At 70.6% G+C, this 111,388-nt stretch carries 111 protein-coding genes, 6 tRNA genes and 1 pseudogene (1 of these 118 cut by a window edge); 52 read left to right on the forward strand and 66 right to left on the reverse strand.

From position 1 onward, the window contains the following. Nucleotides 1-339: 339 nt before the first annotated feature. The 4 genes from KAF39_RS00005 to galU form a co-directional block, all read right to left on the reverse strand. Nucleotides 340-412, reverse strand: a tRNA-Ala gene (locus KAF39_RS00005). A gap of 51 nt (nt 413-463) precedes the next feature. Next, nucleotides 464-1,318: a hypothetical protein gene (locus KAF39_RS00010; protein WP_210675409.1), complete on the reverse strand. Its 855-nt coding sequence runs from the start codon at nt 1,316-1,318 to the stop codon at nt 464-466. Nucleotides 1,319-1,401: 83 nt separating this feature from the next. Then, nucleotides 1,402-2,013, reverse strand: coding sequence for a GNAT family N-acetyltransferase (locus KAF39_RS00015; protein ID WP_210677887.1), 612 nt, complete (start codon nt 2,011-2,013; stop codon nt 1,402-1,404). 45 nt (nt 2,014-2,058) lie between these two features. Beyond that, the gene (gene galU, locus KAF39_RS00020; RefSeq protein ID WP_210675410.1) at nt 2,059-2,946 is read right to left on the reverse strand and encodes a UTP--glucose-1-phosphate uridylyltransferase GalU; all 888 of its coding nucleotides are present in this window, start codon (nt 2,944-2,946) and stop codon (nt 2,059-2,061) included. Between the two features lie 40 nt (nt 2,947-2,986). Between galU and KAF39_RS00025 the strand changes: the two genes are divergently transcribed. The 3 genes from KAF39_RS00025 to mscL are packed head-to-tail and all read left to right on the forward strand — an operon-like array spanning nt 2,987 to nt 4,325. Then, on the forward strand, nt 2,987-3,583 hold the full coding sequence (locus tag KAF39_RS00025; protein ID WP_210675411.1) for a 5-formyltetrahydrofolate cyclo-ligase: 597 nt from the start codon (nt 2,987-2,989) through the stop codon (nt 3,581-3,583). Between the two features lie 15 nt (nt 3,584-3,598). Beyond that, on the forward strand, nt 3,599-3,871 hold the full coding sequence (locus KAF39_RS00030; RefSeq protein WP_210675412.1) for an FmdB family zinc ribbon protein: 273 nt from the start codon (nt 3,599-3,601) through the stop codon (nt 3,869-3,871). 22 nt (nt 3,872-3,893) lie between these two features. Then, nucleotides 3,894-4,325, forward strand: coding sequence for a large conductance mechanosensitive channel protein MscL (mscL, locus tag KAF39_RS00035; RefSeq protein WP_210675413.1), 432 nt, complete (start codon nt 3,894-3,896; stop codon nt 4,323-4,325). A gap of 82 nt (nt 4,326-4,407) precedes the next feature. Here mscL and KAF39_RS00040 read toward each other — a convergent pair whose 3' ends face one another. Together KAF39_RS00040 and KAF39_RS00045 are read right to left on the reverse strand one after the other, a co-directional pair. After that, nucleotides 4,408-4,605 (reverse strand): hypothetical protein, encoded by a 198-nt coding sequence (locus KAF39_RS00040; RefSeq protein ID WP_210675414.1) that lies wholly within the window; start codon nt 4,603-4,605, stop codon nt 4,408-4,410. Next, nucleotides 4,598-8,278, reverse strand: a complete 3,681-nt coding sequence (locus KAF39_RS00045; RefSeq protein ID WP_307804973.1) for an AAA family ATPase — start codon at nt 8,276-8,278, stop codon at nt 4,598-4,600. The genes KAF39_RS00040 and KAF39_RS00045 overlap by 8 nt, the downstream gene beginning before the upstream one ends. Nucleotides 8,279-8,503: 225 nt before the next feature. Between KAF39_RS00045 and KAF39_RS00050 the strand changes: the two genes are divergently transcribed. Beyond that, nucleotides 8,504-9,016, forward strand: a complete 513-nt coding sequence (locus KAF39_RS00050) for a methylated-DNA--[protein]-cysteine S-methyltransferase (RefSeq protein WP_210675415.1) — start codon at nt 8,504-8,506, stop codon at nt 9,014-9,016. Between the two features lie 72 nt (nt 9,017-9,088). Here KAF39_RS00050 and KAF39_RS00055 read toward each other — a convergent pair whose 3' ends face one another. Beyond that, nucleotides 9,089-10,726 carry a cation acetate symporter gene (locus tag KAF39_RS00055; RefSeq protein ID WP_210675416.1) on the reverse strand — a complete coding sequence of 546 codons (1,638 nt, stop codon included), beginning with the start codon at nt 10,724-10,726 and terminating at the stop codon, nt 9,089-9,091. Continuing rightward, nucleotides 10,723-11,070, reverse strand: coding sequence for a DUF485 domain-containing protein (locus KAF39_RS00060; RefSeq protein WP_210675417.1), 348 nt, complete (start codon nt 11,068-11,070; stop codon nt 10,723-10,725). Before KAF39_RS00060 ends, KAF39_RS00055 begins: the two co-directional genes overlap by 4 nt. A gap of 109 nt (nt 11,071-11,179) precedes the next feature. Between KAF39_RS00060 and KAF39_RS00065 the strand changes: the two genes are divergently transcribed. Both KAF39_RS00065 and KAF39_RS00070 read left to right on the forward strand, forming a co-directional pair. Further along, nucleotides 11,180-12,037 (forward strand): LuxR C-terminal-related transcriptional regulator, encoded by an 858-nt coding sequence (locus KAF39_RS00065; protein ID WP_210675418.1) that lies wholly within the window; start codon nt 11,180-11,182, stop codon nt 12,035-12,037. 87 nt (nt 12,038-12,124) lie between these two features. After that, a complete protein-coding gene (locus tag KAF39_RS00070) occupies nt 12,125-12,484 on the forward strand; it encodes an Lsr2 family protein (RefSeq protein ID WP_210675419.1) in 360 nt (119 codons plus the stop codon). Nucleotides 12,485-12,501: 17 nt separating this feature from the next. Here the strand turns inward: KAF39_RS00070 and KAF39_RS00075 are convergent, their stop codons facing one another. Next, entirely contained in the window at nt 12,502-13,134 is a 633-nt protein-coding gene (locus tag KAF39_RS00075; protein WP_210675420.1) for a MarR family winged helix-turn-helix transcriptional regulator, read from the reverse strand. A gap of 75 nt (nt 13,135-13,209) precedes the next feature. Between KAF39_RS00075 and idi the strand changes: the two genes are divergently transcribed. The 8 genes from idi to KAF39_RS00115 are packed head-to-tail and all read left to right on the forward strand — an operon-like array spanning nt 13,210 to nt 21,103. Then, entirely contained in the window at nt 13,210-13,731 is a 522-nt protein-coding gene (idi, locus tag KAF39_RS00080; protein WP_210675421.1) for an isopentenyl-diphosphate Delta-isomerase, read from the forward strand. 2 nt (nt 13,732-13,733) lie between these two features. Beyond that, nucleotides 13,734-14,816, forward strand: coding sequence for a polyprenyl synthetase family protein (locus KAF39_RS00085; RefSeq protein ID WP_210675422.1), 1,083 nt, complete (start codon nt 13,734-13,736; stop codon nt 14,814-14,816). After that, a complete protein-coding gene (locus tag KAF39_RS00090) occupies nt 14,813-15,721 on the forward strand; it encodes a squalene/phytoene synthase family protein (RefSeq protein WP_210675423.1) in 909 nt (302 codons plus the stop codon). Before KAF39_RS00085 ends, KAF39_RS00090 begins: the two co-directional genes overlap by 4 nt. Next, nucleotides 15,718-17,310 (forward strand): phytoene desaturase family protein, encoded by a 1,593-nt coding sequence (gene crtI / locus KAF39_RS00095; RefSeq protein ID WP_210675424.1) that lies wholly within the window; start codon nt 15,718-15,720, stop codon nt 17,308-17,310. Before KAF39_RS00090 ends, crtI begins: the two co-directional genes overlap by 4 nt. Continuing rightward, nucleotides 17,310-17,654, forward strand: coding sequence for a lycopene cyclase domain-containing protein (locus KAF39_RS00100; protein WP_210677889.1), 345 nt, complete (start codon nt 17,310-17,312; stop codon nt 17,652-17,654). The genes crtI and KAF39_RS00100 overlap by 1 nt, the downstream gene beginning before the upstream one ends. After that, entirely contained in the window at nt 17,651-17,986 is a 336-nt protein-coding gene (locus KAF39_RS00105) for a lycopene cyclase domain-containing protein (protein WP_210675425.1), read from the forward strand. The genes KAF39_RS00100 and KAF39_RS00105 overlap by 4 nt, the downstream gene beginning before the upstream one ends. Further along, nucleotides 17,983-18,876: a prenyltransferase gene (locus KAF39_RS00110; protein WP_210675426.1), complete on the forward strand. Its 894-nt coding sequence runs from the start codon at nt 17,983-17,985 to the stop codon at nt 18,874-18,876. Before KAF39_RS00105 ends, KAF39_RS00110 begins: the two co-directional genes overlap by 4 nt. A 40-nt stretch (nt 18,877-18,916) precedes the next feature. Continuing rightward, on the forward strand, nt 18,917-21,103 hold the full coding sequence (locus KAF39_RS00115) for an MMPL family transporter (RefSeq protein WP_210675427.1): 2,187 nt from the start codon (nt 18,917-18,919) through the stop codon (nt 21,101-21,103). Nucleotides 21,104-21,122: 19 nt separating this feature from the next. Here KAF39_RS00115 and KAF39_RS00120 read toward each other — a convergent pair. The 4 genes from KAF39_RS00120 to KAF39_RS00135 form a co-directional block, all read right to left on the reverse strand. After that, a tRNA-Arg gene (locus tag KAF39_RS00120) sits at nt 21,123-21,196 on the reverse strand. Nucleotides 21,197-21,245: 49 nt separating this feature from the next. Next, nucleotides 21,246-21,743 carry an HNH endonuclease gene (locus tag KAF39_RS00125; RefSeq protein WP_210675428.1) on the reverse strand — a complete coding sequence of 166 codons (498 nt, stop codon included), beginning with the start codon at nt 21,741-21,743 and terminating at the stop codon, nt 21,246-21,248. A 307-nt stretch (nt 21,744-22,050) separates the two neighbouring features. Next, on the reverse strand, nt 22,051-22,806 hold the full coding sequence (locus KAF39_RS00130) for a M23 family metallopeptidase (RefSeq protein ID WP_307804976.1): 756 nt from the start codon (nt 22,804-22,806) through the stop codon (nt 22,051-22,053). A 309-nt stretch (nt 22,807-23,115) separates the two neighbouring features. Then, nucleotides 23,116-23,817: a metal-dependent transcriptional regulator gene (locus KAF39_RS00135; RefSeq protein ID WP_105950253.1), complete on the reverse strand. Its 702-nt coding sequence runs from the start codon at nt 23,815-23,817 to the stop codon at nt 23,116-23,118. 78 nt (nt 23,818-23,895) lie between these two features. On the opposite strand from KAF39_RS00135, the gene serC reads away from it, so the two are divergent. Then, the gene (gene serC / locus KAF39_RS00140; RefSeq protein ID WP_210675430.1) at nt 23,896-25,008 is read left to right on the forward strand and encodes a phosphoserine transaminase; all 1,113 of its coding nucleotides are present in this window, start codon (nt 23,896-23,898) and stop codon (nt 25,006-25,008) included. A 9-nt stretch (nt 25,009-25,017) separates the two neighbouring features. Here the strand turns inward: serC and KAF39_RS00145 are convergent, their stop codons facing one another. Together KAF39_RS00145 and KAF39_RS00150 are read right to left on the reverse strand one after the other, a co-directional pair. Further along, complete coding sequence (locus KAF39_RS00145) at nt 25,018-25,635, reverse strand: DUF3027 domain-containing protein (RefSeq protein ID WP_210675431.1); 618 nt, start codon at nt 25,633-25,635, stop codon at nt 25,018-25,020. Next, the gene (locus KAF39_RS00150; RefSeq protein ID WP_210675432.1) at nt 25,619-25,999 is read right to left on the reverse strand and encodes a cold-shock protein; all 381 of its coding nucleotides are present in this window, start codon (nt 25,997-25,999) and stop codon (nt 25,619-25,621) included. The genes KAF39_RS00145 and KAF39_RS00150 overlap by 17 nt, the downstream gene beginning before the upstream one ends. 115 nt (nt 26,000-26,114) lie before the next feature. On the opposite strand from KAF39_RS00150, the gene KAF39_RS00155 reads away from it, so the two are divergent. From KAF39_RS00155 to KAF39_RS00165, 3 genes are read left to right on the forward strand one after another with little or no spacing between them, the layout of a single operon-like run. Then, nucleotides 26,115-26,390, forward strand: coding sequence for a multidrug ABC transporter ATPase (locus tag KAF39_RS00155; protein ID WP_210675433.1), 276 nt, complete (start codon nt 26,115-26,117; stop codon nt 26,388-26,390). Nucleotides 26,391-26,400: 10 nt separating this feature from the next. After that, a complete protein-coding gene (locus tag KAF39_RS00160) occupies nt 26,401-28,104 on the forward strand; it encodes a helicase-associated domain-containing protein (RefSeq protein ID WP_210675434.1) in 1,704 nt (567 codons plus the stop codon). A gap of 36 nt (nt 28,105-28,140) precedes the next feature. Next, nucleotides 28,141-29,781: a DNA repair helicase XPB gene (locus KAF39_RS00165; protein ID WP_210675435.1), complete on the forward strand. Its 1,641-nt coding sequence runs from the start codon at nt 28,141-28,143 to the stop codon at nt 29,779-29,781. A gap of 14 nt (nt 29,782-29,795) precedes the next feature. Here KAF39_RS00165 and KAF39_RS00170 read toward each other — a convergent pair whose 3' ends face one another. Beyond that, complete coding sequence (locus tag KAF39_RS00170) at nt 29,796-30,803, reverse strand: CPBP family intramembrane glutamic endopeptidase (RefSeq protein ID WP_210675436.1); 1,008 nt, start codon at nt 30,801-30,803, stop codon at nt 29,796-29,798. A 118-nt stretch (nt 30,804-30,921) separates the two neighbouring features. Between KAF39_RS00170 and KAF39_RS00175 the strand changes: the two genes are divergently transcribed. From KAF39_RS00175 to KAF39_RS00185, 3 genes are all read left to right on the forward strand, one after another. Further along, nucleotides 30,922-31,614 carry a response regulator transcription factor gene (locus tag KAF39_RS00175; protein ID WP_025105529.1) on the forward strand — a complete coding sequence of 231 codons (693 nt, stop codon included), beginning with the start codon at nt 30,922-30,924 and terminating at the stop codon, nt 31,612-31,614. A gap of 61 nt (nt 31,615-31,675) precedes the next feature. Then, the gene (locus tag KAF39_RS00180; RefSeq protein WP_210675437.1) at nt 31,676-33,364 is read left to right on the forward strand and encodes a cell wall metabolism sensor histidine kinase WalK; all 1,689 of its coding nucleotides are present in this window, start codon (nt 31,676-31,678) and stop codon (nt 33,362-33,364) included. Between the two features lie 124 nt (nt 33,365-33,488). Then, nucleotides 33,489-33,776 (forward strand): WXG100 family type VII secretion target, encoded by a 288-nt coding sequence (locus KAF39_RS00185; protein WP_210675438.1) that lies wholly within the window; start codon nt 33,489-33,491, stop codon nt 33,774-33,776. Between the two features lie 75 nt (nt 33,777-33,851). On the opposite strand, the gene groL is transcribed toward KAF39_RS00185, so the two are convergent. From groL to KAF39_RS00205, 4 genes are all read right to left on the reverse strand, one after another. After that, entirely contained in the window at nt 33,852-35,471 is a 1,620-nt protein-coding gene (gene groL / locus KAF39_RS00190; RefSeq protein ID WP_025105526.1) for a chaperonin GroEL, read from the reverse strand. Between the two features lie 124 nt (nt 35,472-35,595). Then, complete coding sequence (locus tag KAF39_RS00195; RefSeq protein ID WP_307804979.1) at nt 35,596-36,162, reverse strand: LytR C-terminal domain-containing protein; 567 nt, start codon at nt 36,160-36,162, stop codon at nt 35,596-35,598. 71 nt (nt 36,163-36,233) lie between these two features. Beyond that, nucleotides 36,234-36,494: a DUF3263 domain-containing protein gene (locus KAF39_RS00200; protein ID WP_210675439.1), complete on the reverse strand. Its 261-nt coding sequence runs from the start codon at nt 36,492-36,494 to the stop codon at nt 36,234-36,236. Nucleotides 36,495-36,503: 9 nt separating this feature from the next. Continuing rightward, nucleotides 36,504-37,496, reverse strand: coding sequence for a DUF2332 domain-containing protein (locus tag KAF39_RS00205; protein ID WP_210675440.1), 993 nt, complete (start codon nt 37,494-37,496; stop codon nt 36,504-36,506). A 71-nt stretch (nt 37,497-37,567) separates the two neighbouring features. On the opposite strand from KAF39_RS00205, the gene msrB reads away from it, so the two are divergent. Continuing rightward, nucleotides 37,568-37,972: a peptide-methionine (R)-S-oxide reductase MsrB gene (gene msrB / locus KAF39_RS00210; protein WP_210675441.1), complete on the forward strand. Its 405-nt coding sequence runs from the start codon at nt 37,568-37,570 to the stop codon at nt 37,970-37,972. Further along, a pseudogene (locus KAF39_RS00215) lies at nt 37,969-38,499 on the forward strand (nitroreductase family protein); the annotation flags it as partial. The gene msrB and the pseudogene KAF39_RS00215, both read left to right, overlap by 4 nt. Before the next feature lie 143 nt (nt 38,500-38,642). Here the strand turns inward: KAF39_RS00215 and KAF39_RS00220 are convergent. Continuing rightward, nucleotides 38,643-39,554: a DMT family transporter gene (locus KAF39_RS00220; RefSeq protein WP_210677891.1), complete on the reverse strand. Its 912-nt coding sequence runs from the start codon at nt 39,552-39,554 to the stop codon at nt 38,643-38,645. A gap of 163 nt (nt 39,555-39,717) precedes the next feature. On the opposite strand from KAF39_RS00220, the gene KAF39_RS00225 reads away from it, so the two are divergent. From KAF39_RS00225 to KAF39_RS00240, 4 genes are all read left to right on the forward strand, one after another. After that, the gene (locus KAF39_RS00225; RefSeq protein WP_210675443.1) at nt 39,718-40,629 is read left to right on the forward strand and encodes an ABC transporter ATP-binding protein; all 912 of its coding nucleotides are present in this window, start codon (nt 39,718-39,720) and stop codon (nt 40,627-40,629) included. Next, nucleotides 40,626-41,450 (forward strand): ABC transporter permease, encoded by an 825-nt coding sequence (locus KAF39_RS00230; RefSeq protein WP_210675444.1) that lies wholly within the window; start codon nt 40,626-40,628, stop codon nt 41,448-41,450. Before KAF39_RS00225 ends, KAF39_RS00230 begins: the two co-directional genes overlap by 4 nt. Before the next feature lie 79 nt (nt 41,451-41,529). Next, nucleotides 41,530-42,726 carry a sensor histidine kinase gene (locus KAF39_RS00235; RefSeq protein ID WP_210675445.1) on the forward strand — a complete coding sequence of 399 codons (1,197 nt, stop codon included), beginning with the start codon at nt 41,530-41,532 and terminating at the stop codon, nt 42,724-42,726. Continuing rightward, nucleotides 42,723-43,400: a response regulator transcription factor gene (locus tag KAF39_RS00240; protein WP_210675446.1), complete on the forward strand. Its 678-nt coding sequence runs from the start codon at nt 42,723-42,725 to the stop codon at nt 43,398-43,400. The genes KAF39_RS00235 and KAF39_RS00240 overlap by 4 nt, the downstream gene beginning before the upstream one ends. A gap of 6 nt (nt 43,401-43,406) precedes the next feature. Here KAF39_RS00240 and KAF39_RS00245 read toward each other — a convergent pair whose 3' ends face one another. From KAF39_RS00245 to KAF39_RS00255, 3 genes are all read right to left on the reverse strand, one after another. Then, nucleotides 43,407-44,360 (reverse strand): aldo/keto reductase, encoded by a 954-nt coding sequence (locus tag KAF39_RS00245; protein WP_210675447.1) that lies wholly within the window; start codon nt 44,358-44,360, stop codon nt 43,407-43,409. Nucleotides 44,361-44,609: 249 nt separating this feature from the next. Further along, nucleotides 44,610-44,682: transfer RNA gene (locus KAF39_RS00250), tRNA-Thr, on the reverse strand. Nucleotides 44,683-44,724: 42 nt separating this feature from the next. Next, nucleotides 44,725-45,675: a thioredoxin domain-containing protein gene (locus KAF39_RS00255; protein WP_210675448.1), complete on the reverse strand. Its 951-nt coding sequence runs from the start codon at nt 45,673-45,675 to the stop codon at nt 44,725-44,727. 228 nt (nt 45,676-45,903) lie between these two features. On the opposite strand from KAF39_RS00255, the gene KAF39_RS00260 reads away from it, so the two are divergent. Together KAF39_RS00260 and KAF39_RS00265 are read left to right on the forward strand one after the other, a co-directional pair. Next, on the forward strand, nt 45,904-47,007 hold the full coding sequence (locus KAF39_RS00260; RefSeq protein WP_210675449.1) for an ABC transporter ATP-binding protein: 1,104 nt from the start codon (nt 45,904-45,906) through the stop codon (nt 47,005-47,007). Between the two features lie 80 nt (nt 47,008-47,087). Then, a complete protein-coding gene (locus tag KAF39_RS00265; RefSeq protein ID WP_210675450.1) occupies nt 47,088-48,392 on the forward strand; it encodes a DUF4032 domain-containing protein in 1,305 nt (434 codons plus the stop codon). Nucleotides 48,393-48,431: 39 nt separating this feature from the next. Here KAF39_RS00265 and KAF39_RS00270 read toward each other — a convergent pair whose 3' ends face one another. From KAF39_RS00270 to KAF39_RS00290, 5 genes are all read right to left on the reverse strand, one after another. Then, nucleotides 48,432-49,073 carry an NAD(P)-dependent oxidoreductase gene (locus KAF39_RS00270; protein WP_210675451.1) on the reverse strand — a complete coding sequence of 214 codons (642 nt, stop codon included), beginning with the start codon at nt 49,071-49,073 and terminating at the stop codon, nt 48,432-48,434. Between the two features lie 16 nt (nt 49,074-49,089). Continuing rightward, nucleotides 49,090-50,097, reverse strand: a complete 1,008-nt coding sequence (rlmB, locus tag KAF39_RS00275) for a 23S rRNA (guanosine(2251)-2'-O)-methyltransferase RlmB (protein ID WP_210675452.1) — start codon at nt 50,095-50,097, stop codon at nt 49,090-49,092. Next, on the reverse strand, nt 50,090-51,496 hold the full coding sequence (gene cysS, locus KAF39_RS00280) for a cysteine--tRNA ligase (protein ID WP_210675453.1): 1,407 nt from the start codon (nt 51,494-51,496) through the stop codon (nt 50,090-50,092). The genes rlmB and cysS overlap by 8 nt, the downstream gene beginning before the upstream one ends. Nucleotides 51,497-51,505: 9 nt before the next feature. Continuing rightward, nucleotides 51,506-52,747, reverse strand: a complete 1,242-nt coding sequence (gene ispD, locus KAF39_RS00285) for a 2-C-methyl-D-erythritol 4-phosphate cytidylyltransferase (RefSeq protein ID WP_210675454.1) — start codon at nt 52,745-52,747, stop codon at nt 51,506-51,508. Nucleotides 52,748-52,815: 68 nt separating this feature from the next. Beyond that, the gene (locus KAF39_RS00290) at nt 52,816-53,298 is read right to left on the reverse strand and encodes a CarD family transcriptional regulator (protein ID WP_045255828.1); all 483 of its coding nucleotides are present in this window, start codon (nt 53,296-53,298) and stop codon (nt 52,816-52,818) included. A 135-nt stretch (nt 53,299-53,433) separates the two neighbouring features. On the opposite strand from KAF39_RS00290, the gene KAF39_RS00295 reads away from it, so the two are divergent. After that, nucleotides 53,434-53,907 (forward strand): DNA modification methylase, encoded by a 474-nt coding sequence (locus KAF39_RS00295; protein ID WP_210675455.1) that lies wholly within the window; start codon nt 53,434-53,436, stop codon nt 53,905-53,907. 57 nt (nt 53,908-53,964) lie between these two features. Here KAF39_RS00295 and KAF39_RS00300 read toward each other — a convergent pair whose 3' ends face one another. Both KAF39_RS00300 and KAF39_RS00305 read right to left on the reverse strand, forming a co-directional pair. Continuing rightward, complete coding sequence (locus KAF39_RS00300; protein ID WP_210675456.1) at nt 53,965-54,648, reverse strand: response regulator transcription factor; 684 nt, start codon at nt 54,646-54,648, stop codon at nt 53,965-53,967. After that, nucleotides 54,645-55,868: a cell wall metabolism sensor histidine kinase WalK gene (locus KAF39_RS00305; protein WP_210675457.1), complete on the reverse strand. Its 1,224-nt coding sequence runs from the start codon at nt 55,866-55,868 to the stop codon at nt 54,645-54,647. Before KAF39_RS00305 ends, KAF39_RS00300 begins: the two co-directional genes overlap by 4 nt. A gap of 213 nt (nt 55,869-56,081) precedes the next feature. Between KAF39_RS00305 and phoU the strand changes: the two genes are divergently transcribed. Next, the gene (gene phoU, locus KAF39_RS00310) at nt 56,082-56,780 is read left to right on the forward strand and encodes a phosphate signaling complex protein PhoU (protein WP_210675458.1); all 699 of its coding nucleotides are present in this window, start codon (nt 56,082-56,084) and stop codon (nt 56,778-56,780) included. An 81-nt stretch (nt 56,781-56,861) separates the two neighbouring features. Here the strand turns inward: phoU and KAF39_RS00315 are convergent, their stop codons facing one another. Beyond that, entirely contained in the window at nt 56,862-57,611 is a 750-nt protein-coding gene (locus KAF39_RS00315; protein WP_210675459.1) for a phosphoglyceromutase, read from the reverse strand. A 59-nt stretch (nt 57,612-57,670) separates the two neighbouring features. On the opposite strand from KAF39_RS00315, the gene KAF39_RS00320 reads away from it, so the two are divergent. Continuing rightward, entirely contained in the window at nt 57,671-58,492 is an 822-nt protein-coding gene (locus KAF39_RS00320) for a class I SAM-dependent methyltransferase (RefSeq protein WP_210675460.1), read from the forward strand. 131 nt (nt 58,493-58,623) lie between these two features. Further along, nucleotides 58,624-60,144: an amino acid permease gene (locus KAF39_RS00325; RefSeq protein WP_210675461.1), complete on the forward strand. Its 1,521-nt coding sequence runs from the start codon at nt 58,624-58,626 to the stop codon at nt 60,142-60,144. A gap of 16 nt (nt 60,145-60,160) precedes the next feature. Here the strand turns inward: KAF39_RS00325 and KAF39_RS00330 are convergent, their stop codons facing one another. The 3 genes from KAF39_RS00330 to KAF39_RS00340 all read right to left on the reverse strand — a co-directional run bounded on the left by KAF39_RS00330 (nt 60,161) and on the right by KAF39_RS00340 (nt 62,336). Further along, a complete protein-coding gene (locus tag KAF39_RS00330; protein WP_210675462.1) occupies nt 60,161-61,273 on the reverse strand; it encodes a folate-binding protein YgfZ in 1,113 nt (370 codons plus the stop codon). Nucleotides 61,274-61,292: 19 nt separating this feature from the next. Continuing rightward, nucleotides 61,293-61,895, reverse strand: coding sequence for an FABP family protein (locus KAF39_RS00335; RefSeq protein ID WP_210675463.1), 603 nt, complete (start codon nt 61,893-61,895; stop codon nt 61,293-61,295). Nucleotides 61,896-62,045: 150 nt separating this feature from the next. Further along, nucleotides 62,046-62,336 carry a hypothetical protein gene (locus KAF39_RS00340; RefSeq protein ID WP_210675464.1) on the reverse strand — a complete coding sequence of 97 codons (291 nt, stop codon included), beginning with the start codon at nt 62,334-62,336 and terminating at the stop codon, nt 62,046-62,048. Nucleotides 62,337-62,410: 74 nt separating this feature from the next. Between KAF39_RS00340 and KAF39_RS00345 the strand changes: the two genes are divergently transcribed. From KAF39_RS00345 to KAF39_RS15855, 9 genes are all read left to right on the forward strand, one after another. Further along, a complete protein-coding gene (locus KAF39_RS00345; RefSeq protein WP_210675465.1) occupies nt 62,411-63,094 on the forward strand; it encodes a response regulator transcription factor in 684 nt (227 codons plus the stop codon). Between the two features lie 45 nt (nt 63,095-63,139). Then, nucleotides 63,140-65,308, forward strand: a complete 2,169-nt coding sequence (locus KAF39_RS00350) for an RNA degradosome polyphosphate kinase (protein WP_210675466.1) — start codon at nt 63,140-63,142, stop codon at nt 65,306-65,308. Further along, nucleotides 65,305-66,291 (forward strand): NUDIX hydrolase, encoded by a 987-nt coding sequence (locus KAF39_RS00355; protein ID WP_210675467.1) that lies wholly within the window; start codon nt 65,305-65,307, stop codon nt 66,289-66,291. Before KAF39_RS00350 ends, KAF39_RS00355 begins: the two co-directional genes overlap by 4 nt. Before the next feature lie 161 nt (nt 66,292-66,452). Further along, a complete protein-coding gene (locus KAF39_RS00360; protein ID WP_210675468.1) occupies nt 66,453-67,556 on the forward strand; it encodes a phosphate ABC transporter substrate-binding protein PstS in 1,104 nt (367 codons plus the stop codon). A 103-nt stretch (nt 67,557-67,659) separates the two neighbouring features. Continuing rightward, nucleotides 67,660-68,643, forward strand: a complete 984-nt coding sequence (gene pstC / locus KAF39_RS00365; RefSeq protein ID WP_210675469.1) for a phosphate ABC transporter permease subunit PstC — start codon at nt 67,660-67,662, stop codon at nt 68,641-68,643. A gap of 1 nt (nt 68,644) precedes the next feature. After that, entirely contained in the window at nt 68,645-69,742 is a 1,098-nt protein-coding gene (pstA, locus tag KAF39_RS00370) for a phosphate ABC transporter permease PstA (RefSeq protein WP_210675470.1), read from the forward strand. A 28-nt stretch (nt 69,743-69,770) separates the two neighbouring features. After that, nucleotides 69,771-70,550, forward strand: a complete 780-nt coding sequence (pstB, locus tag KAF39_RS00375) for a phosphate ABC transporter ATP-binding protein PstB (protein WP_025104291.1) — start codon at nt 69,771-69,773, stop codon at nt 70,548-70,550. 260 nt (nt 70,551-70,810) lie between these two features. Continuing rightward, nucleotides 70,811-71,227 carry a hypothetical protein gene (locus tag KAF39_RS15850; protein ID WP_246878192.1) on the forward strand — a complete coding sequence of 139 codons (417 nt, stop codon included), beginning with the start codon at nt 70,811-70,813 and terminating at the stop codon, nt 71,225-71,227. Then, nucleotides 71,208-71,417 carry a DUF559 domain-containing protein gene (locus tag KAF39_RS15855; RefSeq protein ID WP_307804982.1) on the forward strand — a complete coding sequence of 70 codons (210 nt, stop codon included), beginning with the start codon at nt 71,208-71,210 and terminating at the stop codon, nt 71,415-71,417. Before KAF39_RS15850 ends, KAF39_RS15855 begins: the two co-directional genes overlap by 20 nt. Nucleotides 71,418-71,535: 118 nt before the next feature. Here the strand turns inward: KAF39_RS15855 and KAF39_RS00385 are convergent, their stop codons facing one another. The 5 genes from KAF39_RS00385 to KAF39_RS00405 all read right to left on the reverse strand — a co-directional run bounded on the left by KAF39_RS00385 (nt 71,536) and on the right by KAF39_RS00405 (nt 76,366). Next, complete coding sequence (locus KAF39_RS00385) at nt 71,536-72,420, reverse strand: aminodeoxychorismate lyase (RefSeq protein WP_210675471.1); 885 nt, start codon at nt 72,418-72,420, stop codon at nt 71,536-71,538. 155 nt (nt 72,421-72,575) lie between these two features. Beyond that, complete coding sequence (locus tag KAF39_RS00390; protein WP_210675472.1) at nt 72,576-73,205, reverse strand: DNA-directed RNA polymerase subunit beta; 630 nt, start codon at nt 73,203-73,205, stop codon at nt 72,576-72,578. Nucleotides 73,206-73,234: 29 nt separating this feature from the next. Further along, the gene (locus KAF39_RS00395) at nt 73,235-74,023 is read right to left on the reverse strand and encodes an anti-sigma factor domain-containing protein (protein WP_210675473.1); all 789 of its coding nucleotides are present in this window, start codon (nt 74,021-74,023) and stop codon (nt 73,235-73,237) included. Further along, nucleotides 74,020-74,622: an ECF RNA polymerase sigma factor SigK gene (gene sigK / locus KAF39_RS00400; RefSeq protein ID WP_187662098.1), complete on the reverse strand. Its 603-nt coding sequence runs from the start codon at nt 74,620-74,622 to the stop codon at nt 74,020-74,022. Before sigK ends, KAF39_RS00395 begins: the two co-directional genes overlap by 4 nt. 31 nt (nt 74,623-74,653) lie before the next feature. Continuing rightward, on the reverse strand, nt 74,654-76,366 hold the full coding sequence (locus KAF39_RS00405; RefSeq protein ID WP_210675474.1) for a cytochrome c biogenesis protein DipZ: 1,713 nt from the start codon (nt 76,364-76,366) through the stop codon (nt 74,654-74,656). 167 nt (nt 76,367-76,533) lie between these two features. Here KAF39_RS00405 and KAF39_RS00410 point away from each other — a divergent pair, with 167 nt between their 5' ends. Next, a complete protein-coding gene (locus KAF39_RS00410; protein ID WP_210675475.1) occupies nt 76,534-77,193 on the forward strand; it encodes a fasciclin domain-containing protein in 660 nt (219 codons plus the stop codon). Nucleotides 77,194-77,326: 133 nt separating this feature from the next. Further along, nucleotides 77,327-77,399: transfer RNA gene (locus tag KAF39_RS00415), tRNA-Lys, on the forward strand. 8 nt (nt 77,400-77,407) lie between these two features. Here the strand turns inward: KAF39_RS00415 and KAF39_RS00420 are convergent. Continuing rightward, nucleotides 77,408-77,872: a hypothetical protein gene (locus KAF39_RS00420; protein WP_210675476.1), complete on the reverse strand. Its 465-nt coding sequence runs from the start codon at nt 77,870-77,872 to the stop codon at nt 77,408-77,410. A 158-nt stretch (nt 77,873-78,030) separates the two neighbouring features. Here KAF39_RS00420 and KAF39_RS00425 point away from each other — a divergent pair, with 158 nt between their 5' ends. Further along, on the forward strand, nt 78,031-78,576 hold the full coding sequence (locus KAF39_RS00425; protein ID WP_101848535.1) for a type 1 glutamine amidotransferase domain-containing protein: 546 nt from the start codon (nt 78,031-78,033) through the stop codon (nt 78,574-78,576). A 3-nt stretch (nt 78,577-78,579) separates the two neighbouring features. Here the strand turns inward: KAF39_RS00425 and KAF39_RS00430 are convergent, their stop codons facing one another. Continuing rightward, nucleotides 78,580-79,098 carry a CGNR zinc finger domain-containing protein gene (locus KAF39_RS00430; RefSeq protein WP_210675477.1) on the reverse strand — a complete coding sequence of 173 codons (519 nt, stop codon included), beginning with the start codon at nt 79,096-79,098 and terminating at the stop codon, nt 78,580-78,582. 25 nt (nt 79,099-79,123) lie between these two features. On the opposite strand from KAF39_RS00430, the gene KAF39_RS00435 reads away from it, so the two are divergent. Continuing rightward, nucleotides 79,124-79,342: a hypothetical protein gene (locus KAF39_RS00435; protein WP_210675478.1), complete on the forward strand. Its 219-nt coding sequence runs from the start codon at nt 79,124-79,126 to the stop codon at nt 79,340-79,342. Here the strand turns inward: KAF39_RS00435 and KAF39_RS00440 are convergent. From KAF39_RS00440 to KAF39_RS00495, 12 genes are all read right to left on the reverse strand, one after another. After that, entirely contained in the window at nt 79,323-79,856 is a 534-nt protein-coding gene (locus tag KAF39_RS00440; RefSeq protein WP_210675479.1) for a DUF1697 domain-containing protein, read from the reverse strand. The two genes, KAF39_RS00435 and KAF39_RS00440, sit on opposite strands and share 20 nt — an antisense overlap. After that, entirely contained in the window at nt 79,853-80,434 is a 582-nt protein-coding gene (locus KAF39_RS00445; protein WP_210675480.1) for an isochorismatase family protein, read from the reverse strand. The genes KAF39_RS00440 and KAF39_RS00445 overlap by 4 nt, the downstream gene beginning before the upstream one ends. Nucleotides 80,435-80,512: 78 nt before the next feature. Next, nucleotides 80,513-80,585, reverse strand: a tRNA-Thr gene (locus KAF39_RS00450). Between the two features lie 69 nt (nt 80,586-80,654). Further along, nucleotides 80,655-82,208, reverse strand: coding sequence for an alpha/beta hydrolase (locus tag KAF39_RS00455; RefSeq protein ID WP_210675481.1), 1,554 nt, complete (start codon nt 82,206-82,208; stop codon nt 80,655-80,657). After that, complete coding sequence (locus KAF39_RS00460) at nt 82,205-83,362, reverse strand: DNA polymerase III subunit delta' (protein WP_210675482.1); 1,158 nt, start codon at nt 83,360-83,362, stop codon at nt 82,205-82,207. Before KAF39_RS00460 ends, KAF39_RS00455 begins: the two co-directional genes overlap by 4 nt. Before the next feature lie 87 nt (nt 83,363-83,449). Further along, the gene (gene tmk, locus KAF39_RS00465) at nt 83,450-84,079 is read right to left on the reverse strand and encodes a dTMP kinase (RefSeq protein WP_210675483.1); all 630 of its coding nucleotides are present in this window, start codon (nt 84,077-84,079) and stop codon (nt 83,450-83,452) included. Then, nucleotides 84,076-86,940, reverse strand: a complete 2,865-nt coding sequence (gene topA, locus KAF39_RS00470) for a type I DNA topoisomerase (RefSeq protein WP_210675484.1) — start codon at nt 86,938-86,940, stop codon at nt 84,076-84,078. The genes tmk and topA overlap by 4 nt, the downstream gene beginning before the upstream one ends. A gap of 80 nt (nt 86,941-87,020) precedes the next feature. Beyond that, a complete protein-coding gene (locus KAF39_RS00475) occupies nt 87,021-87,350 on the reverse strand; it encodes a helicase (RefSeq protein ID WP_210675485.1) in 330 nt (109 codons plus the stop codon). Further along, the gene (locus KAF39_RS00480; RefSeq protein ID WP_246878193.1) at nt 87,350-87,733 is read right to left on the reverse strand and encodes a TadE family type IV pilus minor pilin; all 384 of its coding nucleotides are present in this window, start codon (nt 87,731-87,733) and stop codon (nt 87,350-87,352) included. The genes KAF39_RS00475 and KAF39_RS00480 overlap by 1 nt, the downstream gene beginning before the upstream one ends. Beyond that, nucleotides 87,730-87,939 (reverse strand): DUF4244 domain-containing protein, encoded by a 210-nt coding sequence (locus KAF39_RS00485; RefSeq protein WP_210675486.1) that lies wholly within the window; start codon nt 87,937-87,939, stop codon nt 87,730-87,732. The genes KAF39_RS00480 and KAF39_RS00485 overlap by 4 nt, the downstream gene beginning before the upstream one ends. A gap of 30 nt (nt 87,940-87,969) precedes the next feature. Next, nucleotides 87,970-88,866 carry a type II secretion system F family protein gene (locus KAF39_RS00490; RefSeq protein ID WP_307804987.1) on the reverse strand — a complete coding sequence of 299 codons (897 nt, stop codon included), beginning with the start codon at nt 88,864-88,866 and terminating at the stop codon, nt 87,970-87,972. After that, a complete protein-coding gene (locus tag KAF39_RS00495; protein ID WP_210675487.1) occupies nt 88,860-89,864 on the reverse strand; it encodes a TadA family conjugal transfer-associated ATPase in 1,005 nt (334 codons plus the stop codon). The genes KAF39_RS00490 and KAF39_RS00495 overlap by 7 nt, the downstream gene beginning before the upstream one ends. A 403-nt stretch (nt 89,865-90,267) precedes the next feature. On the opposite strand from KAF39_RS00495, the gene acs reads away from it, so the two are divergent. Then, nucleotides 90,268-92,235 carry an acetate--CoA ligase gene (gene acs / locus KAF39_RS00500; protein ID WP_210675488.1) on the forward strand — a complete coding sequence of 656 codons (1,968 nt, stop codon included), beginning with the start codon at nt 90,268-90,270 and terminating at the stop codon, nt 92,233-92,235. A gap of 96 nt (nt 92,236-92,331) precedes the next feature. Here the strand turns inward: acs and KAF39_RS00505 are convergent, their stop codons facing one another. Together KAF39_RS00505 and KAF39_RS00510 are read right to left on the reverse strand one after the other, a co-directional pair. Next, entirely contained in the window at nt 92,332-92,790 is a 459-nt protein-coding gene (locus KAF39_RS00505) for a RidA family protein (protein WP_210675489.1), read from the reverse strand. Next, nucleotides 92,787-93,011, reverse strand: a complete 225-nt coding sequence (locus KAF39_RS00510) for a hypothetical protein (protein WP_060921874.1) — start codon at nt 93,009-93,011, stop codon at nt 92,787-92,789. Before KAF39_RS00510 ends, KAF39_RS00505 begins: the two co-directional genes overlap by 4 nt. An 89-nt stretch (nt 93,012-93,100) precedes the next feature. Between KAF39_RS00510 and KAF39_RS00515 the strand changes: the two genes are divergently transcribed. The 5 genes from KAF39_RS00515 to KAF39_RS00535 all read left to right on the forward strand — a co-directional run bounded on the left by KAF39_RS00515 (nt 93,101) and on the right by KAF39_RS00535 (nt 98,065). Further along, nucleotides 93,101-95,662 carry a transglycosylase domain-containing protein gene (locus KAF39_RS00515; RefSeq protein WP_246878194.1) on the forward strand — a complete coding sequence of 854 codons (2,562 nt, stop codon included), beginning with the start codon at nt 93,101-93,103 and terminating at the stop codon, nt 95,660-95,662. Next, nucleotides 95,653-96,594: a metallophosphoesterase gene (locus tag KAF39_RS00520; protein ID WP_210675490.1), complete on the forward strand. Its 942-nt coding sequence runs from the start codon at nt 95,653-95,655 to the stop codon at nt 96,592-96,594. The genes KAF39_RS00515 and KAF39_RS00520 overlap by 10 nt, the downstream gene beginning before the upstream one ends. Nucleotides 96,595-96,679: 85 nt before the next feature. Then, nucleotides 96,680-96,756, forward strand: a tRNA-Pro gene (locus KAF39_RS00525). 68 nt (nt 96,757-96,824) lie between these two features. Further along, complete coding sequence (locus tag KAF39_RS00530; protein ID WP_210675491.1) at nt 96,825-97,301, forward strand: VanZ family protein; 477 nt, start codon at nt 96,825-96,827, stop codon at nt 97,299-97,301. Beyond that, nucleotides 97,298-98,065, forward strand: a complete 768-nt coding sequence (locus tag KAF39_RS00535; protein ID WP_210675492.1) for an HAD-IIB family hydrolase — start codon at nt 97,298-97,300, stop codon at nt 98,063-98,065. Before KAF39_RS00530 ends, KAF39_RS00535 begins: the two co-directional genes overlap by 4 nt. Nucleotides 98,066-98,153: 88 nt before the next feature. On the opposite strand, the gene KAF39_RS00540 is transcribed toward KAF39_RS00535, so the two are convergent. The 10 genes from KAF39_RS00540 to KAF39_RS00585 all read right to left on the reverse strand — a co-directional run. Continuing rightward, nucleotides 98,154-99,431: an alpha-hydroxy acid oxidase gene (locus KAF39_RS00540; RefSeq protein WP_210675493.1), complete on the reverse strand. Its 1,278-nt coding sequence runs from the start codon at nt 99,429-99,431 to the stop codon at nt 98,154-98,156. A gap of 10 nt (nt 99,432-99,441) precedes the next feature. Then, nucleotides 99,442-100,164, reverse strand: coding sequence for a FadR/GntR family transcriptional regulator (locus tag KAF39_RS00545; protein WP_210675494.1), 723 nt, complete (start codon nt 100,162-100,164; stop codon nt 99,442-99,444). 157 nt (nt 100,165-100,321) lie between these two features. Then, the gene (locus KAF39_RS00550) at nt 100,322-100,975 is read right to left on the reverse strand and encodes a thymidine kinase (RefSeq protein ID WP_210675495.1); all 654 of its coding nucleotides are present in this window, start codon (nt 100,973-100,975) and stop codon (nt 100,322-100,324) included. 9 nt (nt 100,976-100,984) lie between these two features. After that, complete coding sequence (locus tag KAF39_RS00555) at nt 100,985-102,457, reverse strand: malate:quinone oxidoreductase (RefSeq protein WP_210675496.1); 1,473 nt, start codon at nt 102,455-102,457, stop codon at nt 100,985-100,987. 46 nt (nt 102,458-102,503) lie between these two features. Next, the gene (locus KAF39_RS00560; RefSeq protein ID WP_210675497.1) at nt 102,504-103,574 is read right to left on the reverse strand and encodes an aspartate-semialdehyde dehydrogenase; all 1,071 of its coding nucleotides are present in this window, start codon (nt 103,572-103,574) and stop codon (nt 102,504-102,506) included. A 329-nt stretch (nt 103,575-103,903) separates the two neighbouring features. Continuing rightward, entirely contained in the window at nt 103,904-105,184 is a 1,281-nt protein-coding gene (locus tag KAF39_RS00565) for an aspartate kinase (protein WP_210675498.1), read from the reverse strand. Between the two features lie 81 nt (nt 105,185-105,265). After that, the gene (locus KAF39_RS00570) at nt 105,266-106,180 is read right to left on the reverse strand and encodes a DMT family transporter (protein WP_210675499.1); all 915 of its coding nucleotides are present in this window, start codon (nt 106,178-106,180) and stop codon (nt 105,266-105,268) included. Then, nucleotides 106,177-106,770, reverse strand: a complete 594-nt coding sequence (gene recR, locus KAF39_RS00575; RefSeq protein ID WP_136032137.1) for a recombination mediator RecR — start codon at nt 106,768-106,770, stop codon at nt 106,177-106,179. The genes KAF39_RS00570 and recR overlap by 4 nt, the downstream gene beginning before the upstream one ends. After that, complete coding sequence (locus tag KAF39_RS00580; RefSeq protein ID WP_210675500.1) at nt 106,770-109,058, reverse strand: DNA polymerase III subunit gamma and tau; 2,289 nt, start codon at nt 109,056-109,058, stop codon at nt 106,770-106,772. The genes recR and KAF39_RS00580 overlap by 1 nt, the downstream gene beginning before the upstream one ends. A 124-nt stretch (nt 109,059-109,182) precedes the next feature. Then, on the reverse strand, nt 109,183-111,388 hold the 3' portion of the coding sequence (locus KAF39_RS00585) for a glycoside hydrolase family 65 protein (RefSeq protein ID WP_210675501.1). The gene runs 302 nt beyond the window's last position; only the last 2,206 of its 2,508 coding nucleotides appear in the window; its start codon lies beyond the right edge, outside the window; the stop codon is at nt 109,183-109,185.

The following is a 111,388-nucleotide window of genomic DNA, read 5'->3' on the forward strand; positions in this document are numbered from 1 at the left end:
CCGATCTCGTTTCCGTTGTCAAATCGCCGTTCGGCGACCTGCTCGAGGGAACGAGTCAGCACCTTCGTCCAGATCACTCTGCTGAGCTCTTCTGGATTCGGGAGGTGTTCGATGCTTGACGGGAGCCGGTCCGAGGACCTCCGCTCAACCGTTTGGGGCGAACAGGTAATAACTTACGTGGGTTCCGGGGTTCGGGCAAATCACCACGGACTCCCGGGCGTGTCGCGCAGGTCTCCCCTGCGGGATCCCAGGAATCACGCCCGGAGGAGAGCCGCGGGCTGACGGCTGCCCGGACATGACGAAAGCCCCGGGTGCATGACCCGGGGCTTTCGTGTTCTGTGGACCTAAGGGGATTCGAACCCCTGACCTCCTCGATGCGAACGAGGCGCGCTACCAACTGCGCCATAGGCCCGTGAACGACATCTACGTTATCACGCTCGGAGACCCGCGCTCACCGCGGCGGTCAACCAGCGGCCCGACGCTGGAGAAGCCGGCGCACGTGCTCCTCGATCTCGGCGTCGTCGACGAATCCCATCCGCGCGTACGGCGATTCCGCCGATGCGGCCGGGAGAGTGACCGGCGCCGGCGGCGCCATCTCCTCGGCACGCGCACGGAGCGCAGCCACCCGAGCGGCCTTGAGGCGCTCCTCCTGCGCATCCATCTCGGCGCGCGCCGCCTGTGCGCGGGATCCCGCCACCGACACCATCGGCTCGGGAAGCGGGCGCGGGGTCCAGGTGGCGGGACCCTGGTCGTGCAGGACCGGGGCCTCTCTCTCCTCGACGGCCTCGACCACCGCCGGCTGCGGGCGACGGGCGGCGCGCACCGCGACCGACGCCATCCGCTGCAGCACCATCGTCGCGACGAGGGCCGCGCCTCCGCCGGTCCACAGGAGCACGGCGCCTCCGGTGGCGAGCAGCTGCCAGACGCCGAGGCCGACGGCCACCAGGCCGAGCAGCAGCGTGACCGTCGCGACCATCCGCACGCGCCGGCGGGCACGCGCTTGCCGGACCTGCGGGTCGGCGCGGGTGGCGGCGAGCTCCTGGCGGAGCGCCTCGAGCTCGGCGGCCTCCCGCTGCGCCTGCAGGCGCTTGGCCAGCTTCTGCTGGGCGGCGACCGTCCGGGCGTTGAGCTCCATGTGCACCTCGCTCGGAGTCTCGCTCGTCTCGGCGAGGATCCGCAGCGCCTGATTCAGCCGCACGGCGTTGCGCTCGGCGGCGTTGTACTGGAAACGTCCTCGCCACGACGGCAGCAGATACAGCATCCACAGGAGCACGGCGACGAGCACGATCACTCCCCCGCTCAGCACCGGCCCGTCCATAGCTCAACGGTAACGGCGGCGGAGCGGGCGCGCCGTGCAGACGGGGCGCGTGTCGCGAGGAGTCTGCCGCGAGAGGCGGCGGATCAGAGCGTGAGGCGGTCGGACGGGGGGATCGTCGCGGCGGACGGGGGCACCTGCCCGTGGATCCACCGGGCGAGGACCCCCTGCGGAACCTCTTCCTGCGTGAGGGCGAACGCGTAGTGATCGCGCCAGTCTCCGTCGATGTGGATGTACCGGCGGCGCAGCCCCTCGTAGCGGAACCCGAGCTTCTGCACGACCCGGAGGCTGGCCGCATTCTCCGGACGGATGCAGATCTCCATCCGGTGCAGTCCGTATTCGGTGAAGCAGGCATCGGTGGCGAGCGCTACCGCGGTCGGGGTGATCCCCCGGCCCGCGAACCGCTCGCTCACCCAGTAGCCGATGGTGGCGGAGCACAACGACCCCCGCGCCACACCCCAGACGTTGAGCTGGCCGGCGATCTCCCCCTCGTACTCCATGACGAAGGGATAGCCGCCGCCGTCCCGGTACTGCTGGAGCAGCCGCCGGATGCTGACGCGCATGTCGAAGGAGACGGCCCCGTGCGGGACCGTCGCCTCCCAGGGCTGCAGCCACGACCGGTTCGCGAGCAGCTCATGCTGCAGCGGCCGCGCATCCTTCGTCCGGATGAGGCGCAGTTCGACCGGCCCGTGCCGCATGCCCGCCAACAGCTCCACACTGCACCTCCGACGCCCGCGAGACGCCTAGAGGCGCTCGGCGAAGTCCTTGAGCCAGGGGCGCAGCTCGGCGCCCAGGTCGTCCCGGTCCGCCGCCAGCTGCACGATCGCCTTGATGTAGTCCACGCGGTCACCGGTGTCGTAGCGACGACCGCCGAAGATGACCCCGACGACGCCGGGGCCGCCCTCCGCGGTCGCGAGCTCCTGCAGCGCATCGGTGAGCTGGATCTCGCCGCCCTTGCCGGGCTCCGTGCGCTCGAGGATCTCGAAGACCGACGCGGGGAGCACGTAGCGTCCGATGATCGCGAGGTTGGACGGGGCGTCCTCCTTCGCGGGCTTCTCGACGAGGCCCGTGACGCGCACGGCGTCCGATCCCTCGATCGGCTCGACAGCGGCCGCGCCGTACATGTGGATGTTGTCGGGGTCGACCTCCATGAGGGCGATCACGGCAGCGCCGGTGCGCTCGTGTTCCGCGATCATCTCGGTGAGCAGCGGGTCGCGCTCGTCGATCAGGTCGTCGCCGAGCAGCACCGCGAAGGAGCTGTCGCCCACGTGCGTGCGCGCACGGAGCACCGCATGACCGAGCCCCTTGGGCTCACCCTGGCGGACGAAGTGGATGTCGGCGAGGTCGCTCGACTTCATCACGCGCTCCAGGCGACCGGTGTCGCCCTTCTCCATGAGCTTGACCTCGAGCTCCGGGACGGAGTCGAAGTGGTTGGAGATGGCGTTCTTGTTGCGCCCGATGATCACGAGGATGTCCTCGATCCCGGCGTTCGCCGCCTCCTCGACGACGTACTGGATCGCCGGCTTGTCGACGACGGGGAGCATCTCCTTCGGCATCGCCTTCGTCGCGGGCAGGAATCGTGTCCCCAGCCCCGCAGCGGGAATGACAGCCTTGATCTTCTCGTGAGCCATTCCCACAGCCTACCGGTGGGCACCGCCCTAGACTCGGACCATGGCTAACGACGTCGAGCACGCCAAGCGAGCCCTCCGCGCGGAGCTGCGCGAACGGCGTCAGCTGCTGTCCGATCCGCAGCGGGAAGCCGCTGCCGCGGCGATCGGCGAGCGGCTGGATGCCCTCGTCGACGAGCTCGGCGCCCGCTCCGTCTCCTGCTTCCTCTCGACCACCACGGAACCGGGAACCAGGGAGTTCGTCACGCGCGCGGTCCGCCGCGGCATCCGGGTCCTCCTCCCCGTCACGCGCTCGGACGGCCTGCTGGACTGGGCGGTCGCCGACGACACCGATGAGATCGCGGAAGGGCTCTACGGCCTGCCCGAGCCGACCGGCGAGGTCCTGGGCCCGATCGCGGTGAACGACGTCGACCTGATGATCGTCCCCGCCGCCGCCGTCGACCGCACGGGGATGCGGATGGGATGGGGCCGCGGCTACTTCGACAAGACGATCGGCTCCATGGAGAAGTGCCCTCCCGTGTATGCGGTGATCTATGATTCCGAGGTACTCGACGAACTGCCGCGGGAGGTGCACGATCAGCCGGTCGACGGCATCGTGACCCCGTCGCAGACACTGCATCTGTCGCCGCGGCGACGCTGACCCGCAAGGACCGCCATGCCCACCTACGCCTATGCCTGCACCTCCTGCGGGCACCAGTTCGATGCCGTCCAGAGCTTCTCCGACGATGCGCTCACGGTCTGCCCCGAATGCGGCGGCGCACTGCGCAAGCAGTACGGCTCCATCGGGGTGACCTTCAACGGTTCCGGTTTCTATCGCACGGACTCGCGCGCCAAATCCGGGGGATCGAAGGAGGCTTCGGCATCATCGAAGTCGGATTCGACGACGAGCGCCACACCGGCCGCTGCATCGACTTCCGCCTCGAACTGAGGCCCACCGACCGGGGGTTCCCATGCTCAAAGGTTTCAAGGACTTCCTGCTCCGCGGGAACGTCATCGATCTGGCCGTCGCGGTCGTCATCGGCACCGCCTTCACGGCCGTCGTGACGGCCGTGGTGAACAGCGTCATCAACCCGCTCATCGCGCTCTTCCTCAAGGCGGACGCCGCCGGCAAGTTCGGCATCCAGATCACGAACATCTACGGCGAGAAGGTCACCTTCCCGATCGGCGACCTCATCTCGGCGATCATCAGCTTCCTCGCCGTCGCTGTCGTGGTCTACTTCGTCTTCGTGCTGCCGATGAACACCTTCAAGGCCCATGTCGAGGCGCGCAAGGGCACGCCGGCCGAGGAGCCGGAGGAGGAGCCGGCCGCCGCGACCGAGGCGGAGCTGCTCGTCGAGATCCGCGATCTGCTCAAGGCCCAGCAGGGACCGCGCGGCGCCTGACCGCACCGACGTCACGACCCACGGCTCTCCTCGGAGGGCCGTGGGTCTTTTCTCTTCCCGGCCTCTTCCCGGCGCCGAGGAGTCAGTAGTGCGGAGGCACGTCGCGGAGGAGCTGATCGTCGTTGGGGCCCTTCCGGTCGCCCGGGCCCGTCCGCCGCGGGCGGTCGCCGTCCGGGACCTCGGGTGCAGGGTCGCTGCCCTCGACCGGCGTCAGCCGTGCCCGCCGGGACCCCGGCATCCGGACGACCCGCTGCCGCGGCTCGTCCTGTCCCTCAGTCATTCCGGCGGTCACCGAGGTCGAGAGGCTGCGTGTCGTTCTCGGCCCGCGGTGCGGACTCGGAGATCCCGAGCACGGCGGCGATCCGGGACGCGACGGTGCGCGGGTCGCTGTACAGATCGAACGCGTGCACCCGGACGTAGTGCCAGCCGAGACGACGCAGGACGTGCGGGCGCAGCCGCAGGGTCTCGCGCAGGGACTCTCCGCGGGACTCGGGGTCGGACTCGATGACCACGGCCTTGCCGTCGTGCTGCGCGACGAGCGGCAGCAGCCCGCGATAGTCGACGTCGACCGAAGCTCCCAGCCGGCGCAGTTCCCTGGCCAACGCGAGGGTGAGCGGGTCGGCGAGGTCCTCCAGCCGCGCATCGCGCGCCCGCGCCGCGAGGCCCCCGAGGATCGACATGAGAGTGGCGGCGCCGTGCTCCAGCCGGCCATCGTCGAACGCCGACGGACGGATGGACGACACGATCACCATCGAGCGCCGAGCCCGGGTCATCCCGACCGTGAGCAGCCGCTCGCCGTCGGGCGTCGACAGATCGCCGAAATCGCTGAGGACGCGGCCGTGCTTGGTGAGTCCGAAGCCGAGGGAGAAGATGACGCGGTCGCGACTCTCCGCGACCGACTCCTCGAGCGTGAGCACCGCGAACGGCTCCGCGGTGTCACGGGAGACGAAGTCGGCCACGTCGGAGCGTCCCGCGAAGGCCGCGGTCACCGCCGCGCGCACCCGCTCCGCGTGGCGCGTGCTCGCGGTCACGACCATGAGCGATTCTGCCGGGCGGTGCACGGCGTGCTCCACCACCAGGGTCACGACCCGGGCGACCTCGGCGTCCGGGCTCTCGACCGCCCCGGAGACCGGGTCCGGCGCACCGGTCCCGCCTTCGACATAGTCGACGGTGAGGCTGCCGCGTCCGAGGTAGGAGCCCGCCCACGGCAGGGAGACGATCTCTCCTCCGTAGAACGCGTCGTTGATGAGCTCGGCGAGGTCCTCGCCGCCGGCGCGGTAGCTCCGGGTGAGCGTCATCACGGGCAGCAGCTCGGCCAGCCGTTCGAAGACGGACACGTCGTCGAACGGGACCTCGGCCTCCCAGTCGTCGCCCGGATCGACGGCGATGTGGAAGGGGGTCGGACGCTGTGTCACCGGGTCGCCGAAGGCGACGACCTGCCGTGCCCGCCGGATGGCCGGGGCCGCTTCGGCCAGGTTGATCGCGGCCGCGTCGACGAGCAGCACCGTGTCGAAGTCCACCGCATCCGGGATCTCGGGGACGAGGTAGGGCGAGGAGATCCAGACCGGGGCGAGCACGTCGACCAGCGTCGGAGCCGCGCTCACGACCTCGGCGGTCGTCGTGGAGGGCTGCGTGAGTGCGCGCCGCAGGTGCTGTGACTGCTCGGGCTCGTCCACGATGGCGATGCGCCACTGGTTCGCCAGCTGCCAGGCGAGCAGCGGACCCGCCATCCCGGCATGCGCCTCATCGACCAGGCGGAAGTCGCGCTCCAGCCGGTCGACCACCGCGGTGTTCGCGCCGAGCAGTGCCCTGTTGTCCTGGAGTGCGCGTTCGAGGAGCGACTGCCACCACGCGAACTCGAGCTCCTCCCCCACGCGTGCCTCCGACACGTGGCGCACCGAGAGCTCGGTCAGCAAGGGCTCCAGCCCCAGGAGGGCGAGCTTGTCGCGCAGCTGCGCGCGCTCGACGAGGTTCTCGAAGACGTCGGACTTCGCGGCGAGGCCGGCGAGCATGCGCACGAGACGCGCGACGGGAAGCGACGACAGGGGCTCCCGACGGCCGAGCGCCGCATCGAGTTCGGCGAGCTCGGCCTCGACCCGCTGCCAGGCCGCGGCCACATCGGCGAGGCCGAGGGGGATCTCCGGCGCGACGCCGGCATCCACGTACCGCTGCCACTGCGTGCGCTGCGTCTGGATGCGCAGCAGTGCCTCGTGCATCTCCGTCACGTGCACCCCGGGACGCACGTACTCCTTCGCCAGGCGACGCAGGCGACGGCGGTTGGCTCCCGACATGCCGGGGGCGTCCCGCCGCGAGCCGTGCGCCTGGATGAGCTCGCCGAGCGGCCGCTCGAACACGGTCGGGCTGAAACGGTCGAGCGTATCGCGGATCCCCTGCAGCAGCCGGAGGTACTCGCCGAGCTCGTCGATCGTCGAGAAGGGACGCATGTGCGTCTGCGCGATGAGCTCGTAGCCGCGCTCCAGGAGAGCGGGCACACTGTCGGCGTGGAGGCGACCGGCGAGCTCGTGCGCGGCACGCGCCGCCTCGGTGCTCCCGAAGGTGACCCCGTACCAGGGCGAGTCGTTCGGTCCCACACGGAACTCGCCGAGGCGCGCGGCCTGAGCCAGCGCCTCCGCCGCCTCCGTCCGGTCCTTCGCCAGTCGCCGCAGCGCATCGACGCTGAGCCGCGCCGTCGTCGACGGCGGGACCGGGAGGGACGCGAGGCGCGTGAGCTGGCGCGTGGCGTCGAGGACCGAGGCATCGAGACCGGGGATCGGCACGGTCAGCGCATCGCGGTAGTCCCGCAGCACCGTGCGCAGCCGCACCAGCGCATCGTCGACGTCGCTGACCTTCGGAGCGGTGGCCTTCTCGTTCCGGCCGATCGCGCGCACGAGGTCGCGGCGCACGCTGGCCGGCGAGACCGCGAGGCTGTCGAGGCCGATGCCCGCAAGCCGATGACGCACGCCGTCGAGCGTGGACCGGCGGGCGGAGACCACGAGCACCCGCTTGCCGGCGCGGACCAGCTCGCCGAGAGCGTTGATGACCGTCTGGGTGCCACCCGTCCCCGGCAGTGTCGCCACGGTGAGAGAGTGGCCGGCGGCGATGCGCGCGAGCACCGCCTCCTGCTCGGCGTCCGCGTCGAGGAGGAGGTTGTCGGACGCCGGCGCCCGGTCGTCGGGGCCCACGTGGTGCGGGATCGCCCGCGGCGCCGTGACCTGCTCCCGGTCGCCGACGTGACCGCCGAGCGCGTTCAGCATGACGTGGTCGAGGCTGCCGCCGTCGCGGGACATCGCACCGGCCACATCGGCGAACGTGGAGACGACCAGCCGCGGCTCGACGGAGAACGTGTCGATGGACCGGGTGAGCGCCCGGAGACTGTCGATCACGGGCTGCGGTTTGAAGATCCCGCCGTCATACGCGAGCGCGGCGAGCGCGGCGGCGTCGAGGGAGAGGTCGAAGTGCTCCCTGGCGATCCGCACGAGCTCGGGATTCACCTCGAACGCGCCCTGCAGCTTCAGCTCGAAATCGGTGTGGTGACGACGGATCGCGAGCGGGCGCAGCAGCACGGGAGCGGCGAACCACGCACCGCCGATGCGCCACCGCGCGACCCCGACCGCGAGGTGGACCGCCTCGATGCCGCGGACCGTGCGCAGCTCCGTGTTCTTGGCCGTGATGCGCTCCGCGGCCAGTCGCGCAGTGCGCAGACCCACCTCGTCACGGAAGAGGTTCGATAGCAGCGTCGACTTGCCGGTGATGAACTGGGGCAGGCTGCCGGGGTGCGCCTTGGAGATGTCGATGCCCGACTCGGGACTGTCGCGGAAGCTGCTCAGCGGCGACGGACCACCGAGATCGGCCGCCTCGGCGCGCAGCCTGGTGCGTTCCGCCTCGGCCGCGTGCGCGATGCCGACTCCGGCGGATGGGTCGTGCAGGTCACCGAGGGACACAGCGCTGTCCACCGCTGTGTCGTCCGCAGACCTGCTTTCCCGTCGCCACACACTGACACCCTAGGCGCGACACCGCCGGAGATCGGTATCCCCGGCGGGTTTCCGGTGAAAAATCGCACGTCGCGCGTCGCCCGACGGCTCCTGCCCGTACCGGCACACGCGGTCGTTGTCCACGGAACGCGCCACGTCCCCCGTTCGCACCGTGCTGGCGTCCGTTCGGGCGGACAGGATGGGGGCATGACGTTCCGCTACGACTTCGCCCCGACGCCCTTCGGCGACGCCCTCGTCGTCTTCTCCGACGAGGGCATCGTGCGCTTCGACCTGTCCGAGTCCGCGGACCCGCAGGTGCCGTGGCTCCTCGAGAGCGTGTCCCGGCAGCTCGGTGCCGTCCCAGTGCCGGAGCCCGGCGCCGCCGACGAGCTCGTCCCCCTCCTCGCCGCCTACTTCGAGGGCGAGGCCGTACGTTTCAACGAGCACCTGACGCTCGACTGGCGCCTCGTCGACGGCTTCCACCGCGCCGCGCTCCAGACCGTCTGCGAGATCCCCTGGGGGCAGACGATGAGCTACGGCGAGGTCGCGATCGTCGCGGGCCACCCGGGTGCGGCCCGTGCGGTCGGCACCGCCTGCCGCCTCACCCCCTTCTCGATCATCGTCCCCGTGCACCGGGTGGTGCGCTCCGACGGGTCTCCCGGGCACTACGGGGGCCACCCTGAGCGCAAGCGATTCCTGCTGGACCTCGAAGCGCGCTGAGCGCTCCGTCCCCGCGCTTCGGGTGCGGGTCCGGCGAGTAGGCCGCCGGACCCGCACCCGAGGGATGGCGTCTCAGTGGTCGACCGCCTTCTCGGCGCCGAAGCCGGTGAGCGACCGCACCTCCATCTCGGCCGCCAGCTGCGGAGACTCCCGCGTCGTGCTCGTGACGGTGCCGAGCCAGCCGAGGGCGAACCCGAGCGGGATCGAGACGATGCCCGGATTGTTCAGCGGCCAGATCGCGATGTCGATCCCCGGGATCATCGACGTCGGTGTCCCGGAGAACACCGGCGACAGGATGATGAGGATGATCGCGGAGCCGAGGCCGCCGTACATGCTCCACACCGCGCCCCGCGTCGTGAAACGACGCCAGAACAGCGAGTAGAGGATCGTCGGCAGGTTGGCCGAGGCCGCCACCGCGAACGCGAGGGCCACGAGGAACGCGATGTTCTGGCCCTGGGCGCCGATGCCGCCGACGATCGCGAGGATGCCGATGACGATCACCGTGCGGCGCGCCACCCGGACCTCGCCGTTGGGGTCGGGCTCGACCGGCGCGCCCGAGGCGTCCTTGCGCCCCTTCTGGATGACGTTCGCGTAGATGTCGTGGGCGAACGACGCCGCCGCCGTGATGGTGAGCCCCGCGACGACCGCGAGGATCGTCGCGAAGGCGACCGCGGAGATGAAGCCGAGGAGCACCGGCCCGCCGAGCTTCAGCGCCAGCAGCGGCGCCGCCGAGTTCACGCCGCCCGGCGCCGCGGCGATCACGTCCGCACCGACGAGCGCGCCGGCCCCGTAGCCCAGCACGAGGGTCAGCAGGTAGAAGCCGCCGATGAGCCAGATCGCCCACACCACCGAACGACGCGCCTCCTTGGCGGTCGGAACGGTGTAGAAGCGCATCAGCACGTGCGGCAGGCCCGCCGTGCCCAGCACCAGAGCCATCCCGAGCGAGAGGAAGTCCCACGGGTTCGCGCCGTACTGCAGCCCCGGGGCGAGCACCGCCTCCCCCTTGTCGGAGTTCGCCACGGCGGCCTCCAGCAGGGTGTTCAGGCTGAACCCGTTGATCGCCAGCACCCAGACGGTCATGGCCAGCGCGCCGCCGATGAGCAGCACCGCCTTCACGATCTGCACCCACGTGGTGCCCTTCATCCCTCCGATCAGCACGTACACGATCATGAGGATGCCGACCACCGCGATGACGACGGACTGTCCGATGCGCCCGTCGATGCCCAGCAGCAGCGACACGAGACCACCCGCGCCGGCCATCTGCGCCAGGAGGTAGAAGAAGCACACGGCCAGCGTGGTGATCGCGGCCGCCATCCGCACCGGACGCTGCTTCAGCCGGAAGGACAGCACATCCGCCATCGTGAACTTGCCGGTGTTGCGCATGAGCTCCGCCACCAGCAGCAGCGCGACCAGCCACGCGACCAGGAATCCGATCGAGTACAGGAACCCGTCGTAGCCGTTGATGGCGATCGCGCCGCAGATGCCCAGGAAGGACGCGGCGGACAGATAGTCGCCAGCGATCGCGAAGCCGTTCTGCGGACCGGTGAAGGATCGACCGGCGGCGTAGTAGTCGGCGGCGGTCTTGTTGTTCCTGCTCGCGCGGATCACGATGAACAGCGTCACCGCGACGAACGCCAGGAAGATCGAGATGTTGAAGACCGGGTTGATGTCGAGCGCGACGTCCTCCGTCGCCGTGCGGATGATGCTCATGCGTCGGCCTGCGCCTTCTCCAGTTCCTCACGGATCTCGGACGCGAGCGGATCGAGCTTCCGATTCGCGAATGCCACATACGCCATCGTGATCGCGAATGTCGTCACGAACTGCCCGAGTCCGAACAGCAGGCCGACGGTGATATCACCCCACACCCGCTGCGCCATGAAATCGCGCGCGAATGCCGCCAGCAGCACATACACGAAATACCAGACGAGGAAGAATGCGGCGAGCGGGAAGATGAATGATCTCTGCGTTCGTTTCAATCGCAGGAATCGGGGGGATCGTTCGACGGCGACATAGTCGATCGCGCCGGTCTGAGGGGTCGGAACCTGTTCGCTCATGGGGCCTCCTTGCCACATGTCCGCTGCACGCGCGGCCGTCGCCGCCCGAGTGGTAGGGTCGACGCTACGAAACGGGGAACGGTGCCGTCACCCCCGAAAGTAGGTATTCGTGAGTTCTCCGATCACCGTCGAATCCGAGGCGGAGCTCGTCGCCAATGCGGTGCGCGAGCTCGCGCGTCGCACACGTTTCCCCGTCGCCTTCGGCGGCCTCATCGAAGAGGGCGCCGTGAGCGTCACGAGCATCGTGGGGGCACGCACGCGGGCACTCGACGGACTGCGCGTGCGGCCGGAACGCGGCCTCGGCGGGCGCGCGATGATGGAGCTGCGTCCGCGGATGACGAGCGACTACGGCTCCTCGCGGCAGATCACCCACGATTACGACGTGTTCGTGCTCGGGGAAGGCCTGCGGACGCTGCTCGCCCTGCCGATCGTCGTCCAGGGACGACCCCGCGGCGTGCTCTATGCGGGCGCCTGGGCGGAGGAGCGGATCGGCGGCGTGACGACCGCCCCGGCCATGCAGGTCGCGCAGTCCGTCGCCGACGAACTGCGCATCCGGGACGAGGTGCAGCGCCGGCTGCGCGCCGCGTCGCCGACCCCGGCGGCGGTGGCGGCCCCGCAGCGGGAGGAGCTCCGGGAGAGCTTCGCCGAACTGCGCAGCATCGCCGCCGCGGTGGACGATGCCGCGCTTCGCGCCCGACTCGCTCAGGTCGAACGGCGTCTGCTGACCCTGGCCGGGGACGAGGTCCCGCCCGCGACCGGCCCGGTGCCGGTCATCCACCTCTCCCCCCGCGAGACGGACGTCCTCGCGTGCGCGGCTCTCGGCGCGACGAATGCGGAGATCGCCGCGCAGCTCGGTCTGCGCGAAGGCACCGTCAAGGCCTATCTCGGCACGGCGATGTCGAAATTGGACGCGTCCACCCGGCACGCCGCGGTGACGAAAGCGCGACGGGCGGGTCTGCTCCCCTGAATACGTACTGCGCGGCGAACGTCATCCGGGGTGATAAAGGGCCGCGCTGATTGCCGCTCTTCCTTTCGACCCGGTAAAGTCGCCGTCATGGCGAGACGAATTGTGCACCAGCTGGTCGACGACATCGATGGCAGCGTCCTGGAGGTCGGAGAAGGCGAGACCGTGCATTTCTCGCTGAACGGCACCTCCTACGAGATCGACCTGAATTCCGCGCACGCCGAGGAATTGCGCCAGGCACTCGAGCCGTACATCTCGGCCGGCCGTCGGGCGGGGTCGTCCTCGTCTTCCGGCGGGGGGCGCTCGTCGTCGTCCTCATCGCGGAAGCGACAGGCCCGCAATCCCGAGGTCGCGGCGATCCGCGCCTGGGCGAAGGAGAACGGCTACACGCTCTCGGAGCGGGGGCGCGTACCGGCCCCGATCCTCGAGGCCTACCGCGCCGCACACTGAACCGGTCCCGCCCCACCTCACGGTCGGGCGGGATCTTCTTTCGCGCCCTCGAGCGCCCACGCTTCGTCGCGCAGCGTGATCTCCTCCGTCATGTCCAGGAGGAAACGGATCACGACTTCGCGTTCCTCCGCCGAGAGCCGTGCGGCCGCGTAGAAGCGCTTGGCCTGCTGCCGTCCGACGGTCTCCATCGCGGCGTGACGGGTCTCGGGGGTGATGGTGATCGCGAGCGCCCGGCGGTCCGTCGGATGCGGCGCGCGCCGGATGTGCCCGCCCTTCTCCAGCCGGTCGAGGAGCTTCGTGGTCGCCGCGGTGGAGACGCCGAGGTGGTGGGCGATCCCGCTGGGTGTCGCCACGACCGAGCGGTTGTCGCACACGATGAGGTAGTGCAGCGCGCGCATGTCGGTCTCGTTGAGTTGCATGTAGCGCCGCGACGCCTGCGAGAGACGCTGCTCGGCCTCACGCAGTCCCCCGAGCGCCTCCATGAGGCGTCCGATCTGCCGCAGGTCCTCCGGCGCGACGCCGGAGCGATCGACGAGCGTGCTGCGGGGGTCGCTGGCGTCGACGTCGTAGATCGACCCCTGGCTGAGCTCGTCGGACCCCGCGGTCACCGGCGCCTCGGCGACCGGGGTGGTGCGGGGCTCGGAGTGCATGCGATCATGTTACACACCAACAGCTTCATGCTAAGTTGATATTTCGCCAGGTTAGCAAAGCGACGAGAGGAAGCCATGGACCACGTCACCCTCCTCGCCGAAGACGGGACTGCCGTCGGCACCCTGCCCAAGAGCGAGGTCCACACGACCGACACCCCTCTCCACCTCGCCTTCTCCTGCTACGTGCAGGATCGCGATGGACGACTGCTGGTGACGCGGCGCGCCCTCGGCAAGCGGACCTGGCCCGGCGTCTGGACCAACAGCTTCTGCGGACACCCGCAACCGGACGAGGACATGTTCGAGGCGGTGCGCCGACGCGGTTCCGACGAGCTCGGCATCCGCGTGACCGACATCCGTCTCGCCCTCCCCGACTACCGCTACCGCGCCGTGGACGCGAGCGGGATCGTCGAGAACGAGATCTGCCCGGTGCACGTCGCCGTCGTCGACGAGCAGCCGACCGCGAACCCCGACGAAGTGGCCGAATGGGCCTGGGTCGAGATCGACGCCCTGCTCGAGGCGGTCACCCGGGCGCCGTTCGCGTTCAGCCCCTGGCTCGCCGAGCAGCTCCCCCTCCTGCGCGGACGCGGGGAGGTGTGAGCATGGTGATCACGGTGACGGAAGAAGACCTCGGCACGCGCATCGAAGCCGTGCTGCGGCGCCGCTTCGCCGAGCGCACGGTCGCCGCCGAGCACCACGGGGCGGAGTTCGCCGCCCTCTGGCACACGGCCGCCGACCACGCCCTGGGCGGGAAGCTCCTGCGCCCGCGGATGCTCATGGACCTTCTCCCCGCGCTCGCGAAGGCCCCGGTGACGGAGAAGGACACCGCCCGCGCCATCGACGTGGCCGCCGACATCGAACTGCTGCACTTCGCGTTCCTCCTCCACGACGACGTGATCGACGGCGATCTCACCCGCCGCCGCCGTCCCAACCTCATCGGGTCGCTCGTCGCACGGCGTCCCGACGAGGCCGACGAGACCGCCCTACACTGGGGGCGCTCCAGCGCCATCCTCCTGGGCGATCTCCTGCTGTCCAGTGCGGTGCTCGGCTTCGCCCGCACCGACCTGCCGGCCGCCCGGAAGGAGCGCCTGCTCGCCCTCCTGGAGACGACCGTCTTCGAGACCGTGGCCGGCGAGCACTCCGACGTCGCCCTCAGCGACGGCATCATCACCGCCGACCTCCGCACCATCCTCGCCACGAGCGCCTCCAAGACCGCGACCTACTCGTTCGTCCTCCCCCTGCGTGCGGCGGCGATCCTCGCGGGAGCGCCCGTGGCCACCGAGGAGCAGCTGACCGAGATCGGCGCGCACCTCGGCCTCGCGTACCAGCTGCAGGACGACCTGCTCTCGGTGTTCGGTGACCCGGACGCGCACGGCAAGGACCCGTTCTCGGATCTGCGTGAAGGCAAGGAGACCGCGATCATCGCCTATGCGCGCATGACCAGCCACTGGCCGGCCATCGAGCTGCGGTTCGGAGAGACCGACCTCAGCATCGAGGACGCCGCCGAGATGAGGGACCGCCTCCGGGAGTGCGGCGCGGAGGGCTTCGTCCGCGGGCTCGTCGCCGAACAGCTCGCCGCCGTGTCCACGGTGCTCGCCGAGGCCGAGGAGGCCGGCACGCTCTCGGCCGACGCCGGACGTATCATCCTCACGCTCGCCGACCGGATCGAGGGCCGCAGCCGATGACCGCGACACCCGCCGACCAGCCGGGCGACGCCGCCCTCCGCCGCTTCAGCCGCACCGCCGAGATCGCGACCTCGGACGTGATCCGCACCTACTCCACCTCGTTCGGACTCGCGACGCGCCTCCTCGGGCGACGCCACCGGCAGCACGTGCGCAACATCTACGCGATGGTGCGCATCGCCGACGAGATCGTCGACGGCGTCGCGGCGGAGGCGGGACTCGACGGCGACGCCCAGACCGCGGCCCTGGAGTCGTACATCGCCGAGACGCATCGCTCGATGCGCACCGGGTACAGCAGTGACCTCATCCTGCACGCCTTCGCCAGGACCGCGCGCGAATGCGGGATCGGCGAAGACCTCACGCAGCCGTTCTTCGACTCCATGCGCGCCGACATCGCCGCGGAGTCCGGCTTCACCGCCTACGACGCCGATGCGCACGCCGCCTACGTCTACGGCTCCGCCGAGGTCGTGGGGCTCATGTGCCTCCAGGTCTTCCTCCGCGACGCCCCACGCACACCGGCGGAACTCGAGATCCTGCGCCGCGGGGCACGCCGCCTCGGCGCCGCGTTCCAGAACGTGAACTTCCTGCGCGACCTCGCCGACGACACCGACCGGCTGCACCGGGGGTATCTCGGGGGCTCGGCGCGGCTCACCGACGCCGACCGCGACGCCTGGGTGGACACCGTGCGCCGTCAGCTCGCCGACGCCCGCGCCTCGATCCCGCTGCTCCCGAAGGACGCCCGCGCCGCCGTGCGGAGCGCGCTCGCCCTGTTCGCCGCCCTGACGGAGCGCGTGGCACGGACCCCGGCGGACGAGCTCTACCGCCGGCGGGTGCGCGTCCCCGACCCGATCAAAGCGCTGCTCGCCGGACGAGCCGTCGTCGTCACCGCCCTGGAGCGGGACCGATGAGCCGCATCGTGATCATCGGCGCCGGGGTCGCCGGCCTGGCCACCGCCGGCCTGCTCGCACGGGACGGACACGACGTCGTGGTGCTGGAGAAGAACGACCGCGTCGGAGGGCGCGCCGGGACGATCGAGCGCGACGGCTTCCGGTTCGATTCCGGCCCCTCGTGGTACCTCATGCCCGAGGTCTTCGACCACTACTTCCGGATGATGGGCACGAGCACCGAGGATCAGCTCGACCTCACCCTCCTCGACCCCGGGTACCGCGTGTTCCGCTCCCCCGAGTCCGGTGACGCCCCGGTCACGGTGCCGGCGGGACGCGAGGCCGTTGCGGCCCTCTTCGAATCCCTGGAGCCGGGCTCAGCCGCCGCGCTCGACACGTACCTCGCGTCCGCGCACGACGCCGGAGGCATGGCCCGGCGCTACTTCCTCTACAACCCCTTCACCCGGGCCAGGACGCTGGCCGCCCCCGAGGTCGTGAGGGCGCTGCCGCGTCTCTTCTCGCTCCTCGGCACGCGGCTGCAGGCCTTCGCGGCGCGCCGCTTCCGGAACCCGGTGCTGCGGCAGATCCTCGGCTATCCGGCGGTCTTCCTCGGCACCGACCCCCGCACGGCCCCGGCGATGTACCACCTGATGAGCGCACTCGACCTCGACCAGGGCGTGCTGTACCCGCAGGGCGGGTTCTGGAGGGTCGTGGAACGGCTGGAGGCGCTGGCCCGCGATGCGGGCGCGCGGATCGTGACCGGGGCGGACGTCACCGGCATCCGCACCCAGGACGCGGACGGCGCCACCCACGTGACCGGCGTCGGCTGGACCGACCGCGACGGCCACCAGCACATGGAGGAGGCGGACATCGTCGTCTCCGCCGCTGATCTCCATCACACCGAGACCGCCCTGCTGCCGCCGACGCTGCAGTCCTACCCGGAGTCGTGGTGGGCGCGACGGACGAGCGGCCCCGGAGGCGTGCTCGTGATGCTCGGCGTGCGCGGTGCGCTCCCCGAGCTCCCCCATCACTCGCTCTTCTTCACAGACGACTGGGACGCGAACTTCGACGCCATCTTCGGTGCCGCACCGACCATCCCCGCGCCGGCCTCCACGTACGTGTGCCGCCCGAGCGCCACCGACCCGGATGTCGCCCCGGACGGCCACGAGAACCTCTTCGTCCTGGTCCCCGTCCCCGCCGACGTCGACCTCGGCCACGGCGGCAGCGACGGTGACGGCGCGCCCGCGATCGAAAGGGCCGCCGACGCCGCGATCGACATGATCGCGACCTGGGCGGGGATCCCCGATCTGCGTGAGCGCATCATCGTGCGCGAGACGATCGGCCCCGCCGACTTCCGCGACGACTACCGTTCGTGGCGCGGCGGCATGCTGGGGCCGGCGCACATCCTCTCCCAGAGCGCCATGTTCCGCGCGCAGAACGCCTCACGCCGGGTGCGGGGCCTCTACTACGCCGGCGCCACCACGGCACCGGGCGTCGGTGTGCCGATGTGCCTCATCAGCGCCGAGATCGTCCTCAAGCGCATCCGGGGGGACCACTCCCCCGGTCCTCTGCCGGAGCCGGCGCCCCGGCAGACGACGGCGGAGCCGGCATGATGGGCGCGATCTACCTGACCGCCCTCCTCATCTCCCTCGGGTGCATGCTGCTCCTCGACTGGCGCTTCCGGCTCTTCTTCTGGCGCGACCCCGTCACGGCGACCATCGTCACCGTCGTCGGCCTCGCCTTCTTCCTCGCCTGGGATGTGGCGGGCATCGCCGCGGGCATCTTCTTCCGCGGCGAGGCCGCGATCGCGACCGGCATCGTCCTGGCTCCGGAGCTCCCCCTCGAGGAGCCGATCTTCCTGGTCTTCCTCGTCGTCTGCACGATGGTCCTCTACGGTGGTGCGGTCCGGCTCCTCACGCGTCGCCGCCTCCGCGCGACGGAGAGGAGCACGGCATGACCTACCTCCAGCTGTCCGCGGTGTTCCTCGCCGTCGCCGCGCTCACCGCCGTCGCACTGTGCGTGGGCGCACGGCGCACGCCGCACCTCGGCGCGCTGACGATCACCGCTTTCGCGCTCTTCGTCCTGACCGCCGTCTTCGACACGATCATGATCGCCACCGGTCTCTTCCACTACGCGCCCGCGCACCTCGCCGGGGTGCACATCGGTCTCGCGCCGCTGGAGGATTTCGCGTACCCGCTGGCCGGGGTGCTGCTGCTCCCCGCCCTGTGGACCGCGTTGCGGGCCCGGCGCTCGCGCACGACGTCCGCCGCAGCTGAGGAGCGCGCATGACCGACCGGACCTCCCGTGCCGGCGGCCTCGGCCGCGACATCGCCCAGATCGTGCTGTCCTCGCGGCCGATCAGCTGGATCAACACCGCCTTCCCGTTCGCCGCCGCCTACCTGCTGAGCACGCGCGAGATCGACGTCACCTTCGTGATCGGCACCCTCTACTTCCTCGTGCCCTACAACCTCGCGATGTACGGCATCAACGACGTCTTCGACTACGCGTCCGACCTCGCGAACCCCCGCAAGGGCGGGATCGAGGGGGCCCTGCTCTCCCCGCGCATCCACCGCGCGACGCTGTGGGCGGCGGCGGTGACGAACGTCCCGTTCCTCGTCTACCTCTTCGCCGTCGGCACCCCCGCGTCGTGGCTGTGGCTCGCCGTCAGCGTCTTCGCCGTCCTCGCGTACTCCGCGCCGGTGCTCCGCTTCAAGGAGCGCCCGTTCCTCGACTCCGTGACCTCGAGCACCCATTTCGTGAGCCCGGCCCTCGTCGGTCTCACCCTGGCGGGCGCTCCGCTGACGACCAGCACCGTCCTCGTCCTCGGCGCGTTCTTCCTCTGGGGCATGGCCGCGCACGCGTTCGGAGCGGTGCAGGACATCGGTCCCGACCGTGAGGGCGGGATCTCGTCCGTCGCGACGGTGATCGGCGCCCGGGCGACGGTCCGCCTCGCGATCGTGCTGTGGACGGTCGCCGGCGTCGCGATGCTGCTGACACCCTGGCCGGGTCCTCTGGCCGCGGTGCTGGCCCTCCCCTACATCGTCAACGCCGCACCGTGGTGGAACGTCACCGATGACACCTCGGCGGACACCAACCGCGCGTGGCGCCGCTTCATCGCCCTGAACTACATCGCGGGCTTCCTCGCCACGATGATCCTCATCCTCGCCTGGGTCTCCTGACCCGGCATCCCCTCGAACGCCGCAGCTGAAAGGACCCCCGATGTCCCGCCCCGCCCCCGCACCGACGCCGCCGACCCGCGAGCGCACCCGACGCCATTCCTGGCTGCGGGTGTTCCTGCCCGTCGCCCTCATCCTGGTGTGGCTGGTCGGGGCGTCACTCGGCGGTCCGCTCTTCGGCAAGGTCGACGAGGTGTCCTCGAACGACCAGACGACCTACCTCCCGGAATCGGCGGACGCCACGACGGTGCAGCAGCTGCTCGGCGAGTTCACCGACAGCGACGCGATCCCCGCGATCGCCGTGTTCACATCCGAGGAGGAGCTGACGCCGTCGGAGCTCGAGGCCATCTCCGCGGCCGTCGCCGATGCCCCGGACGTCGAGGGGGTCGCGGACGATGTCTCCCCGGCCCTCCCGTCCGAGGACGGACGGGCCGTGCAGGCCTTCATCCCGATCGACGGCGACGCCGAGCTGAGCGAGGCCACGACGGCTCTCGGCGAGGAGCTCCGCGCCGCGGTGCCCGACGGCATCACCGTGTACATCACGGGACCGGCGGGCTTCACGGCCGACCTCGCCGCAGGCTTCGCGGGCATCGACGGTCTCCTGCTCGGCGTGGCCCTGCTCGCCGTGCTCGTGATCCTCGTCCTCGTCTACCGGTCGTTCCTGCTGCCGCTCGTCGTGCTCTCCACGAGCCTGTTCGCCCTGTGCGTCGCCCTCCTCGTCGTGTGGTGGCTGGCGAAATGGGAGATCCTCCTGCTCAGCGGCCAGACCCAGGGCATCCTCTTCATCCTCGTGATCGGCGCCGCGACCGACTATGCGCTGCTGTTCGTCGCGCGATACCGGGAGGAGTTGCGGGTGGCGCAGGACAAGGGCGTCGCCCTCCTCGCCGCATGGAAGGGGTCGGTCGAGCCGATCGTCGCCTCCGGCGGCACCGTGATCGCCGGACTCCTGTGCCTGCTGCTCAGCGATCTGAAGTCGAACAGCACGCTGGGTCCGGTCGCATCGATCGGCATCGTGTTCGCGATGCTCTCCGCCCTCACCCTCCTGCCGGCACTGCTCCTCCTGTTCGGCCGCGCGGTGTTCTGGCCCCGCCGTCCGCGGTTCGAGCCCGAGGTCGTCGCCGCGGAGCACGGCATGCGCACCACCGGCCTGTGGGCCCGGCTCTCCGGCCTCATCACCAAGCGCCCGCGGGCGATCTGGATCGTGACCACCCTCGTCCTGCTCGCCGGCGCCGCGGGAGTGACCCAGCTCGATGCGCAGGGCGTCCCGCAGTCCGACCTCGTGCTCGGTGCGTCCGAGGCACGGGACGGCCAGGTCGCACTCGGCGAGCACTTCCCCGGCGGCTCCGGCAGCCCCGTCTCGGTGATCGTGGACGAGGACCGCCTGCAGGACGCGGCGGACATCCTCCTCGACAACGACGGGGTGGACGGCGTGACGGTCACCGCCGCCGACTCCCCGAGCGGGACCGCGCCCGTCACCGCGGAAGGGATCACCGCCGTCGGGCCTCCCGGGACCCCGGCACCCGAGCCGACAACGGTCGACGGTCAGGTGCTCCTGCAGGGCACGCTGACGGATGCCGCCGATTCCGAGGCCGCCGCCTCCACCGTGCGCGAGCTGCGCACCGAGCTCGACGACCTCGGGGCCGCGGTGGGCGGGGTGACGGCGACGTCGATCGACACGAACGACGCGTCCATCCACGACCGCAACCTGATCATCCCGCTCATCCTGGTCGTCATCATGATCATCCTGATGCTGCTGTTGCGCTCGATCCTCGCGCCCGTGTTGCTGATCCTCACCACGGTGCTGTCGTTCGGGACCGCCCTCGGCGTCTCGGCGCTGGTGTTCAACGGCATCTTCGACTTCCCCGGTGCCGACCCTGCCGTCCCGCTCTACGGCTTCGTGTTCCTCGTCGCGCTCGGCATCGACTACAACATCTTCCTCATGACGCGGGTCCGGGAGGAGTCGAAGCAGCACGGCACCAGGGAGGGCATCCTCCGCGGACTCTCGATCACGGGTGGCGTGATCACCTCCGCGGGCCTGGTGCTCGCGGCGACCTTCGCGGCCCTGTCGGTGATCCCGATCCTGTTCCTCGTGCAGCTGGCGTTCATCGTCGCGTTCGGCGTGCTGCTGGACACCTTCGTCGTGCGGTCGCTGCTCGTCCCGGCGCTCTCGTATGACATCGGCAAGGCGATCTGGTGGCCGTCGAAGCTGTGGCGGCGCGGCGAACCCTGACACACGCGGACGCGGAGGGTGCCCTCGACAGGATTCGAACCTGCGACCTGCCCTTTAGGAGAGGGCTGCTCTATCCTGCTGAGCTACGAGGGCGCGCTGCCAGTCTACGGGACGGGGGCAACGCGCCCTCGCGCGTGCCAGGTCAGGCGGCGAGGGCCAGGTAGGGCTCCCAGCGTGGATCGCTGCGTTCGACACCCCGCACCGTCCACGCGGTCCCATGCGGGGGTCGCGGCGTGAACCGCAGCTGCCAGCGCATCTCCTGCGGGGTGCGATTGCTCTTGAGGTTGTTGCACCGCAGGCAGCAGGCGACGAGGTTCTCCCACGAGTCCGCTCCGCCGCGGGAACGCGGGAGGACGTGGTCGATGGTCGCGGCGGTCTTGCCGCAGTATCCACAGCGGTGCCCATCGCGCCGCAGGACGCCGCGCCGGGTGACCGGCACCCGCCGGCTCGTGGGGACGCGCACGTAGCGGGAGAGGATGATCACCGCCGGGCGGTCGTAGACGCCGCGGGTGCCCCAGACGGGGTCGTCCTCGACACGTTCGATCACCGTCGCCTTGTCGTTCATGACCAGGACGAGGGCTCTCTTGAAGGACACGATCGCCAAGGGCTCGTATCCGGCGTTCAGGACCAGTGTGCGCATTCGTCATCCTCTCGATCCGCCGGGACGGCTTCCCGGCACTCTCGACTCACACGACGTCGTGCAGGAGGAAGAGTGTTCGCAGGGACGAGAAAAGGCGCCGTCTAGAGACGGCGCCTTTCGCGCGCGGCGGTACCGCGGCATCCCTGCGGGCAATGCCGAAGGACGTGACGACCGAGAGCGTCCATGGTTCGGATGCTCGGTGTTCGCTTCATCAGCCTCTCCCGCCTGTATGACGACGGGTTCAGGCTAACCCATCCCGCGAGGACCGAGGCGGAACGGCAGATGAATGCTCGAGAACGTGTCCTGGTCAGCCGGCGTTGACGGAGAGCCAGGACATCGGCTCGACGAGGCCGCCGTTGATCCAGACCTCGAAGTGCAGGTGGTTCGCGGTGGAGCGCCCGGTGCTGCCGACGTAGCCGATCAGCTGTCCGGCGGCGACCGTCTGGCCGGCCTGGACCTGGCGCGATCCGTAGAGCATGTGACCGTACGTGGTCTGCACCTGCTGGCCGCCCACGACGCTGTCGAGCATCACGGCGACGCCGTAGCCGCCGATGCTCTCGGCGGACGCGCGGACGACGCCCGCGGCAGCGGCATAGATCGGAGTACCGGCCGGCGCGAGCATGTCGGCGCCGTTGTGGCCGCCGCCGATCGTGCGGCTGACGTTCCAGGAGCCGAGCGGCAGCGGGTAGCGGACCTGGCCGGAGCCCGGGGCCACGAGCGCGTATCCGGCGGTGTTGAAGTTGCCGGAGGACGGAGCGGAGGCGGACGCGGCGGCAGCGGCGGCCCGGGCCGCGGCGGCCGCAGCCTCCTCGGCCTTCTTCTTCTCGATCTCCTCGGGCGTCGTCGCGGTGAAGGTTCCGCGGACGAGCGGTGCGGCGGTCGCCTCGGAGGCGACCACGAGCGACTGCGCGTCGACTGCGGCGAGCTGCTGCACGGTCTGCGCGGTCGCATCGGTCGGCTTGGACGCCGCATACGCGGGAAGGGCGACGGCGGCGACGAGAGCGCCGACGGCGCCGAAGATCGCCACCGACCGGAGAGGGGCTGCGATCTTTCGAGCGTTCACCCGGGCGCCGGTGCGTCGGGCGGGTACTCGATCTTCAGATGTCTTCGCGGTCGGTTCGATGTCTGCGGCCAAAACGTGGTCCTCCTGAGCCTTCGCACCTCGGGCGGCGCTGGCCCGTCGACACTCTGCCCCAGGGCAGGAATGCACCACTCGGGTTCGAGTGCATCCCTCATGGAGAAGACGACGAGCCGGAAGGCGGATCTTCGCGGTTCGCCCCCAGCGGGCTTCTTCGCTGAGGACCTGACCGAGGTTACCGGAAGATAACGATCATGTCACCCTGGGAAACTGACAATACGCGGTGAGGGGCGTTCAGGCGGGTTCGCCGACGAGGAAGATGTGGGACGCCAGCTCGACGGGGAGTTCGAGGCCTTCCTCCTTACCGTCCATCTGGATGAGCACGTAGCCCTCGTTGAAGCGGAAGTCTCCGTGCGCTCCGGGGACGACACCCGCATCGCGCAGCTGCTCCAGCAGCTCGGGATCCACCTGAGCGGGCTCGGCCAGACGGCGGACGGTGCCCTCGACGGGCTCCCCCGCGGCGTTCAGCCGCTGCACGAGGCCGATGACCCCCTCATCGAAGGTGCGTGCGGGGAGGTCGCCGAGCTGGTCGAGACCGGGGATCGGGTTGCCGTAGGGCGACTCGGTCGGGTGACCGAGCAGCTCGACGAGACGTCGCTCCACCTGCTCGCTCATGACGTGCTCCCACCGGCAGGCCTCTTCATGGACGAACGCCCAGTCGAGCCCGATGACGTCGGACAGCAGACGCTCCGCGAGCCGGTGCTTGCGCATCACGTCCACGGCCTTCCGGCGGCCCGCGTCGGTCAGCTCGAGCGTGCGGTCCTCGGACACGACCACCAGCCCGTCGCGCTCCATGCGCCCGACGGTCTGGGAGACGGTGGGCCCGGAGTGGCCGAGGCGCTCCGAGATGCGCGCGCGCAGCGGGACGATGTTCTCCTCCTCGAGCTCGAGGATGGTGCGGAGATACATCTCCGTGGTGTCGATCAGATCGGTCATGTGGGCCCTCCGAAGTTCTTAGGCAAGCCTACATTCCCCCGGCGACATCGGATCGGCGCTCCCCCCTAGAATCAAGCCATGGCGATCGAGATTCCCCGTGACCTCCTGCCCACTGACGGCCGCTTCGGCTGCGGCCCCTCGAAGGTGCGCGGCGCGCAGCTCGAGTCGCTCGTCACGGCGGGAGCCTCCGTCCTCGGGACGTCGCATCGCCAGGCTCCGGTGAAGAACCTCGTCGGCAGCACCCGCGAGCAGCTCGCCGCGCTGTTCCGCCTGCCCGAGGGGTACGAGATCATCCTGGGCAACGGCGGGTCGACCGCGTTCTGGGACGCGGCGGCCTTCGGCCTCATCGAACGGCGCAGCCAGAACCTCGTCTTCGGCGAGTTCGGCGGCAAGTTCGCCAAGGCGGCCGGCGCCCCCTGGCTCGAGGCGCCGGACGTGCGCTCGGCCGAGCCCGGCTCGCGGAGTGCCGCGGAGATCGTCGACGGCGTGGACGTCTACGCCTGGCCGCACAACGAGACCTCGACGGGCGTGTCCGCTCCGGTCGAGCGGGTGCGGGCGGAAGGCGCGCTGACCGTGATCGACGCGACGAGCGCCGCGGGCGGCATCGACGTCGACATGGCGCAGGCGGACGTGTACTACTTCGCCCCGCAGAAGAACCTCGGCTCCGACGGCGGACTCTGGTTCGCCGCCGTCTCCCCCGCCGCCATCGACCGCATCGAGCGGATCGCCGCCTCCGGCCGGTACATCCCGGAGTTCCTCAGCCTCAAGCACGCGCTGGACAACTCGCGGCTGAACCAGACGCTGAACACCCCCGCGCTCGCGACCCTGCTGCTCCTGGACAACCAGCTCCAGTGGATCCTCGACAACGGCGGCCTCGCCTGGGCGGCCGCCCGCACGGCCGAGTCCTCCTCGGTGCTGTACGACTGGGCCGAGGCCTCCGCCGTGGCGACGCCCTTCGTCAGCGACCCGGCGCACCGTTCGCCCGTCGTGGCGACCATCGACTTCGACGAGAGCGTCGATGCGGCGGCGATCGCGAAGGCGCTGCGCGCCAACGGCATCGTGGACACCGAGCCGTACCGCAAGCTCGGCCGCAACCAGCTGCGGGTGGCGACCTTCGTCTCGATCGAGCCGGACGACGTGCGTCAGCTCATCCGCGCCATCGACTTCGTGCAGGAGAATCTGGGCGGCTGACCGCCCGGGTCACTCCTCGTCGTCGCCGGCGTACGCATCGCGGGCGTCGGCGTCGTCGTCTCCGGACTCGTCGCCGTCATACGAATCGTCGTCGTCATCCTCGTCGGACTCTTCGTCGTCGGAGTCCTCGGCGGAATCATCCAGTTCGTCGATGTCGACGCCGTCCAGGTCGCCCGCGTGCAGGATGTCGGAGCCGTCGTCGTCGAGGTCGTCCTCGCCGAGGGCGTCGTCTTCGACATCGTCGCCGTCCTCCGCGTCATCCGCCTCCGGCGCGTCCTCCGCGGCCGCGGCCGCCTCGGCCAGCTCCGCCTGGTGCGCGCGGTACTCGGCCAGGCGTTCCGCCCACGGCACCCATTCCGGCGCGAGCAGGGCGCCGTCGCCGGGCAGCAGCTCGACCTCGAGGACGGTGGGCTCCTCGTCGTCCACGCGGGCGACGGTGACGGTCCAGTACCAGCCGGGGTAGCCGGGAAGACGGTTCTCGAACCGCAGGGAGACGGACCCGTCATCCTCCGGCACGAAGCCGGCGGCCGGACCGATGGTCGCCGCGGGAGTGATCTCCCGCAGCGACGCGAGCGCGAGGTCGTGCGCCTCGATGAGGCGCGCGTCGGCGTCAGGCTTCGAGGTCATCGGCGACCTTGCGGAGGACGGCCGCGATCTTGCGGCCGTGGCTGGAGGAGGGATAGCGGCCGCGGCGCAGGTCGCCCCCGATGCCGTCGAGGAGCTTCACGAGATCCTCGATGATGATGGCCATGTCGTCGGCGGGCTTGCGCTTCGCCTTCGCCAGGCTGGGCGGCGCTTCGAGCACGCGCACCGACAGCGCCTGCAGGCCGCGCTTGCCGTCGGCCACGCCGAACTCCACGCGCGCACCCGCCTTCACCACGGTGCCGGCGGGCATCGCGGAGGCGTGCAGGAAGACGTCCTGGCCGTCATCGCTGGCGATGAAGCCGAAACCCTTGTCTTCGTCGTAGAACCTGACCTTGCCGGTGGGCATGGGAGAACCTCGCTGGAATCGAATGCAGAACGGAGCGCGCTCGTGCGCGTGCCCCCAGCCTACCGGTCACCGGCGGAACGGAACCGCTCCCGCGGGTGCGAGTAGGGTGGGACCGATGAGCACGAAGAACCCCGGACCGGAGGTCCCCATCCGTCGGATCGACCGCATCCTGGCCTTCACCGCGCTCGGCATCGCGGCCGCCTCGGTGATCTGCTTCTTCGTCATCATCATCGGCACCGCGCTGGGCATGGACCGGGCCGCGTTCGGGGAGGGCCTGTGGCCCCTGATCGCGGCGATCCCCTACTGGGGTCTCCCGGTCGCGTTCGTGATGATCATCGTCCTGCTGGTGATGAGCTTCGTGCGGAAGGGGCGCGCCGAGTCGCGTCGTTGAGGCCGCACAGATGAGCACGCACGCACGACCGCTGGCCGACCACCTGGCCGCGGCGAGCGATGACGAGCTGGCCGGGCTGTTCGCCGCCCGCGGCGTGCGCCCCGACGTCGGATGGCAGGACCTCTTCGATGCGGCGGAGGCGCTGCTCGAACCGTCCTCGGTGGGACGCGCACTCCCCCTCCTCACCGCGTCCGAGGCCGCCGCGCTCGTCGACGCCGTCGCGGGGGACGGCGCCGGTGACGAGAGGGCGCGCCTGACCGCGCTCGCTCTGCTCCGTCCGGACGGCACCCCCCACCCGCCGGTCTCGGAGGCCGTCGCAGAACGGTCGCGACCCGCACCCCTCGATGAGACGCCGACGCCGGCTGCGAGCGAGGCCGTCGCCGCGCACGCCGCGGAGCGGGCCTTCACCACCGTCGGCGTGCTCGCGGACATCCTCCTCCTCGCCAGGGATCAGCCGTTCACCCTGCTCATGGGCGGGGCCGTGAGCGCGGGGCAGAAGCGACAGCTGTCCGAGCTCGGTCTCGACGTCGAGAGCGTCGATCCGCTGGTGGCGCTCGCCCTCCGCGCCGACCTCGCGACTCCCGCCGACCGGCTGCTGCGCACCACGACGACCGCGGAGGACTGGCTCCGCTCCCCCGCCACGGCGCGCTGGGCGCGACTGGCGACGGCGTTCCGCGACACCCTCCCCCGGGGGCTGCGCTCGGCGAGCGGTGGCTGGATCCCTGCGTCGGCATGGCCCCACGCGCACCCGTGGGACCCGTCCTGGCCGGCGGAGGCCGCACGGCAGGCCGAGGCCGCCCGGCTGCTCGGCCTCATCGCCGAAGACGGCTCGGAGCCGGCCTGGGCGCACGCACTCCGGCGCGGAGACGCGGCCGACCCCTCCGGGCTCTCGGCGCTCCTGCCCACCGAGGTCGACCGGATCTTCCTGCAGAACGACCTCACCGCCATCGCGCCGGGGCCGTTGCAACCGGCACTCGATGTGCGCCTGCGCACCCTGGCGCGCCGGGAGTCCGCGGCGCAGGCCTCGTCGTACCGGTTCACCGCGGAGTCGGTGGCCCATGCGTTCGCCGCCGGGGAGGACGAGGCCTCGATCCTGGAGTTCCTGGGCGGCATCTCGCTCACCGGCATCCCGCAGCCACTCGGCTATCTCGTCGCACAGACCGCCCAGCGCCACGGCCTCGTGCGCGTCTCCGTCGACGACGAGACCGGGCGGACCCGTGTGGAGAGCGCGGACCCGCACCTCCTCGAGGCGATGGCCGTCGATCAGTCCCTGCGTCCGCTCGGGCTCACCGCTCACGTCGGGTCGCTGACGACCAAGGTCGGCCAGGACACCGTCTACTGGGCGCTGACCGACGCCCGCTACCCGGCGACGCTCGTCGACCGCGACGGCGCCGTCACGGTGCGGACCCGGCATGCGGCGGCGACGGCGGAACCGGTGGCGACCCCCGACTACGGCCCGCTGATCGCCCGGCTCCGCGCCCGGCAGGGACCGGATGCGGACGCCGCCTGGCTCGACCGGGAGCTGGAGGCGGCCGTCCGCGCGAAGGCCGTGCTGCGGGTGACGGTCGGCATGCCCGACGGCTCCACCCGCGACCTCCTGCTCGAAGCCACCGGTCTCGGCGGCGGACGCCTGCGGGGCCGCGACCGGGCGGCCGACGTCGAGCGCACTCTCCCCGTGTCGAGCATCCGCGCCGCGACCGTCGTCCCGTCCTAGGCCCCGTGCAGCCACGGGCCGGTAGGCTGGTCTGCTATGTCTGATGGCCCCCTGATCGTCCAGAGCGACCGCACCGTGCTGCTCGAGGTCGCCCATGCCGACGCCGAGAGCGCCCGCCACGAGCTGGCGATCTTCGCCGAGCTGGAGCGCGCCCCCGAGCACATCCACACCTACCGGATCACGCGACTCGGCCTCTGGAACGCGCGTGCCGCCGGCCACACCGCCGAGGACATGCTGGAGACGCTCGACCGCTGGTCGCGCTTCCCCGTGCCGCCGTCCGTCGCCGTCGACCTCCGCGAGACGGTCAACCGGTACGGACGCCTGGTCATCGAGCGCGACGACGAAGGCGTGCTCATCCTCCGCTCCTCCGACCCCGCCGTGCTGGCGCAGGTCGCCCACAACAAGCGCATCCAGCCGCTGCTCATCGGACACCCGACGCCGGAGACGTTCGTCGTCGACGCGTGGGCCCGCGGCCAGATCAAGCAGGAGCTCCTGAAGATCGGCTGGCCGGCGGAGGACCTCGCCGGCTACACGCCCGGCACGCCGCACGAGATCGAGCTCGCCGAGGACGGGTGGACCATCCGTCCGTACCAGCAGGACGCGGTCGACGCCTTCTCGAAGGACGGCTCCGGGGTGGTCGTTCTCCCCTGCGGCGCGGGGAAGACCATCGTCGGCGCCGGGGCCATGGCCGCCACAAAGACCACGACCCTGATCCTCGTGACCAACACCGTCTCGGCCCGCCAATGGCGGGACGAGCTGCTCAAGCGGACGAGCCTCACACCGGAGGAGATCGGCGAGTACTCCGGGCAGGCGAAGGAAGTGAAGCCGGTCACGATCGCGACCTACCAGATCCTCACGGCGAAGCGGAAGGGCGAGTACGCCCACCTGGCGCTGCTGGACGCCCTGGACTGGGGTCTGATCGTCTACGACGAGGTGCACCTGCTGCCCGCGCCCGTGTTCAAGCTGACGGCCGACCTGCAGGCGCGCCGGCGCATCGGCCTCACCGCCACCCTGGTCCGGGAGGACGGGCGGGAAGGCGACGTCTTCAGCCTCATCGGCCCGAAGCGCTTCGACGCGCCCTGGAAGCAGATCGAGGCGCAGGGCTTCATCTCCCCCGCCGCCTGCTTCGAGGTGCGGGTCGATCTGCCCCCGGCGGACCGGCTGGAGTACGCCGCGGCGACGGACGACGAGCGGTACCGGCTGGCGGCGTCCGCCCCGGCGAAGATCGATGCCGTCCGCGAACTCATCGCCGCCCACCAGGGTGAGCAGATCCTCGTGATCGGCCAGTACCTCGATCAGCTCGACGCGCTCTCCCAGGCGCTCGACGCCCCGCAGATCACCGGCTCCACTCCGGTCGAGGAGCGGGAGGAGCTCTACCGGGCGTTCCGGGAGGGCGAGATCTCGCTGCTCGTCGTGTCGAAGGTCGCGAACTTCTCGATCGACCTCCCGGAGGCGTCCGTCGCCATCCAGGTGTCGGGCTCGTTCGGCTCGCGCCAGGAGGAGGCGCAGCGCCTCGGGCGTCTGCTGCGCCCCAAGCAGTCGGGGCACACCGCGAGCTTCTACACGCTCGTGGCACGCGACACGATCGACCAGGACTACGCGCAGAACCGGCAGCGGTTCCTCGCGGAGCAGGGCTACAGCTACACGATCATGGACGCCGAGGCGATCGCCGCCTGAGGCCGGGCACGCCGTCAGCCGTGGAGCCGGCGCGGCAGCACGTGGGTCCCCGCGGCGACGTCGGCGACCGTTGCCGTGCGGGCGATGCCCCGGCGGCGCGCCCACCGATCGGCGACGACGGCGAAGACGAGCATCGCGAGCGCGGAGCCGAGCAGGTCGACGGGTGTCCCCGAGGTCGCGTTGGCATCGACGACCCCGACGGACCCCATCAGGAAGATCATCAGGTTGTTGACGATGTGCAGCGCGATCGCCGCTTCCAGGCCTCCGGTGCGCCACGTCAGCCAGGCGGCGACGACGGCGAAGAGGCCGACGCTCGCCGCTCCCCACACGTCGTAGCCGTGTCCCAGGACGAAGAGCGGGACCGGGAGCAGGATCGCGAACGCCGGATGCCGCAGCCACCGGCCGACGAGCTGCATCAGGTACCCGCGGAAGACGTACTCCTCCGCCGCCGCCTGGAACGGGATCAGCGCGAGCAGCAGGATCACCATGAGCGGGATCCCCGGGTGCGAGAAGTCGGGCGTCACCTGGTCGCCGGCCGCCGCCGACCAGCCGAGCACCACGGCGAAGTACACCACGAACACGGCGAACGCCAGAGCGAGGGTCCGCCACAGCCAGCCCATCCGCAGCCGGCCGGTGACCGACGACAGCAGGCCGACGCCACGCCCCTGCACGATGCGCGAGGCCAGCAGCAGGGCCGGGATCATCAGGATGAGCGGCAGCACGAGCGCCACGAGGAGCCACGGACGATCCAGCTGGAAGTACGCCGTCGTCCGCAGCAGCAACGGCAGCTCCGCACCCCACTCGGGGATGACAGCGGCCAGGACGACGACCGGCACGATCACGAGGAGGAGGATCGCGAGGTAGAGGACGAAGCCGAGGACTCCCGTGAGGAGCGGCTTCCACCACCGCGGACGCGGGCGGAGGAAGGCCAGGCGGTGGTACTCCGCCCCGTCCGAGAGGGGCGGCGACGACGATGCGGGCGGGGAGACGGGGGCGGCGACGGCGTCCTCGATCGAACTCATACCTCGATCCTCTCCCGCGCCGCTGGGGAGCGCATCCACCCTGCGGCGGAGCGAGCGTGTCCACGCCGTTCCGCACGATAATCAGCCCGCGCATGGCCGAAGTCACCATAATGGGGTCATGACTGCTGCGCGCATCCTGGTCGTCGACGACGAGCCCAACATCCGCGACCTGCTCTCGACGGGTCTCAGCTTCGCCGGGTTCCAGGTGAAGACGGTGGCCAACGGCGCCGCCACGATCTCGGCTGTCCTCGAGGAGGAGCCGGACCTCATCATCCTGGACGTCATGCTCCCCGACATGAACGGGTTCAGCGTGACCAAGCGCCTGCGCGGAGCGGGGTTCACGGCACCGATCCTCTTCCTCACCGCGAAGGACGGCACCGAGGACAAGATCGAAGGCCTGAACGCGGGCGGCGACGACTACGTCACCAAGCCGTTCAGCCTCGACGAGATCGTCGCCAGGGCCCAGGCCATCCTCCGCCGGACGATGCAGGCCGACGAGGAGTCGATCATCCGTGCCGGCGAGCTCTCGATGGATCAGGACACGCACGACGTGCACGTCGGCAAGGAGCCGATCGACCTGAGTCCCACCGAGTTCAAGCTCCTCCGCTACCTCATGCTCAACCCCAATCGGGTGCTGTCGAAGGCGCAGATCCTCGACCACGTGTGGGAGTACGACTTCAACGGCGACGCCGGCATCGTCGAGAGCTACATCTCCTACCTGCGGCGCAAGATCGACCCGCACACCGAGGAGTCGCTGATCCAGACGAAGCGCGGCTTCGGCTACATGCTCAAGGTCGGCAAGACGGTCTGAGACCGCCGTTCCACCACCCGCCGTCCCCGGACGGCACCGCCGTCGCAGCAGGGAGGACCGCATGGCGCACAAGCCCGATGCGGTCACCGCCTGGTGGCGACGCATCAGTCTGCGCGCCAAGGTCACCGGCGTCACGGTCGCCGTCCTCGCGCTCGGTCTGCTCGTCGCGGGCATCGGCACGGTGCCGCTCCTGCGCAACGCACTCGTCGAGAACATCAATGCGCAGCTTCCGGCGCTGGTGACCAGCGACCTCGTCAACCGCTACTTCGACACGACGACGATCGACGGCGTCACCACCTACACCCCGCGGGACGAGAAGCCGCGCGACTTCTCCTTCGCGGTCTACGACGCGGAGGGCGCGCTCCGCGCCACCGCGCCGAGCGCATCGGGACGGGCGCCGGTCTTCCCCGCGCAATACTCGCTGTCGGACGCCCAGGCCGACGAGGAGCAGGTGCTGGCCCTCGAGGACGCGGACGGCGGCGTCTACCACGCGGCGTCCGCCGTCGTGCAGCAGGAGGGCGACCCCCTCAGCGTCCAGATGGTGGCGCTGCCCCTCGCCGAGGCGGACCGCATCATCAGCCAGTACTTCGGGATCTACATCACGATCGCGCTCATCACGATCTTCGTCGCGGCGCTCCTCACGCGTGGTCTGGTCACGCTCACCTTCCGCCGGCTCGGGCAGGTGGAGCAGACCGCCATGTCCATCGCCGCCGGCGACTTCCGGCAGCGACTCACCGACCTGGAGCCGACCACCGAGGTCGGACGCCTGAACGCGGCCATCAACACGATGCTCGATCGCGTCGACCGCTCGCTGGCGCAGCGCGACCGGACCGTGCAGCACATGCGACGGTTCATCGGCGACGCGAGCCACGAGCTGCGGACGCCGCTCGTCAGCGTCCGCGGGTACGCCGAGCTCTACCGCATGGGTGCGATCAAGGGCGAGGAGGACACGGCGCGGGCCATGGAGCGCATCGAGAAGGAGGCCATTCGGATGGGCGTCCTCGTGGAGGACCTGCTCGCCCTGGCTCGTCTCGACGAGGAGCGGGAGCCGCAGATCGTTCCCCTCGACCTCCGTCCCATCGCCCGTGACGCCGCCCTGGACGTGCGGGCGGCCGCACCCGGGCGCATGATCTCCGTCATCGACCGGACGCTGGAGAACATGCCGACCGCCCCGATCCGTACGCCGGTCGTCCCGATCACACCGGAACCTGCGCCGAAGACGCGCCCCCGGGCCACCCTGTCGCGCCTGCGCCGTCGGCCGCGGCAGCCCGAGCAGCCGCCCGCGATCGACTTCAGCGAGGTGCCCGACATCCCCGTCCGGACGCCGCCGATCGTGCTCGGAGAAGAGAACAAGGTGCGGCAGGTCGTCACGAACCTGCTCGGCAACGCGCGCCGCTTCTCCCCCGAAGACAGCCCCATCGAGATCGTGGTGGACTCGGATCGCAGCGCCGGACGGGCGAGCATCTCGATCGTCGACCACGGCGAGGGTGTCCCACCGCAGATCCGCGAGCAGATCTTCGAGCGGTTCTGGCGCGCCGACACCTCGCGGGCCCGTGAGACCGGAGGCTCCGGTCTCGGCCTCGCCATCGTCGCGTCCATCCTCAAGGCGCTGAACGGCGATATCGCGGTGTCCGAGACCCCGGGCGGCGGAGCGACGTTCACGGTGACGCTTCCCCTCGCCCCGGCGCGGTCGACGCCGGAGCACCTGCTCGAGGACACGCAGCCGCTCGACCGGCTCGACCTGCCGTAGCGGCCCCTCCTCCACCGAGCACCGCGCCCGGCGCGTTCTCCTCGGCCTCCCGTGAACTCGCCGCGGTCGACGGTGTCGCCGACGGCACCGCGCGTAGCGTCGGGGCTTCTCGAAAGGAGTCCCCATGACCGTCTTCACCGTCGACACCGACGCCGTCCATGCGGCGGAGGCCGCCACCCGCGCCACCATCGAGCGCCTGCGCACGGAATCCGCCACCCTCATGTCGCAGCTCCGGCAGCTGCAGGGCAGCTGGGTCGGGGCGGCCGCCACCGCATTCCAGGGGTGCGCCGAACAATGGCAGGGCGCCCAGCAGCACGTCGAGCTCGTCCTGGACGGGATCGGCACCTCGCTCGGCTCCGTGGCCACGCAGTACGCCGAGGCGGACCAGTTCTCCGCCAGCCTGTTCCGCTGAGTACACGCAGAAAGCCCCCGGCCGGAGCCGGGGGCTTTCTGTCAGTGAGACGGAGTCTCTGAACCTCTCAGAGGGTCAGAAGTCCATGCCGCCCGTAGGGTCACCCGCGGGAGCAGCGGCCTTCTCCGGCTTGTCGGCGACGACGGCCTCGGTCGTCAGGAACAGGCCGGCGATCGACGCGGCGTTCTGCAGCGCCGAGCGCGTCACCTTCGCCGGGTCGATGATGCCCTGTGCGAACATGTCGCCGTACTCGCCGCTGGCGGCGTTGAGGCCCTGGCCCGCGGGGAGCTCGGAGACCTTGTTGGCGACGACACCCGGCTCGAGACCGGCGTTCAGCGCGATCTGCTTCAGCGGAGCCTCGATCGCCACGCGGACGATGTTCGCACCGGTCGCCTCGTCGCCCTCGAGCGAGAGAGCGTCGAGCGCCTTCGTGCCGGACTGGATGAGCGCGACGCCACCACCGGGGACGATGCCCTCCTCGACGGCCGCCTTCGCGTTGCGGACGGCGTCCTCGATGCGGTGCTTGCGCTCCTTGAGCTCGACCTCGGTCGCAGCGCCCGCCTTGATGACGGCCACGCCACCGGCGAGCTTCGCCAGACGCTCCTGCAGCTTCTCGCGGTCGTAGTCGCTGTCGGTGTTCTCGATCTCGCGACGGATCTGCGTGACGCGACCCTCGATCTGGTCGGCCTCGCCGGCACCCTCGACGATCGTGGTCTCGTCCTTCGTGACGATGACCTTGCGCGCACGACCCAGCAGGTCGAGCGTGGCGTTCTCGAGCTTCAGGCCCACCTCTTCGGTGATGACCTGACCGCCCGTGAGGATCGCGATGTCCTGCAGCTGCGCCTTGCGACGGTCGCCGAAGCCGGGGGCCTTGACGGCGACCGACTTGAAGATGCCCTTGAGCTTGTTCAGCACGAGGGTCGCGAGAGCCTCGCCCTCGACGTCCTCGGCGATGATGACGAGCTCCTTGCCGTCCTGGATCACCTTGTCGACGATGGGCAGGAGGTCCTTGATGTTCGAGACCTTCTGGTTCGCGATGAGGATGTACGGGTCCTCGAAGACGGCCTCCTGGCGCTCCGGGTCCGTGACGAAGTACGGGTTGAGGTAGCCCTTGTCGAAGCGCATGCCCTCGGTGAGTTCGAGCTCGGTGCCGAAGGTCTGCGACTCCTCGACGGTGACGACACCCTCCTTGCCGACCTTGTCGATGGCCTCGGCGATGAGCTCGCCGATCGCGGGGTCGGCGGCCGAGATGGAGGCGGTCGCGGCGATCTGCTCCTTGGAGTCGATCTCCTTCGCCGTGCTCAGCAGCTCCTCGGTGATCGCGGCGACGGCCTTCTCGATGCCGCGCTTGAGCGAGATGGGGTCGGCGCCGGCCGCGACGTTGCGCAGCCCCTCGCGGACCAGGGCCTGGGCGAGCACCGTGGCGGTCGTCGTGCCGTCACCGGCGACGTCGTCGGTCTTCTTCGCGACCTCCTTGACGAGCTCCGCACCGATCTTCTCGTACGGGTCGTCCAGCTCGATCTCCTTGGCGATGGAGACACCGTCGTTCGTGATCGTGGGGGCGCCCCACTTCTTCTCGAGCACGACGTTGCGACCACGCGGGCCGAGGGTCACCTTGACCGCGTCGGCGAGGATGTTGAGGCCACGCTCGAGGCCGCGGCGGGCCTCCTCATCGAAGGCGATGATCTTTGCCATGAGTTTTGTCGTCCCTCCTGGACGTAGACGGTGGGTTTAGCACTCAGAGTGAGAGAGTGCTAACGCCATTCTGGCACTCGACACCATCGAGTGCAAGCCGCGTGGTCCGGTGGGGACACCGGTGTCAGGGCGCGGGAGTCTCCGGGGCCGCCGCCGTCCGGTCGACGCCGATCACGACGGTCAGCTGCTTCTGCCCGTCCTCGGTCTGCCCGGCGTAGTAATCGCTCTGCTGGACCTGGGCACCGCCGATGATCCCGGCCAGACCGGTCGCCGCCTCCTCGTCCTCCGCGCTGACGTAGTAGACGGTGGTGGTCGCGAAGTCGTCGCTCTCGCTGTCGCTCGCGAGCACGCTCGCGGCCGGCCAGCCCTCGTTGATGAGGGTGTCGCGCATCTGGTCGTCGAGCCCGTCGTCCGGCGACGCGTTGAGAATCAGCACCGAGTAGGAGGTGTCGATGACACCGGTCTGCTCCGGCGTGGGGGCCGCGGACGGCGCCGCCTCGGGGAACAGGTCGATCCGCCCCATGACCGTGAGCGCCCCGAAGATGCCGACGATGATGAGCACCAGCGCGGCGACGAACGACCACAGCAGCACGACCCAGCCGTTCATGCCCGGCTCTTCCGCGCGGTGTGCTCCCACGCGTCCGGTCGTACGGGGGACCTCGTCGAAACGATCACGGGAGGGCTTGGACACCCCTCGATGCTAGCGGCACGTCGCTGACAAACCGGTCCGCGGCCTCCGGGCGTCGCCGGTCCGCCGGGCGTTCAGCCGGTGAAGCCGGGGATCCGCGCGGCGCGCCGGGCGCCGCGCGAGTCACGGAGTCGCCGCAGCCGTCGCACCAGCATCGGGTCGAACTCGAGGGCCGCCTCGGAGTCGATCAGCCGGCCGAGGAGCTGGTAGTAGCGGGCCGCGCTCATGCCGAGGCGGGCCCGGATGACCTCCTCCTTCATCCCGCCGTGGCGCGGCCAGGCGGCCTCCAGGGCGAGGATCGCGCGGTCGCGCTCCGTGAGGGCATCTGCGGACATGTCCTCAGATTAGGTCGCCGTCGGCGGATCATCCGCGCGCCACTCCCACCGAGCCCCGAGCGGATCGGCGGCGGCACGCACCCGGCCGTCGAGGGCGACCACGAAGCCGGGCCAGGACTCCGCGGCGACGGGGGGCTCCCAGACGTCGAGGAGCGCCGGTGGGTCGAGGGTGATCCAGCGCGCCGACAGCCCGGCGATGCGGGCGAGCAGCTCCTCCCGCCCCGCCCGCGGAATGTGCACGAGCACGCCAGGAGTCGTGATGACGAGCGTGGCCTCCGACGGGGCCGAGCGGGCGAGTCGCTCCACCTCCGCGACCGCGTCGCCCGCGACGAGCAGCGGCGGATCGGCGGCGGCGATGTCGAGAGCGGCGGCGATGCGCTCCTCCCGCCCGTCCTCCCCCGGCCAGACCAGGGCCCGCAGCCAGGCACGGTCCTCGTCGCGCCGGGCATCGAGCGGAGCGAGATCGATGCCCGCCCGCCACACGACGTCGGGCATCCGCAGCCGCGGCAGCTCGCCGGACACGGCGCACTCCAGCACCACCGACGACGGGCCGTCCGCGGGATCGAGGGAACGGCGCAGGGCTCCCTCGTCGTCGATGAAGCGGTACGAGTAGCGGTCGGGATAGAGGCAGAGGCCGGCGGAGGCGCCGACTTCCAGCAGGGCGAGCGGCCCGTCGATCTCGGACAGCACAGGCAGCAGCGCGGCCGTCCGGAGCGGCTCGTTGGTCTGGAGCGCGCGCCGCGTGCATTCGAGGACGAGGCGGTCTCCGTGGGCGAGCACGAAGCGACGCCACTGCCGGTACGGCCCGTGCGGCGCACCGAGCAGACGGGAGACGGCGAAGACGAGCGGCGGCTGGCGCCGGTTCGCGGGGATGCGGTGGAGCAGCCCGCGGACCTCCTCGTCGTCTGCGACCCCGGCCGCCCATTCGGCGTACAGGGCGCTGCGCCCCGGGGCCTCGGCGTGCGCGAATCGGGCGTAGCGCTCCTGCACGGCGTCCGTCATGCGTCCATTCTGTCGCGGAGCGCCACGAAGGCTCCGCACGAGGGAGAATGGAGGGGACTCAGGAGGACACGATGCCCTACAGCGTGGAAAAGACCGAAGACGAATGGCGCAAAGAGCTCGGTGAAGAGCAGTACGCCGTGTTGCGCCAGGCCGCGACCGAACGCGCCTGGACCGGCGAGCTGCTCGACGAGGAGCGTGCCGGACTCTACACCTGCGGTGCCTGCGGCGCCGAACTGTTCAAGAGCGGCACCAAGTTCGACTCCGGATGCGGGTGGCCGAGCTTCTACGAATCGGTCCGTCCGGACGCCGTGGAGCTGCTCGAGGACGACAGTCTCGGCATGGTCCGCACGGAGGTGCGCTGCGCGACCTGCGGCTCGCACCTCGGTCACGTCTTCCCCGACGGTTTCGGCACCCCCACCGGTGACCGGTACTGCATGAACTCGATCGCACTGAACTTCACGCCCGACGAGTCGTGAGCGCCCTCGACGCCGTCCGCGCACGGCAGTCCTGGTCGAAGGTCGGCGACACGGCCCCGGGCCGGGAGGAACTGCTGACGCTCGTCGGCGCCGCGGGCCGCGTGGCCGACCACTCTTCCCTGCGTCCGTGGCGGCTGATCGAGCTACGCGGGCCGGATCGCGAGGCGCTCGGCGCCGCGATCGCCGAAGCGCAGGGGGACGATGCGCCGTCGACCAAGCCGTTGCGCGCCCCTCTCCTCATCGCCGTCGTCGCGAGTTACCGCGCGAGTGAGAAAGTGCCGCGATGGGAGCAGGAGGCGGTGGCCTCGGGCGTCGCCCACGTGCTGAGCCTTCTCCTCGACGAAGCGGGCTGGGGCGTGATCTGGCGCACCGGGCACTACACGCGCTCCGAGCCCGTGGCGCGGATGCACGGGCTGGGACCGGACGAGGAGCTGCTCGGGTGGCTCTACGTCGGTTCGAAACCCGAAGGGAAGAGCCCGGGCCGCCGGAAGACCGTCGACGCGCGTGCGCTCCTCACGCGCCCGCCGAAGCCGTCCGCCGAGGTGTCCGCAGCGCGGGACGCGGCGGCGAAGGACACCGCGAAGGCGGAGAAGAAGAAGGCGAAGAAGGCCGCGAAGAAAGCCAGGAAGAAGGCCAGGAAGAAGGCGCGGAAGGCCGCGGACGAGCGGTCCTAGCGCCGACGCCGCCACGGCACCGCGACGATCACGGACGCCACGGCGACGACCACCATCGCGATCACCTGCCACAGCGCCGGCCCCGCCTGCGCCGGCCATAGCAGGTCGATGACGACCGAGGTCACGAGCTGTCCGAGCACCGACCCCAGGCCCATCAGCAGCACGCCCGTGTGCGCGACGATCAAGGCGCCCAGCAGGATGTACCCCGCCCCGAGGAAGCCGCCGAGGTAGAGCCAGGGCTCGGTCGGGAGGGCGGCCGGCCAGCCCCGCACCGCGACGCTGGTGCCGGCGGCGAGCGCGAGCACCACGGTCCCCGCGACGAAGCTCATCAACGTGGCCGCGATCGGCGAGCGGGCGCGCTGGGCGAGCCGTCCATTCGTCGCCGCCTGCCACGCGATCCCGACGCCCGCCGCGAAGGGCAGCAGCAGCATCCACAGGGGTGCCGTCGCCAGCACGTCCCCGGAGAGCGAGATCCCGACCGCGGCGAGCGCGAGCACGCCGCCCATCACCCGACCGGGGGTCACCGCCACGACACCGGCCGGTCCGAAGCCGATGCGGTCGAGGACCAGGCCGTGGAGGGTCTGCCCCGCGACCACGCCCACGGTGAAGAGGGACACGCCGAGGATCCCGGCGGTCAGCCCCTGGGTGGAGACGGTGAGTGCACCGCAGGCTCCGCCGAGGAGCATCCAGAACGGGATCGTGCGTGCGCGGATCCCGCGGACGAGTCGCACCGCGCCGCGACGCGCGAACGGCAGGAACGAGATGACCACGGCGAGCGCTGCGAGCCCGACGGCGAAGGAGAGGAACCCGGCGACGATGCCGTTGTCCACCCGCACGCCGAGGACCCCGTTGATGCGCGCCTGGATCGCCGTCATCACCCCGATGGCGACGGCTCCGCCGAGCGCCACGGGCGCGGGGATCCGACGGGAGGGGGTCACCCGTCGACACTATCGGAGCGGCGCGCCGGCTCGTCCTCCACAGCAGCGTCCTCCCGGAGGACGATCACCGGCGCTCGAAGAATCGTCCTCTGGGAGGACGCGCCACGGCGTGGCGGTCCGTAGCGTGGAGCGCATGATCACCGCAGAAGGCCTCACCAAGAGATTCGGGGACAAGACCGCCGTCGACGGCGTGTCCTTCACCGTCCAGCCCGGGACCGTCACCGGCTTCCTCGGACCGAACGGCGCCGGGAAGTCGACGACGATGCGCATGATCGTCGGGCTCGACCGCCCGACGGCGGGTCGGACGACCGTGGCCGGACGGGAGTACCGCAAGCTCCGGGCCCCGCTCACCGAGGTGGGCGTGCTCCTCGACGCCAAGGCGGTGCACACGGGTCGCACCGCCCGCGATCACCTCCGCGCGATGGCCGCCACGCACGGCATCCCGACCTCCCGGGTCGACGAGGTCATCGAGCTCGCCGGCATCGGCTCGGTCGCCCGCAAGCGGGCCGGCAAGTTCTCCCTCGGCATGGGCCAGCGGCTGGGCATCGCATCCGCACTGCTCGGCGACCCGCACACCCTCATCCTCGACGAGCCGGTCAACGGCCTCGATCCGGAGGGCGTCCGCTGGGTGCGGCAGTTCGTGCGCCACGCGGCGTCCGAAGGCCGGACGGTGCTGCTCTCCAGCCACCTCATGAGCGAGATGGCGCAGACCGCCGACCACGTCATCGTGATGGGCCGGGGCAAGGTCCTGGCCGACGCCCCGCTCGCCGAGCTCGTCCGCTCCTGGACCACGAACCGGGTCCGGGTGCGCACGCCCCGCCCCACCGACCTCGCGGCCGCGGTCGGCGGCCCCGACGTCGAGATCGTCAGCGCGGAGCCCGACCTCCTCGACATCGCCGGCCTCCCGGCCGCACGCATAGGCGATCTCGCCGCGGACCGCGGAATCCCGCTGCACGAACTCACCCCGACCACCGGATCCCTCGAAGAGGCCTACCTCGCCCTCACCGGCGACGCCGTCGAGTACCGCACGAAGGAGCTCTCATGACCGCCGCCCCCGCCGTGACGACCCCGGCCGTGGCCCCTCCCTCCGCCGACCCCGGGCGACGCCTGACGTTCGTCCGCGCGATGCGCAGCGAGGCCATCAAGCTCACCACCGTCCGCTCCACCTGGTGGTCGATCGCGATCGCCGCCGTCCTCACCATCGGCATCGCCGTCCTCATCGCCCAGGCGATCGACGCCCCGGGCTTCGACCCGATCCAGGCCGTGGTCATGCCCATCCAGTTCACGATGCTGCTGGCCGGCATCATCGGCGCCATCTCGGTGACGGGCGAGTACTCCACCGGCATGATCCGATCGACGCTGACGGCCGACCCCATCCGCGGGTCGGTGCTGCTGGCGAAGTCGCTCGTTCTCGCGGGCTTCCTTTTCCTGTCGTCGCTGGTGATCTTCGGCGTCGCCGCGGCGGCCGTCTCCGCGATCGTGTCCGGTCGCGAGCAGGGCATCGACTGGTCGGACCCGGAGAAGTCCTTCCTCCCGATCGTCGTGGCGTCGCTCGCGATGGCCGTCTTCGCGCTGATCGGCGTCGCGTTCGGCTTCATCCTGCGCTCGGGTGCGGGGGCCATCGCGGCGACCGTCGGACTGCTGTTCGTCCTCCCGATCGTGGCGAGCTTCTTCTCGCTCGCCGGGGAGGCCTGGGCGTGGGTGCTCGACGCCTCGGCCTATCTGCCCGTGTCCGCCGCGCAGAACGCGATCCTTCCGGGTGACACGGCCGCGCTGGAGGCTCCGGTCGCCTTCCTCACGCTCGGCTGCTGGGTCGTCGGCGGCCTGCTGGCGGCCTGGGCCGTCCTGCGCACACGCGACGCGTAGGCCGTCGGTGCGGGCGCGGCGACGCGGGCCGGACACGGTCCGGGAGGACGAGGGGCTGCGGCTCCCTCGTCCTCCCGGCGTGTTCCGCCGGTTCTGGACGCGCCATCCGGTCCTGGCCGACGTCCTGCTGGCCCTCCTCTGCACCCTGCTCACGCTCACCCCCGCCGCGCGGGTCGACCGCGACGTGCTCGGAGCGTACGCGATGCTGCTGTCGGTGCTGCTGCCGGTGTGCGTCGTCCTCGCCTGCGGCACGCTGCTCTGGCGACGTCGGCGCCCGTGGCTCCCCGCCGCCGCCGCGATCCTCCTCGAGGTCTTCCTCCTGTTCTCCGCGACGCCGGGGAGCAGCCCGCTGCTCCTGTTCGCCGGTTACTCGCTGGCCGTCTACCGCTCCGCCCGCGCGGCATGGATCGCGTTCGGCTCCGCCACCGCGGTGACGGGCGCCAGCGCCGGACTGCTCTACGGACTCGGTGTCTTCACACTGCAGGCGGCCGCCAACGCTCTGCTCGGCACGGTGGTCCTCGGTCTCATCGGCACGCTCATCGGCGTCAACGTGGGCAACCGGAAGCGCTACCTGGATGCCGTGATCGATCGCTCCCGCCAGTTGCTCGTGGAGCGCGATCAGCAGGCGCAGCTCGCCGCCGCCGCGGAACGAGCACGGATCGCGCGTGAGATGCACGACATCGTGTCGCATTCCCTGACGGTGGTGGTGGCGCTGTCGGAGGGCGCGGCGGCCACGGCCGACCGCGACCGTGCCCGCGCGGCCGCCACCGCCGCCGCCGACACCGCCCGCGACGCCCTCACCCAGATGCGCTCGATGCTCGGTGTGCTGCGCGACGACGACACCCCGCTCCCCCTCGCGCCCGTGGCGCCGGCGCCGCCGCAGGACACCGTAGCGGCCGCGCAGCGGACCGGGTACCCCGTCACGCTGTCGACCACCGGTCAGGCCGAGGTCTCGCCGGACGTCGCCCACGCGCTCGGCCGCATCGTGCAGGAGGGGCTGACGAACGCGATGCGGCATGCCCCGACCGCGACCTCGGCGTCCGTGCGCCTGGACTACGGGAGCGATACCGTGGTGGTCGAGATCGTCAACGACGGCGTGACGGGGCCACCGCGGGTCGGCGGCTTCGGCGTGCGAGGCCTCGCGGAACGCGCCGCGCACGTCCACGGCACGGTCGAGTCGCGGCCGGACGGGACGGGACGGTGGCTCCTGCGGGCCGTGCTGCCGACGTCGTCCGAAGACCCGGCCGTGACGCCGCCCGGAGAGGAGAAGACATGACAACGCAGATCCGTGTGCTCCTGGTCGACGATCAGGAGCTGATCCGTCTCGGATTCCGCATGGTCCTGGAAGCGGAGCCCGACATCGTGGTCATCGGCGAGGCCGGAGACGGGAGCGCCGCGATCGCGCAGAGTGCGGCGCTCGCTCCCGACCTCGTCCTCATGGACATCCGCATGCCGCAGCTCGACGGCATCGCCGCGACGCAGGCGATCGTGCGGGCGCACCCGGAGACGAAGGTGCTCGTCCTCACCACTTTCGACCTCGACGAGTACGCCTTCGGAGCGATCCGCGCGGGTGCCAGCGGCTTCCTGCTGAAGGACGCCCAGCGCCACGAGATGCTCTCCGCCGTCCGCGCCGTGCACCGCGGAGACGCGGCCCTGGCGCCGCGGGTCACCCGCATGCTGCTGGAGCACGTCGGGCCGGAGCTGGGCGCCACGACGCCGTCCGCTCCCGACGACATCGACGATGCCGGCTACCGCTCACTGACCGATCGCGAGCGCGACGTGTTCCTCGCGCTCGCCCAGGGTCTCTCCAACGCGGAGATCGCGGCATCCCTGTACGTCGGCGAATCCACGGTCAAGACGCACGTGGGTCGCATCCTGGCGAAGCTCGGAGCCCGCGACCGCATCCACGCGGTCATCCTCGCGCATCGGCTCGGCCTCGTCGACCGCTGACGGCGGTCAGCCCTGCGGGGGCGTCCAGGCCGACACGCGGTTCAGACGCTCGACCTCCTCGGACGACAGCTCCAGTCGCGCACCGGCCAGCAGGTCGGGCACCTGGTCGACCGTCCGCGCGCTCGCGATCGGCGCCACGACCGTCGGCTGCGCCCGCAGCCACGCCAGCGCCGTCGCGGCGACCGAGGCGTCGTGCCCCGCGCCGATCTCCTCCAGCGCGTCGATGATCCGCAGGCCCGCGGCGGTGGCGTACTTCGCGGCACCGCCCGCCCGCGGTGACCCCTCCCCCGCGCTGTCCGTCGAGCGGTACTTGCCGGTCAGGAAGCCACTGGCCAGGGCGTAGTAGGGCACGAGCCCGAGTCCGAACTCCTCCGCGACGGGGATGACGGTGTCCTCGACCTCGTTGCGGTGCACGAGGTTGTAGTGCGGCTGGATCGCGACCGGGCGGGCGACGCCCAGGCGGTCCGCGATCTCGATCCACTGGCGGATGCGGTCGGCCGAGTAGTTCGACACGGCCACGTGTCGCACGAGCCCGTCCGCCACCAGGGCGCCGAACGCCCCCACCGTCTCCTCCAGCGGTACGGACTCGTCGTCGAAGTGCGCGTAGTAGAGGTCGATCTCGTCGACCCCGAGCCGCCCGAGAGAGGCTTCGGCCGCGCGGCGGACGTTGTCGGCGGAGAGACCGCGGAAGGCGGGGTGCTGGCTGACCTTGGTGGCGACGACCACGCCCTGCGGACGGCGCGAAGCCAGCCACGCACCGATGATCGTCTCGCTCTCGCCGCCCTCGTTCCCCGGCACCCAGGCGCTGTAGGCGTCCGCGGTGTCGATGAAGTCGCCGCCGCCATCGAGGAAGGCTTCGAGCACGGCGAACGAGGTGTCGCGGTCGGCGGTCCAGCCGAACACGTTGCCGCCGAGGGCGAGGGGGAAGACGTCGAGGTCGCTGCTACCGATGCGGGTCATATCCGGGACAACCGTCGGAGACCGTTCCCGCATTCCCCCGCGGACACGAAACGTCATGATCCGCAGGGACGAAGAAGGTGCGCAGGTGACCGGGGCGGGGTGCCGGCCACCTGCACCGGAGTAACATAACACCCTCCAACGTTTTACGCGAATCCTGGGCACGCCGAGGTCGTCGCCCACCGGGAGTGGCGGGACGACGGGAGGGAGAGACTCACCCCGGATCAGGATGCGGGGTGAGTCGATCGAGAGAGCCGACTACGGGACTCGAACCCGTAACCCCCGTATTACAAGTACGGTGCGCTACCAATTGCGCCAAGTCGGCGGATGCCATCACAGCTTAGCGATGGCCGGGACACGCGGCGGACTACTTCGCCGGCGCCGAGGTCGCCGTCGGAGTGGGCGTCGGGGATGCGGACTCGTAGTACGCCTCGCTCGCGACGGACATCACGAACGTGGACAGCTCCTGCGGGTCGTCCAGGGCGCCGACATACGCCTCGCCGTTGACGATGATCATCGGGGCGGCGGTGAGGACGAGGTCGTCGGAACCGGGAAGAGGCCCGTCGAGCGCTCGCGCGGTCGCCTCCTTCGCCCAGCTGATGTAGTCGCCGTCCCGGATGCAGGAGCGCACCGTCTTGGTGTTGTCCACGCCGACGGCGCCCGCGAGATTCGCGAGCTCCTCGTCGGACATCCCGTCACTGCCCACCTCAGGCTGGTCGTCCAGGAGGTCGTGGTTGAAGGCGTAGAACTGGTCCGGCGAGTGCGTGGCCACGCAGGCCGCCGCCGCCGCGGAACGCAGCGAGTACTTGGTGCCGTTGGAGCTGGCGGTGAGGAGCGCGACCGGGTGGTAGCTGACGGTGGCCGCGCCGTCCTCGATCCACTGCGCGAGGAGCCGGGCGTTGGCGCGCTCGAACTTGCCCGCATCGGGCGACAGGTAGTCGACGTACACGTGCACATCCACGGCGCCGGCTGCGGACGGCTCGGGCGACGGCGTCTCCGTGGCGCCGGCCTCGGAGGGCTCGGGGGCGGGGGTGTCCGACGCGGAACCCGCGATCGCGGCGGAGGCGATGTCCGTCACCACGACGCCGTCCTCCTGCATGCCGCTCGGGCTCAGCTGCGGCTTGGAGGTCTGGGAGGTCACCGCGAGGGTCACGGCGGTTCCGATCGCGCCGACCGCGATGATCGCGACCGCACCGATGATGATCCGTCGCATGAGACGCGCCCGCGACTGCTGGGCGTGCACCTTCTGGGCCTTCTCCCGCACGGCCTCGCGCGAAGTGCGAGGTGCGGGGACGTTCGGCGTTTCGTCGCTCGACATCGTTCCTCTTGAGTCTCAGGGGGTCCGGGTTGGCCCCGACCGCCGTCGGGCGGCGATCGCCGCTGCGCACGGCCGGGTTCGATGCTAACCAGTGAGGCTGAGAAATACCCAGGTGCGGGCGTTCGTGCCATACTGATCCCGACCCGATGAAGGGTCACGGCGGGTCGCTCCGCCGCTTCATTCACTACGGATCGTCCGGCACGTACCTGCCGGTGAAGGAGAAACACGATGGCATCTGTGACTTTCGACGAGGCCACCCGCCTCTACCCGGGCGGCACCCGTCCGGCTGTCGACAAGCTCAACCTCGAGGTGGGCGACGGCGAGTTCCTCGTCCTGGTCGGTCCCTCCGGTTGCGGTAAGTCCACCTCCCTCCGCATGCTCGCCGGCCTCGAAGAGGTCAACTCCGGCCGCATCCTCATCGGCGACCGCGACGTCACCGATGTGCCGCCGAAGGACCGCGACATCGCGATGGTCTTCCAGAACTACGCGCTGTACCCGCACATGACGGTCGCCGAGAACATGGGCTTCGCGCTCAAGATCGCCGGCGTCGGCAAGGAGGAGCGGGCCGCCCGCGTCCTCGAGGCCGCCAAGCTCCTCGACCTGGAGCAGTACCTGACCCGCAAGCCGAAGGCCCTCTCGGGTGGTCAGCGTCAGCGTGTCGCGATGGGCCGCGCGATCGTCCGCCAGCCGCAGGTGTTCCTCATGGACGAGCCGCTGTCGAACCTCGACGCCAAGCTCCGCGTCCAGACCCGTACGCAGATCGCGTCGCTGCAGCGTCGCCTGGGCGTCACCACCGTCTACGTCACGCACGACCAGACCGAGGCGCTCACGATGGGTGACCGCATCGCCGTGCTGAAGGACGGCCTGCTCCAGCAGGTGGGCACCCCGCGCGACCTCTACGAGAAGCCGGAGAACGTGTTCGTCGCCGGCTTCATCGGCTCGCCGGCCATGAACCTCTTCTCGGCCGACCTGGCCGACGGCGGCGTGCGCTTCGGCACCGAGATCGTGCCGCTCGACCGCGACACAGTCGGTCGTGCCAACGGCTCGCAGGTCACCGTGGGCGTCCGCCCGGAGGACATCACGGTCGGTCCGGCCGACGGCAAGGGCCTCTCGGTCGTCGTCGACCTCGTCGAGGAGCTCGGCGCCGACGGCTACCTGTACGGCCACACCGAGATCAACGGCAAGCGCACCGACCTCGTCGCCCGCGTCGACGGCCGCAACCACCCGAACGCGGGTGAGACCGTCACCCTCGCGGCGAACCCGGGCCACGTCCACGCCTTCGACCAGGAGTCGGGCGACCGCCTGAACGACAAGCCGGTCGTCTCCGCCTGATCGGAGAGCACCATCCGCGGCGCGGGCTGACTTCGGTCGCCCGCGCCGCGTCTTTTCCCCGGTACCCCTCAGGAGCTCCCATGCAGGAATCCCTCCGGATCACCGCCAAGACCGTCGACCCCGGGCTGCTCGCGCTGCCGTGGTCGACACCCCTGGAGAAGTGGCCCTCCGAGCACATCGTCTCGCTGCCCAAGGGCCTGTCGCGTCACCTCGTCCGCTTCGCCGACCTGTCGGGCCGGGTCGTGGCCGTCAAGGAGACGACGACGGAGATGGCTCGACGGGAGTACGAGATGCTGGGCAACCTGTCTCGGCTCGACGTGCCCTGCGTGGAGCGCGTCGCCGTGATCGCCGGCCGCACCGACTCCTCCGGGGCCCCGCTGCCCGCGGCCCTCGTCACCTCGCATCTGCGCTTCTCCATGCCGTATCGCGCGCTGTTCACGCGCGTTCTCCGCCCGGACACCGCCACCCGCCTCGTGGATGCGCTGGCGCTGCTGCTCGTCCGCCTGCACAACGTGGGCTTCTACTGGGGCGACGTCTCGCTCTCCAACACGCTGTTCCGTCGGGATGCCGGGGCATTCGCGGCGTACCTCGTCGACGCGGAGACCGGTGAGCTGCACGAAGAGGGACTGACCGACGGTCAGCGCGCCTACGACCTCGACCTCGCCCGGACGAACATCGCCGGCGAGATCATGGACCTCGCCGCCGGCGGACGCCTGGAGCACGGGGTCGACGCCGTCGCGATCGCGGACGGCATCGTGTCCTCCTACCGCTCGCTGTGGGCCGAACTCACCGCACAGGAGTCGTTCTCCGCCGCCGAGACCTGGCGGATCACCGAACGCGTCGAGCGGCTCAACGCGCTCGGATTCGACATCGACGAGATGTCGATGTCGACGACCGCGGACGGCACCGTCGTCGAGATCCAGCCGAAGGTGGTCGACGCCGGCCATCATCAACGGCGTCTCATCCGCCTCACCGGCCTCGACGTCGAAGAGAACCAGGCGCGGCGGCTCCTCAACGACCTCGACGAGTTCCGCGCCCGTTCCACGAAGCAGTGGGCCGATGAGGAGATGTACGCCCACGAGTGGCTCACGCGCGTGTTCGAGCCGGTCGTCCGGGCGATCCCGTACGACCTGCGCGCCAAACTCGAGCCCGCCGAGGTGTTCCACCAGGTGCTGGAGCACCGGTGGTACCTGTCCCAGGCGCAGGGACGCTCGGTCGCCCTGGCGGAGGTGCTGACGAGCTACATCAACGACGTGCTCCGTCACCGCCGCGACGAGGCCACCATCATGGGACCGCCGACGGAGACGATGAGCCTCCCGGTCGTCACCGGCACGCTCTCGCTCGCCGACGACGAGGACGACGTCGACTGGCGCGATCTCGTCTGATGCCGTGCGGCGGTCGCTCCCCCGGCGGGAGGACGGGCGTCAGTAGCCGACCGTGAACCGCTCCCGGTGGTGGTTCCCCTGCTCGATCTCGTCGACGATCGCCACGGCGAAGTCCGCTCCCGAGATGAAGGACTTGCCCTCGTCGTCGCGGACGAGCACATCGCCACCGTCGCGGTAGTGCCCCGTGCGCTCGCCCTCGGCCCACGGCCCGAACACCTCGGCGGGATGCACGAAGAACCAGTCCAGTCCCTCCCCCGTGCTCTCCAGGAGCGCGAGCGAGTCGATGCCGACCTGCGCTTCGTGCTTGTACTCCTCCGGGAAGCCCTGGTCGAACAGCCGCGGTCCGCCGGGAGCGACGAGACTCCCTCCGGCACCGCCCACGACGCCCAGTCGGGTCTCCGTGCCGTCGAGCAGCGCGATGACGTTGGTGAGCGCCTCCAGGACACGGTCCTCCATGTCGCCGCGGGGCGACAGGGCGGAGACGACCGCGTCGGCACCGCTGAACACCTCGGCCAGCGACGCCGGGTCGAGCGCCGAGCCCTGCACGTACGCGGCACCGGCGACCGGATCCGCGGGAACCGAGCGGGAGATGGCGACGACGGCGTGGTCGCGGCTCACCGCCTCGGCGACGATGTGACGTCCGGCGTAGCCGGTTCCTCCCAGGACGATGATGCGGGCCATGCTCTGTTCCTCTCGGTCAGTCGGCGGCCGCGCGGACGGTGGCCACCTGATACAGCGCGACGGACGCGGCGATACCGGCGTTCAGCGACTCGGTCGCCGCGGAGATGGGGATGGAGACGATCTGATCGCAGGTCTCGGTCACGAGGCGGGAGAGCCCCTTGCCCTCCGAACCGACGACGATGACCACCGGGCGGTCCGCCAGCTCCAGCGCGGGCAGCGAGACGTCGCCGTCACCGTCCAGGCCGAGGACGAACACACCCTGCTTCTTGAACTCCTTGAGCTGCGTCGTGAGGTTGGTGGCCAGCGCCACGGGGATCCGGGCCGCCGCCCCCGCGCTGGTCTTCCAGGCCGCCGAGTTCACGCCGGCGGAGCGCCGCTGCGGCAGGATGATGCCGTGGCCGCCGAACGCCGCCGTGGAGCGGATGATCGCACCGAGGTTGCGCGGGTCGGTGATGCCGTCGAGGGCGACGAACAGCGGCGTCTCGCCGCGGTCGATGACCTCTTCCAGAAGGTCCTGCGGGTGCGCGTACTCGTAGGGCGGCACCTTGAGCGCCACGCCCTGGTGCACCCCGTCGAAGCCGGCCATCCGGTCGAGCTCCTGGCGGGTGACCTCGAGCACCGGGATGTCGCGGTGGGTCGCGATCGACAGCATCTCCTTGACACGGTCGTCCATCTCGACGCGCTGTGCGATGTACATCGCGGTCGCCGGGATCTTCGCGCGCAGCGCCTCGAGCACCGAGTTGCGCCCGGTGACCGTCTCGGTGTCGTTCGTGTTGTCCTTCGACCTGGCGGTGCGGTTGGGGTTGCCACCCGATGCCGGACGTCCGGCGGGCTTGCCCTTCCCTCCCGCGGCTGCATAGCGCTCGGCCGCGGCCTTGCGCTTGCCCGCGGGGTGCCAGGCGCGGTCCTCCGCCTTCGGCGTGGGCCCGCGTCCCTCGAGCGCCTTGCGCCCGAGTCCGCCCGTGCCCTTGGTCGGGCCCTTCTTGTTTCCCTTGCTCGCGCCGGGGCGCCCTGGCTTAGCCATCGATACTCCAATGAGTTCCGGCCGGAGTGTCCTCCAGCGTGATTCCTGCGGCGGCGATCGCGTCTCGGATGCGATCCGCCGCCGCCCAGTCCTTCTCCGCGCGCGCGGTGGCGCGCTGCGCGATCATCTCCTGCACCAGCGCGTCGAGCGCCGCCGCCTGCGCGTCCCCGCCGGTCGGCGAGCCCGCTCCCGGGTGCAGCCCCAGTATCCTCGTCATCGCCCGCACCGCCCGTGCCGCGTCCAGCGCCGCGGCCGTGTCGCCCGCGTCCAGAGCCGAGTTCCCGGCCCGCACGCTCTCGTGCACGACCGCGAGCGCCTGAGGGACACCCAGGTCGTCGTCCATCGCGTCGACGAAGGCGGTCGGGAGGCTCTGCGCGGCGTGGTCCCCGAGCCCGTCGCCGGCCGCGCGGGCCGCGCGCTCCAGGAAGGAGCGGATGCGGCCGAGCGCGGCCTCCGCCTCCGTCCAGGACGACGCGGACAGGTCGAGACTGGATCGATAGTGGGCAGCGGCGAGCGCGTAGCGGACCACCAGGGGATCGTGCTCGGCGAGCACGTCGCGAGCGAGCGTGAAGTTGCCGAGCGACTTCGACATCTTCTGCCCGTCGACCGTGACCAGCCCGTTGTGCACCCAGTAGCGGGCGAAGCCGTCCCCCGCGGCGGTCGACTGGGCGAGTTCGTTCTCGTGGTGCGGGAAGCGGAGGTCGAGCCCGCCGCCATGGATGTCGAACTCCGCGCCGAGGTAGCGCTTCGCCATGGCCGAGCACTCGATGTGCCACCCCGGCCGGCCGGGGCCCCAGGGCGAGGCCCAGGTCGCGTCGACGGGTTCGTCCGGCTTCGCGCCCTTCCAGAGGGCGAAGTCCTGCGGGTTGCGCTTGCCGCGCGGATCGGCGTCCTGCGCCGCCTCCATCGCGTCGACGGACTGATGCGTGAGGTCGCCGTAGGACGGCCAGGAGCGCACGTCGAAGTACACGTCCCCCGAACCGTCGGGGGCGGGATACGCGTGACCGCGCTCGATGAGCAGCGCGATGAGCTCCTGCATCTGCGGGACGGAGGCCGTCGCGCGCGGCTCGTACGTGGGCGACAGGATGCCGACGCCCGCGTAGGCCGCGGTGAACTCCTGCTCCATCCGATACGCGAGCGCCCACCACGGTTCGGTCGCCGTCGCGTTGGCCAGCACCTTGTCGTCGATGTCGGTGACGTTGCGCACGAACGTCACTTGCCCGTAGCGATGGGCCAGCCACCGACGCAGGAGGTCGAAGCTGAGCGCTGCGCGCACGTGGCCGATGTGGGGGCCGGACTGCACCGTGGGTCCGCACACGTACATCGTGATGTTCTCGGGATCGAGAGGCACGAAATCGCGCAGCTGCTGTGCGCGGGTGTCGTAGAGGCGGAGTGTCACCGCTCAAGCCTACTCGGCGGGCGCTGAGAGACCCCGATCCTGACGCGGGATGACGAGCGCGACGGCCGTCACGGCGATCCCCTCGCCCCGTCCGGGGAATCCGAGACCGTCCGTCGTCGTGGCCGTCACCGACACGGGCGCGCCGCCGAGCGCCGCCGACAGGGCCGCCTCGGCCTCCGCGCGCCGCCCGCTGAATCGCGGGCGATTGCCCTGGAACTGCACCGACACGTTGCCGACCGCGAAGCCCGCCTCGGCCAGGAGCTCTCCGGTGCGCGACAGGAACACGTCGGCGTGGGCACCCGCGTACTCCGGGTGGGCGGTGCCGAAGTGCTCGCCGATGTCGCCGAGTCCCGCCGCCCCGAGCAGCGCGTCGACGACGGCGTGCGCCACCGCGTCGCCGTCGGAGTGCCCGGACAGCGCCGGCTCCCCCGGCCACTCCAGGCCGGCCAGCCACAGGTTCCCCTCCCCGCCGAAGGCGTGCACGTCGGTGCCGATTCCCACGCGCGGGGCGCCTGCCACGACCGTCGGCGAGGGGGGCGTCGCGGGCACCGCGGGCGGGGACACGAGCAGACGGGCGCGTTCCAGATCGGCGGGGGTGGTGATCTTGAACGACCGCTCCGACCCCGGCACCAGTCGCACGGGATGCCCGGCCGCGGCGAACAGGGCGGCGTCGTCGGTGTACTCCGCTCCGTGCGCGACCGCGGTCTCGTACGCCGCCTCCAGCAGCGCGCGCGGGAACCCCTGCGGCGTCTGCGCCGCCGCGAGCTCCGCGCGATCCACCGCGCCCGTGACGAGCCCATCGGCCACGCGCTTGAGCGTGTCGACCACGGGCAGACTCGGCACGACCCCGGCATCGCCGACCACGGCGGCCGCGACGGCGTCGATCACCGCCGGCGGCGTCAGAGCGCGTGCCGCATCGTGCACGAGCACCGTCGTCACATCGCCCCAGAGCGCGGCGAGACCCGCCGCGACGGACTCCTGCCTCGTCGTGCCCCCGGTGACCACACGACCCAGGTCGACACGGTCGCCCGCCGCCGCCTGCAACTCGGTCTGCGCGTCGCCCTCGTACCCCTGGGGGGCGACGACCACGACCTGCATCGGCGCGGCCGCGAAGACGCCGTCGAGGGCATGCCGGAGGATGCTGTGGCCGTCGATCCCGACGAAGGCCTTGGGCGCCCCCGCGTCGAGACGGGTGCCGGAGCCGGCGGCGACGACGATGACGGCGGTGTGCGGAACGGGGAGGATGCTCACAGCTTCACGTTACCCGCGGGGACGACGAAAGGCGGGTGCCGGAGCACCCGCCTTCCGTGAAGGACGTCTCAAGACGCGAGGACCTCGTCGAGCAGCGCGCCCGCCTTGTCCTCGTCGATCTTCTCCGCCAGCGCCAGCTCCGAGATGAGGATCTGCCGGGCCTTGGCCAGCATCCGCTTCTCACCCGCGGACAGACCGCGGTCCTGGTCCCGGCGCCACAGGTCGCGCACGACCTCGCTCACCTTGATGACATCGCCGGACGCGAGCTTCTCCAGGTTCGCCTTGTAGCGGCGCGACCAGTTGGTGGGCTCCTCGGTGAACGGCGCGCGCAGGACCTCGAACACGTGGTCGAGGCCTTCCTTGCCGATCACGTCGCGGACGCCGACGAGGTCGACGTTCTCGGCCGGGACCTCGATGATGAGATCGCCCTGCGTGACGTTGAGCTTCAGGTACTTCTTCGCCTCGCCCTTGATGATGCGCTCCTTGACCTCGATGATGGTCGCAGCGCCATGGTGCGGATAGACGACGGTCTCGCCAACCTCAAAAAGCATAAAAACATGTCCTTTCGGCAACCTCAAGGATACCACAGGGGATATGCGCTAAGGTTCGCGCTTCCTGGTCCCGGCAGCCCCGACGACTTACCCATAGAATGGGGACGGATATCCCGCCGGACCTCAGGAGGACCCGTGAAATCGCGCCTTGTCGCGTCTGTCGCCATCAGCGCCGTCGTTCTGCTCGGCGCGACCGGGTGCACGTTCATCACCCCGCAGGCGACGAAGACCGAATACGCCGCCTCCGACGGTGTGAACGTCTCGGATCAGGACGGCCCCGTCGTCGTCCGCAACGCCCTGATCATCGCGAACGAGGACGGCACCGTCGGTAACTTCGTCGGCGCGATCGTCAACCCGACGCAGGAGCGCGGCACCCTCACCATCTCCCTGGAGGGCAGCGACCCCTTCATGATCACGGTGCCCGCCGGCGGATCGATCAGCCTCGGCGCCGACGAGGAGCCGCTGCGCATCGTCGACCTCGACACCATGCCCGGCGCGACCGTCGCCATGCACTTCCAGTCCGGCGACTCCGCCGGCGTCACCACCGAGGTCCCGGTTCTGGACGGCACGCTGCCGTACTACACGGACCTCGCCCCCGAAGAGGACTGAGTCCCTGACGCTCCGAGAGGCCGGCACCCCACGGGTGCCGGCCTCTCGCGCGTGCACTCAGCCCTCGAAGCGGTAGCCGAGGCCCCGGACGGTGACGAGCATCACGGGCTCGCTCGGGTTCTCCTCGATGCGCGAGCGGATGCGCTTGATGTGCACGTCGAGCGTCTTCGTGTCGCCGAAGTAGTCGCTGCCCCACACGCGGTCGATGAGCTGACCGCGCGTCAGCACACGACCGGAGTTGCGCATCAGCACCTCGAGGAGCTCGAACTCCTTCAACGGCATGTTGATCTGCTCACCGGCGACCGTCACCGTGTGCCGATCGATGTCGAGCGACACCCGGCCGCCCTCGAGCACCCGCTCGTCGAGCTCGCCCTCGGCCTGCACCACCCGTCGCAGCACCGCCCGCATCCGGGCGAGCAGCTCCCGCGACGAGTACGGCTTGGTGATGTAGTCGTCCGCGCCGAGCTCGAGCCCCACGACGATGTCGACCTCGGAGTCCTTCGCGGTGAGCATGATGATCGGCACCGCCGAGGTCGACCGGATCTGCCGGCACACCTCCGTCCCCGGCATTCCCGGGAGCATGAGGTCGAGCAGGACGATGTCGGCACCGCGTTCCCGGAAGGCCGTCAGCGCGCCGGGGCCGTCCTCGGCGATCTCCACCTCGTAGCCCTCGCGACGCAGGAGGTACGCGAGCGGGTCGGCGAGGTCGGGCTCGTCTTCGACGAGAAGGATGCGGGTCATGCGGTCTCTCCGTTTCGGACGCGGATGGCCCCCGTCGTCGGGGCGCTCTTGCGCGTGCGCTTCTTCTTGTTCTTCTTGCCCTGCTTGGCGTTCGCGGGGGCGTCGATGCGCGGCAGCCGGATGGTGAAGGTCGACCCCCGCCCCGGCCGGGACCAGAGCCGCACCTCTCCCCCGTGCCGCTGGGTGGCGTGTTTCACGATGGAGAGCCCGAGGCCCGTCCCGCCGGTGCGTCGGGACCGGGCCTCGTCGGCGCGGTAGAACCGTTCGAAGATCCGCTCCCGGTCCGCCTCGGCGATCCCGATGCCCTGGTCGGACACGGCGATCTCCACGACGTCGTCATCGGCCTTGACCCCCACACCGACCCGGGAGCCGCGGGGCGAGTACACGATGGCGTTGGCGATGAGGTTGCCGACGGCCTCGATGAGGATCTGCGCGTCTCCACGGACCCAGACCCCTCGGTCGCCCCCGCGGGCCAGTTCGACGCCCGCGGAGTCGGCCTGCACGACATGCGCCTCGATGGAGGAGGCGATGACCTCGTCGATCGACACCGGGGCCACCTCGGTGAGTCCGTCCTCGGCCTGCAGACGCGACAGGCTCATGATGCGTCCGGTCAGCTGTCCGAGACGGCCCGCCTCGGCCGAGATCCGGGATGCGAACGCCCGCACCTGGGCGGGGTCGTCGGCAGCCGACTCGATGGCCTCGGCGAGCAGGCTCACCGCACCGACGGGCGTCTTGAGCTCGTGGCTCGTGTTGGCCACGAAGTCCCGGCGCATCTGGTCCAGACGCTCCTGCTCTGTCACGTCGCGGATGATGAGGAGCACGAGACGCGACCCGATCGCGCTGGCCCGCGCGGACACGAGGCGCGGGTCGAGGCTGAGCCCGCCCCGGGTGATCCGCAGGGACTCCGTCGCGGTGTCCCCCGTCGATCGGACGCCGCGCACCAGCAGGCGCAGCTCCGGGTTGTCCAGCGTCGAGCCGACCTCGATCCCGAAGCGTGCGGCGGCCTGGGAGGTCGCGAGCACGAGACCGGAGACGTCCACGACGCAGGCGGCGTCGTCCATGCTGCGCAGCACCTCGGTGATCCCGGACGGGATCGTCATCGACGTCTCCTCCTCCGCCCGCGCCCTCGCCCGGTAGGCCCAGACGACGAGGAGCGAGAGGCCCACCCCGATCGCCAACCCGATGGCGAGGGAGGACAGCGCGAGCTGCGGCAGGGTCATGACTCCAGCGTAGAGCGCGTTCACCGTCGGTCCGGCGGGTTTCCGCGCCATCACGGGGAGCGGCGACGTACTATTCACTCGCTGGGCACCGTTCGTTAACCTTCGGAGCAGACAATCGCTTCAGGCCTGCGTGCGCGCAGCCCACCCCCTGCGGACGCCCCGCCGCCCCGCGCTGGACCGACAGCCGGGATCCGAATGAAAGGTTGCGCCACCATGCGCGAAGTCTTCCACCAGTCCCTCGAGGACCTGCAGTCCCGCCTCGTCGAGATCGCCGAGCTCGTCACGGTCTCCATCGACAAGGCGACGCGCGCCTTCGCCACCAGCGACGTCGCCCTGGCCGAGGAGGTCATCGCCGACGACGCCAAGATCGACGAGCTGGCCGTCGCGCTGGACGAGCAGGCCATCGAGATCCTCGCCCGCCAGCAGCCGGTCGCGCGCGACCTGCGGATCGTCGTGACGGCGCTGCGCGTCAGCGCCTCCCTCGAGCGCATGGGCGACATGTCCGAGCACATCGCCCAGCTCGCGCGGCTGCGCTTCCCGGAGCGCGCGATCCCGAAGGGCCTCAAGGGGACGTTCGTGAAGATGGGCGAGCTGGACGTCGAGATCTCCCGCACGCTCGCGGAGCTGCTCCGCACGCAGGACCTGAAGTTCGCGGACGCCATCCGCAACGCGGACGACGATGTGGACGAGCTCCACGCGAGCGTCTTCGAGAAGGTGCTCAGCGACAACTGGAAGGGCGAGGCCGTCGCGACCGTCGACGCCACCCTCGCCAGCCGGTACCACGAGCGCTTCGCCGACCACGCGGTCGCCGTGGCCAAGAAGGTCGTCTACCTCGCGACGGGCGACTGGAACGTCGAGGAGGAGGACATCACCCTCGCCGTCGAGCAGCAGGAGCAGCTCGGTCACGCCTGACGCGACACCCCCTCCATCGTCGAGACCCCCTACTGCAGTCGCGTGCAGCAGGGGGTCTCGACGTGGAACCGGGGTCTCGGGTTACTTCTTGCCCTGGGCGGCGACGGCCGCGGCACCGGCGGCGGCGGCCTCCGGGTCGAGGTAGCGGCCGGGGCCCGTCGGCGCGTTGTGCTCGTCGAGCTCGTACACGAGCGGGATGCCGGTGGGGATGTTGAGGCCCGCGATGTCGTCGTCGCTGATCCCCTCCAGGTGCTTGACGAGGCCGCGCAGCGAGTTGCCGTGCGCCGTCACGAGCACCGTCTTACCGGCTTCCAGGTCCGGGACGATCTCCGCGTCCCAGTACGGCAGCAGCCGGTCGATGACGAGCTTGAGCGACTCCGTCCGCGGGACCTCGCCGTCGATGCCCTCGTACCGGGCGTCGCCGACCTGGCTGAACTCGCTCGCGTCGTCGAGCGGGGGCGGCGGGACGTCGAACGACCGGCGCCACAGCTGGAACTGCTCGGGACCGAACTCCTCGAGCGTCTGCGCCTTGTCCTTGCCCTGCAGAGCGCCGTAGTGGCGCTCGTTGAGGCGCCACGACCGCTTCACCGGGATCCACAGCCGGTCGGCGGCGTCCAGCGCGATGTCGGCGGTCTGGATCGCCCGGCTCAGCAGCGACGTGTGCAGCACGTCGGGGAGGATGCCGGACTCGGCGAGGAGCTCGCCGCCGCGACGGGCCTCGCCCTTGCCCTGCTCGGTCAGGCGGACGTCCACCCAGCCGGTGAAGAGGTTCAGTTCGTTCCACTCGCTCTGGCCGTGGCGGAGCAGGATCAGGGTGCGCTTCGCAGTCATGCCGCCAGTTTATCCGGGGCGCGGATCGGGCACAGCGGCGGAGGAGGGAGGATGGACGTATGGCGTCATCTCCCCTCGGTCGGCCGACCCGCGGCACGACCGGGACGAACCGGCTGCGCCGGAACGACCGATGGATCGCCGCGTCCCCCGCCTTCCGCCGTGCCGCGGATCCGCTCGTCGTCGATCTCGGTTTCGGCGCCAGCGGCGTGACCGCCTTCGAGCTCGCCGCCCGGCTGCGTCGCGTGCGGCCCGACGCCGAGGTCTGGGGCCTGGAACTGGATCCGGAGCGGGTCGCGACGGCCGACCGTCAACGGGCGGAGGTCCGCGCCGGACGCACGCCGTTCCCGGCGGACCTCCGGGTCTCGTTCGGCCGCGGCGGGTTCGAGGTGCCGCTTCCGGGCGGGCGGCGTCCGGCGGTCATCCGGGCGATGAACGTCCTGCGTCAGTACGAGGAGCACGAGGTCGCGGACGCGTGGCGCACGATGGCCGGGCGCCTCTCCCCCTCAGGGCTGCTCGTGGAGGGGACGTGCGACGAGATCGGTCGCGTCGCGAGCTGGGTCGATGTCGACCCCGGCGGCACTCCGCTCCGCCTGACGATCTCCCTGCGGCTGCGGGAGCTGGAGCATCCGAGCATCGTGGCGGAGCGCCTGCCCAAGGCGCTCATCCACCGGAACGTCCCCGGTGAACGCGTCCACGCCCTCCTCGTCGATCTCGATCGCGAGTGGGATCGCGCGGCGCCGTTGTCGGCGTTCGGGGCCACGCAGCGATTCCTGGCGGCGGTCGCCGCGCTGCGGGAGAGCGGCTGGCCGGTGCAGGGCGGGCGCAGCCGGTGGCGACTGGGCGAGCTGACGCTGCCCTGGGAGGCCGTGGCTCCGGCGTGAGAGCGAGGCCTCACGTTGTATACCGGTGCGCAGGCGGTGACGGCGTCCGGACCCGCTAGCGTCGTATCCGGCGGGCCGCATCCACGCGTGCGCCGAGCCGATCGCCATGCGTCCCGAGGGCAGGAGAAGCGATGGCGACCGAGGAAGCACAGGCAGCGGACGGGTCCGCGGCGGCACGGGAGAACGAGCGGGAGCGGCTCGGCGACGTGCTGACCTCGGCCCAGGACTTCACCCACGAGCAGACCGGGTATCGCACGGCGTTGAAGGCCCGGCACCTGCAGATGATCGCCCTCGGCGGCGCGATCGGCACGGGCCTCTTCATGGGCGCCGGCGGGCGCCTGCACGCCGCCGGGCCGCCGCTCGCGGTGTCGTATCTGGTCTGCGGGGTGTTCGCGTTCTTCATCCTCCGCGCCCTCGGCGAACTGGTGATCCACCGCCCGTCATCGGGATCGTTCATCTCCTACGCGCGGGAGTTCTCCGGCGAGAAGCTGGCGTTCGCCGCCGGCTGGCTCTACCTGCTCAACTGGGGCATGGTCGCCATCGTCGACTCGACCGCCGTCGCGCTGTACGTGCACTACTGGTCGGCGTTCCGCGTCGTGCCGCAGTGGCTCCTCGCGCTGATCGCCCTGATCGTCGTGGTCGGACTCAACCTCGTCTCGGTCCGCCTCTTCGGCGAGATGGAGTTCTGGTTCTCCCTCGTGAAGGTCGCCGCGCTCGCGCTGTTCCTCGTGATCGGCGTGGTCTTCCTCGCCGCCGGCTGGGAGACCGACCAGGGGCCGACGGGCCTGGCGATGCTCACAGCGAACGGCGGCTTCGCCCCCGAGGGGGTCCTGCCCGCCGTGATCGTGATGCAGGGGGTCGTGTTCGCCTACGCGTCGATCGAGCTCGTCGGGACCGCGGCCGGCGAGACGGAGAACCCGGAGAAGGTGATGCCCCGGGCGGTCAACTCGGTGATCCTCCGCATCGCGGTGTTCTACGTCGGTTCAGTGCTGCTCCTGGCGCTCCTGCTGCCGTACACGGTGTACCGCGCCGGCGAGAGCCCCTTCGTGACGTTCTTCTCCCACATCGGCGGGCCGGCGGTCGGAGCGGTGGCGGGGAGCACCATGAACTTCATCGTGATCACGGCCGCGGTCTCCGGCCTCAACGCCGGCCTGTACTCCACCGGCCGCGTGTTCCGGTCCCTCGCCGCCTCGGGCGCCGCCCCGCGTGCGACCGGACGCATGAGCCGGCGCGGGGTGCCCGTCGTCGGCATCCTCGTCACGGCCGTGTTCGCCCTCGCCGGTGTGCTGCTCAACGCCGTGGTTCCCGAAGAGGCGTTCGAGATCGTGCTGAACCTGAGCGCGATCGGGATCATCGCCGCGTGGGCGACCATCATCATCTGCCAGCTCCGCCTCTACCGGCTGTCGAGACGCGGTGTGCTCGAGCGCCCGGCGTTCCGGCTGTTCGGCGCCCCGTACACGTCGTATCTCACGCTGGTGTTCCTGGCGTCGGTCATCGTGCTCATGGCCTTCGACTATCCGACCGGCACCTGGACGGTCGCGAGCCTCGGCGTCCTGATCCCCGCTCTCATCGGCGGCTGGTTCCTGGCGCGCGGACGCATCGCGGAGCTCGCGGCACAGCGGTCAGCGCGCCCCGCCCCGCGCGATATCTGATCGGCCGCCCGGCGGTTCAGCGTGCGGCGGTGTCGCGGGGGTCGGGGGCGGTGGGCCGCCGCGACAGCCGCGTCAGCCGCGGGATGTCCGCCGTCGCGCCCGCGTCCGCCGGAACGATGATCTGCTGGGAGGCGGCGATGTCGATGCCATCGGACCGCACCACGAGGTCGCCGACGGGGGCACGCCGGGACAGCAGGGCGAGCGCGATCGGCCCGTCCTCGTGGTGGCGTGCCGAGGAGGTGATGTGCCCGACCTCCTCGTCGCCCGCGAAGACCGGGGCCCCGGGGTCGGGAAGCACGGCGTCGCTGCCGTCGAGCTGGAGCAGGGCGAGACGCCGCGGCGGGTGTCCGAGGTTGTGCACCTTCGCGACCGTCTCCTGTCCGCGATAGCAGCCCTTGTTGAGGTGCACGGCGCTGCGGAGCCAATCCGACTCGTGCGGCAGGGAGCGCTCATCCACCTCGGCCGCCCAGCGGGGGCGCCAGGCGGCGATGCGCAGGGCCTCGGCAGCGAGGAGACCGGCGGCCTCCTCCCGGTCGATTTCCGCGGCGAGCGCGCGCGCCGCGGTCTCGGGGACGATGCCGACCCGCCAGGCGAGGTCGGCTCCCGGGTGGCTGGCCACCGCCGCGTACTGGTGGCCGCCGGCGGCGACGTGCTCCCACGGATCCGTCCACACCTGCACACCGTCGAGGCCGCGCACGCGGTCGGCGGCGGGGCCCCCGTCGACGAAGCCCAGCAGCGCGAGGTCGGGACGCCGGTCGACCGTGGCCTGTGTGCGGAACTTCATGCGCGTCAGCCACGCGGCCAGGGCCTCGGCGTCTCCGGCGTCGGCGAGGAGCCAGGTCGAGGTGCCGTCGTCGACGACGCCTGCGGCGTGCTCCACCCGGCCCTGCGGGTCGAGCACGAGGAGCTCGGTGCTCTCTCCCGCGCGCAGACCGCCCACCGCCTGCGAGGTGATCGAGTCGAGCCAGGGCAACCGCTCGGGACCGGAGACCTCGATCACGGCGCGGTCGTCGAGCGGGACGATCGCGGTGCCGGCGGCCAGACGACGCTGCTCGCGGAACGGATCGCCGAAGTGCGCGATCCCGCCGTCGGCGGCGATCCCGCCCGTCACGGCATCGAAGACGCTCATGTTCCCGGTGTCCTCTCGTTCAGACGCGGGCGAGACGCGCCGACGCGTGCGCCCGCAGCGGCGTGCCGAGGGCGGCGATGTCCCACGCCCACAGCAGATGACCGTCGACGAGTCCGTACATCCGCGAGGCGGAGCCGTAATCCTTCGCACCGGCGCCGCGCACGATCGCGTCCGACGTGAGGTCGACCCGCGGGCCGTTGATCTCGCCGAGGTAGTACTCGAGCATGCCGTCCGAGCGCGCCAGCGAGACCTCGAGCGGGAAGGCCCCGTTCGGTGCCCGCAGCGCCTCCACGTCGTCGACCGTGCGGACAACCGGGGTCGCCGTGGGCGGGAGCAGAGCCGGTCCGGGATCCGTCGCCGCGGCCGGACGCGCCACGCGCCAGAACCCGGACTCGGCGGTCAACGGGACGGCGGATGTGCTGTCGTCTCCGGCGAAGGTCGCGGTGGCGGCGTAGTTGAGGAACGGCCCGCCGTCATGGCTGAAGCTGACGCGGTGGGTGAACTCCCCCTGCAGGCGTTCGTCGCCGACCGGATAGTCGATGACGCCTGTCCCCTCCCACACGCCGATCAACCACGCCAGCGGGGCGAGGTCGGCGGGAAGGTCGGTGGGGAGCTCGATCACGATGTCGTCAGCGCTGACCGCGGAAGAGGTTGCGCAGCACCACGGCCGAGACGAAAACGATCGCGAGGCTCGCCAGGCCCAACAGGCCGATGAAGAAGATTTCGAGCGCCATGATGTCCATGCCCTCCACCTTACCCCCGGCGATCGGGGTCAGGAGGGGATGAGCGCGGCCAGACCGAAGCCGATCGAGATGAGGCCCATCAGCAGCAGGGAGCCGGTCACGCTGCTCGCGACGCGGAAGATGAAGCCCTGTGTGCGTCCGTACCAGAGCTGCACCGCGAAGGACAGCAGGACGACACCCCCGAAGCCCACCAGCATCCACTGGATGCGCCACTCCTCGGGGGTGAGGATCCCGATGACGACGCTGGCGACGAACGCGGTCGCCCAGACCGCGATCACGCCGGTGAAGGCGTTGCGGGGTGCGAGGGCCGGTTCTGACATGTCTCCATTCTTGCGCATCAACGGCCGCTATCATGGCGGCACGGCGTCGATCCCCCCGCCGGTGAGGAGTGCGCGTGGCCCTGGTGCTGGTTCTGACCAACGCTCCGCTCTCGGAGCAGGTGCTGCCCGCCCTCGAACTGCTGAGTCACCGCACGCGGCAGATCCCCGCGGAGCCCGCCCAGCTCGTGAACGCCCCGGAGTACGACATCGTGATCGTCGACGGTCGGCATGATCTCGTCGGAGCGAAGTCGCTGTGCCGCCTGCTGCGCGCGACGGGGCAGGACGCCCCGCTCCTCCTCGTCGTGACCGAAGGCGGCATGAGCGCGCTGTCGGGCGAGTGGGGCATCGACGACGTCCTGCTGGCGACCGCCGGCCCGGCCGAGATCGATGCGCGGGTGCGTCTCGCCCTCGCGCGGCGGGACGAGGTCGCCGAGCCGGCACGGGTGCAGGCCTCCGGCGTCACGATCGACGAGCAGTCCTACTCGGCGAAGCTGCACGGCCGGCCGCTCGACCTCACCTACAAGGAGTTCCAGCTCCTGCACTTCCTCGCCACCCACCCCTCTCGGGTGTTCACCCGCGAGCAGCTGCTCAGCGAGGTGTGGGGGTACGACTACTTCGGCGGCACCAGGACGGTGGACGTGCACGTGCGACGGCTGCGCGCCAAGCTCGGCGATCAGGAGCAGATCATCGGCACCGTGCGCAACGTCGGGTACCGGTTCAACGTCTATGAGGACGACAGTCTGGTCGGCTCGCGCTGACCGCCGTTCACACGCGCGACACCTGCCGGTGCTTAGATGTACCCCATGATCGATCCCGCACTCGCCGATGCCGGACTCGGTGACGCCGAAGACGACGACTTCGACGACGCCGTCGAAGCGCCGGACTCCCAGCTGCCCGACCACCGGTACCTCGACCGCGAGCTGAGCTGGCTCGCGTTCAACCAGCGGGTGCTCGAGCTCGCGGAGGACCCGTCGCTCCCGGAACTGGAGCGGGCGAACTTCCTGGCGATCTTCGCGAGCAACCTCGACGAGTTCTTCATGGTGCGCGTCGCGGGGCTCAAGCGCCGCATCATGACGGGACTCGCCGTCCCGACCAACATCGGGCGCTCCCCCGTGGACGCCCTCGCCGACATCTCCCGCGAGGCGCACGCCCTGCAGCTCCGCCACGCCGACGCCTGGACGAAGCTCGTCCGCCCGGCCCTCGCCGACTCGGGCATCGAGATCACGGAGTGGTCCGATCTCACCGACGACGAGCGCTCCGCCCTCTCCGAGTACTTCCAGGCCCAGGTCTTCCCCGTCCTCATGCCGCTCGCGGTCGACCCGGCGCACCCGTTCCCCTACATCTCCGGGCTGTCGCTGAACCTGGCGATCCGCATCCGGAACGCCCGCACCGGCCGCCAGGAGTTCGCGCGCCTCAAGGTGCCGCCCATGCTCCCGCGCTTCGTCGAGGTGCCGGCGACGGGCGAGATCAAGCGCTTCCTGCGGCTCGAGGAGCTGATCGCCAATCACCTGGGCGACCTCTTCCCCGGGATGGAGGTGCTCGACCACCACGCGTTCCGCCTCACCCGCAACGAGGACGTGGAGATCGAGGAGGACGAGAGCGAGAACCTCATCCAAGCGCTCGAGGCCGAGCTGCTGCGCCGGCGGTTCGGGCCGCCCATCCGCCTCGAGATCACCGACGACATGGACGACGTCACGATGGACCTCCTGGTCCGCGAGCTCGACATCACCGATCTGGAGGTCTACCGCCTCCCCGGTCCGCTCGACCTGCGCGGCCTGTTCGACCTCTCGCGGATCGACCGTCCCGACCTGCGGTATCCGCCGCACCTGCCCACCACCGCCGTGGCCTTCCAGCCCGCAGGGTCGAGCTCCCGTGCCGACATCTTCAAGGCGATCCGGAAGTCCGACGTGCTCGTGCACCATCCGTACGAGTCGTTCACGACGAGCGTGCAGGCGTTCCTGGAGCAGGCGGCCCGCGACCCGCACGTGCTCGCCATCAAGCAGACGCTGTACCGCACCTCCGGTGACAGCCCCGTCGTGCAGGCCCTCATCGACGCCGCCGAGGCCGGGAAGCAGGTGCTCGCGCTCGTCGAGGTGAAGGCCCGGTTCGACGAGGCGAACAACATCGTGTGGGCGCGCAAGCTCGAGAAGGCCGGCGTGCACGTGGTGTACGGCCTCGTGGGGCTGAAGACGCACTGCAAGCTCGCCCTCGTGATCCGCGAGGAAGACGGCATGCTCCGTCACTACTCCCACGTCGGCACGGGCAACTACAACCCGAAGACCAGCCGGATCTACGAGGACTTCGGCCTCTTCACCGCCGACGCCCAGGTCGGCAAGGACCTCACGCGGCTGTTCAACGAGCTCAGCGGCTACGCGATCGAGAAGAAGTTCAAGCGCCTTCTCGTCGCGCCGCTGCACCTGCGCAAGGGGCTCGTGCGCCTGATCGACGCCGAACGCCGCAACGCCGAGGCCGGCAAGCCCGCGCACATCCGCATCAAGGTCAACTCGATGGTGGACGAGGAGATCATCGACGCGCTGTACCGGGCCAGCGCCGCAGGGGTGAAGGTCGACGTCTGGGTGCGCGGCATCTGCAGCCTCCGCACCGACCTCGACGGCATCAGCGACAACATCACGGTCCGCAGCATCCTCGGGCGCTACCTGGAGCACTCGCGCATCTTCGCGTTCGACAACGACGGCGATCCGCAGGTGTACATCGGCAGCGCCGACATGATGCACCGCAACCTGGACCGTCGCGTCGAGGCGCTGGTGCGGGTCACCGACAGCGCGCACCTCAAGGAGCTCACCGCGTTCTTCGACCTCGCGATGGACGACAAGACCTCGTCGTGGCACCTCGGCCGCGGCGGCGTCTGGGAGCGCCACGCCGTGGACGCCGACGGCACACCGCTCGTCGACCTGCAGGATAAGACCATGGGGATGATCCAGCGACGGCGACGGGCGCGGGCGGTTCGATGACGGCGCGGCAGGTCCAGCTCCCGGAGACCGCGGCCCGCGGGAAGTGGTCCGACAAGGCGGTGTACGCCGCCGGGGCCGTCGTGTGGCGGCTGGTCGACGGGAAGCTGCGCATCCTGCTCATCCATCGCACGAAGTACCGCGACGTGACCCTGCCCAAGGGGAAGGTCGACCCGGGCGAGATGCTCGCCGAGACGGCGGTGCGCGAGGTGCAGGAGGAGACCGGCATCCGCGTCGCCCTCGGCGTCCCGGTCGGTGTCAGCCGCTATCATCTCGCCTCCCGCAAGCAGAAGGTCGTCCACTACTGGGCCGCCGAGGCCACGGACGCGGCGATCCGCGCGTCCACCTTCGTGCCCAACCGGGAGATCGCCGCGCTCGAGTGGGTCAGCCTCAAGAAGGCCCGCTCCGCGCTGAGCTACCCCGTGGACCAGGAGATCCTCGAGGCGTTCGCCGCCCTCGTCGACGACGGCGTGCTGCGGACCTTCCCGGTGATCGCGCTCCGGCACGGCAAGGCCCTCCCCCGCTCCGAGTGGGACAAGGCCGACGCCGCGCGCCCGCTCACCGAACGGGGGAAGCGGCAGGCGAAGGCGATCGTCGGCCCGCTCCGCGCCTTCGGCGTGCGCAAGATCGTCACGAGCGACGCGGTGCGCTGCGTGCAGACCGTCACCCCGCTCGCCGAGGCCCTGGACCGCAAGCCGGTCCTCACCGAGAAGATCAGCCAGGACGCGTGGGAGGACGGCGTCGCCGACCTTCGCTCCGTCGTCGGCCGCCGGATCCGGGCCGGCAAGCCGGCCGTGCTGTGCAGCCACGGGCCCGTGCTCCCCGGACTGCTCTCCGAGATCGCCCTCGCGACCGGGACCGTGCACGGCTCGTACGTGAGCAGTGCGGCCGACCTCGAGACCGGCGCGTTCTCCGTCGTGCACGTCTCGGCGACCAACCCCGGCTCCGGGATCATCTCGATCGAGACCCACGCGCCGAAGGTCTGACGCGTCGCCGCGGGGCCAAGGGGCGCCTGGGATCGACCCCAGAGAGTCGCCGCTCGTTCACCTGCCGTTCACCTGCGCGGGAGAGTCTCGTTAACCGTCGCCCCTAGCGTCACTGTGTGCCCTGCACCGGGCCTCACCCCTCCCAGATCGAAGGATCCACAGTGAAGATCTCCCGAATCGCACGAATCGGCGCCATCGGCGCCGTCGCCGCTCTCGCTCTCGCCGGCTGTGCCGCGAACGAAGGCGGAACCGGCGGCTCCAGCGAAGAGCCCTCGGAGTCCACGCTCTCCGGCACGATCGACGCGACCGGCGCGTCCTCGCAGACCGCGGCCCAGGAGGCCTGGGTCGCCGCGTTCCAGACCGCCAACCCCGACGTGACGGTCAACTACGAGCCCACCGGCTCGGGCACCGGCCGCGAGAACTTCCTCGAGGGCGGCAGCAACTTCATCGGCTCCGACCGCGCGTTCAACGACGAGGAGATCGCCGCCGGCGGCTTCGGCGCCTGCACCAGCGACGACATCGTCGAGGTCCCCCTCTACATCTCGCCCGTCGCGGTCGCCTTCAACCTCGAGGGCATCGACACGCTGAACCTCGACGCCGCCACGATCGCCGGCATCTTCGCCGGCACGATCACCAACTGGAACGACGAGGCCATCGCGGCCCTCAACGACGGCGTCGAGCTGCCCGACCTGGCCATCTCGCCCGTGCACCGCTCCGACCCCTCCGGCACGCAGGAGACCTTCGCCAAGTACCTCAGCGCGACGGCCCCCGACGTGTGGACCTACGAGGTCTCGGACGAATGGCCGATCCAGGGTGGCGAGGCCGCACAGGGCACCTCGGGCGTGAAGCAGGCCCTCACCGCCGGCAACGGCGCCATCGGCTTCCTCGACGCCTCCCAGGCGGACGGCCTCGGCCAGGTCGCCGTGGGCGTCGGCGAGGAGTTCGTCCCGTACTCGGCTGAGGCCGCCGCGAAGCTCGTCGAGGGCTCGACGCTCGCCGAGGGCCGCGGCGAGGGCGACCTCGTCTTCGACGTCGACCCGGCCGCTGCCGCGGACGGCGCCTACCCGATCGCCCTGGTCAGCTACCTCATCGGCTGCGAGCAGTACGAGGACAGCAACGTCGCGGAGCTCGTGAAGGCGTACTTCACGTACATCGCGAGCGCCGAGGGCCAGGACGCCGCCGCGGAGAACGCCGGCAGCGCCCCGATCTCGGACGGTCTGCGCGAGCAGGTCCAGGCCGCGATCGACCTGATCCAGGTCGGCTGATCCTGCCGACCCCCTGACGACGGTGCCCCCGCGTCCCCGAGCGGGCGCGGGGGCTCCGCCCGGTCAGCACCCGATCCATCTCCACCCCCGAAGCAGGGAGATCATGAGCACGACCGCGCAGGAGCCGACAACGGCACCGGCACCCACACCGGCGCCGCCCACACCGATCAAGGCCAAGCAGCGCCTCGGCGACCGGGTCTTCTCCGGCACCGCGCTGGCAGCCGGCATCATCATCCTGGTCGTGCTGGCGCTCGTCGCCGCCTTCCTCATCATCCAGAGCCTCCCGGCGTTCCAGCTCGACACCACCGACAACCACATCCTCCGAGGCGAGTCGTTCTGGGTATACGTGTGGCCGCTCGTCTTCGGGACCCTCTGGGCGTCGTTCATCGCCCTGCTGATCGCCGCCCCCATCGCCATCGGCATCGCGCTGTTCATCTCGCACTACGCGCACCGGCGGCTCGCTGCCTTCCTCGGCTACATCATCGACCTGCTCGCCGCGGTGCCCTCCGTGGTCTTCGGCCTCTGGGGCGGCCTCGTCCTCGCCCCCCTGCTGCAGCCGATGTACGTGTGGCTGAACGAGAACGCCTCCTGGGTGCCGTTCTTCGGCGGCCAGGTCTCCGCGACGGGAAAGACCATCCTCACGGCGGCGCTCGTCCTCGCCGTGATGTGCATCCCGATCATGACAGCCATCTGCCGCGAGGTCTTCCTGCAGACCCCGAAGCTCCACGAGGAGGCCGCCCTGGCCCTCGGCTCGACGCGCTGGGAGATGGTCCGGATGGCCGTGCTGCCCTTCGCGCGCGGCGGCATGGTGTCGGCGGCGATGCTGGCCCTGGGCCGCGCGCTCGGCGAGACGATGGCCGTGACGATGGTGCTCTCGCCCTCGGCGGTCGTCAGCTTCCTCGTGCTCACCGCCACCAACCCGACGCCCATCCCGGCGAACATCGCCCTCGCCTTCCCGGAGGCGCACGGTACCGGCGTGAACACCCTGATCGCGACCGGCCTCATCCTCTTCGTCGTGACCTTCGCGGTCAACGCGCTGGCGCGCTGGATCGTCGCCCGCCGCGCCGAGTTCTCGGGAGCGAACTGACATGACCGCCCTCACCAGCGCTCCGCCCGCCGCGAGCACCACCGCTCTCACCTCCGGCCGCCTGCCGAAGTGGGCCCCCTGGGCTCTCCTCGGCGTCTCGTTCGTCGTCTCCGCCGCGGTCTTCGGTGTCGCCGCCGCCGGCTCCGACACCCCGCTCGCCGACTTCAACATCGCCGGCACCGTGATCGTCGGCATCCTGCTCTACATGGTGATCATCACCGTGATCTCCTCGATCGCGGAGAGCCGCCGCAAGGCCGTCGACCGCCTCATGACGGCGCTCGTCGCCACCGCCTTCCTCATCGCCCTGCTGCCGCTGATCTCGCTGCTGTGGACCGTGGTGGCGAACGGCATCGAGCGCTTCGACGCCGAGTTCTTCTCCTACTCGATGCGCAACGTGGTCGGCGAGGGCGGCGGCATCGTGCACGCCATCTGGGGCACCGTCCTCATCACGCTGACGGCCACGATCATCTCGGTGCCGGTCGGGCTGATGACCTCGATCTACCTCGTCGAGTACGGCCGCGGCAAGATCGCCAAGGCCATCACGTTCTTCGTCGACGTGATGACGGGCATCCCCTCGATCGTCGCCGGTCTGTTCATCTACGCGGTGTTCGCCCTCCTGATCCGTCCCGGCATCTCGATGGGCTTCATGGGCGCGCTCGCCCTCGCCGTGCTGATGACCCCGGTCGTCGTCCGCGGCAGCGAGGAACTGCTCCGGATCGTCCCGAACGAGCTGCGTGAAGCCTCCTACGCCCTGGGGGTGCCGAAGTGGCTCACGATCCTCAAGGTCGTCCTGCCCACCTCGATCGCCGGCATCATGACCTCCGTCATGCTCGCGATCTCCCGTGTGATCGGCGAGACGGCCCCGCTGCTGCTCACCGCCGGCTTCACGCAGAGCCTCAACACGAACATCTTCGACGGTCAGATGATGACCCTGCCGGTGTTCGCGTACAACCAGTACATGAACCAGGGCACGAGCCCGGACGCCGCCGTCGCGCGCGCCTGGGCCGCCGCGCTCACCCTCATCCTCATCGTCATGGTGCTGAACCTGCTCGCACGCCTCATCGCGAAGCTGTTCGCCCCGAAGGTCAACGGCCGCTGAGCCCCGACCACTCAGAATAGGAATCCACGTGTCCAAGAGCATCGAAGTCAACGACCTCAACGTCTACTACGGCAACTTCCTCGCGGTCGAGGGCGTCTCCCTCGACATCCAGCCGCGCAGCGTCACGGCCTTCATCGGTCCGTCCGGCTGCGGCAAGTCCACGTTCCTCCGCACCCTGAACCGCATGCACGAGGTCATCCCCGGCGCCCGCGTCGAGGGAGAGGTACTGCTCGACGGCAAGGACCTCTATGGCGCCGGTGTCGACCCGGTGCTCGTGCGCCGCCAGGTGGGGATGGTCTTCCAGCGTCCCAACCCGTTCCCCACGATGTCGATCAAGGAGAACGTCCTCGCCGGGGTGAAGCTCAACAACAAGCGCATGTCGAAGAGCGAGCAGGACGACCTCGTCGAGAAGTCGCTCACCGGCGCGAACCTGTGGAACGAGGTCAAAGACCGCCTCGACCGTCCGGGCTCCGGGCTCTCGGGCGGCCAGCAGCAGCGTCTGTGTATCGCCCGCGCCATCGCCGTCTCCCCGGAGGTGTTGCTGATGGACGAGCCGTGCTCCGCCCTCGACCCCATCTCGACCTACGCGATCGAGGAGCTGATCGGCGAGCTCAAGAACGAGTTCACGATCGTCATCGTGACGCACAACATGCAGCAGGCGAGCCGCGTCTCCGACAAGACCGCGTTCTTCAACATCGCCGGCACCGGCAAGCCCGGCAAGCTCATCGAGTACGACGACACCACCAGCATCTTCACCACGCCGTCCGTGCAGGCCACGGAGGACTACGTCTCCGGCCGCTTCGGCTGACCCACCCTGTCGGCCTCCTCCCCCGTCCCCCGGGCACGACTTCGGAGATGCCGTACGACACGCCGGGCACCCGCCCCTGGGCCGCGGCGCGTCCCCTTCGATCTCCGAAGCTGCGCACGGGTCGTGACTCCTGCACGGATCGCGAGTGGGGAGGATCGTCCACAGACGGCGGGCTACCGAGTCGGGTCGCGGCCGCGGAGGCCGAGACAGCCCGAATGATGGCGGGATGTGCACGGGGCGAGGGACGCAGGTGTGGACGTATGCCGCGCTCCGCGCCCGGCACGGCTCTGCACGTCTGGATGCACCACGACCGCCATCAGTATCCGCACGAGGACTGCGACTGCGTGACGCACTGGGATGCTGCGACGTCGGGCAGTGCCTTCGAGCAGCCGGGGGTGCCCCTCGTGCTCCGGCAGATCTACGGCTGCCGTGGGGCGGAGGCGTTCTTCGTCGCTCTGGAGTCCGCCCGGCGGCTCGGACTCATCGATGCGGTCGGGCTGCGCCGTCTCGGTGACCGGCTCGGGCCCGAGGGGCGCGACCTCATCGCCTTCTCGCGGGCCGATGCCGACAGCGGCCTGGAATCCGTCGTGCGGCTGAGGATCCGACGCTACGGGTGGCGCGTGCGGACGCAGGTTTGGCGTGGTCGGGACGGGCCGGGTGGACCTCCTCATCGATGACTGGCTCATCATCGAGGCGGACGGACGCGCCAACCACGAGGAGAGCTCGCTCCGGCACCGCGATCTGGTCCGCGACGCGACCGCCGCCGGCTGGGGCCACCCCACTCTCCGCTTCGACGACGCGATGGTCCTGTACGACTGGCCTCTCGTCGAGCGGGCCATCGTCGAGACCATGCGCCGCCGCCCCTGACCCCGACAGCCCCGTGCCGGGCACGGCTTCGGAGATCGTCGACCACACGCCGGTGTCGGGGCCGGGCCCACGGCGTGTCGCCCTGCATCTCGGAAGTCGTGCCCGGGGCCAGGAGGACTCAGTCGCGCGGGGAGAGGAGGTAGGCGTTCAACTCGTCCGTGAGGGCGGTGTCGACGGGGACCGGGGAGCCGTCGATCGCGGTGATGGCGGTCGCGAGGCGCACGCTCGACACGAGCCACGCGGCGTCCGCCTGAGTCAGATCCGCGGCAGGGATGCGGTCGTACCCGACCTCGAAGCCCCGCGCGAGGAGGTGGTCGTACACGCTGAGCTGCGTGGTGCCGTGCAGGATCCCGCCGTTCGGGGCCGGTGTCGTGAACCGGTCGCCGACGCGCAGGATCAGCGAGGCCGTCGGAGCCTCCAGCACGAAACCGTCGCTGGACAGGAAGATCGCGTCGTCGGCTCCGCGGCGCTTGGCCTCGCGCAGGGCCGCCATGTTCACCGCATAGGACAGGGTCTTGGCGCCGAGAAGGAGCCAGGGCGCGCGCTCCGCCGCACCGAGGTCGTAGCCGCGGTCGAGAGTGACGACCTTGACGCCGTCGCGGCGCACGGCCGTGAAATCCGCCGCGGGCGCCGCCGTCACCCAGGCGGTCGGCGTCGGCCCGTGTTCGACCCCCCGGCTGAGGATGAGCTTGATGACCGACTCCCCCGGGCCGAGCTGGGACGCGGCCTCCTGGATCGCCTGCCGCCACTGCTCCCGGTGCGGAACCGGCAGGTCGCACAGACGCGCGGAATGCGCCAGCCGCTCCAGATGCGGGATGACCTCCTGCGCGTGCCCGTCGATCACTCCGATGGACTCGAACACGCCATCGCCCCGCTGCGTGCTGAGCTCCCCGACGCTCAGGGCCGGGGCTGCGGCGTCCACCTGCGTGAAGGTTTCGGCGTAGTCGGCGCGCTGCTCGTCGGCGGCGACGGGATCGATCATGAGAGCGAAACGACGGGTCATGCCACGAGCCTAGGGCGCGGGGAATACCTCCCGCCTCCTCGCGTTACACTGGAGTGGCCGGGCCGCATAACCCCGGGCTCCAATTTTCGCCGCTGCGAGCGGCCTTCCGCCGAGAGGCGTTCTTGCGGCCCGGTCTTTCTCTGTCCGGAGGCGGTTCAGGCCAGTGCGCCGGTGCGCCACAGGGCAGCGGACGCCGCGAGGTCCTGCGCGTAGCTGCTCAGCCGCAGCGCCCGGGTCGTGAGCTCGCTGGCCCGCGCCGGCTCCGTCGGCTCGTAATCGTCGGCCGTGTGCGTCGCCCCCGAGGCCTGCACCCGGCAGAACGCCGCCGCCCGCTCCAGCGCCACGGCGAAATCGCCCCGGAAGGCGCCGCGGAGGATCGTGTCGATGAGGGTCACGAGCTCTTCGGGGCTCGCCGGCACGGGCGCTCCGGCGACGACGGCATCGGACGACGGCAGCTCGACACGGCCCCGGTCGTACAGGAGCGCCGCGGTCCGCGGGTCACCGTGGATGGCAAGCTGGAGGACGTACAGCCGCCAGAGCGAACCGGGAAGGGTGCGCGACGGCGCCTTCGACCACAGCTCCGCGATCTCGTCGATGCCGTGCTCGCTCGTGAAGGCGATGAGACGCTCGACGCTCGCACCGCTCTCGTCCTGGCGGACCCGGGTCAGCAGCGCGGACGCGGTGGCGTGCGCGACACGGGTCTCCTCGGCCGGATCATGGCCGCCGACGATGTTGTCGAAAGCGCTCGTCGGACGACGCACGGGGCGATGGTGCTGCTCGGGCATCCCTCCAGGGTACGCCCCGCCCCGCACGCTCAGGCCGTCGGGATGACGATGACCGGGTCGGTGGTGGGGAGCCCGGACGGCGAGCCGCCCTCCTGCTCGACGGTGACCGCGATGGCGTCGCCCGCCTGCATCTCGCCCTCGAGGAGGGCCGTGGCCTCACCATCATCGACGTCGAACACGCCGGCGGCGATGGGGTCTTCGCCTCGGACGAACCACAGCTCGTACGTCCGCCCGTCGGCGACCTCGGGCAGCCCGTCCGTGACGAGGACGGCCTTGCCGACCGACCCCGACCAGTGCGCCGTGGCGGTCGCCCCGTCATCGAGTTCGACCGTGGCCTGCTGGGCGTCGTCCGCCGACTCGATCTCCTGCAGCGCGACGACGCTCGCGGGACGGTTCAGCTGGGCGTTCAGAGCGACAGCCCCGATGCCCACGCCGACGAGGAGCGCGAGGCATGCGGCGAGCGCGAACGCGATCCGGGTCCAGCGTCGGGGCGTGCGGGGTGCGGGCTCGTCGGCGGAGACGACACTCTCGGCCTCTGGCACCTCACGAGGGGAATCAGGGGCCGGGGCGGATGCATCGCCGTGCGGGGTCTGGGGAGTCTGGGCGATCTGCGCGAGCAGAGCCGCACGGATGCCGGCGGGCGGGGCGACGGGGGCCACGCCGTCGCCGAGGAGCGCAGCCGTCTCGGCGTCGCGCTCGGTCGTCGCCGCCCACTCCGGATGCTCGGCGAGAGCGCGCCGGTACCGGCGCTCGTCGTCCGCCGACAGCGCGTGGAGCGCGGCACCTGCCGCGAGCTCTTCGAAGTCCTTCTCGTTCATGCCGTCACCCCCATCGCCGTGCGGAGACGGGTCAGCCCGTCTCTCATCCGTGTCTTGATCGTTCCGAGCGGTGCTCCCACGAGCGCCGCGATCTCGTTCTGACTGTAACCGCCGTAGTAGGCGAGGACGAGCGCCTCCCGCTGGGCCTCCGGGAGACCCGTCAGCGCCGCGACGACCCGCTCACCCTCGATGCCCAGCTCGACCCGTTCCGCCACGCTGTCGTGCGCGACGCCGAGGTCTCGGTAGCCGGCTCGCACGTCCCGGTCCGCACTCGACTGCGATGCCCGCACCCGATCCACGGCCCGTCGATGTGCGATCGTCATCACCCATGTCCGTCCCTGTCCCTTGTTCGGAGCGAACCGGGAAGCGGATTGCCAGATCTCCAGGAAGACCTCCTGCAGCACCTCCTCGCTCTGCGCGCGGTTCACGAGGACGCGGAGGATGAGGCCGAAGACACGGGAGGAGAGGGAGTCGTACAGCGCCGCGAAGGCAGCCTGATCACCGGAGGCGACGCGGACGAGGAGGTCGGCGACAGCATCCTGCGGCGCCGCCCCGTCCTCGGGGACGTCCATCCCATCGATGACCATCTCCATAAGCATGCCGTATCTCCTCCCTCTTCCCGTGCAGACGTCACCCGAATGTGAACGAATAGACCTCGACGTCGGCCGGGACCTCGAGCGTGAGCGTGCCCTTCGCGATGTCGTCCTGCGAGATCAGACCGTAGGAGCGCGGCGTGCCGTCGATCCGGATCGTCTGCTCGTCGCCGTCCTCGTCGCGGACCACGACGTCACCAGACCCCGCGACGACCATCCGCACCTCCGCCGCGCGGTACTCGAGGCGGATGCGTCCGTCGTCGGCCGCCGGGGTGACGTACTGGGTCTCCACGGTCCAGTCGCCGTCCAGCGCGAAGCTGTCGTCGGGCTGGTCTTCGGGGAAGGTGAAGCTGCCGTCGCCGCGACGGTACTCGTCCCCGCCGCCGTAGTTGACGTCCTTCGAGGACCCGAGGAAGGTCTCCCGTGTCGTGGCCCCCACGTCGGGGGTCTCGTCCTTCACGTCCGTGGCGGCGGGGAGCTCGACGTCGGGGTCGGCGTCCTGCAGCAGTTCGCGGATCATGGCCTCCGTCGCGGCATAGTTGCCCTCGCCGAAGGAGATGTGGCGGACCGTGCCCTCCGCGTCGATGAGGTAGTGCGCGGGCCAGTACCGGTTGCGGTAGTTGGTCCAGGTCGAGAGCGTGTTGTCGAGCGCGACCGGGTACTCGATGCCGAAGTCGCGGGCACCGGCGGCGACGTTCCCCGGATCCTTCTCGAACGCGTACTCGGGCGAGTGGATGCCGATCACCTGCAGTCCCGCGTCGCGGTACGTCTCGTCCCACGCCACCACGTGCGGGATGGAGCGCTGGCAGTTGATGCAGGAGTACGCCCAGAAGTCGATGAGGACGACCTGCCCGCGCAGGTCCTTCAGATCGATCCCCTCCCCGTCCGGCGTGTTCAGCCACTGCTGGATGCCCTTGATGGACGGAGCGGTCCCGCAGGACTCGAGTTCGGTCGCGCCGTTCGTGCACTGGTCGAGGTCTTTGTTCTCCTCGTTCACCAGGCCCCCGAGATCCAGGGCATCCTGCACCTGCTCGGAGTCGGCGATCTGCTCCTGCAGCGGCGCCGTGTAGTCCGGCAGGAGGCGCTGCAGCGCCTGCGGCACGTTGAAGACGAGACCCACGGCGAGCGCGATCATCGCGACGCCGGCGGCGATGCGGAGGGCGCGCTCCTTGGTGCGGAAGGCACGGATTCGCTCCACGACGCTGCGCCCGGCGAGGGCGAAGACCAGCAGCGGCACGGCGACGCCGATCGCGAACGACACGGTGAGCAGCACCGTCCCCACCCCGACCTGGCCGGTGGAGCCGGCGACGATGATGGCCGCCAGCACCGGGCCCGCGCAGGGGACGAACACGGCTCCGAGAGCGAGACCGACCCCGAACCCGTTGCCCCGGTTCTTCACCTCACGCTGGCCGAAGCGCTGGAACGGCCGCTCTAGGATGTGCTGGAACCGCGGCACGATCAGTCCGACGCCGATGACGACGAGGACCGCGATGCCGACCCAGCGGATGATGTCCTGCGGCAGGTTCAGCAGGCCGAGGATGAGCGATCCCGCGAGCGTCACCAGTGTGAAGCTCAGCACGAGCCCGGCGATGACGAAGTACGGGCGGCTGCGCTTCGCGGGAACCGCCTCCCCGTCATAGGACGCCGATTGCGCGCCACCCGTGAGGAAGATCACCGGCAGCACGGGCAGGATGCACGGCGAGATACCGGTGATGAGCCCGCCGAGCAGGCCGATGATGATCAGGTCCATGAGGTCCTCGTCTCTGTCGGGGGCTGTTCGCGCCGACCCCCCGCAGCGGATTGGATCGGATCCGATCTCAGAGAATCTCGAAATTCCTCCCATCCGATCCGCGGAGGCTTCCGAACAGCCCTCGACGCCACGGAGAGGCCGTGGCCGGAGTTTCGAAGGAGCTCGACATGTTCAGCACCAAGAAGAAGGTCACCGCAGCAGTCACCCTGGGTCTTGCGAGCGCATTCCTGCTCTCGGCATGTTCCATGGGCAGCGGAACCAGCACGGAGGAGTCGTCGGAGCCGACGACGCCGGAGTCGTCGGAGTCGACGCCGATGGAGATGGATCCCGCCGCGAACCTCGTCGGTCCCGGGTGCGCGGCGTACGCCGAAGAGGTCCCGGATGGCGCCGGCTCCATCCAGGGCATGTCCCAGGACCCGGTGGCGGTCGCCGCCTCGAACAACCCGATGCTGACGACGCTCGTCTCGGCCGTGAGCGGTGAGCTCAACCCCGACGTGAACCTCGTCGACACGCTGAACGGCGACGAGTTCACCGTCTTCGCCCCGGTCGACGACGCCTTCGCGAAGATCGACCCCGCGACGATCGAGACGCTGAAGACCGACAGCGACCTGCTGACCTCGATCCTCACCTACCACGTGGTCCCCGGCCAGATCGAGCCGTCCGACATCGAGGGCATGCACACGACCGTCCAGGGCGCCGACCTCGAGGTGACCGGCAGCGGCGACGAGTGGATGGTCAACGACGCCAACGTCATCTGCGGTGGCGTGCAGACCGCGAACGCGACCGTGTACCTCATCGACTCGGTCCTGATGCCCCCGGCTGAGTAAGCCAGGGATGGTGCCGGCTACCCGACCGGCACACGGCCTCCCCTGTCGTCAGGAGGGACACGGGAGAGGTGAAGGGGCCGTCGGCGGCTGTGGCGCCGACGGCCCCTCGTCGTGCGCCCTAGACTGGGGGCACGGGCCTCTAGCTCAGTTGGCAGAGCATCGGACTTTTAATCCGCGGGTCGTGGGTTCGAGCCCCACGGGGCCCACCGCATCCTCAGTCCTCCCCGCCGTCCTTCCCGGCGAGTAGGTCGTCGCGGATCCCGCCGACGCCGTCCGGCAACGTCTCGCCGTGCAGTACGAAGTCGGGCGCCTCGGGGCTTCCCCCGATGCCGCACACCGCGACGTTGTCCTGGCCGCCGATCGTCTCCGGCACGGCCACGAACCACACTCCCGGCTGTTCGAGCCACTCGGTGGTCGCCATGTCCGCGAAGAACGTCGCGTTCGGAGAGGTCGAGCGCACCTTCTCGGTGCACAGTGAGACGAGCTGTCCCTTCGTGAATGCTCCGGCCGTCGGGGGCGCGGCCGTCGTGGTGGGCGTCGGCGACGTGTCGGGCGTCGGCGACGACGAGGGCGCGGGCGATGCAGGGGAGGTCGCGGTCGGAGTGGGCTCCGGGGTCGGCGTGCAGCCGGCGAGGACGATCAGCACCGGAACGAGGAGGAGGGCGGGACGGAGGCGCATGACGGGATCGTATCGACTCCGCCGGTCTGTTCGCCTCAGCGCGGCCGCTCCTGTATCACCGTCGCTTCCGGCTGGCCACCCCCTGGTGAGTCCCGGCGGCCCGCGAGAGGGTCGAGGAGTCCCCGGAACAGGGCGACTTCCCACCGAAAGGACGGACCATGACTCTCACCGGCAATCGCGTGGCATTCCTGGCGACGGACGGCTTCGAGGACAGCGAGCTCACGAGCCCCTGGGATGCCGTGACGACCGAAGGGGCGAGCGCGACGCTCATCGCCCCGGACGGCGCGGCCATCACCGGCAAGAACGGCCACGAGCAGGCGGTCGACCTGAAGGCCGCGGACGCGTCTGCCGACCAGTTCGACGCCCTCGTGCTGCCCGGCGGCGTCGTGAATGCCGATCACCTCCGCATGGACCAGGCCTCCATCGACCTCGCCCGCGCGTTCTTCGAGCAGCACAAGCCCGTGGGCGTCATCTGCCACGGGGCCTGGATCCTCATCGAGGCCGGTGTCGTGGACGGCCGGACGATCACGAGCTACCCCAGCCTGAAGACCGACCTCCGCAACGCCGGCGCCAGCTGGGTGGACGAAGAGGTCGTCGTCGACGAGGGCCTCGTCTCCAGCCGCACCCCCGACGACCTCCCGGCGTTCAACGCCAAGCTGGTCGAGGAGATCGGCGAAGGCAAGCACGCGGGCCAGACCGCCTGACGTTCAACTGACGCGCGCCCGATGGCGCCGCACGGCCGCCCGGTTCGCGCACCTCACGGAGCAGAACCGCTGGCGGCCGTTGCGCGTCACGTCCGCGACGACGTTGGTGCAGGGCGGGGCGTCGCAACGACCGAGGCGGTTCATCCCCCTGGTCACGAGATGCAGGGCGGTGCCGAGGTTGATGATGGCGCGCAGCACGAAGGGCAGCGAGCGCACGTCGTCCCGATAGTGCAGGTGCCATCCCTCGTCATCGTGGTTGGTGAGTCGCGGATAGGCACCGGCGGCCGCGAGCTGCGCGTTCAGCAGGACGGCACGCGCATCGGCGTCGGGCTCGTCGACGATCGTGAGCCAGTCGTCGATCACCGCGCGCACCGCGGCATGATCGTCGGGTGCCGGCGGGAAGGTCTGCGTCATCCCCAGCGCGAGGGTGCGCTCCTCGATCCCGGCGCGGTCGGCCGGCCACTCGTTCGCGAGGGAGGCGGCGAGCAGAACCGCATACTCGCCGTAAGGGTTGAGATGCATAAGACCATTACATCACGCTGGTGTCATGGCCTCCACCGACACCCTCCCGCTCCCCCGCCTCGCCCCCTCCCCCGAAGTCCACGAGCACGCCTGGCTCGTCGAATCGCGCCACGCCACCAGCGACGGCACCGTGCTCTACGTCCGGTGCACGGAGTGCCCGGCCCGCCGCGTCGACCTCGTCGACCGCCCGCAGTCGCCCCCGGCGGCGCTGAGCCGCACGGTGCTCACGCCGTCAGAGCGATGAGCGTCCGCACGGTGCGGAGGTTCCGCGCCGTCCCGGCGACCCCGAGTGCGCGGTCGAGTACGGACGTCGTGAGCTTGGTCGTGTGCACCCCACCCGGCGCGTAGTCGATCCAGAGATCGTCCCCGACCAGCGCGAGACGTTCCCCCGGCACGAGCCGGTCGTGCAGCGCGTCGAGAGCACCCGCGACCGGCGGCGCCTCCAGGAACATCGCGTGCACGAGCTTCAGGTCCCCCTCCGGGAACGGCTGCGCCGCCTCCGAGGCCGCGAGCTGCGCGTGCGTGCGGAGGATCACGGGAGTGTCGACGCCGAACTCCGCCGCGATGAGCGCACGCACCGTCGCACAGGCGGCCGCAGGATCAGGCGGCGTCGCACACACGATGTTGCCGCTCGCGATGTAGGTGGAGACCTCGTCGAGTTCTGTCTCGGCGGCCACGACCTCGCGCAGTCGCGCCATGGGCACGCGGTTGCGCCCGCTGACGTTCACCGCCCGGAGCAGCAGGACGCTGCGGCTCATGCCTGCGCGCTCGTCACCAGCTCGGCTCCGGCGTGCGCCAGCTCCGCGAGCGCCGCAGCGCTGGGTTCGGGCGCGACGCCGGCGATGAGATCGGTGAGGATGCGGACGCGCACGCCGTGGGCGATCGCATCCAGCGCAGACGCTCGCACACAGTGGTCGGTCGCGATCCCGACGACGTCGGCCGTGACCACCCCGGCCGCGGTCAGCACCGCGGCGACCGTTCGTCCGTCATCGTCGACACCCTCGAACATCGAGTACGCCGGCTGTCCCTGGCCTTTGCGCACGTGGTGGGTCACGGCATCGGTCGTCAGCAGCGGGTCGTACTCCGCTCCGGCGGTCCCGGCGACGCAGTGCACGGGCCAGGAATCCGTGTAGTCGGGCGTCGCGGAGAAGTGGCCGCCGTTGTCCCCCGCGGCGTCATGCCAGTCGCGGGACGCCACGATGACGTCGTAGTCGGCGGCGTGGGCGGCGAGGTGGGCGGATACCGCGGCGGCCACCGCATCGCCGCCGGAGACGGCGAGGGCGCCGCCCTCGGTGAAGTCGTTCTGCACGTCGACGATGAGAAGGGCTCTGCTCATGCTCCGAGCGTACGCCCCGCTTCCGGCGGCGGAGACGAGGAAACCCCCGGGATCACGAGGATCCCGGGGGTTTTCCTGAGCCGCTTGTCAGAATCGAACTGACGACCTTTTCATTACGAGTGAAATGCTCTGCCGACTGAGCTAAAGCGGCATGCGACGCGTGAGCGGCGCGATCACCGATATTACCCTGTCTCGCGCTCGCTCGCGAATCGAGCGCGACTCACTCGCAGCGCAGACCGTCCTCCGGCACCACGCCGTCGATCAGGAAGCCCTCCACCGCGTCGTCCACGCAGACGTTGCCCTTGTTGTATCCGGTGTGCCCCTCACCCACCCGGGTGACGAGGACGCCCTCCGCGAGCTGATCGGCGAGCGACTCCGACCACTCGTACGGGGTCGCGGGGTCGTTCGTGGTCCCGACGACGACGATGGGACCGGCGCCCTCCGCCGTGATCTTCTCGCGGGTGCCCGTGGGCGGGTAGGGCCAGACCTCGCAGGGGTCGGGTCCGGACCAGTACGGCGCGATGGTGGGCGCGCCCTCGGCGATCTTCTTGTCCGTCGCGGCTTCGGCGGCCGGATCGTCCTCGACCGGGTAGTCCATGCAGTTGTACGCACGGAACGCCTCGGTCGAGTTGTCGACGTAGGCACCGTTCTCGCGGCTGTTGTAGTAGTCGGCGAGGACAAAGGCCGTCGTCGGATCCCCCTGCAGCGCCTCATCGAGGGCCTGGGTGAGGATGCCCCAGCTGTCCTCCGAGTACAGCGCCGCGATGATCGCCGTCATCAGGGCATCGGCACCCATGAGGCGGCCGTCTCCGTTCTCGAGCGGTGCACGATCGGCGCTCGCGAGCAGGGCCCCGAGGTCCGCCATCGCCTCGTCGACCGTCCCGTTGAACGGGCAGGAGCCGGAGTCGAGACAGTTCTGCATGTAGGCGCGCAGCGCCGACTCGAATCCGAGGGCCTGCGTGGCGCCCACGTCCAGCCCGGGGACGGACGGGTCGATGGCCCCGTCGAGCACGAGGCGGCCGGCCTTCTCCGGATAGAGCTTCGCGTAGGTCGCTCCGAGGAACGTGCCGTAGGAGTAGCCCAGGTAGTTGAGCTCCTTGTCGCCCAGCACGGCACGGAGGAGATCCATGTCACGCGCCGCGTTCACCGTGGTGATGTACGGCAGGATCCCTTCGCTGTTGACGTCGCAGGCCTCACCGAAGGCGCGGTTCGCGTCGAGCAGCTCGGACTCCCACTCCGGGGTGCCGCGCGGCGCGGAGGGGATGCCGTACAGGTACTCGTCCATCTCCTTCGCGTCGTAGCACGTGACCGCCGTCGACGCTCCCACCCCGCGGGGGTCGAAGCCGATGACGTCGTAGTTCTCGATGAGCGCGGGGCCGACCGCGTAGTCGAGGCTCCCCTGGATGAGGTCGACGCCGCTGGCGCCGGGACCACCGGGGTTGGTGAGCAGCGAGCCGATCGCCTCACCCTCGGCGCGGTGGCGCACGACGGCCAGCTCGATCTCTCCGGCCGACGGATCCTCCCAGTCGAGCGGTGCGGTGACGGTCGTGCAGTCGAACCCCTGACCGCACTCCGTCCAGTCCAACTCCTGGGAGTAGTACGGCAGGAGGGCGTCGGCGACCCCCTCGGTGTCGGGCGTCTTCTCGGCGGCCGGCTTCGAGGACTGCTCGGGGATCATGGCGTACAGACACCCGGAGAGCGCGACCGAGGCGGCGGCCAGGCCGGCGATGATCGCCGCGGTGCGACGAAGGCGGGGCAGGGGTCGGGTGTTCACGGTTTCCTCCCGCTCGTGACGGTCACGAGCAAACTCTCGAGCGCGAGCAGCGGGGCGACGTTGCGCTCCAGCGCTTCACGGGTCTCGGCCAGGTGATCGAGGACGACGAGCGTCCGTTCCACGTCCCAGGCGGCGGCGAGACCGGCCAGCTCGGCGCGGAGTTCGCGGTTGATGAGATCATCGCCGCGCCCGTACTGCAGCATCACGACGTCGCGGAACAGCGACTGCAGGTCGGTGAGGACGCGGTCGATGCCATCGCGGAGGCTCCGCGTGGCCCGCTTCTTCTGCTCGTCCTCCAGCGCGGACACCTGGGAGCGGAGGGCCGGGGGCACCGCCTGCCCCTCGGCGACGCCGACGGTGCGCAGCAGAGCGGCGCGTTCTGCGGCGTCCCGCTCGGCGGTCAGCGCCTTGGCGTCTTCCGTCGCAGCCTGGATGATGCGCCCGGCGACCTCGACGGCGTCGTTGACCCCGCGCACTCCCAGCACCGCGCGGAGGGTCTCGTCGCGGCGTCGGCGGGCGGCGTCGTCCGTCGCCAGACGCTGCGCCATGCCGATGTGGCGCTGGGCGTGCCGGGCGGCCTGCTCGGCGACCGCCTCGTCCACCCCCGTCCGGAGACTGATGAGGCGGGACACGTCGGCCACGTCGGGTTCGCGGAGACGGAGCGACCGCACCCGGGACCGGATGGTGGGAAGGAGGTCCGCCTCGCTGGGCGCGCAGAGGATCCAGACCGTCTGCTCCGGCGGCTCTTCGAGGGCCTTGAGCAGCACGTTCGAGGTGCGCTCGACCATCCGGTCGGCGTCCTCGACGACGATGACCCGGTAGCGCCCGGCGGACGGGGCGAAGTACGAGCGCTCGACGAGGGCGCGCGCCTCGGCGATGGTGATGATCACCTTGTCGGTGCGCAGCGCCGTGACATCGGGATGCGTGCCGGCGAGGACCTGGCGCATCGTGGCCTCGTCGTCCGGCCCCTCGGCGATGAGCGCGGCCGCGAACGCGTACGCGAGCGTCGAGCGCCCGGACCCGGGAGGGCCGGTGATCAGCCAGGCGTGGGAGAGCGCGGCGGGATCGGACGAGGCGGCACGCAGCGTCTCGACGGCGGCTTCCTGCCCCCAGACGTCGGCCCACGGGAACGGTGCGGCGAGGGTCGAGGGCATGCTCTCAGCCTAATCGGGACCGCCGACGACGCCACCACCGCCTCGATCCTCGTGCGCAACGGGCACGGAGGCCCCGGGTGGGGAGGATCAGTCGAGGAGGGCGGACACCCGGGCGCGGATGCGGTCGGCGATGCGGGCCGGCGCCTCGGCGGCGTCGAGGACGAGGAACCGCTCGGGTTCGGCGCGCGCGAGGTCGAGATACGCCTCGCGCACCCGCGCGTGGAACGTCTCCTGCTCGGCCTCCAGCCGGTCGAACGGCTTGTCGGCCGAGTCGAGGCGCGTGCGGGCGGTGGCGGGATCGAGGTCAAGGAGCACCGTCAGGTCGGGCAGCGCCCCCTCCGCCGCCCACAGGGAGAGGTCCCGGATCTGGGCCGCGTCGAGCACGCGCCCCGCCCCCTGGTAGGCCACGGACGAGTCGAGGTAGCGGTCCTGCAGCACGATCTCGCCGCGGGCGAGCGCCGGGCGCACGACCGTGGCGACGTGGTGCGCCCGATCGGCCGCGTACAGGAGCGCTTCGGCCCGCGGAGCGATGTCCCCGCGGTGGTGGAGGACGATGTCGCGGATCAGCTGCCCGACGTCGGACCCTCCCGGCTCGCGCGTCCGCACGACCGTGCGGCCGCTCTGCTCCAGCCAGGTGGCGAGGAGATCGGACTGGGTCGTCTTCCCCGAGCCGTCCCCACCCTCCAGTGTGATCCAGAGACCGGGGCCTGCGGTCACGAGTCCGCCTTCTCGGCGGCCTTCGCCGCCGCGTTCGCCGCCCGGGTCGCCGCGGCCTTCTTCGCCGCCGCCGAACGGGCCGCCGACGTCGTGGTCGCCTTCTTCGCGGTGGCGGCCTTCTTCGCGGGCGCCTTCTTGGCCGGCGCCTTCTTGGCCGGCGCCTTCTTCGCGGGTGCCTTCTTCGCGGCACCGCGCTTGGGGGCGGGGCCCTTGGCGCGCTTGTCCGCCAGCATCTGCACCGCGATCTCGAAGGTGATGTCGTCGGGCGTCTGGCCACGCGGGATCGTCACGTTGGTCTCGCCGTCGGTGACGTACGGGCCGAAGCGGCCGTCGCGGACGCGGATGGGCTTTCCGCTCACCGGATCAGCATCGAACTCGGCGAGCGCGCTCGACGCCCGGCGGGCGCCGTACTTCGGCTGCTGGTAGATCTCCAGCGCCTGTTCGAGCGTGACGTCGAAGATCTGCGACTCGCTCTCCAGCGACCGGGAGTCCGCCCCCTTCTTCAGGTACGGACCGAAGCGGCCGTTCTGCGCCGTGATCTCGTCGCCCGTCTCCGGGTCGACGCCGACCACGCGCGGCAGGCTCAGCAGCTGCAGCGCCGTGTCGAGATCGATCGTGTCGACAGACATCGAGCGGAAGAGCGAGGCGGTGCGCGGCTTGGGCGCCGCTTCCTTCTTCGCCCCCCGCTTCCCCTTCGCGCTGGGCACCTGAGCCTGTCGAAGGTCCACGACCTCGCCGGTGGCCTCATCCACGACGGCGTCCTCGGACACCGGATCGTTCTCCTGCACGTAGGGACCGAAGCGGCCGTCCTTGACGACGACGACCTTGCCGTTCTCCGGGTTCACCCCGAGGACGCGATCGCCGGCGACCGGCGCGTCGATGAGCTCCTGGGCCTTCTCGGCGGTGAGCTCGTCGGGGGCGAGGTCCTCCGGGACGTTGACGATCCGCGGCTTGGCCTCCGGGTCCTTCGGGTCGGCGACCTCGAGGTAGGGGCCGTACTTGCCGAAGCGGAGGGTCGCGGTGTCGGTGATCCGCGTCGAGTTCAGCGCCCGCGCGTCGATCTCGCCGAGGTTGTCGACGACCTGGCGCAGACCCACGTGCGAGTCGGAGCCGAAGTAGAACGACTTCAGCCACTCGACACGGTTCTGCTCGCCGCGGGCGATGGTGTCGAGGTCGTCCTCCAGGGCCGCGGTGAAGTCGTAGTCGACCAGCTCGGCGAAGTGCTCCTCGAGCAGACGCACGACGCTGAACGCCAACCACGTCGGTACGAGGGCCTGGCCGCGCTTGACCGCGTACCCCCGGTCGAGGATGGTCTCCGGGATCGTGGCGAAGGTCGAGGGACGGCCGATGCCCTTCTCCTCGAGCACCTTCACGAGCGACGCCTCGGTGTACCGCGGCTTCGGCGTCGTGCGATGCCCCTTCGCCTCCGCGGCGGAGACGGCGAGCTCATCCCCGACGGAGACGGCGGGGAGCGACTGGTTCTCGGCGGCGTCGGCGTCGCTGCGCTTCTCGTCGCGGCCCTCCTCGTACGCCTCCAGGAAGCCCTTAAAGGTGTAGACGGTGCCGGAGGCGGTGAACTCGGCCGTCCGGCCGTCCGCCTCGACCGCGATGGTGACGGTCGTGGTCTCGTACTTGGCGTCCGACATCTGGCTGGCGACGGTGCGCTTCCAGATCAGGTCGTACAGCCGCTGCTCCTCGCGGTCGAGCTCACCGGAGAGCGAGGACGGAGTGCGGAAGTTCTCCCCCGACGGGCGGATCGCCTCGTGCGCCTCCTGGGCGTTCTTGCTCTTCGACTTGTAGACGCGCGGCTTGAGCGGGACCGCCTTGTCTCCGTACAGCGCGACCGCCTGGCTCCGGGCCGCCTGCACCGCCTGGGTGCTCAGGGCCGTGGAGTCGGTACGCATATAGGTGATGTACCCCTTCTCGTAGAGGCGCTGGGCGACGCTCATCGCCTGCTTCGCGCTCATCGAGAGCTTGCGTCCGGCCTCCTGCTGCATGGTGGAGGTGGTGAAAGGGGCGTACGGGCTGCGGGTGCCGGGCTTGGCCTCGACCTTGGTGACGGTGCCGGAGCCGGCGGCGTCGACGGCCGCGGCCAGCGCGGTCGCCTGGGCTTCGTCGAGGACGACGACGGCCTTCTTGAGCTTCCCGGAGTCGTCGAAGTCCGCGCCGCGGGCGAGCTGCCCGCCGTCCACGCGCACGAGCCGGATGCGGAAGGAGGTGCCGGTCGCGGCCGCGTCGGCGTCGACGTCCCAGTACTCGGCGGACACGAATGCCATGCGCTCGCGCTCGCGGTCGACGATGAGGCGGGTCGCGGCGGACTGCACGCGACCGGCGGAGATCCCCGTCTTGACCTTGTACCAGAGCACGGGAGACACGTCCCACCCGTACAGACGGTCGAGGATGCGCCGGGTCTCCTGCGCGTCGACCAGGGCGTGGTCGAGCTCACGGGTGTTGCCGACGGCCGCCTGGATCGCGTCCTTGGTGATCTCGTGGAAGACCATGCGCTTGACCGGGACCTTCGGCTTCAGCGTCTCCAGCAGGTGCCAGGCGATCGCCTCACCCTCGCGGTCTTCATCAGTGGCGAGCAGGAGCTCGTCGGCGTTCTTCAGGGCGCGCTTGAGCTCGGCGACCGTCTTGGTCTTCCGGTCCGACACCACGTAGTAGGGGTCGAAGCCGTTGTCGATGTCGATGGAGTACTTGCCGTACGCCTTCTTGTCCTCGGCAGGGATGTCCTTCTTGTCGGCGAGGTCGCGGATATGGCCGACGGAGCTGAGCACCTCGTAACCGTCACCGAGGTATCCCTGAATAGACCGCATCTTCGTCGGGGACTCGACGATGACGAGCTTCTTGCCTTCAGCCAAGGGGGCGTCCTTTCTTCGAAGCACACCATACACACCGCTGTACGGGGGTCGTTCCCAGCGGGCGAGGGGTAGAGCCGCCGTCACGGTTCTTCGGGTGGCCCGGCGCGGGCTCGGGAGACGGCAGCGAGTCCAGCGTACGCCGCCTGCACCGACACGGTCGCCACGTCCCCTTCCAGCGAACAGCCCGTCAGGGCCGTGCCGCTCGCCTCGGCGACCCTGGCGGCCACGACGCACGGCTCGTCCCGCACGGCCACGGCGCCGGTCGCGGCGTCGGCGGCTGCGAGCGCGGCCGCATCGGCAGCGCCCGCCGCGCGCTGGGCGGTGACCGCCGCACCGCCCACCGCTGCGAGGCCGAGGGACAGGGTGGCGCTCACCACGAGGACACCGGCCGCAAGCGCGGATCCCGCCATCAGCGTCCTCCGTCCAGGGCGCAGCTCGAGGCACGCAGCGGGAAGCTGATGACGGTGCCGACCGACACTCGCAGCGTCGCCGTCGCACACACGAGGTCGTCGGCGGGAGCGAACGAGGCGTGGGCGCCGGGAACCGCCCGGTGCAGGGCACCCATCGCCACGGCCGTGTCCTCGCCCCGGCCGAGCAGGCGGGCGGTGTCGGCGACCGCATCCTGCAGCGCGACCTGCCGGGCGGCAGCGGCGAGCCCCCCGGCGCCGAGCAGCAGGACGAGCACGACCGCGGGCAGCGCGAGCGCCAACTCGGCCGCGACGGCTCCCTGGTCACCGTGCAGCGCCCGGCCTCTCGTCGGCCGGCGCGAGGGGGCTCCTCGATGCCGCGTCATGACACCGTCAACGCCCGACGGACGAGGTCGGTGAGGATGCCGCGCACCTCGTCCGAGCGCATGATGGCCACCAGCAGCCCGGCGAAGGCGACGGCCGCCATCGTGGTGATCGCATACTCCGCCGTGGCTGCACCGGTGTCGTCCCCGAAGAGGGCATGCGCCCGGCGGCGAGTCAGGGTGGGCAGGGTGGGCAGGGTGGGGTTCATGTTCGTACCTCTTTCTCTCTGTGATGGCGGTCAGGTCGGCAGGGGCGTCGTGACGAGGACGCTCAGGAGGAGCGGCGCGACGCCGAGGAGGAGGAAGGCGGGCAGAGTGCAGATGCCCAGCGGCAGAAGCAGACGGGTGGACAGCCGCGCGGCGCGGAGACGTCCCGCCACGCGGGCTCGATGTCGGTCCTGGGCCGCCGCGGCCCGGAGGAGCTCGATGGCCGGGACGCCGGCCGCGCGGGACAACTCGAGCACCTCCCCCACGCGCTCCTTCCCGAGCGGATCGACCACGCGGGTCTCGGCCGCGAGGCGCACGGCCCGGTCGATCGGGGCGCCACCGGCGAGGGCCACGGCCACCAGTTCCGCCGCCATCCCCGGTGTGCCCGGCTCCGGACCCGCGCGCCGCAGCAGGCGCCGCGTCCACATCCGGGCGGCGACGACCAGCAGGAGACCGGCGAGGACGCAGGCCGTACCGATCGGGTTCGCCACCATCACACCGAGCGTGTCGAACCCCAGAGCGAAGCCCAGCAGCAGCCCGACCAACGGCATCCAGAGGAGAAGCCGCGCGGTGCCGGCAGGCTCCGCGAGGGCGACCCGCACATCGTCTGCGGCGGACGCCGCATCCCGCAGGGCCTCCGCGATCGTGCGGAGCACGTCGGCGAGGGGCGCGCCGACGGTGGCGGCGATCTCCCAGGCTGCCGCCAGTTCGACCCACATGCCGCCCTGCGCCTCGATCGCCGCGACCAGGGGCAGGCCGTCGTCCGTGCGCGTGAGCACCGCCGCCGCGACCTCGTCCCCCGTGCTCGCGAGATGACGCCAGGCCACGAGAGGGACGGCTCCGGCCTGCAGCAGGACCGCGAGGGTCTGGACGGAGTCCGCGATGTCGGACACCCGCGGCGTCGAGTCTCTGGCGAAGAACCTCACCACGGCTGCACCTCCTCGATCGACAGGCGATCCTCCGCCATCCGGAAACGGCCGGCGCGACGGATGCGCCGGATGCCGTCGGGGCCGCGGTCGAGATGCAGAACAACCGAGAACGCGCTCACGGCCTGGCGCGCGAGGGCGACGGCGTCCATGCCGGCCAGCGCGCCCAGCGCCTCCAACCGCGCCGGAACGTCCGGCAGGTCGTTGGCGTGGAGGGTCCCGGCCCCGCCGTCATGGCCGGTGTTGAGGGCCGTGAGCAGCTCGCGCACCTCCTCGCCTCGGCACTCGCCGACGACGAGGCGGTCGGGCCGCATGCGCAGCGACTCCCGGACCAAGCGGGCGAGGTCGATCCCGCCCGCTCCTTCGAGATTCGGCTGTCGCGCCTCCAGCGCCACGTGATGCGGATGCCGGGGTCGCAGCTCCGCCACGTCCTCGATGGTCACGATGCGCTCGTCGTGCGGCACCGCGGTCAACAGCGCCGACAGCAACGTCGTCTTGCCGCTGCCCGTGCCACCGGTGAGGAGGACGTTGGCCCGAGAGTGCACCAGACCGGCGAGCCACTGCTGCTGCCGCGCATCGAACGTGCCCCGTGCCGCGAGCGCGTCGAGGTCGGCCGCGTGCACCCGCGGGATCCGGATCGACAGCGACGTGCCGCGGGCCGCCACCGGCGCGAGGACTGCATGGACGCGGGCACCGGAGCCGAGCCGCACGTCCACGCACGGCGTCTGATCGTCGAGGTGGCGTCCGCCGAGCGCCACGAGGGCGACGGCGAGCTCGCGCACCTCGCGTTCCGTGCTCCGCCAGGTGGGCACGCGCTCCGCGCCGCGCCCGCGGTCGACGAAGAGGGTGTCGGCCCCGTTGACGAACATGTCGGTCACCTCGTCGTCGAGGAACGCCGCGAGCGGCGCGAACACCGGCTCGCCGCCGAGGGCCGCCTGCGGCGACGCGGCGGCGTCCTCGGAGCCGGAAGGCCGGGGCTGGATGACGAATCGATCGGGCATACGGCGACGCTAGGCGGCGGATCGGCTCTAACGACTGCGGGCTCAGGGCACCGGCCGACGGCTGTGAACAAGGCGTGCACAGGGACGCCGGTGCAGGACGACGGACCGTCGAGGGGCAGCCCGACGGGGAGCGCTCCCATGAGAAAGGGCGGCACCTCACGGGGGGAATGAGGTGCCGCCCACGGCAGCTCTCGATCCGGGGGAATCGGGCTCGCCAAGGCCGGAATGAGATTCGGCTGTCGTCGAGTGTACGCAAGGCGACCGTCCTGACAAAACCCGGTCGGGTACCGACTTTCGGCAGTATTCGGCCGCTCGGACCCGCGGATAGATTCGCCCTGACATGGTCGCCCTCCCCCTGCGGCCGTGCCTGCACGACCCGAATGCCGCAAAGGAGCGCCTGCCGATGAGCAGCCAGATCGATCACCTTCTCGACGAAACCCGGCGCTTCGCGCCGTCGGAGGAGTTCGCCGCCCAGACCGTCGCCTCACCGGAGCTCTACGAACGCGCGGCCGCCGACCGCGAGGGGTTCTGGGCCGACCAGTCGCGCGAGCTCGTGCACTGGCACAAGCCCTTCACTCGCGTCCTCGACTGGAGCAACCCGCCGTTCGCCAAGTGGTTCGACGACGGTGAGCTCAACGTGGCGTACAACTGCCTCGACCGTCACGTCGAAGCCGGTCACGGTGACCGCGTGGCCCTCTACTGGGAGGGTGAGCCCGGCGACAGCCGCCGCATCACGTACGCCGAGCTGACCGATGAGGTCAAGCGCGTCGCCAATGTGCTCGAGGAGCTCGGCATCGGCCAGGGCGACCGCGTGGCGATCTATCTGCCCATGATCCCGGAGGCGATCGCCGCGATGCTCGCCGTCGCGCGCGTCGGCGCCATCCACTCGGTCGTCTTCGGCGGCTTCAGCGCCGACAGCCTGCGCTCGCGGATCGACGACGCCGGCGCCAAGCTCGTCATCACGGCGGACGGCGGGTACCGCAAGGGCCGTGTCTCCGCGCTGAAGCCCGCCGTCGACCAGGCGCTGGCCGACCGCGGCGACGGCGAGCAGCAGACGGTCGAGCACGTGCTCGTCGTCAAGCGCGGCGAGAACGAGGTCGAGTGGACGGAGGGCCGCGATCTCTGGTGGCACGACGTCGTCCCCGCGGCATCCTCCGACCACACCGCCCAGGCGTTCCCCGCCGAGAACCCCCTCTTCATCCTCTACACCTCGGGTACCACCGGGAAGCCGAAGGGCATCCTGCACACGTCGGGCGGCTACCTCACGCAGGCGGCCTACTCGCACAAGAACGTCTTCGACCTGAAGCCGGAGACCGACGTCTACTGGTGCACCGCCGACATCGGCTGGATCACCGGGCACAGCTACGTCACCTACGGACCGCTGGCGAACGGCGCCACCCAGGTGCTGTACGAGGGCACCCCCGACACTCCGCACCCCGGCCGCTGGTGGGAGCTCATCGAGAAGTACAAGGTCTCGATCTTCTACACGGCCCCGACCGCGATCCGCTCCTTCATGAAGATCGGCCGGAGCGTCCCGCAGAAGTTCGACCTGTCGTCGCTGCGGGTGCTCGGATCGGTGGGCGAGCCCATCAACCCGGAGGCCTGGATGTGGTACCGCGAGGTGATCGGCGCCGGCAAGACCCCGATCGTCGACACCTGGTGGCAGACCGAGACGGGCGCGATCATGGTATCGGCGCTCCCCGGCATCACCGCGACGAAGCCCGGCTCGGCGCAGGTCCCGCTGCCCGGCATCTCGATCGACGTCGTCGACGAGCAGGGCGTCGAGGTCGGCAACGGCAACGGCGGCCTCCTCGTGATCACCGAACCGTGGCCGAGCATGCTGCGCGGAATCTGGGGCGACCCGGAGCGTTTCCGTGAGACGTACTGGGAGAAGTTCGAGAAGCAGGGCTACTACTTCGCCGGCGACGGGGCCCGCCTCGACGAGGACGGCGACCTGTGGCTGCTCGGCCGGGTCGACGACGTGATGAACGTCTCCGGCCACCGGCTGTCGACCGCGGAGATCGAATCCTCCCTCGTCGCGCACGAGGCCACGGCGGAAGCCGCCGTCGTCGGCGCCTCGGACGAGACGACCGGTCAGGCGGTCGTGGCGTTCGTCATCATCAAGGAGAGCTACCTCTCCGCTCACGATCCCGCGGGCCTCGCCCAGCAGCTGCGACTCTGGGTGGGCGAGCAGATCGGCGCGATCGCGCGTCCTCGCGACGTGTACATCGTGGGCGAGCTGCCGAAGACCCGCTCCGGCAAGATCATGCGCCGCCTGCTGCGCGACGTCGCCGAGGGCCGCGAGGTGGGCGACACGACCACGCTCGCCGACACCGCGGTGATGAGCATCATCTCCGCCCAGGTCAAGTAACCCGAGCCCCCGGGTTCACGTCGAGACCCCCTGCTGCGGATGTCCGCAGCAGGGGGTCTCGGCGATTGTGCGGGGTATCGGCGACCCGGGTGGGAACTACGCGAGGCGGAAGGTGACCTCGACCTCGACCGGGCTGCCGAGCGGGAGCTCCGCGACGCCGACGGCGGCGCGCGCGTGCCGGCCCTCCTCGCCGAAGATCTCGCCGAGCACCTCGCTCGCGCCGTTGATGACGGCGGGCTGTCCGGTGAAGCCCTCCGCGGAGCCGACGAACCCGCCGACCCGGACGACGCCGGCGATGCGGTCGACACCGCCCACGACGTCCGCCGCGGCGGCGAGCGCGTTCAGGGCGCAGGTCCGGGCGTAGGCCTTGGCCTCCTCGGCAGAGACCTCCGCACCGACCTTGCCGGTCGCGGGGAGGGCCCCGTCGACGAACGGGAGCTGGCCCGACGTGTAGACGAGTCCGCCGTGCACGACGGCCGGAACGTAGGCGGCGACCGGAGCGGCGACGGCGGGAAGCTCGATACCGAGCTCGGAGAGTCGGGCGGCGACGCTCATGCCTGGCCCCCTTCGAACTGGCGGGAGGCTTCGGCGGCGGCGGCGAGACCGGCGTTGGCCGAGCCGTCCGTCGTCACAGGGCGCTTGAAGTAGGCGACCAGACCGCCTTCGGGGCCCTGCACCACCTGGACGAGCTCCCAGCCCTGCTTGCCCCAGTTGTTGAGGATGGCCGCGGTGTTGTGGATCAGCAGCGGCGTGGTGAGGTACTCCCACGTGGTCATGGCACTCCTGTCGATCAGGGCGCGTCCAGGGCAGACCGGGCCGCGCTCGTCAAAGCGGGTATTCAGGGAACTCCCCTACGATCAAGCGTATGCCCCAAAAGAACCGCACGGTGAAGGGCGTGCTCGGCGGTCTCGTCGGGCTCGTCGGATTGAGCGCCATCGCCGGTCTGCTGGTCACCGCCAGCGTCACCCCCGTCCTCGCGATGACCGGCGTCGCCGGCTCGACGGCGCTGACCATCTTCGATGAGCTGCCCGAGGTCCTCAAGGTCGACACCCCCATGGAGCAGTCGACGATCTACGCGACCAACCCCGAGGGCAAGCCCGTCGTGCTGGCGTCGTTCTACGAGCAGAACCGCGTCCCGGTCACCTACGAGCAGGTGTCCCCGGTCCTCTACGACGCGATCCTCTCCAGTGAGGACAAGAACTTCTACACCCACGGCGGCGTCAACCTCGGCGCGACCGTGAAGGCCCTCGTCGACAACGTGCGCGGCACCTCCAGCCGCGGCGCCTCGACGATCAGCCAGCAGTTCGTGAAGAACGTGCGCATCCAGCAGTGCGAGCAGAACGTCAGCACCGCGTCCGAGACCTACGCGGAAGAGCTGCAGCAGTGCTGGCAGGACGCGACCAACGCCTCCGGCGTCGACGGCATCGAGCGCAAGCTCCAGGAGATGCGCTACGCCATCCAGATTGAGAAGGACTACTCCAAGAACGACATCCTCCTCGGGTACCTCAACATCGCGAACTTCGGCGGCACGGTCTACGGCATCGAAGCGGCCTCGCGCTACTACTTCTCCACGACCGCGGCCAACCTCACCGTCGGGCAGGCGGCGACGCTCGCCGGCATCGTGCAGAACCCGAACACGTACCGCATCGACAAGCCCGGCGGCACCTACACGACCGACGACGGCGTCGCGCACAACTCCGCAGAAGACGGCTACAAGGATGCCAAGGACCGCCGCGACTACGTGCTCGGCCGCATGCTCAAGGACGGCAAGATCACGCAGGCGCAGCACGACGAGGCGAAGGCCGCGGCGATCGAGCCCGCCATCAAGGTCCCCACGCAGGGGTGCGCAGCGGCCGGCCGCAACGCCTACTTCTGCCAGTACGTGAAGTCGATCGTCGAGAACGACGAGGCGTTCGGCGCGGACATCCAGGAGCGTCGTGACCTGCTCCGCCGCGGTGGCCTGAAGATCTACACGACCCTCGACTTCCGCGTGCAGGACCCGGCGGCCGAGGAGATGGCCAACGTTGTCCCGGCGAACTTCGACAACAAGTACTTCGGCGCCGCCGGCGTCTCGATCGAGGTCGGCACCGGCCGCATCCTCTCCATCACGCAGAACACGAAGTTCTCGGAGACCCCGACCACCGACCAGCAGTACTCGTCGCTCGTCTTCGCCGGCGACCAGAAGTACGGCAACTCCGGCGGCTTCCAGGTCGGGTCGACGTACAAGCTGTTCACCCTCATCGACTGGCTCGAGAAGGGCCACTCCGTGCGGGAGAACCTGAACGGCACCGTGCGAACCAACCTGCAGATCCCGGTCTGCGGCAGCCCGCAGACGACGGACACGGCGAAGATCGGCAACTTCGGCCGCAGCCGCGGTTACCCCGGCACCCCGATGACCTTCACCGCGCAGTCGCTCAACAGCGGCTACTTCGCGATGGCCTCCAAGCTCGACGTCTGCGACATCAACAAGGTCGCCGACAAGATGGGCGTCACGCTGGCCAGCGGCAAGAAGGTCACGGAGGAGAACGTCCCCTACGACGTCCTCGGCCCGAAGAACATCTCCCCCATCGCGATGGCCAACGCCTACGCGACGGTCGCCAGCGGCGGCACGTACTGCACGCCGCGCGCGATCGACAAGGTGATCGACGCGGAGGGCAAGGAGCGCCCGCTTCCCAAGGCCTCCTGCACCGAGGGGGTCCTCTCGAAGGAGGTCGCGGCGACCGCGGCATACGCCCTGCAGGGCGTGATGACGAGCGGCGGCACCGGTGCCCGGGCGAACCCGTTCGACGGTACGCCGCTGATCGGCAAGACCGGAACTCACGACCTGTGGTCCACCATGATGATCGAGTCGAGCACCAAGGTCGCGACCGCGGTCTGGGCCGGCCGCTCGAACGGCAACCACGACAACGTCTTCAACGTGTGGACGGGCAGCCATCTCCTCAACGAGGTGCGGTACCCGCTGGCGCGCGCCGCGCAGCACGCCGCGAACCAGGCCTACGGCGGAGACCGCTTCCCGGAACCGGACAACAACCTCATCCGTCAGGTGCGCGTCGACGTGCCGGACGTGGTCGGACAGACCGTCGAGGAGGCGACCGAGACCCTGCAGCGTGCCGGCTTCACCGTCTCGGTGGGCGACCCGGTGGACAGCGACAAGGCGACGAACATCGTCGTCCAGCAGGACCCGTCGGGTCAGGCGACCGCCGGGGCGACGATCACGATCTCTCCCAGCAACGGCAACGGCGCGACCGTTCCCGACGTCACAGGTCAGAGCCCGACGGAGGCGAATGCCGCCCTCGTCGCGGCCGGCTTCACGACCGTCGAACGCGAAGGATCCTGCAACGCGGAAGGGGCGACCGTGACCGCGACGACCCCCGCCGCGAACTCGGCCGCCACGAAGTCCACGCCGGTCAGAGTGTCGTGCAAGTAGGCACGTCACGAGCGGCGCACCCGGCCCTCATCGCGCTCGGCGCGGTGGGGGCCGTCGGTGCGGCCGCCGCCGTCTGGGGCATCGGCATCGAGCGTTATCTGTTCACGGTGCGGGAGGTCTCTGCGCCGGCGCTCCCGGCCGGAGCGGCTCCCCTGCGCGTGCTGCACCTCTCCGACGCCCACATGGCGCCCTGGCAGCACCGGAAGCAGGACTGGCTCGCGTCGCTCGCCGAGTTGAAGCCCGACCTCATCGTGAACACCGGAGACAACCTCGGGCACGAGCAGGGCCTGCAGGGCGTCCGTCGCGCGTTCGCGCCCTTCGCGGGTGTCCCCGGGGTCTTCGTGCACGGCTCCAACGATGTGAACGGTCCCTCCCCCCGCAACCCGCTCCGCTACTTCGCCGGCCCGTCCCAGAAGCACCGGGAGCCCACGCTGCTCGACACCGCGGCGATGGATCGGTACTTCACGGACGAGCTCGGGTGGTCCGACCTCAACAACGCGGCCGCACGCCTGACGGTCCGTGGCGCCACCGTCGACCTGTTCGGCGTCGACGACGCGCACCGCGACTGGGAGCGTCTCGACGTGCTGCCTGCGGCGCTCGACGCGCTCGGGCCGCGCACGGACGCGACGCCCGTGCTCGGAGTGACGCACGCCCCGTATCAGCGCGTGCTCAACGGCTTCGTCGATCTGGGCGCGGACGCCATCCTCGGCGGGCACACGCACGGCGGTCAGGTCTGCCTCCCCGGGTTCGGCGCCATCGTCGCCAACTGCGACATCCCGCTGAAGCAGGCCAAGGGGCTCAGCACCTGGACGCACGGCGGCCGCTCGGTGCCCCTCAACGTCAGCGCCGGCTGCGGTCACTCGATCTACGCCCCCGTGCGTTTCGCCTGCCGCCCGGAGGCGACGCTGCTCACCCTGACCGCGCGCGGCTGATCCGCGGCGCCGGCCCGCCACGCGGATGCGAACCGCCGATTCGGCGCTGAGGACATTTCGCTGTAGACTCGGAGGGTTGCAAAAACGGGGTGTGGCGCAGCTTGGTAGCGCGCTTCGTTCGGGACGAAGAGGTCGCAGGTTCAAATCCTGTCACCCCGACCAGTGACACGAGAAGGCCGCCCGCAGGGGCGGCCTTCTCCGTATCAGGATGTCGTGCGAGAGGGGAACGCATGGGGAGGCTCCTGCCACCGCCGCGCCGCTCGACGCGCATCTGGGCCCTCACCCTCGGGCTTCCCTTCCTGCTCGCCATCGCGCTGCTCACGCTCACACCCGCCCGCGTGGAGCAGACCATGCCCCGCCTGTTGGACATCGTCCTCGCCGGGATCCAGCGCCTCGGCTGGACGAGCCTCGACTTCACCCGACTCGAGGTCCTCGCGAACATCGCGGTCTTCGTGCCGGTGGGCGTCCTCGCCTTCCTGCTCGTCCCCCGCCGGGCGTGGCCGCTGTCGCTGTTCGTCGGTCCCGCGGTCTCGGTCGCGATCGAGACCGCACAGTACGTGGCGCTGCCGCATCGCGCCGCCACCGTCGGCGACGTCCTCGCCAACTCGACCGGCGCGACCCTCGGAGTCATCCTGGCGATATTCTGCACCCTGCTCGCCACCACACCCTCCTCCCGGGCGGGAACGCCTAGGGTGGAGGCATCATGACATCGCCCTCTCTCGTCGCCTTCGACCTCGATGACACCCTCGCACCGTCCAAGGGCACGATCGACCCGCAGATCGCCGCGCTGCTCAGTGCGCTGCTGCGCGCGGTGGACGTCGCGATCATCTCCGGGGGCAACGAGGCGCAGTTCCGCTCACAGGTCATCGCCCAGCTCGCCGATGCCGACCCGGAGGCGCTCGCCCGCCTGCACCTGCTCCCCACCTGCGGCACCCGCTACCTGCGTCACGACGGCACCGACTTCGTCGCCGTCTACGCGCACGACCTGAGCACGGACGAGAAGTCCGCCGCCCTCACCGCCCTGCGGGAGGAGGCCGAGCGTCTCGGGCTCTGGGAGGCGGAGCCCTGGGGCGAGATCCTCGAGGACCGCGGCTCGCAGATCACCTTCTCCGCGCTCGGCCAGCAGGCACCGCGCGACGCGAAGCACGCGTGGGACCCGTCTGGGGAGAAGCGCGCGGCGCTGCGGGACGCGGTCGCCGCCCGCCTGCCCGGGCTCGAGGTGCGCTCCGGCGGTTCCACCTCCATCGACATCACCCGCGCCGGTATCGACAAGGCCTTCGGCATGCGCCAGCTCGCCGCCCACACCGGAATCGATCTGAGCGCGATGCTCTTCTACGGCGACCGTCTGGACGAGGGCGGCAACGACTATCCCGTCCTCGCACTCGGTGTGCCCTCAGTGGCCGTCGAGGGCTGGGAGGACACGGCGGCGCGGCTGCGCGAGCTCCTGCCGACCCTCTCCGCCCGGGTCTGACCTGCACGCCTATACGAGCACCGCACGCCTGCACGACGGGAGAGTTGAATCGGTCGTGCAGGCGTGACCAGGTCGTGCGGGTGGAGTGTCAGTGGACCTCGACGCCGACGGCGCGGGAGACCGGGACGAGGCGCGTGAGCTGGGTCACGTGCGCCGGCTCGAGCTCCGCGAGCGATGCCACGCCCAGCAGTCGCATCGTCCGCTCGATCTCGCTGCGCAGGATCGCGATGGTGCGGTCGACCCCCTGACGTCCGCCGGCCATCAGCCCGTAGAGATAGGCGCGGCCGATCAGCGTGAAGTCCGCACCGAGCGCGACGGACGCCACGATGTCGGCACCGTTCATGATGCCGGTGTCGATCATGACCGTGAAGTCGTCGCCGACCGCACGGCGCACCTCGGGGAGCAGGTGGAACGGGATCGGGGCGCGGTCCAGCTGACGGCCGCCGTGGTTCGACAGGACGATGCCGTCGACGCCGGCGTCCCGCAGCCGGACCGAGTCCTCGACGTTCTGCACGCCCTTGATGACGATCTTGCCGGGCCAGATGTCGCGGATGACGGCGAGGTCGTCGTAGCTGATCGTCGGGTCCATCGCCGCGTCCAGCAGCTCGCCGACCGTGCCTCCGGTCGAGCTCAGCGACGCGAACTCCAGCTTCGGCGTGGTGAGGAAGTCGAACCACCACCAGGGCCGCGGGATCGCGTTGATGATCGTGCCGAGGGTGAGCTGCGGCGGGATGCTGAAGCCGTTGCGCTTGTCGCGCAGGCGGGCGCCGGCGACGGGCGTGTCGACGGTGAACTGCAGCGTGTCGAACCCGGCGGCGGCCGCGCGGCGGGCGAGCTCGTACGAGATCTCCCGGTCGCGCATGACGTAGAGCTGGAACCAGTTGCGCCCAGGAACAGGCCCCTGCGGCTCGCGGACCGTCGCCGCCTTGACGTCCTCGATCGAGGTGGTGCCGAGCGTGGACAGCGTGAAGGGGATGCCCGCCGCGGCGGCGGCCCCGGCGCCGGCGATCTCCCCCTCGGTCTGCATGAGGCGGGTGAAGCCGGTCGGCGCGATGCCGAACGGCAACGCCGAGGGACCGCCGAGGATGTCGACGGCCGTGTCCACGTCCGGGGCCGGCTTGAGGATCCCCGGGTGGAACTCGACGTCCTGGAACGCCTGGCGGGCCCGGCTCAGCGACAGCTCCCCCTCCGCGGCGCCGTCGGTGTAGTCGAAGGCGGCCTTCGGGGTCCGACGCTTCGCGATGGTGCGGAGGTCGTCGATCGTGAGCGCGGCATCGAGGCGGCGCTTGCGACCGTCGAGCTCCGGCTTCTTGAACTTCATGAGCTCCAACAGCTCGGCGGGATTGGGGAGCTGGCGCTGGACCATTGTCTGCCTCTCAGTTCTGCGGGGGGATGGCGCGGGTGAGGCCCGCGGCGGTGTAGTAGCCGGTGATGTGCGCACGGACGAGCCGACGGGCAGCCGTGGCGTCACCCTCGTCGATCGCCGCGACAAGGGCGCGATGCTCGGCCCGCAGGCGGTCGGCCATGCGGTCCCAGTCGTCCACCGTCGCGGCGCCGGCGAGCACATAGGACTCGATGGCCGAGCGGAGCCCCGCCATCATCGCGGCGATGACGGTGTTGCCGCTGCCTTCGGCGAGCGAGAGATGCAGTTGGGCATCGAGGGCGAGGAACTCCCCCGGCGAGAGGCCTGCGACGTCCATCGCGGCCAGCAGCTCGTGTGCGCGGGTCGTGTCGCGCTGCTCGGCCGCCGCCATCGCCTCGACGACCGCATCTTCGAGTACCAGTCGCGTACGCACGACGTCGTCCAGCGGGAAGCCCTGGGCGGCGACCTGCAGCCGCAGGAGCGCCGACATCCCGCCGGTGGGCGTGGCGATGACGATCGCGCCCGACTGGGGGCCGGAGCCGGTCGCGGTGCGGATGAGGCCGAGCACTTCGAGAACCCGGAACGCCTCCCGTACGCTCGATCGGCCGACGCCGAGATCGCTCGCGAGGTCACGCTCGGACGGCAGGCGATCGCCCGGTCCGAGTCGCCCGTCCAGCAGGTCGCGCTCGATGTGCTCGAGCACGACCCGCCATGCGCGCGCCGGCTGCTCCGTCATCTCGCCTCCTGTGGTCTGACCACAGAGTAGCGTGTGTGGTCAGACCACGCAATGCGGCAGCCCTGCATACCGACCCACCCCTTCTCGTGCGTCCCGGCCGCTTTCGCGCGCACGCACAGGGGTGGGTCGACCGGAAGGGGGTGGGTCGACGGGGGGGTCAGCCGAGACGGCCGCCGGACTCCTCGAGATAGCAGGTGCCGCACAGCGACTCGTAGGTCGTGAGCTCGGGCGAGGCGGAACCGTCGGCGCCCTCATCGATGGCCACCTGGTCGCCGTCGAACACGAAGCGGCCACCGACCACGCGGCCGTTGAACACCGCCTTGCGCCCGCACCGGCAGATCGTCTTGAGCTCCTCCAGCGAGTGCGCGATCGCGAGGAGGCGGGCCGAGCCCGGGAACGCGTGCGTGCGGAAGTCGTTGCGGATGCCGTACGCCATCACCGGGATCCCGTCCTCCACAGCGATCCGGAAGAGATCGTCGATCTGCGTGGGCGTCAGGAACTGGGCCTCATCGACGAGGAGACAGGCGACGTCGACCGGACCCGTCGGGATCAGCTCCTCCTCCGTCGACCGCCGCATGCGCTGCCGGTGCACGGCGAAGAGGCCCCGCGCGTCATCATCGGGGCCGATGAGGAAGTCGACGGGGCGCGTGACGCCGAGCCGACTCTCGATCTCTCCCGCTCCCTTGGTGTCTATCGCCGGCTTGGCGAGCAGCACGTGCTGACCGCGCTCCTCGTAGTTGTAGGCGGCCTGCAGCAGGGCGGTCGACTTGCCCGAGTTCATCGCGCCGTAGCGGAAGTAGAGCTTCGCCACGGTCCGGTGTCAGGCGTTGATGCCGAGGACGGCCGCGGTGGCGTTGGTGGACTCCTCCGCGAGCTCCGCGTCACCGTTGAGCTTCCGGCCGAAGGTGGGGATGAGCTCGCGCAGCTGCGACTCCCAGCCCGGGTACTCGCCGGGGAAGCACTTCTTCAGCAGGTCGAGCATGATCGGGACCGCCGTCGAGGCGCCGGGCGACGCACCCAGGAGGCCGGCGATCGAGCCGTCACCGGCAGCGACGACCTCGGTGCCGAACTGCAGCACCCCGCCCTTCTTCGGATCCTTCTTCATGACCTGCGCCCGCTGACCGGCGTCGATGAGCGTCCAATCCTCGTCCTTCGCCGTGGGCATGAAGGTGCGGAGGCTGTCGACCTTCTTGCGGTGGTTCTTCATCAGCTCGCTGATGAGGTACGTGATGAGGTCGGGGTTCGCGAACGCCACGCGCAGCATCGGCCACAGGTTGTGCGTGCGCACCTGCGTGACGATGTCGAGCATCGAACCGTTCTTCAGGAACTTGGGGCTGAAGGTCGCGAACGGGCCGAACATGAGCGAGGCCTCGCCGTCGACGACACGTGTGTCGAGGTGCGGGACCGACATGGGCGGCGCGCCGACGGACGCCTGCGAATAGACCTTCGCCTTGTGCTGCGCGACGATCTTCGGGTTCGTGGTCTTGAGGAACTGGCCCCCGATCGGGAAGACGCCGTAGCCCTTGATCTCGGGGATGCCAGAATTCTGCAGGAGCTTCAGCGCCCAGCCGCCGGCGCCGACGAACACGAACTTCGCCTTGATCTCGTTCGGCGTGCGACCGACCGTCGTGCGGTACTTGATCAGCCAGGTGCCGTCCTTCTGACGCTTGAGCGACTTGACCTCGTGATTCGTGCGCACCGAGACGCCCGACGAGCGGAGGTGGTCGAAGAGCTGATGGGTCAGCGCACCGAAATCGACGTCGGTCCCGGCGGGCACCCGGGTCGCCGCGAACGGCTCCCCCTTGCGACGCTTCTGCATGAGCAGCGGCGCCCACTGGTTGATGACGCGCGAATCCTCGCTGTACTCGATGCCGGCGAACAGCGGCTGCTCCTTGAGCACCTCGTAGCGCTTCTTGAGATACGCGACATCCTTCTCTCCGCGCACGAACGTCATGTGCGGGGTCGCATTGATGAACGTCGACGGCTCGTCCAGGACACCCTTCTCGACGAGCGACGACCAGAACTGGCGGCTCTGCTGGAACTGCTCGTTGATCGAGATCGCCTTCGCGGGGTCGAGCGGCGCATCGCCCTGCTGCGGCATGTAGTTCAGCTCGCACAGCGCAGCGTGCCCGGTCCCGGCGTTGTTCCAGGGGTTCGAACTCTCCTGCGCCACGTCCGACAGCCGCTCGAAGGCGACGATCTTCCAATCCGGCTGCAGCTCGTGCAGCAGGGTACCCAGGGTGGCGCTCATGATGCCACCGCCGATCAGGACGACATCGACGTTTTCAGTCACCCGAACAGTCTAGTTCGCGGGCAGGACCCCGCCGACCATACGGCGGTCAGGACACCGGGGCCAGGCGCTCCGCGAGCACCTCGGCGATCTGCACCGCGTTCAGCGCCGCCCCCTTGCGCAGGTTGTCGTTGCTGATGAACAGCACGAGCCCCTTGCCCTCCGGAGCCGACTGGTCGGCTCGGATGCGGCCCACGAAACTCGGGTCCTTCCCTGCGGCCTGCAGCGGGGTCGGCACCTCGTCCAGCACGACGCCGGGCGCCGCGCTCAGCACCTCACGTGCGCGCTCGGGCGTCAGGTCCTGCGCGAACTCGGCGTGGATGGAGAGGGAGTGGCCGGTGAACACCGGCACCCGGACGCACGTGCCGGCGACACGGAGGTCGGGCAGCTCGAGGATCTTCCGGCTCTCATTGCGGAGCTTCTTCTCCTCGTCGGTCTCGTTGTCGCCATCGTCGACGAGGTTGCCCGCGAGCGGGATCACGTCGAAGGCGATCGGGGCGACGTACTTCTCGGGCTCGGGGAAGTCGACCGCGGAGCCGTCGTGCACGAGGCGGAGCGTGTCGCCCTGCGCGAGCACGCCCTCGACCTGTCCGAGCAGCTCCTGCGCGCCGGCGAGTCCGGAACCGGAGACCGCCTGGTAGGTCGACACGATCAGCCGCTCGAGTCCGGCCTCGGCGTCGAGGACCTTCAGCACGGGCATCGCGGCCATCGTGGTGCAGTTCGGGTTCGCGATGATGCCCTTGGGGCGGTCATCGATGGCGTGCGGGTTGACCTCGCTGACGACCAGCGGCACCTCGGGATCCATGCGCCAGGCGCTGGAGTTGTCGACGACCACGGCACCGGCCGCGGCGAAGCGCGGCGCGTAGGCGCGGCTGGCCGTGGCACCGGCGGAGAACAGGGCGATGTCGATGCCCGACGGGTCGGCCGCCTCGACGTCCTCCACGATCACCGTCTGCCCGCCGAACTCGATCGCCGTCCCCGCCGACCGCGCCGACGAGAACAGGCGCAGCTCGCGGATCGGGAACGAACGCTCCGCGAGAATCTCACGCATCACGGTGCCCACCTGGCCGGTGGCGCCGACGATGGCGACGGAGAGTCCTGATTCGGAGATACGGGTCATGATGTTCCTTGGCTTCGTGCGGTACGGCGTACGAGGCTTCGGGCGCGGCGTCGGGATGCGGATGCTGCGCCTGGCGCCGGTGTCAGGGTTTCGGCGAGTCTATCGCGCCGCGACCACCCCCTCGCCCGTCGGCGACACGAGAGCTGGCGAACGCCGGACGACAGGCGCGCGTGGACAGCACAGCCTGAATCAGCGCGAAAGCCTGCGCCGGCGCGGGACGCGCGAGGGCAGGCGGACGCGCGAGGGCAGGCACGCGGGGGCAGGACAGCCTGAACCAGCGCGAAAGCCTGGGGTTACGCGGGGAGCGCGGGCGGACGCGGGCGGTGGGGTCAGCGGCCGGTGCCGGCGTGGACCGTGGCCTCCGCGTCGCCGTCGAGACCGTAGGCGGTGTGCACGATGCGCGCGGCCTCGGTCAGGTCGGTGTCGCGCAGCACGACCGAGATGCGGATCTCCGACGTGGAGATCATCTCGATGTTGATCCCGCCCGCGGACAGCGCCTCGAACAGGGTCGCCGAGACACCGGAGTGCGTGCGCATGCCCGCGCCGACCACCGACAGCTTGCCGATCTGGTCGTCGTGGATGAGATTCTGGAACCCGACCTCGGTCTGCTCACCGGCGAGGGCCTTCAGCGCCCCGGCGGCGTCGGCCTTCGGCACCGTGAACGAGATGTCGGTGCGTCCCGTCGCCGACACGTTCTGCACGATCATGTCGACGTTGGCGCCGGACTTCGCGACGATCTTGAAGATCTCGGCCGCCTTGCCCGGGACGTCGGGCACCCCGGCGACGGTGATCTTGGCCTGGCTGAAGTCGGTGGCGACGCCGGCGACGATCGGTTCTTCCATGACTGCTCCCTCGGCTTCGCGAGGGTTCTTCATGCCCTCGCCCAGAACGTATGTGCCCTCGGCCGACGAGAACGTCGACCGAGCGTGGATGAGGACGCCGTGCCGGCGGGCGTACTCGACGGCGCGGATGTAGAGGACCTTCGCGCCGTTGGCGGCGAGCTCCAGCATCTCCTCACTGGAGACGTGGTCGAGCTTCTGCGCCTTCGGGATGACCCGCGGGTCGGCGGTGAAGATGCCGTCGACATCGCTGTAGATCTCGCAGACATCGGCGTTGAGCGCGGCCGCCAGCGCGACGGCCGTCGTGTCGGAGCCGCCACGGCCGAGCGTCGTGATGTCGCGGGTGTCGCGGTTGAAACCCTGGAACCCCGCGACGATGACGATCGCCCCCTCGTCGAGGGCCTCCCGCAGCCGTACCGGCGTCACGTCGACGATGCGGGCGGCGCCGTGCTGCGAGTCGGTGATCATGCCCGCCTGACTGCCGGTGAACGACCGCGCCTCGAAGCCCATCGAGTGGATCGCCATCGCCAGCAGCGCCATCGAGATGCGCTCACCGCTGGAGAGGAGCATGTCGAGCTCGCGCGGAGCGGGGATCGGCGCGACCTCGTTGGCGAGGTCGAGCAGCTCGTCGGTCGTGTCGCCCATCGCGCTCACGGCGACGACCACGTCGTGGCCGGCGCGACGGGTGTCCACGATGCGCTTGGCGACGCGCTTGATGCTCTCTGCGTCGGCGACGGACGAGCCGCCGTACTTCTGCACGATGAGGGCCACGTTCACTCCCTGGGATGTCGGGCGGATCCGCCCACGGTCATTCTACGATCGGCGCGTATGCCGCCCTGCGCATGTGACGGTTCAGGCGGGCGCGGGGGGAACGGGTGTCATCGGGCGCAGCCGTCCTCCGGTGGCGGCGAACCAGCAGCCGATGATGATCAGCGGGAATCCGAGGAGCAGACCGGGGGTGAGGGGCTCGGCGAGCACGATCGCGCCGAGCACGATCGCCACGACCGGATTCACGTAGGTGAACAGCGGCGCCCTGACCGGTCCGACCTCGCGGATCAGCGCGAAGAAGGCCAGGAACGCCAGCGCCGTGCAGATCACGGCGAGGGCGAGCAGCGAGCCGATGGACGGGAGCGTCGGCACCTCGTGTTGCGTGAGCAGGCCGATCGGAAGGTAGATGACGCCGATCATGAGCAGCGACAGCGTGATCGTGCCGAGCGAGGGCACGTCGTTCAGCTTGCGGGCCACGATGAACGGCGCGATCGCGTACAGCACCGCGACCAGCAGCACCTCCCCCGCCGCGAGCAGGCTCACCTCGCCTCCGAAGAGGCCGGGCCCTGCCACGACGACCGCGACGCCGACGAAACCGACCAGCAGGCCGATGCCGCGCGCCGGACGCAGGACGCCCCGGTCGCCGCCGCTCAGAGCGATGAGCGCCGCGAACAACGGCACCGTGGCGACCAGGAGCCCGGTCATGCCGGAGGGCAGGGTCATCTCGGCATGCCCGAGGAGCAGGAACGGTCCCGCCATCTCCACCGCACCGAAGGCCAGCACCCACGGCCAGTGCCGGAGCGCCGCACGGAGCGCGCCCGAGCGCAGCGCGAACGGCAGCAGGAGGAGCGCGGCGATGAGCGTCCGCCCGGCGACGATCGCCGGCGGGGAGATCGAATCGACCGCCACGCTGATGAAGAGGTAGGGCACGCCCCAGAGCAGGGCCATGACCCCGAAGAGCAGCCAGCCCCGCCGCGAGAAGCCGGACTGCGGGGTCACAGCACGCGCCGGCCCTCGAAGGCCCGGCCGAGCGTCACCTCGTCCGCGTACTCGAGGTCGCCACCGACCGGGAGGCCCGAGGCGAGCCGGGAGACCGTGATCTGCATCGTGGTCAGCAGCCGGCTGAGGTAGCTCGCCGTCGCCTCCCCCTCCAGGTTGGGGTTGGTCGCGATGATGACCTCCTGGACGGTGCCGTCGGCGAGCCGCGTCATGAGCTGGGCGATGCGCAGGTCGTCCGGTCCGATGCCCGCGATCGGGCTGATCGCGCCGCCCAACACGTGGTACAGGCCGCGGAACTCCCGCGTGCGCTCGATCGCCGCGACGTCCTTCGCATCCTCGACCACGCAGATCAGCGCCTGGTTGCGGCGAGGATCGCGACAGATCGCGCAGCGCTCCTGCTCCGCGACGTTGCCGCAGATCTCGCAGAACCGGACGCGGACACGGATCTCGGTCAGCAGCTCCGCGAGACGCGCGACGTCGAACGTCGGCGTCTGCAGGATGTGGAACGCGATGCGCTGTGCGGACTTCGGTCCGATGCCGGGGAGGCGGCCGAACTCGTCGATCAGCTCTTGGACGATGCCGTCGTACATCAGGAGAACCTCGTGGGGGGCTCGTAGGGCTCTTCGCGAAGGAACGTCGCGCCGAGCACCTGGCGGATCACGGCCTCACCGTAGCGCTGCACGCCCCCGACCGCGGGGGCGCGCTCGATGACGAGCGGCGGCGCGGTCGTCGGCGCCGTGCGCGGGGCGGCGGCCTGCGGGGCCGTGGCCGGCGCGGCACCCGCCGAGGTCGCGCGTGGAGAGGGGGGACGGTCGTACGGAGCCGGGGGCTCGTAGGCCGGGTCGTACGGAGGCTCCTCATCGAAGGCCGGGGCGTCGTCGTCGCCGGGCAGCGGCGGCTCGTCCCGGTCGATGCCGCCGTCCGACGGCGGGGCCGGAGCAGCGGCCGCCGCCTCGACCTCCTCGGGCTCCTCATCGACGGCGAGTGGCGCCGCCGGCGCGGCGGTGTCCGCCGTCGGGATCGGCGCGACGGCCCACTCCGTGACCGGAGCCGACGCCGCGGACCGCACCTGGGGGCGAGAACGCCCTGCTGACGCAGGCTCCGATGCAGGGGCGGCGTCCGTGGGTGCGGCGGTACCGGACGAGGCGGGCTGCCGCGGCGCCCCACCGGGCGGCATCGGCGCCGGAAGGTACTTGACGCGCACGCCGACCTCCTGCTCGATGGCAGTGCGGAGGTGGTCGGACGGTCCCGATCCGGGCGTGGTCCCCTTGAACTTCGCGACGTCGTGCTGGCTCGTGAAGCCGAGGGTGAGGACCTCGGACTCGCCGTCGTACGCCAGCGGCTGCACGGCGGTGGCGAGCAGCCAGGACGTGCGGCTGATGCTCTCGAGGCGCTTCAGCACGGCCGGCCACACGTCGCGGATGCGGTCGAACGTGACAGGAGCGGACGGTGCGGCGGACGACTCCGGGGTCGGAGCGGGCGCGGGCTCCGGGGCCGCGTCGGGTTCCGCGGAGCGCTCGTGCTCGGCCGCCGGCGCAGGACCGGACGAGGCCGGCGCCGGACCGGACGCCGCAGGCGCGGGACCGGAGGGGGCCGTCGTGGACGAGGCCGATGCCGTCGCCGGCGGCGTCACCGTCGCGGTCTCGGGTGCGACGGTGGCCGAGGACGGCGCGGGTGTCGGCGGGATCACCGGCGGATGCGTCGTCGCCGGCGGATGCAGTGCGCCCGATGCCGAGGCGCCGGACGGGGCCGCGCCACCGGGGGCGGCGGCGAGGACGCGGGCGACCATGAGCTCGAGGTGGAGTCGTGGCGACGTCGCACCGGACATGTCGTCGAGCGCCGCGCTGACCACGTCGGCCGTGCGCGACAGCCGTGCCGCGCCGAACGACTCAGCCTGACGGCGCATCCGGTCGAGCTCGTCCTCGGCGATGCCGCGCAGGACGGCGGACGCACCGGAGCCCACCGCGGCGATGACGATGAGATCGCGCAGCCGCTCGAGCAGGTCATCGACGAACCGCCGCGGGTCCTGACCGGTCTGCACCACGCGGTCGATCGCCGGGAAGGCGGTCGCGGCGTCGCCCGCCGCCAGCGCATCGACGATCTCGTCGAGGAGCGCGCCGTGGGTGTACCCGAGCAGCGCCACCGCCCGGGCGTAGCCGACGGTGACGGTCTCCGAACCGGCCGGGGCGTCGGACCCGGCGATCAGCTGATCGAGCAGCGACAGCGTGTCACGGGGAGAGCCTCCCCCGGCGCGGACCACGAGCGGCAGGACGCCCTGCTCGACGATCACGCCCTCTTCGGCGCACAGCTTCTCGACGTACTCCAGCATCGCGGCGGGCGGCACCAGCCGGAACGGGTAATGGTGCGTCCGCGAGCGGATCGTGCCCAGCACCTTCTCGGGCTCGGTCGTGGCGAAGATGAACTTGACGTGCGGCGGGGGCTCCTCCACGAGCTTCAGCAGCGCGTTGAACCCCTGCGGGGTCACCATGTGGGCCTCGTCGAGGATGAAGATCTTGAAGCGGTCGCGGCTCGGGGCGAAGGTGGCGCGCTCGCGGAGGTCGCGGGCGTCGTCGACGCCGTTGTGGCTCGCCGCGTCGATCTCGACGACGTCGAGCGATCCGCCGCCCGCCCGGGACAGCTCCACGCAGCTCGGGCAGGTTCCGCACGGGGTGTCCGTCGGGCCTTCCGCGCAGTTCAGGCACCGGGCGAGGATGCGCGCGGAAGTGGTCTTGCCGCAGCCACGGGGGCCGGAGAACAGGTAGGCGTGGCCGACGCGGTCGCCGCGCAACGCGGTCATGAGCGGATCGGTCACCTGCGACTGCCCGATCATCTCACCGAACGTCTCGGGTCGGTAACGGCGGTAGAGGGCTGTGGTCACCCCACCAGCCTACGGCGTGCCACCGACGTTGCTCCCCTCTCTCCCGACCCGGCCCCTTTCGTGCGAACCACCCCCTTGCGGACGTCCGCAAGGTGGTGGGAGGCACGCAAAGGGGTGGGTCGGCTCAGTCGATGGTCTCGACGACGGGGATCGCGCTCGTGATCACGGGGACCGAGGCCGAAAGACGGGTGCCGTCGTCGCGCCGGGCATCGGCGAACTCCTGCAGCGTCGGGCGTCCGGGGATCACGGGACCCTGGTTCGCGAGCGGCACGATCACCTCGTCCTCCAGCGTCGCGATGTAGGCGTTCTCCCGCACGCTGAACGGCACCGGAGGACCGCTGCGCACCTCCACACGGAGCTCGTGCCGGGTGATGGTCACCTGCATCGCGGTCCCCTGCCACTGCAGCGGGAACGACAGCGACGGCCACGACTCGGGAAGCCGCGGATCGAAGCTGAGGTCACCGCCGTAGTCGCGCATACCGCCGAAGCCGCAGACGAGGGCCGTCCACACCCCGCCCGCCGAGGCGACGTGCACGCCGTCCGCGGCATTGTGGTGCAGGTCGTGCAGATCGACGAACAGCGACTGCTCGAAATACTTCTGCGCGAGATCCTGATAGCCGACCTCGGCGGCGAGGATCGACTGGACGACGGCGGACAGGGTCGAGTCGCCCGTGGTCAGCGGGTCGTAATAGTCGAAGTCGGCCTTCTTCTCCTCCGGCGAGAAGTGGTTGCCCTGCAGGAACAGCGCCAGCACGACATCGGCCTGCTTGAGCACCTGGAACCGGTAGATCACCAGCGGGTGGAAGTGCAGCAGCAGCGGACGCTGGTCGGCGGGGGTGTTCGCGAGGTCCCAGACCTCCCGCTCCAGGAACAGCGAGTCCTGCGGGTGGATGCCCAGGCTCTCGCTGTACGGGATGTACATGGCCTCCGCCGCCCGCTCCCAGGACTCCGCCTCGCCGGACCCGAGGCCCGTGCGCTCGACGAGCGCCGCGTAGTCCTCGGGGTAGCTCTCGCGGATCTCCCGGACGACCTTGGCCGCGTAGCGGAGGTTGTAGCGCGCCATGACGTTCGTGTACAGGTTGTCGTTCACGACCGTCGTGTACTCGTCGGGTCCGGTGACGCCGTGGATGTGGAACGTCTGGATCCCGTCGCCAGCACCGGACTGCTCGACCAGACGCGACCCGCGCCAGAACCCGAGGGTGGCCCAGAGGCGCGCGGTCTCGATCGCGACGTCCGCGCCCTCCCGGCGCAGGAACGCCTCATCGCCCGTCGCCCGCACGTACTTGCCGAGCGCGAAGCTGATGTCGGCGTTGATGTGGTACTGCGCGGTGCCGGCGGCGTAGTACGCCGAGGCCTCCTCGCCGTTGATCGTGCGCCACGGGAACAACGCGCCCGCCTCGTTGAGCTGCGCGGCGCGCCGACGGGCGGCCGGGAGCATCTTCACCCTGGCCCGCAGCGCGTTGTACGCCCACCGCGGGGTCGTGTACGTGAGGAACGGGAGGACGTAGATCTCGGTGTCCCAGAAGTAGTGGCCGCTGTAGCCGGAACCGGTCAGGCCCTTCGCGGGCACGCCGGCGCCGTCGGCACGCGCCGCCGCCTGCGCGAGCTGGAACAGGCACCAGCGGGTGGCCTGCTGCAGGTCGTCGCGCCCGCCGATCTGCACGTCGCTGCGCTCCCAGAAGGCGTCGAGCCACTCGCGCTGACGACGGAAGACCGTCTCGACGCCCTCGTCGGCGGCCCGATCGAGCGACCGACGACAGCGGTCGACGAGCTCGCGCGGCGGCACGCCCCGCGAGGAGTGGTAGCTGACGAGCTTGGTGATCGTGATGGGGACGCCGGCCTTCGCCTGCACCCGGAAGACGTTCTTCGCGATGTCCGGCTCGATGAGGGTCCGGACGTTGTAGTCGTTCTCCGTCTCGATGATGTGATCCGCGACGACGGCCACGGTCATCCCGGAGGCGGCGACGCGGTACGACAGCGCGGAGCGCAGGCCGTCCTGCCAGTGCTCCGCCGGCTGCAGCACCCGGTCCGCGATGCGCTCGGCCTTGCGCGGGTCGAACGCGGCGCCCTTCGTCGTCATCGGGGACCCGGCGTACACGCCCGCCCCGTCCTGACGGTTGAGCAGCTGGCAGCTGATGGTGACCGGCGCGTTGGCGTTCTCGACGACGACCTCGAGCCGCAGCACGGCGAGGTGGCGCTCCTCGAAGCTCACCAGACGCTGGTCGCGCATGCGCACCCGCTTGCCCGACGGGGTCTCCCAGACCACCCGACGCTCCAGCACACCCGTGCGCATGTCGAGCGTGCGGGCGTACTCCCGCACGTCCGCGTCG

Source organism: Microbacterium sp. BLY (assembly GCF_017939615.1).
Lineage (GTDB): Bacteria > Actinomycetota > Actinomycetes > Actinomycetales > Microbacteriaceae > Microbacterium.

Coding starts and splice junctions, on each gene's coding strand:
- KAF39_RS00135 (WP_105950253.1), bottom strand. CDS start 23,817: ATGACCGATCTGATCGACACCACGGAGATGTATCTCCGCACCATCCTC.
- KAF39_RS00230 (WP_210675444.1), top strand. CDS start 40,626: ATGACCGCCGCCCCCGCCGTGACGACCCCGGCCGTGGCCCCTCCCTCC.
- KAF39_RS00535 (WP_210675492.1), top strand. CDS start 97,298: ATGACATCGCCCTCTCTCGTCGCCTTCGACCTCGATGACACCCTCGCA.
- KAF39_RS00160 (WP_210675434.1), top strand. CDS start 26,401: ATGAGCACGCACGCACGACCGCTGGCCGACCACCTGGCCGCGGCGAGC.
- groL (WP_025105526.1), bottom strand. CDS start 35,471: ATGGCAAAGATCATCGCCTTCGATGAGGAGGCCCGCCGCGGCCTCGAG.
- KAF39_RS00350 (WP_210675466.1), top strand. CDS start 63,140: ATGATCGATCCCGCACTCGCCGATGCCGGACTCGGTGACGCCGAAGAC.
- KAF39_RS00425 (WP_101848535.1), top strand. CDS start 78,031: ATGACTCTCACCGGCAATCGCGTGGCATTCCTGGCGACGGACGGCTTC.
- KAF39_RS00055 (WP_210675416.1), bottom strand. CDS start 10,726: ATGAGCATCATCCGCACGGCGACGGAGGACGTCGCGCTCGACATCAAC.
- KAF39_RS00515 (WP_246878194.1), top strand. CDS start 93,101: ATGCCCCAAAAGAACCGCACGGTGAAGGGCGTGCTCGGCGGTCTCGTC.
- KAF39_RS00505 (WP_210675489.1), bottom strand. CDS start 92,790: ATGAGCGTCGCCGCCCGACTCTCCGAGCTCGGTATCGAGCTTCCCGCC.
- KAF39_RS00530 (WP_210675491.1), top strand. CDS start 96,825: ATGGGGAGGCTCCTGCCACCGCCGCGCCGCTCGACGCGCATCTGGGCC.
- KAF39_RS00180 (WP_210675437.1), top strand. CDS start 31,676: ATGGCGCACAAGCCCGATGCGGTCACCGCCTGGTGGCGACGCATCAGT.
- KAF39_RS00290 (WP_045255828.1), bottom strand. CDS start 53,298: ATGCTTTTTGAGGTTGGCGAGACCGTCGTCTATCCGCACCATGGCGCT.
- KAF39_RS00410 (WP_210675475.1), top strand. CDS start 76,534: ATGTTCAGCACCAAGAAGAAGGTCACCGCAGCAGTCACCCTGGGTCTT.
- KAF39_RS00015 (WP_210677887.1), bottom strand. CDS start 2,013: ATGCGGCACGGGCCGGTCGAACTGCGCCTCATCCGGACGAAGGATGCG.
- phoU (WP_210675458.1), top strand. CDS start 56,082: ATGCGCGAAGTCTTCCACCAGTCCCTCGAGGACCTGCAGTCCCGCCTC.
- msrB (WP_210675441.1), top strand. CDS start 37,568: ATGCCCTACAGCGTGGAAAAGACCGAAGACGAATGGCGCAAAGAGCTC.
- KAF39_RS00445 (WP_210675480.1), bottom strand. CDS start 80,434: ATGAGCAGAGCCCTTCTCATCGTCGACGTGCAGAACGACTTCACCGAG.
- KAF39_RS00145 (WP_210675431.1), bottom strand. CDS start 25,635: ATGACCTCGAAGCCTGACGCCGACGCGCGCCTCATCGAGGCGCACGAC.
- KAF39_RS00070 (WP_210675419.1), top strand. CDS start 12,125: ATGGCGAGACGAATTGTGCACCAGCTGGTCGACGACATCGATGGCAGC.
- KAF39_RS00255 (WP_210675448.1), bottom strand. CDS start 45,675: ATGTCGAGCGACGAAACGCCGAACGTCCCCGCACCTCGCACTTCGCGC.
- crtI (WP_210675424.1), top strand. CDS start 15,718: ATGAGCCGCATCGTGATCATCGGCGCCGGGGTCGCCGGCCTGGCCACC.
- KAF39_RS00040 (WP_210675414.1), bottom strand. CDS start 4,605: ATGACTGAGGGACAGGACGAGCCGCGGCAGCGGGTCGTCCGGATGCCG.
- KAF39_RS00225 (WP_210675443.1), top strand. CDS start 39,718: ATGATCACCGCAGAAGGCCTCACCAAGAGATTCGGGGACAAGACCGCC.
- KAF39_RS00185 (WP_210675438.1), top strand. CDS start 33,489: ATGACCGTCTTCACCGTCGACACCGACGCCGTCCATGCGGCGGAGGCC.
- KAF39_RS00205 (WP_210675440.1), bottom strand. CDS start 37,496: ATGACGGACGCCGTGCAGGAGCGCTACGCCCGATTCGCGCACGCCGAG.
- KAF39_RS00085 (WP_210675422.1), top strand. CDS start 13,734: ATGGTGATCACGGTGACGGAAGAAGACCTCGGCACGCGCATCGAAGCC.
- KAF39_RS00100 (WP_210677889.1), top strand. CDS start 17,310: ATGGGCGCGATCTACCTGACCGCCCTCCTCATCTCCCTCGGGTGCATG.
- KAF39_RS00150 (WP_210675432.1), bottom strand. CDS start 25,999: ATGCCCACCGGCAAGGTCAGGTTCTACGACGAAGACAAGGGTTTCGGC.
- KAF39_RS00315 (WP_210675459.1), bottom strand. CDS start 57,611: ATGACTGCGAAGCGCACCCTGATCCTGCTCCGCCACGGCCAGAGCGAG.
- KAF39_RS00090 (WP_210675423.1), top strand. CDS start 14,813: ATGACCGCGACACCCGCCGACCAGCCGGGCGACGCCGCCCTCCGCCGC.
- KAF39_RS00390 (WP_210675472.1), bottom strand. CDS start 73,205: ATGCCCGAGCAGCACCATCGCCCCGTGCGTCGTCCGACGAGCGCTTTC.
- KAF39_RS00270 (WP_210675451.1), bottom strand. CDS start 49,073: ATGGCCCGCATCATCGTCCTGGGAGGAACCGGCTACGCCGGACGTCAC.
- KAF39_RS00240 (WP_210675446.1), top strand. CDS start 42,723: ATGACAACGCAGATCCGTGTGCTCCTGGTCGACGATCAGGAGCTGATC.
- KAF39_RS00060 (WP_210675417.1), bottom strand. CDS start 11,070: ATGAGCGAACAGGTTCCGACCCCTCAGACCGGCGCGATCGACTATGTC.
- KAF39_RS00200 (WP_210675439.1), bottom strand. CDS start 36,494: ATGTCCGCAGATGCCCTCACGGAGCGCGACCGCGCGATCCTCGCCCTG.
- KAF39_RS00305 (WP_210675457.1), bottom strand. CDS start 55,868: ATGACCCTGCCGCAGCTCGCGCTGTCCTCCCTCGCCATCGGGTTGGCG.
- KAF39_RS00485 (WP_210675486.1), bottom strand. CDS start 87,939: ATGAACCCCACCCTGCCCACCCTGCCCACCCTGACTCGCCGCCGGGCG.
- KAF39_RS15850 (WP_246878192.1), top strand. CDS start 70,811: ATGCCGCGCTCCGCGCCCGGCACGGCTCTGCACGTCTGGATGCACCAC.
- rlmB (WP_210675452.1), bottom strand. CDS start 50,097: ATGGCTAAGCCAGGGCGCCCCGGCGCGAGCAAGGGAAACAAGAAGGGC.
- KAF39_RS00165 (WP_210675435.1), top strand. CDS start 28,141: ATGTCTGATGGCCCCCTGATCGTCCAGAGCGACCGCACCGTGCTGCTC.
- idi (WP_210675421.1), top strand. CDS start 13,210: ATGGACCACGTCACCCTCCTCGCCGAAGACGGGACTGCCGTCGGCACC.
- KAF39_RS00540 (WP_210675493.1), bottom strand. CDS start 99,431: ATGGTCCAGCGCCAGCTCCCCAATCCCGCCGAGCTGTTGGAGCTCATG.
- KAF39_RS00510 (WP_060921874.1), bottom strand. CDS start 93,011: ATGACCACGTGGGAGTACCTCACCACGCCGCTGCTGATCCACAACACC.
- pstC (WP_210675469.1), top strand. CDS start 67,660: ATGAGCACGACCGCGCAGGAGCCGACAACGGCACCGGCACCCACACCG.
- KAF39_RS00440 (WP_210675479.1), bottom strand. CDS start 79,856: ATGAGCCGCAGCGTCCTGCTGCTCCGGGCGGTGAACGTCAGCGGGCGC.
- KAF39_RS00320 (WP_210675460.1), top strand. CDS start 57,671: ATGGCGTCATCTCCCCTCGGTCGGCCGACCCGCGGCACGACCGGGACG.
- KAF39_RS00075 (WP_210675420.1), bottom strand. CDS start 13,134: ATGCACTCCGAGCCCCGCACCACCCCGGTCGCCGAGGCGCCGGTGACC.
- KAF39_RS00325 (WP_210675461.1), top strand. CDS start 58,624: ATGGCGACCGAGGAAGCACAGGCAGCGGACGGGTCCGCGGCGGCACGG.
- KAF39_RS00545 (WP_210675494.1), bottom strand. CDS start 100,164: ATGACGGAGCAGCCGGCGCGCGCATGGCGGGTCGTGCTCGAGCACATC.
- KAF39_RS00420 (WP_210675476.1), bottom strand. CDS start 77,872: ATGCGCCTCCGTCCCGCCCTCCTCCTCGTTCCGGTGCTGATCGTCCTC.
- KAF39_RS00395 (WP_210675473.1), bottom strand. CDS start 74,023: ATGAACGAGAAGGACTTCGAAGAGCTCGCGGCAGGTGCCGCGCTCCAC.
- recR (WP_136032137.1), bottom strand. CDS start 106,770: ATGTACGACGGCATCGTCCAAGAGCTGATCGACGAGTTCGGCCGCCTC.
- KAF39_RS00495 (WP_210675487.1), bottom strand. CDS start 89,864: ATGCCCGATCGATTCGTCATCCAGCCCCGGCCTTCCGGCTCCGAGGAC.
- KAF39_RS00155 (WP_210675433.1), top strand. CDS start 26,115: ATGAGCACGAAGAACCCCGGACCGGAGGTCCCCATCCGTCGGATCGAC.
- KAF39_RS00430 (WP_210675477.1), bottom strand. CDS start 79,098: ATGCATCTCAACCCTTACGGCGAGTATGCGGTTCTGCTCGCCGCCTCC.
- KAF39_RS00030 (WP_210675412.1), top strand. CDS start 3,599: ATGCCCACCTACGCCTATGCCTGCACCTCCTGCGGGCACCAGTTCGAT.
- KAF39_RS00385 (WP_210675471.1), bottom strand. CDS start 72,420: ATGACCCGTCGTTTCGCTCTCATGATCGATCCCGTCGCCGCCGACGAG.
- mscL (WP_210675413.1), top strand. CDS start 3,894: ATGCTCAAAGGTTTCAAGGACTTCCTGCTCCGCGGGAACGTCATCGAT.
- KAF39_RS00170 (WP_210675436.1), bottom strand. CDS start 30,803: ATGAGTTCGATCGAGGACGCCGTCGCCGCCCCCGTCTCCCCGCCCGCA.
- KAF39_RS00010 (WP_210675409.1), bottom strand. CDS start 1,318: ATGGACGGGCCGGTGCTGAGCGGGGGAGTGATCGTGCTCGTCGCCGTG.
- galU (WP_210675410.1), bottom strand. CDS start 2,946: ATGGCTCACGAGAAGATCAAGGCTGTCATTCCCGCTGCGGGGCTGGGG.
- KAF39_RS00265 (WP_210675450.1), top strand. CDS start 47,088: ATGCAGGAATCCCTCCGGATCACCGCCAAGACCGTCGACCCCGGGCTG.
- KAF39_RS00300 (WP_210675456.1), bottom strand. CDS start 54,648: ATGACCCGCATCCTTCTCGTCGAAGACGAGCCCGACCTCGCCGACCCG.
- KAF39_RS00435 (WP_210675478.1), top strand. CDS start 79,124: ATGGCCTCCACCGACACCCTCCCGCTCCCCCGCCTCGCCCCCTCCCCC.
- KAF39_RS00330 (WP_210675462.1), bottom strand. CDS start 61,273: ATGAGCGTCTTCGATGCCGTGACGGGCGGGATCGCCGCCGACGGCGGG.
- KAF39_RS00175 (WP_025105529.1), top strand. CDS start 30,922: ATGACTGCTGCGCGCATCCTGGTCGTCGACGACGAGCCCAACATCCGC.
- KAF39_RS00245 (WP_210675447.1), bottom strand. CDS start 44,360: ATGACCCGCATCGGTAGCAGCGACCTCGACGTCTTCCCCCTCGCCCTC.
- KAF39_RS00480 (WP_246878193.1), bottom strand. CDS start 87,733: ATGACGCGGCATCGAGGAGCCCCCTCGCGCCGGCCGACGAGAGGCCGG.
- KAF39_RS00475 (WP_210675485.1), bottom strand. CDS start 87,350: ATGGCGGGATCCGCGCTTGCGGCCGGTGTCCTCGTGGTGAGCGCCACC.
- KAF39_RS00260 (WP_210675449.1), top strand. CDS start 45,904: ATGGCATCTGTGACTTTCGACGAGGCCACCCGCCTCTACCCGGGCGGC.
- KAF39_RS00405 (WP_210675474.1), bottom strand. CDS start 76,366: ATGGACCTGATCATCATCGGCCTGCTCGGCGGGCTCATCACCGGTATC.
- KAF39_RS00110 (WP_210675426.1), top strand. CDS start 17,983: ATGACCGACCGGACCTCCCGTGCCGGCGGCCTCGGCCGCGACATCGCC.
- sigK (WP_187662098.1), bottom strand. CDS start 74,622: ATGCTTATGGAGATGGTCATCGATGGGATGGACGTCCCCGAGGACGGG.
- KAF39_RS00050 (WP_210675415.1), top strand. CDS start 8,504: ATGACGTTCCGCTACGACTTCGCCCCGACGCCCTTCGGCGACGCCCTC.
- pstA (WP_210675470.1), top strand. CDS start 68,645: ATGACCGCCCTCACCAGCGCTCCGCCCGCCGCGAGCACCACCGCTCTC.
- KAF39_RS00125 (WP_210675428.1), bottom strand. CDS start 21,743: ATGCGCACACTGGTCCTGAACGCCGGATACGAGCCCTTGGCGATCGTG.
- KAF39_RS00105 (WP_210675425.1), top strand. CDS start 17,651: ATGACCTACCTCCAGCTGTCCGCGGTGTTCCTCGCCGTCGCCGCGCTC.
- KAF39_RS00115 (WP_210675427.1), top strand. CDS start 18,917: ATGTCCCGCCCCGCCCCCGCACCGACGCCGCCGACCCGCGAGCGCACC.
- KAF39_RS00025 (WP_210675411.1), top strand. CDS start 2,987: ATGGCTAACGACGTCGAGCACGCCAAGCGAGCCCTCCGCGCGGAGCTG.
- KAF39_RS00460 (WP_210675482.1), bottom strand. CDS start 83,362: ATGCCCTCGACCCTCGCCGCACCGTTCCCGTGGGCCGACGTCTGGGGG.
- acs (WP_210675488.1), top strand. CDS start 90,268: ATGAGCAGCCAGATCGATCACCTTCTCGACGAAACCCGGCGCTTCGCG.
- KAF39_RS00340 (WP_210675464.1), bottom strand. CDS start 62,336: ATGTCAGAACCGGCCCTCGCACCCCGCAACGCCTTCACCGGCGTGATC.
- KAF39_RS00560 (WP_210675497.1), bottom strand. CDS start 103,574: ATGACCCGTATCTCCGAATCAGGACTCTCCGTCGCCATCGTCGGCGCC.
- serC (WP_210675430.1), top strand. CDS start 23,896: ATGGCGATCGAGATTCCCCGTGACCTCCTGCCCACTGACGGCCGCTTC.
- KAF39_RS00355 (WP_210675467.1), top strand. CDS start 65,305: ATGACGGCGCGGCAGGTCCAGCTCCCGGAGACCGCGGCCCGCGGGAAG.